The following is a 111660-nucleotide window of genomic DNA, read 5'->3' as shown; positions in this document are numbered from 1 at the left end:
CGAGGCTGCGTTTGGCCTTGGAGTGGCCATGACGGGTGTGATGGGCGTGACGGTGCCACTTAATCACCTGATCTATCAGGGGCTGCTGGCACCGGGCGCATGGGCCTGGGCAGGGATGCCTGAGCTGGATCTCTCTTACCTGTCGCTGATCGCCTTTATTGGCGTGATCGCCGCATCGGTGCAGGTGCTTGAGCTGCTGCTCGACCGGTTCCTGCCTTCGATTCATGCTGCTTTCGGTGTGTTTCTGCCTCTGCTCACCGTGCAGTGCGCCATTCTTGCCGGAAGCCTGTTCATGGTAGAACGGAGTTACTCCCTCGCCGAGTCCGTCGTGTTCGGTCTGGGCAGCGGGTTCGGTTTCGCCGTCGCGGTCGCAATGCTGGCGGCGATACGGTCGCGTCTTGCCTATGCTGATCTGCCTGCCGGTTTGCGAGGTCTCGGCATTGCATTTGTGCTTGCCGGGCTGATGTCGCTTGGCTTTGCCTCATTTGCTCAGATGGTGGCGGCGCAATGACAGAGGTTCTCATTGGAAGTCTGATCATCGTTGGCCTGATTGTCGGGATGGCCGTGGGGTTGCTGTTTCTGCAAAGGCGATTGGTGCCAAGCACGGGACTGGACGTACAAGTCAACGAAACAAAACATGTCGTAGCGCGTCGGGGGGACAAGCTTCTCGGTGTGCTCCATGGTGCCGGGATCATGATACCGGCAGCCTGCGGCGGCTCAGGCACATGCGGATTGTGTCGTGTGACCGTGACGGGCGATGGGGCCGGACAGCCGCAGGCGACCGAGCGTGGTGTTCTCTCGCCACGTGAACGACGTGCGCATGTGCGCCTCGCTTGCCAAACCAGCCTGCGCGGAGACTGCGCCGTTCATGTTTCAGACGACATCCTAGGCTCAGGCGGTGGATTTGACTGCACGGTCGCCTCGACGCGGATGCTGGCCCCGCTTATCCGCGAGATCGTCGTCAACTTGCCGGAAGATCGTTCGTCTGATTTCAGAGCGGGCGACTTCATGCAGATCACGGCGCCCCCCTACGAATTGAATTTTGCCGACATCGAGGTTCCGCCGGCGTTCAGGGACGCGTGGGATCTGTCGGGCTGGCGGTCGATGGCATCACGGTCGGATGCAGAGGTCACGCGTGCCTATTCGCTGGCCAGCCGGCCAGAGGACACGGGTCGCGCGGTGTTCAATATCCGTCTGGCTGTTCCTCCGGCGGGCCGAGAGGACGCGGTTCCGCCGGGGATAGTGTCGTCCTGGTTGTTCTCGGTTGCAAAGGGGGATGACATCACCCTCTCTGGACCGTTCGGGGATTTCCATGTGCAACCGACCAACCGCGAAATGGTCTATGTTGGCGGTGGTGTCGGCATGGCACCTTTGCGCGCCATGATCCATCAGGAACTCGCCCGTGGCAGCACCCGGCGCATCCGGTATTTCTATGGCGCTCGCTCTGCCGCCGACCTTTTCTACTCGGAAGAATTCACCGAGCTTGCCAGACGGCACGATAAATTCAGCTGGACGCCTGCACTGTCGGACCCTGCGCCGGGAGATCGATGGACGGGTGCGACAGGGTTTATCCACGAAACCCTGCTTGCCGAAATGCGGGCACATCCGGCCCCCGAAGAATGTGAATATTACCTGTGTGGACCGCCTGTCATGATTTCGGCGGTTCTTGCGACGCTGAGCCGACTGGGTGTCGAGCCTGCGTCAATCTTCTATGATGATTTCGGAGCCTGAGCGATGGCGTCAAATATCCTTCACCCTTCACGACGATCCGCACTTGGTCTGATTGGAGCAGCGCTGTGTGTGCCGAAGACCTGCTACGCATCTGCAACTCGGGAAAATGCCGGTGCTGCCTTTGGAACGCATTGGCGACTACTGGCTGGCGAACAAGTTGAGATTGCCGAATTGGTTCCCGAGATCAAGGCTCTCTATGCCGATATCGATGCGCGCTTCTCGCCTTGGCGGCCTGACAGCACGATCAGCCGGTTCAACGCGTTTGCAGAGCACCGGTTGACCGATCCGGATCTGGCGTCCGTGACTGCTGCTGCATTGAATATTGCTCGCCAGAGTGAAGGAGCCTTCGACCCAACAGTAGGGCCTCTGGTGGCGCAATGGGGATTTGGTCCGATCCGGTCGGGTGGTGCCCCAGACTGGCGGTCGGTTTTGGTGTCAGACGCAGGGGTCGTAAAGCAGCGTCCGGAGTTGACCCTGGATCTTTGCGGAATCGCCAAGGGGTGGGCTTTGGACCGGACGGCGCAGTTGGCGCGGTCGGCAGGCGCCACGGATATGCTTCTTGATCTGGGAGGAGAGTTTATCGCGGTTGGTCAACATCCGGACGGTCGGGATTGGCAGGTTGCCGTCGAGTCGCCGCTCAATCTCCAAGAGTTATCAGCCGTACTGAGACTGCCAAGCGGGATGGCGGTTGCGACTTCGGGTGTGCGGACGCAGAGCTACGTTCTGAACGGTCGGCTGTACAGCCACATTATTGACCCGGCATCGCGGTCCCCGGTCACGGGTCGTTTGCGATCTGTGACAGTCATGGCAGCGACAGCGATGATGGCGGATGGCTGGGCCACGGCGCTCTTTGCCGCTGGAGAGGTGGCTGGCCCGGACCTTGCGAAAACGTGGGATGTATCCGCTCTGTTTCTGATCGAGGACGATAGCGGATTGCAGCAAGTCAGCACCGGCGAGATATCGGACGTACTTTTGTGAGGAAATTCCGATGATCGAGGTCCTTTTCGCCATTGCAATCGTAACCCTTGCTGCGGGTGGCATCGGCGTTGGACTGGCCCTTGGGCGTGGCCCCGCGCGGACAAGCTGTGGTGCGGCGGATCAGCTTTCAGTAGGACGCTGTGCGGATTGTCCGCTCAGGCGACGACAGAGAGGGGAGGAGGCAGAATGACCGAATACCGCGTGGGTGGAATCATGCGCACCGACATCCCGACCCTCACCGCAGACACGCCCATTCGGCGGGCCGTGGCGGTTCTGGTTGATGCCAAGGCTGCGGCCGCGCCGGTGTTGAGCGATGACGGGGAAATGATCGGTATCCTGACCCAGAAAGACTGTTTCCGGCCCGCCCTGCACGCCAGCTACCACCGCGAATGGACGGGGCGGGTAGAGGATCATATGTCCCGCAATGTGATCTCGGTCGATGTCGAAGACGAGGTCATTCGCGTTGCCGAGATGTTCATCGAGCATCCGCATCGTGTTTTTCCGGTGCTGAGCGGATCGGGTGTCGCCGGGGTCCTTCACCGGTCGGATGTGCTGGCCTTGTTGTCGCGGATCGGTTGATCCTGCTTCGCTCTGTGCAAAAAACAAGACCTTGCTGCGCGTGTACGGGAGTTTTGTGATTTTCCGCACCGCACTATCTACTGTTCAACAGAAGTTGACGGAGCGGGATATGGGACTGTTGGTAGAAGGTGTTTGGAAGGATCAGTGGTACGACACGAAAAGCACTGGCGGCGCTTTCAAACGCAGCACGGCAAAGTTTCGTAACTGGATTACACCGGACGGCTCTGCCGGACCTTCGGGTGAGGGTGGGTTTCCAGCCGAATCCGGTCGATATCACCTCTATGTCAGCCTCGCCTGTCCGTGGGCGCACCGCACTCTGATCTTTCGCGCGATCAAAGGACTTGAGGACCATATCAGCGTCTCGGTTGTCCACCCGGACATGTTGGGTGACGGCTGGAGCTTTGATCGGGATTATCCCGGCGCGACCGGCGACACACTTTATGGCGTGCCCTTCGCGCGCGATATCTATCTGAAGGCTGATCCGAAAATCTCGGGCCGCGTCACGGTACCGATCCTTTGGGACAAGACGCGTGAAACGATCGTGTCGAACGAAAGTTCGGAAATCATTCGCATGTTCAATTCTGCGTTCAACGAGATCACTGGCAACTCAGATGAATACTGGCCTGTGTCTATGAGAGACGCCATCGAAGAGGTGAACGAGAGAGTGTACGACACCGTAAACAACGGCGTCTACAAATCGGGTTTCGCCACGACGCAGGAGGCATATAGCGCCGCTGTCGTCCCACTTTTCGAAAGTCTCGACTGGCTGGAAGAGCGACTTGGCCGGTCACGCTACCTGATGGGTGATCGCATCACTGAGGCCGACTGGCGGCTGTTTACAACGCTTATCCGCTTCGACTCCGTGTATCACCTGCATTTCAAATGCAACCGCCGTCGGATTGTCGATTACCCGAACCTTTGGGCGTATACGCGGGAACTGTATCAGTGGCCGGGGGTTGCTGGCACGGTGAACATGGATCACATCGTTCGGCACTATCACTACAGCCACGAGAGCATTAATCCGTATCGCATCATTCCGATCAATCCCGTGCTTGATCTTGATGCGCCGCATGGGCGCGAGCGCCTTGCGGCAGCTTAGGACACCTTGGCGTAATGCTCGACCATCGCGGCAAGGTCATCCGGCTGAGTCGCGCTGGGTACAAAAGCGCAAGCGTTTGAACACAGTTGGAAGATCGATCCATCCGAAAAAAAGCTGGTATTGGTGACAAAGATTACGCGCGCGTCGGGGTGACGGTAACTGGCGTAATCCGCGACTGCGATGGCACTTCCGTCGTTCAACACTACGTCCAAGATGATGATCGGATAATTCTGCTCCGACAGCCTGTCGATTGCGCCGTCCTGATCGGTTGAAATGTCCACGACATGCCCGTGCCGTTGCAGATGGCGTTGCCACATCTGCGCAAGCGGCGGGTTGGTCTGAACGATCAGAACATGCATTAAGCTCAATGGCTCCTGTTGTGGGCGGGGGTTCGTTCACAGTTCAATGTGATTTCATAATAAAGTGTTAACGGATGGGTAAGGTTTGTTGTCAAACCGTTGAATTCGGCAGAACTTGGCCGAGATTTGGTGGGTATATCCCGAATTTCGCCAATAGGTTGTTATAGGTGGTTCAATCCTGCCCGCTCAGCGGAACTTGGATCAGTCTCGAGTTGGGAAACGGTCACCAGTGCTTGTGATGACAACCAGCCTTCCCCGTGAATCCGTCACGTAGAGATCGCACCGCTCTGCACCTGTGACGAACGCGATGCAGACCGTGCTGTCCTCCATGACTTTGAAATAGCCGTAGCCGGTCCCACCATTGTCCGCGTAGGTGTAGGTATACCGGCCGTCTTCGAAGAACCGCGACTGACCGTCGTCGAAAAAGATGATCGCGCGACCGCGCAACCGTGCATCAAGACTGTCGTGGTCAAAAAGCCGGTCGCTTTCGCGGGCCATTTCACTCTGGGCCAGAAGGACAGAGGGCAGCAGCAAAAAGGATAGAAATACGCGGATCATGCCAGCACGTTAACGCATCCGGGCAATTGCTCTGGACACGTTTACGCGACCATCCGTTCGGCCTTCTTGAGATCCACCGACACGAGCTGACTGACGCCCTGCTCCTGCATCGTTACGCCAAACAACCGATCCATCCGGGACATGGTCACCGCATGGTGTGTGATGATGAGGAAGCGTGTCTCGGTGCGGCGGCACATTTCGTCCAACAGGTTGCAGAACCGCGTGACGTTTGCGTCGTCAAGCGGCGCGTCCACCTCATCAAGCACACAGATCGGCGCAGGATTGGCAAGGAATACGGCAAAGATTAGGGCGAGTGCTGTCAGGGTCTGTTCGCCCCCCGAGAGGAGCGACAGGGTGGACAGTTTCTTGCCTGGCGGCTGGCACATGATCTCAAGACCCGCTTCCAGCGGATCATCGCTTTCGACCATCACAAGATTGGCTTCGCCACCGCCAAAGAGATGGGTGAAGAGAAGCGAGAAGTTGCTGTTTACCTGCTCAAAGGCCGTCAGGAGCCGCTCACGTCCCTCATGGTTCAGGCTGGCGATCCCAGAACGAAGCGTTTTGATCGCCTCTTCCAGATCCTGCTTTTCGGACAACAGCGTGTCGTGCTCCTCCTGCACTTCGCGGGCGTCCTCTTCGGCTCGAAGATTCACAGCGCCCAATGCGTCGCGCTGCCGCTTAAGGCGGTTCACATCGGCTTCGACGGCCTCGGCTTTGGGCAGGTTTTCCGGATCGGCATTCAGTTTCTGCAGAAGCGCGGTCGGGCTTGTTTCCTGTTCTTCAGCGATCCGTTCCGCCGCCGCGTTCACGGCTTCCCGCGCGGCTTCGGCGCGCGCCTCGGAGCGTGCGCGCGCTTCGCGGGCTTCGGAGGCCTTACGCTCGGCCTCGCGTTCCGCCTGATCTGCACTGCGCAAGGCTGCCTCAGACGCTGAAAGCGCGTCGTCAGCGGCGGCCTTGCGGGCTTCGGCTTGAGTTATTTCGTGTCCGAGGCTCTCGCGCTGGGCAGCCAGTTGCGCAGGGGTGTTTGCAGCGGAGTCAAGCTCGGTCTCGGCGGCGGTCCTTCGTTCGGCTAACTCGGCACTGCGCTTTTCAGCGGTTTCCAGTCGGTGCCGCCAGCCACTCAATTCCTTGGTCACCTGCTGCGACCGGGCTTTGCGGGCGTCGCCTTCACGGCGCAGTTCGTCCTGTTCGGACCGGCGGGCCATCATCGTCATCCGCGCGGCTTCAACGGTCAGTTTCAGGTCTTCCACCTCTGCACGGGCAGTGTCGAGGTCTTCAAGCTCTGCGACCGCGCGCTGGGCTTCCAGCAGCTGTGCGCGGGCGGTGGTTGCCTCGTCCTCATGCCGGGACACCGACATCGTCAGGCTTTCAAGCTTGCCTTCCGCCATGTCCCGATCCGCCTCGGCCCGGCTGAGTTTGCGGGCAGCCTCAGTGACCGAGGCATCCGCATCGCGTCGGGCCTGGCGAGCGGCTTTCTCGGCATGTGTCAGGTCGGAGAGCCGTTGTGTCAGGCTTTCATGCGCCGCTCGTGCACCTTCCACGCGCGCCGAAGCACGCGCTGTTTCCTGTTTGAGCGATTCCAGTCGATTGAGCTGTTCCAGCCGAAGAGCAGCGGCGGATGGGGCATCCTCGGCCCAGGCGCGATACCCGTCCCAGCGCCAGAGATCGCCTTCAGAGCTGACAAGTCGCTGCCCCGGCTTCAACAGGGGTTGCAGGCGCGCGGCGTCTTCGGCCTCCGCGAGACCAATTTGCGCCATCCGGCGTTCAAGTACCTCTGGTACCGACACATGGTTGGTAAGAGGCGTAACCCCAGATGGCAGAGGCTGGTCAGTGTCGTAACGGGGCAGGGCTGTCCAGCCGGTTGGGCCATCGCCCTCAACCTCCGGTGCGCGCAGATCATCCGCCAACGCTGCGCCAAGTGCTTTCTCGAAACCCTGCTCGACCTGCAGGCGGTCAAGGATCTGTCCGCCTTCTGCAGTGTCTCGTTCCAGCAGTCGCGCCAAAGCTGTAGTCTCGGCGGAAAGCGCGTTCAACTCGCCTTCCGCTTCAGAGCGTTCGGCCCGCGCATCCGCTTCGCGCGATTGCGTTTCCGCGCGCGCGGCTTCCGCCTCGGTCAGAACCTGATCGGCGCGCTCCGACAAATCACGGGCGGCGACCTGTTCTTCAGAGGCAGTGGCGGCGCTTTGTTTCGCTTCGGCCAGGGTCTGTCTTGCAGCCGTCATGGCCTCGCGCGCGCGCGCCGTCTCGGCCTCATTGCGTTCAAGCGTCTTTTGACTGTCTGCAAGCAGCCGGTGCGCCGATTGGTGCCGGGCCGCCAACCGCGCCACGTCTTCGGTTTTCTGGCTCAGGTCGCTCTCGCGGGCCTGCAACACAGCACCCGCTTCGCGGGCTGCTTCGGTTGCGGCAGCAAGTTTGTCCTCATGCCCCTCTGCAGCCTTCGCGAGTTCCCGCGCTTCCCATTCCAATTGCTGGATTGTTTCGCCCGCATCGCGGTTCAGTCCGCTTTCCCGCTCCATGTCCTTGGTCATCTGGTCGATGCGTCGGGTCAGCGTTTCGATCAATTCCTCGGCACGGCTTTCCTGTTCGGACAGGGTATCGCGCTGCAGGGTCAGTCTCTGGACAATCGCGGCGGCGATTGCGGCTTCTTCGCGCAAGGGTGGCAGCGCTGCGTCAGCCTTCTCACGGGCCTTGGTTGCTTCTCGTGCTGCTGTCTCTGCCTTTGCGGCGTCGGTGGTGCGTTCACGCAGCTGACCATCCGCCTCCGCACGGGCGATATCCGCATCCTTCCAGCGCCGGTACAGAAGCAGGCCCTCGGCGTGCCGGAGCTCTTCCCCGATGGCACGATAACGGGCAGCCTGCCGCGCCTGTCGGGCAAGTTGCGCAAGCTGTGCGGCCAACTGCTCGATCACGTCATCGACACGCAAAAGGTTCGCTTCGGTGCTCTTGAGCTTCAACTCGGCTTCATGACGACGCTGATAAAGGCCGGAAATTCCCGCTGCTTCTTCAAGGATACGCCGGCGATTTTTCGGCTTTGCGTTGATCAGTTCGCTGATCTGGCCCTGCCGCACAAGCGCGGGTGAATGTGCGCCGGTCGAGGCATCGGCAAACAGCATCTGAACGTCGCGCGCCCGTACGTCTTTGCCGTTGACCTTGTACGCGCTTCCCACGTCGCGGGTGATGCGGCGCACGATGTCGAGCTGATCCTGATCGTTGAAGCCGGCCGGAGCGAGCCTGTCGGAATTGTCGATCTGGATCGACACCTCAGCGAAGTTACGGGCAGGCCGGGTGGCAGCCCCGGCAAAGATGACGTCTTCCATTCCACCGCCACGCATGGCCGTTGGACGGTTTTCCCCCATGACCCACCGCAGGGCTTCAAGCAGGTTCGACTTACCGCAGCCGTTTGGCCCCACGACACCGGTCAGGCCATCGGCGATGACCAGATCAGTGGGGTCAACGAAGCTTTTGAAGCCCGTCAAACGGAGTTTGGAGAAGCGCACTCGGTAAGCCTGCCTGATTCCTGTGTTGAGGGTCAGTGTGTCGCGGGGTTAGCGTTTGAGTCAACGAAATCATGCTGCATGTGGTGAGGAGGTGGGAATTATCCACAAGATATTGCGCATTGGATTGCGGTCTCCGATGCCAATTTCGGCACAGTCCTGAGGTATGGATCAATTCATCTATTTACATTCTAAAAACTGAATGTATATATATTCCAAAATTAGAATGTAAGGAGACCCGTCGTGGATCGTTCTGCCACAAGACCCGCCGATACCTATTCGCCAATTTACTTTCTGGCTTCGCTTGGAGCCGGGGGCATTGCCGTAACCTTCTTTATGTTTCTGATGTTCTGGGTGCCTCATCCGGGGCAACCGGTTCCGGTCTTCGAAGACATCGCGGCTGCATTCGGAACGGGAAGCCTGGCCATGCAGACGGCCATTCTGGCTGCTGTCTTCGGCATCGCCGTCTTCGCCTTCCTCAACATCAAATCGCTGATCTGGAACCTTCAATCCCTGTCGGCCTTCAAGAAAACTGACGCCTACGCCAAGCTGCGCGAAACCAACGCCGAAGCAACGCTTCTGGCGATGCCGCTCGCGCTTGCAATGAGCGTGAACGCGATGTTCATCGTTGGTCTGGTCTTCGTACCGCAGCTTTGGAGTGTGGTGGAATACCTCTTCCCGATGGCTCTGATCGCCTTTGCCGCGATTGGCGTTCTGGCGTTCCGCATGATCGGTACCTTCCTTGGCCGCGTACTGTCGAAAGGCGGCGTGTTCGATGTGACCGCACATAACTCCTTCGCACAGCTTCTGCCCGCCTTCAGCATTGCCATGGTCGGTGTCGGTTTCGCCGCGCCCGCCGCGATGAGTACCTCGGCCACCACGGTTGCAGTCGCTCTGATGCTGTCGACCTTCTTCGGCGTTGCGGCGATCCTTTACACAGTGATTGCCGCGACCACCGCATTTGCGTCGATGCTCCAGCACGGCACGGCGCGGGAATCCGGTCCGACACTGATGATCATCGTTCCGATCGTCACGGTTCTTGGCATCCTCTTCGTGCGCCAAAGCCACGGCCTTCACGTCGCTTTTGAAACACATGCTCAACCGGGTGAAACCATGATCTTCCTCGCACAGTTACTGTCGATCCAGATCGTGTTCCTGCTGTTGGGTGCCGTTGTGATGGTGCGCCAGGGCTACTTCAGTGACTTCGTCATGGGCTCCAAGACCTCTCCCGGCTCCTACGCTCTGGTCTGTCCCGCCGTGGCGCTGTCGGTGATGATCCACTTCTTCGTCAATAAGGGTCTTGTCGGCGCCGGTGCGATCGAAAAGTTCGGTGCGATGTACTGGGGTGTGACGGGCATTGCCATCGTGGCGCAGCTTGTCGCCATCGCTCTGGTCCTGCGCCTGAACCGCCAGCACTTTACGCGTCGCGCCGTTCCGGCAAACGCGGTGCCCGCTGAGTAATTCAGACCACCACCACTCACGCAATGGGAAAGCCCGGATCAGGTGGTCCGGGCTTTCCACGTTTTCACCAGCCCCCGCATCGCGTCGGCAAGCAACATCACATCGGCCCCCAAGGCCACGAAATTTGCTCCAGCGTCGATGTCCTGCTGAATGAGCGCCGGATCACCGTCGATGATGCCCGCGGCCTTGCCCGCCGCACGGATGCGCCGCAGCCCGTCCTGCACAGCGGCACGGACCTCGGGGTGGGTGATATTTGGCAAGAGCCCCATATCCGCACACAGATCGGCAGGACCGATGAAGACGCCGTCGATCCCGTCAACCGCACAGATCTCTTCCAGTGCCTCCATCGCGGCGACACTTTCAGCCTGAACAATAAGACAAATCTGATTTTCAGCCGTTTCCAAATAATCCGGAATCCCGTTGAACGCAGACGCGCGCCCCAGCATGTGTCCGACACCACGGATGCCGTTAGGCGGATAACGGGTTGCTTCGACGATGGCGCGGGCCTCATCCGCCGAATTGACCATCGGGCAAAGCAGCGTTTGCGCGCCGAGATCGAGCACCTGCTTGATCAGCGCTGGATCGTTGTGCGGGATGCGCACGATCGGGGACACGTCGTGGCCGGACACCGCCATCAACTGCTCGTGGATCGTACCCAGATCGTTGGGCGCATGCTCGCCGTCGATCAACAGCCAGTCAAACCCGGTCGAGGCGGCTATTTCGGCAGCGTAGCCAGTACCCATGGCCAGCCATAGGCCAAGTGAGGGGGTGTCAGACGCCAAGGCGGCTTTGAAACGATTGAGGGGGGCTGGCATGTGGGCATGTCCTTCTTTCGGCGATCAGACACCAGCGCAACAGGCAAGGCAAGTCAGTCCCGGTGGCGCGCCAGTTTGACAGCTGCCCAGATCGCGGTACCGCCAAAGAACACGCCCGCGATGCCCACCACTTCGACCAAGGCGGCGGAATTCGAAATACCGCGTACCATCACCGCCACGGCCAGCAGCGCCAGTCCGCCAAGGCTGAAAATCAGGCGAAACAGAAGTTCGTTTCTCGTGGGGCCGGTCACATGCCTCTCCTCGCGCTTTGACCAAAGATAGGCGGCGCGGGACGGGAGGCCAGAGGTTCAGAACGTGACCGAAACTCCGGGCAGGTTCAGCGCCTTGATCAGGTCGCGCAATTCCTGCCGTGCGGCGATGTTCGAGATGTTTAGCTGCTTGACACCGACATCCTTGAGATCGAGGAGCGTCAGTCCGCGGGGGAAAAGTTCGCGGAATATCACACGCTCATTGAAACCGGGCGCCACGCGAAACCCGATGCGCTTGGACAGACGTTCGAGCGCCTTTTCCATCTTTGCTTTGTTGACCATCTGTTGAGCGCCCAGACGGTTCCGCAGAACCACCCAGTCGATGGGGGGCAGGCCAGCCTGCGCCCGAAGCTGACGGGCGTTCCAGACCATCTCGGAATAGACCGACGGCCCTTCGATCTTTTCGCCTGTCGCATCGGTATGGGCCAACAAATCGAAATCGACAAAGCTGTCGTTAAGAGGCGTGATCAGCGTATCGGCCAGCGAATGCGCGACTTGGCTCAGACGGGTGTGCGATCCGGGACAGTCGATCAGAATGAAATCGCTGCCCGGCTCAAGTTCGGCCACCGCTGCTGACAGACGGTGGTCGTAGATGTTTTCTCCCGGCTGCAGGCTGTCCGGGTCGATTTCCGGCAGTTCCATGTAGCGTGGCGTAGGAAGGGAGAGTCCTTCGGAGTCCAGCATCTTCATGCGGTTCGTAACGTAGCGCCCCATGGTGCGCTGCCGCAGATCCAAGTCCAGCGTACCGATCTTGTGACCCATCCGCGCAAGCGCGGTTGCTACATGCATCGAGACGGTCGATTTGCCTGCGCCGCCCTTTTCGTTCCCGACAACAATGATGTGTGCCATCTGTTCGACCACCCTGCCTTTCGGACAGCTATGACCTGAATGCGCGGGATGTTGCAACGGGGTGCGTTGCGATTTGAAAGGGATTGCGGCGAAGGGGACTCAGGTCATCTGACTGAATGTGCCAGAGCCAAATGAAAAGGCCGCCCTGAAAAGAGCGGCCTCATCGAAGTCAGCAAAGCGTGGCTTAGAAGCCCAGGCCTTCGTATTTCTTCTTGAACTTGGAAACGCGTCCACCGGTGTCCATGAGACGCGAGTTGCCACCGGTCCATGCCGGGTGCACGGACGGGTCAATGTCGAGCGACAGCTGGTCGCCTTCGTTGCCCCAGGTCGAGCGCATCTGAATCACGGTGCCGTCGGTCATCTTGACGTCGATGACGTGGTAGTCGGGATGGATATCTTTTTTCATCGGAAGCGTCCTTACGCGTCTGCGCCCGAGAGCGGCTTGTAGTTGGCATCTTCCGCGATACGGGCCGATTTGCCGCGACGCGAGCGGAGGTAGTAAAGCTTGGCGCGACGGACGCGGCCACGGCGCACTACTTCGATGCTGTCGATGTTGGTCGAGTAAAGCGGGAACACACGTTCCACACCTTCGCCAAACGAAATCTTGCGAACGGTGAACGACCCGGCAATGCCATCACCCTGACGGCGGCTGATGCAGACGCCTTCGTAGTTCTGAACACGGGTGCGGGTGCCTTCGGTCACCTTGTAGCCAACACGGATGGTGTCGCCTGCTTTGAAGTCGGGAATGTTTTTCCCGAGGGCGGCAATCTGTTCCGCCTCCAACTGAGCGATAAGATCCATCGCTTCTCTCCTAAAACTGCTTGCGGTTTCTCCGCAAAGGTCTGCGCGTCCTCAGAGCTCTTGGTCTTCGTCCGGGTCCGCAATTGCGCCCGCCAGAGATCAGGTCGTCTTTGTCTTGTTATGTCCAGGATGGGTGCGGTTGGGCCCTGCGCGAAGAACACACGGAATCACCGCACCGGGCTGACACCCGGAACACGCGCCGTAAACCAGAAGCACCGAAGTAAATCAAGTGTGGATTGAAGGACCGGCCTTTGCGATTTGTCAGCTGTGATGCTGTTCGCCCGAGATCAGGCGATCACCTCTCCAATCAGCATCTGAGGCCGCGTGTTTGTGAAGTTCGCAATGTCCGCAACCACCGGCCCTGCCGCACCGAGCGCCGCGTCAAGGGCTGACTGATCGGCAAAGGTCATCGTTGCGACCGCGTAGCTCTCTGGGGGTGCGTCCGGACCGCTGGCCAGCCCTTTGGTCACAAGAACGGATGCGATATGCGCCCCCATATGTTCGCCAACCATCGGCATATGCGTGCCCAAATAGTAATCGTAGTCGAAATGTGTATCGTCCGTGATCGGGTAAATCACCTGTAGGGAAAGTGCCATTTGTATCTCCTCCGAGTCGCGCAATGCTTCGTGTCTAACACGAAACGAGCCCGGTCTGGTGGATCAATCGGTCTGGTCGTGCAAGGCCTGCCACGCCGACCAAAGATCGGGGCGACGTTCCCGTGTAAGTTCTTTCGACTGCGCCTGCCGCCATTTGGAGATCTCGCCATGGTGGCCGGACATCAGTACCGGCGGTATCCCCATGCCTCGCCATTCGGCCGGACGGGTGTATTGCGGGTGTTCCAGAAGGCCGTCCGAAAAGCTCTCCTCTTCGGTCGAGGCTTCATTGCCCAGGACACCCGGCAAAAGACGGACCGTGGCGTCTATCATCGCCTGGGCCGCGATTTCGCCCCCGGTGAGAACGAAATCGCCAAGGCTCACTTCGGTAATCCGGTAGTGATCGATCACACGCTGATCCAAACCTTCGAACCGACCACAGATCATGCTGACACCGGGTCCGGCCGCCAGCGCTTTGGCCATCGCCTGCGTGAATGGGCGACCGCGCGGGCTCAGATAGATCAGAGGGGCTTGCGGCGCGATGCGAGGGCGCGCGTGGTCGATGGCCGAGGCCATGATGTCCGGCCGAAGCACCATGCCCGCGCCACCGCCTGCTGGCGTGTCATCGACATTACGATGCTTACCTTCACCGAACTGGCGCAGCGCGACGGTTACCAGTTGCCACAGCCCGTCCTTCAGCGCGCGCCCGGTCAGCGATTGACCAAGAATGCCGGGAAACGCCTCGGGAAGAAGCGTGATGACCTGCGCTTTCCAGACACGGGCCAGATCTGGGGTCTGCTCCATCAGTTCGCGTGGTTTGAGCGTCGCACGGATCGTCTTGCGACCATGTGATTTCTGCGGCGGTGTCTTCCTGTCTTCCATCGGGTCTGCCTTTCGATGACGCCGATGGCTTTAGAGCCTTGTCTCGGGAATTGCCAGTTCAGGCTGGTATTGGAGCAACAAGGCTGTCCCGCATGGTCAGCATCGCATTGGGTGCAGAGAAATAACCGGCAAGCGCACCAGCCTCGGCCGGGGACGCGCGCATCAAACGTTCGACGATCCAAAGTTCAAGCGTTTGATCTTCCGTTAAGCTCAGAACATCCGTTACGCCCCAGCGTGCCATGATCTGCGACAGAACCATTGCGACCTGATCGTCTTGCGTCATCAATCCCGGCGGCAGACTTGCGGGCGAGAGAAGGCTGCGCAGTTGAGCCCGGATCACGAGCAGATCCGAGGCTAGTTTCCGGATATCGGACAAGGCTGATGAGGTCAGCAAAGAGGTGTAGGTGGTAGACCGCGCGCTCGGGTTGATGGTTTTTTCCGCCATCTGAGGCGACAAAGCGAGGGCAGCGGCCGCGACCCCAATGGCCCCGAACAGGCCCAGGAGCAAGAACGCCATCGAGACAGCGAGCTCCTGCAACGTTATCACGACCACACCCGGCGAGAGTGCGGCCAGACTCAGCAGCAGTCGACGTTTCACAGTATTCACCAAATGCTCCCCCGAGCAGTTGGAAAACGGTTAACCGGCGCAAATGGCAAAATTTTGCCTCAAATGTGGCGAAAAAAGGCTTAAATTTTGGCAAATATGTGGCGCAGCTCAGACCTGAAGGCTGCGCGCCATCTTCCGGATCGTGCGCTTGGCGTCCTGAACATCCTTCTCCGGAAGGGCACTCCGGTTCAGGGCAAGGAACACCTCGTCGATGCCAACATTGGGCTGTACGTTTTCCGGCGGCAGAAGTTGAAGCGATGAAAGGTCGAGGTCCGGCAGGTCGAAAAGGGCCAGCAGCGGAGACAGCGGACCAAGTGGAAGTGTTTCCGCATCTTCCAGGCGGTGTGACGTCACGCGCGCCAGTCCGACGTCTTCCGCAACCTCGGTCAGAATGTCCTCGAGCCCGCGGGCATCATCGAACTGTGCGCTGTAGGTTTGGAAATCCTGCGTCAACCGTGTGCTGCGTAGGTTCTGCCACCAAGTGCTGCGCAGCCAAGGCTCCCGATCACGTGTCGAGAAATAGAATACCAGATCCAAGTTCCTGCCAAAGTGGTGCGCTGCCGCCTCGCTCAGGCAGCGCATGACCAGTCCCGCGCTGTCATAACACTCGAGCCCATGTCGCCCCGGCATATGGCCGGAAAGATCTTCCGACGACATCAGGATCGGTCGTGGGTCGGTCCGGTCGAGCGTCCCGAAAAAGGCATTGGCGGCCTCAGCGACCTGACGAAGCGTCTTTTCTCTTGGCTCAATCGAAAAAGCGCGCGCGCTTGTTGTCAGATCTTCGAAAGCCTCCTTGAGAAAGACCCGCAGATGGGTCTCCAGAACTGTCGCATTTTCACGCAGCATGCTTTGCACGCTGGTCGTTCCCGTTTTGTGGAAGCCCGCGTGAATGACGATCTGGGTCGTCACGAAAACAGTCCCTCGGGCGGGTCCGCCACGATCCGCCCCTGTGCAAGGTCGACCGTAGGTACGACAGCTTTGGTGAACGGCAGCAGCACCGTTTGTTTCTGTCCCGGTGCCCGGAGCTCGAGCAGATCATCTGCTCCATTATTGATGACGGCCATCACCTTGCCCAGCAGCGCGCCCCCGGTATCCGTGACTTCCAATCCGATGAGGTCGGCGTGGTAGAATTCGTCGTCCGGCAAGGATGGCAGTCTGTCACGCGGCACGAAAAGCTGCATTCCGCGCAAGGCATCGGCCTCTTCTTTGCTGGTGACTCCGGACAGGCGCGCAGCCAGCCCATTCTTGATTTGCCTGGTGATCTTGACCGAAAAACTGCGCGAGCCGTCTTCGGTTTCAAGAGGTGCGTAATTGGCGATGTCTTCGGGGATTGCGGTAAAGCTTTTCAAACGCACTTCACCGCGGACCCCAAAGGCTCCGGCAATGGCTCCGACACAGACTTTGTCACTCACCGATCATGCTCCCGGTCGTTCTGACCGACTGGATAGACCAGAGCGGTGCGAAGAGGCAATTGTCCGCGCGAAGGATCAGTGACCGATGCTGAACACGCGGGTCACGCCAAAGCGGACGCCCCACTGCTCGTCCGAACCCTGTTTCACGATCGGGCTGTCGGCTGCATCGTCTGTGAACTTTTCCCAGGTCACGGCACCTTCGAGGCCCCAGACATCGTTGATCTGGTAGCGTGCGCCGAATTCGATACCGGCAGAGACCATGCCCCCGTCCGGGTCATAGGCTGGCAGGGACGCACTGGCCTCATCCGCCGTTACGCCGAAATAGGTGTCGCTGTAGGCGTCATCTCCGAAAAACACCCGCGGGCCCATGTTCAGGCGCAGACGGTCCGTGGGGCGAAGAATGGCGTCCGCGCCAACTTCACCGACCCAGCCCTCATGTCCTCCAAAACCCCTGCGCACTTCTCCGAAAGCTGCGAAATACTCGGTCCCGTAGCGGACAGACGCGCCGAGTTCGACTGCGGCATCAACGTCTTCGAGGCCGGCCAGTTCATCGAAATCGTCAGCCGTGCGCTCCTGGATGAACCTGAACGATCCGCCAAAGGTCAGTCCCATGCTGTCCGCCCAGGGATCGAGGTTTCCAAATGTCCGTCCGTTGCGCAGCGACAGGTAATTGAACGAAAAGCCGAGGTCAGGGCCGATAACATTCTCGTCCGATCCGAAATACTCGGGTGTGGATGCCACGCCGCCGCGCAGAGTAAACATCAGCTGCGGTTTGGCCGGAGCTGGGGCCAATACGTCGGTCTGGGCTTCGGTTTGCTCGGGTCCTGCGGCAAAGGCGGGAAGAGCGAGGCTGACAACAAAGCCGGTGATCTGGGAGAGGCGGGCGAGCATGGCGTTTGGCTCCTGTAGGGCTGCATGCGGTTACCCTACCACATGGCGCGGTCAGGAAGCAGCGTCAAGCAAGCTGCACACTGTCGCACGAAATGACGCGCGGACACCATGTAGCGGCAACAATTTGGGGAAAGTGGAGTCTTTTGCCCCGCGATCTTGCAGGGAGGTGCAGATGGCCGGGCGGGCCAGCCATCTGCGGAGGCATTTCGCAATTATTCTGCGGTTGCCTCTTCTGCGGCCGGAGCGGCGTCTGCCTCTGCGGCTTCCGCTGCTTTGGCGGCCTTTGCTTCGGCACGTTCCTGAGCGGCTTTGCCCGGGACGGCTTTCTTCGGGTTGTTGCGCTCTTTCTTTTCGACAACGCCAGCTGCTTCGAGGAAGCGCGATACGCGGTCGGTGGTCTGTGCGCCCTGGCTGATCCAGTACTGGATGCGCTCGACGTCCATTTTCACACGGTCTTCGCTGTCTTTCGGCAGGAGCGGGTTATAGGTGCCCAGCTTCTCGATGAAGCGACCGTCGCGCGGCATACGGCTGTCGGCTGCAACGATGCGGTAGAACGGGCGCTTCTTGGAACCGCCACGGGCGAGACGAATTTTGATAGCCATTGGTATTCTCCTAAGGGTCTGTTTGGACGGGCGGGGCCGTCACGATTGCTTTTGTTTGTGGTGTTGGATGACTTCCTGAATGATGAAATTCAGGAATTTCTTGGCGAACTCAGGATCAAGGTCTGCCTGGGTCGCAAGCTCTTCGAGCCGCGCGATCTGATTTGCTTCGCGCGCGGGGTCTGAGGGCGGGAGGTCGTGCTGTGCCTTGAGCACACCCACGGCCTGCGTGTGTTTGAACCGCTCGGCCAGCGTGAACACGAGGATCGCATCCAGACGGTCGATGCTTTCGCGGTGACCCTTGAGCAATTCTGCGGCGCGGGTCACGGGATCGGTGGTCATGTCAGTCAATGGCCCAGCCTTTCGGTTTGAACAGAGGGTCCTGGTAATGCGCGATTTCCATGTCGATGCCATGCGCGAGCTGCGTGCCGCGCAGGGCGTCCGGTGATGGATGGCGATACACTACGTCGCTGCCATCGACGGTCGGTGCGTCGTGGTCTTTCTTGGCTCCAAGGCGTTCAGCCAGACGGATGCTGTCGAGGTTCTTGGGGTCAAGATAGCTGACAGCGGTCTCCCAGCCTTTCTCGTCATAGAAATAACGGCGCACGCGGTGCGTTGCCTCGAGTGCAAAGCCATGGCCTGCGCGGTCTGGCCAGATGATCCAGGCGATTTCGCGCTCGGGCCATTTCGCAGGGGACCAGCCTCCGGCCATGCCGACGGTTTCGTCCGTATCCTTGAGGTGCACCATCCACATTCCGAAACCGCGGATTTCCCAATGTCCGATCTCGGCGGCATATAGCATCCATGCCTCGTAGCTATTGAGCGGACCGCCCATAAAGCGAGACCGGTAAGAGGCAAAGGTTGCCTTGAAGTCCGGGTAATCCTCGGCCTTAGGGCTACGCAGGGACAGGCGCTTGGTCTCCAGAACGGGAATGTCACGGTGGCCCATCAGAGCACCTCCATCTTGGGGTGGCGATAGACTGTCGCCACCTTGTCGCGGAGCGTGATGTCCGGTTCGCGTACGGCACCCATGCGCAGGGCCAATGCCTGCGAACGTGCATTGTCCGGCGCGATGAAGCTGGGCAGATGGGTCAGCCCAAGATGCGTTGCGGCTGCTTGCCTTGCCGCCGTGGCTGCCTCGTAGGCGATGCCTTTGCCTTCGTGTTCGGCGGTCACGGAGTAGCCCAGTTCGGGTTCCGGCCAATCCATCGGATGAAATATGCCGGCAAAGCCGATAAAGGTGTCATCGCCCTTGAGCGTGATGTGCCATTGCCCGTGGCCCCGCAGGTGCCATTGACCAAGGCAGATCATCAGCATCCGACCCACATCAAGTGGCTCGGCCGGCCCGCCGTTGAAGCGGCTGCGCGGGTCTTGGTAATAGTCGCAAAGCGGCTCGAAATCCTGCATGCCCGGTGCGCGCAGAACCAACCGTTCGGTTTCGATCACGGGGATATCCAAGCTCATACCAGCGCCTCCGGTCCCGGATGGCGGTACAGCAGGTCTTCGCCCATGTTCGGGTTATCGTAGGTGCGCTCGTAGACCGCGCCCATGCGTTCAGCGAGGCGGATCGAGCGGGTGTTGCCCGGTACGATGTTTGATGTCAGTGTGGTGAAGCCGAGGTCTTCGTAAGCCCATTGGCGGGCACGGGAGGCGGCCTCATAGGCGATGCCTTTGCCTTCGAAACCGTCGAAGACAACCCAGCCGACTTCAGGTTCCGGCCAGCCATCCGGGTTCCAGATGCCGCTGATGCCAGCCGGTTTACCAGTCGCCTTGTCTTCGATGGTGAAGTAGCCATAGCCGTGCCAGTGCCAATGGCCCACGTTCAGGGCGAACCAGCGCCACGAGTCCGAGCGGTTGGTGTACCCGCCAAAGCCTGCGGCCCGCGTTTCATCCATCAGGAACGTAATCACCGCTTCGGCATCGGCCTTTTCGGGGCCGCGCAGGATGAGGCGGTCTGTTTCAAGGACGGGTGCGTTGGTGAGGCTCATGCGTAAGCCTCCGGGCTACCGTCGCTGTCCGGGCTGTGGCGGTAGACGACGGTTTCCTCGGGCGTTTCGCCGTCGGGCAACAGAGCATCTGCGTCGTGTGTCGCGCCCAGCCGTTCGGCCGGCGCGCGCGAGCGGGTGTTTTCAGGAGCGATATAGCTGACGAGGGTCTCGAACCCCTGTTCCCATGCCCAGCCCAGCGCAGCAGCTGCCGCTTCGGTCGCGTAGCCTTTGCCTTCGGCTTGCTCGAACAGGGTCCAACCGATTTCGCGCTCGGGGAAATGCGGTGGTTGTGTAATCGCCACCTGACCGACAAACTCGCCCTCGGTCGTATCGACGGCCCATGCACCGTGACCCATCCAGTCCCACGCGACCACCTCGGACGACAGCCCGTAGAACAGGTGAGTCCTGTTCTTTGGTGCACCCACATAGGCGGCACGCGGCGTCTGATAGAAGGCCCAGAAGGCTTCCATGTCGTCCATGCGATGTGGACGCAGACGCAAACGCGGCGTGGTTATGACGGGGGCTTCACGCATCAGGGGTTATTTCTTCTTTCCGAACCCGCTGAGGCCCGGCGGCAGGCCCATGCCGCCGCCCATTCCGGGCAGACCGCCTTTGCCGCCAAGTGCCTTGGCCGCCTGTTCCAGCGCCTTCGGGTCCATCTGGCCCATCATCTCTTCGGGGCTGGCGCCGCCTTTGCCGAACATGCCTTTCATGGCTTGTTTCAGCATGCCGCCTTTGCCCATCTTGCCCATCTTCTTCATCATGTCGGACATCTGGCGCTGCATCTTGAGCAGCTTGTTCAGGTCCGAGACCTCCATTCCGGCACCCGCTGCGATACGCTTCTTGCGGCTGGCCTGAAGGATCTGCGGGTTGGCGCGTTCCTTCTTGGTCATGGAGTTGATCAGCGCGACCTGCTGGCGCAGCATCCGGTCGTCGATGCCGGCCTCGCCCATCTGCTTCTGCATCTTCTGCGCGCCGGGCATCATGGCCAGCATGCCTTCCATGCCGCCCATCTTCATCATCTGTTCCAGCTGCATCTTGAGGTCGTTCATGTTGAACTGACCCTTCTGGAAGCGCTTCATCATGCGCTCGGCCTGTTCGACCTCGAGCGTCTGCTGCGCTTTCTCGACCAGCGCGACGATGTCGCCCATGCCAAGGATGCGGCCTGCGATCCGGTCCGGCTCGAAGGTTTCGAGTGCATCCATCTTTTCGCCAAGGCCGACAAAGCGGATCGGCTTGCCCGTCACGGCGCGCATCGACAGCGCCGCACCGCCGCGCCCGTCGCCATCCATTCGGGTCAGGACCACACCGGTGATGCCGATGCGTTCGTCAAAGTTCTCTGCGGTGTGGACAGCGTCCTGACCGGTCAGGCCGTCGACCACCAGCAGCGTCTCTCGCGGGTTGGCGACATCGCGCACCGCTTCGACCTGGGCCATCAGCTCTTCGTCGATGGACAGACGTCCTGCGGTATCGAGCATGTAAACATCGTAGCCGCCAAGGCTCGCCTGTGTTTTGGCGCGCTTGGCGATGGCCACCGGGTCTTCGCCCTTGACGATCGGCAGCGTGTCGACGCCGATCTGGTTGCCGAGAATCTGCAGCTGCTCCATCGCCGCCGGGCGGTTCACGTCGAGCGACGCCATCAGAACGCGCTTGCCTTCACGCTCTTTCAGGCGCTTGGCGATCTTGGCGGTTGTCGTGGTCTTGCCGCCCCCCTGCAGACCGACCATGAGGATCGGAGCTGGCGGGTTGTCGATCTTGAGTTTGCCGGGGTCTTCGTCGCCGCTCAGGACGTGCTTGAGTTCGTCATGGACGATCTTGACGACCTGCTGGCCCGGCGTGATCGACTTGGTGACGGCCTGCCCGGTCGCCTTTTCCTGCACCGCCTTAATGAAATCGCGTGCCACCGGAAGCGACACGTCGGCTTCGAGCAGCGCAACGCGCACCTCGCGCAGGGCGGTCTTGACGTCGTCTTCAGACAACGCGCCCTGTTTGGTCAGCCGATCAAAGACGCTGCCTAGGCGGTCGGACAGATTTTCAAACATGGGCTTTCGCCTCCTTTGCCACTGGTGTTCCCCCGATGTAAGGGCCAACGGCGCATATACCAAACGTCAAACGCCCCCACGGGCGTAACACGCTGGTGGGGGGCGATCCCGGACTGCGTCCAAGGGACCGGAAAGTCAGACTTCCCGGAATTGGGAGGCGTTTAGGGCAAAATGGCGCGCAGAGTCAACCCGCGCGCCAAAAAGGCTCAGGCAGCAAGGGCTTCGAGCGCTGCGTTTGCCTTGGCGTGCGACGCGTCAGCATCGACCATCAACTGGTCCGCAGCCACGAACTGCACATCGGTGATGCCGACGAAACCCAGCACGTGGCGCAGATAACCACTGGCGAAGTCGATCTCGGATCCAACCTGCGTTCCGCCGGAGGTGATCGCGACAATCGCACGCTTGCCGGCCAGCAGGCCTTGGGGGCCGGCTTCGGTGTACTTGAAAGTGATCCCAGCGCGGGCAATCTGGTCCACCCATGCCTTCAGAGTGGCCGGAATGCCGAAATTGTAGATCGGTGAGCCGATAACCAGCGTGTCTGCGGCTTTGATTTCATCGATCAGAGTATCCGACAGGGCCAGAGTTTCGCGTTGGGCTTCGGTGCGCTGATCCTCAGGCGTCCAGTTGGCAGCAAGCCAATCGCCGTCAATTGTCGGAATTGCCTTCGCCAGATCGCGATGGATCACGCGTTCTGGCTGAAGTCGGTCCAGAATCCGCTGCGTCAGGGCGCGGCTTTCAGAACCATCGTGGCGGGCGGATGCGTCAATGCGAAGTACGGTATTTGTCATTCGGGTCTCCATTCACGGAAATGTTGTCTCGTTACCCCTAGATATGACTTGCCTACGCGCACAAAATAGATGGAAATGCGCATGTCGTGTGAACTGTTGCACAGAAGGGCAGGGGAATATGGAACATTGGGATGAGGTGCGTACCGCGTATCAGGTTGCGCGCCAGGGTACCGTCAGCGGCGCAGCCGAAGTACTCGGCGTGCATCACGCGACGGTGATCCGGCATATCGATGCTCTGGAAGCGCGACTTGGGGTGAAGCTGTTTCAGCGTCATGCGCGGGGATACACTCCCACGGAGTCCGGCCAAGACCTTGCGCGGGTCGCGCAGACGACCGAAGACCAACTGCAACAGCTGGTCGGTCGTATTCGTGGGCGTGGCTCCGAAGTGAGTGGCGAACTCATGGTCACGTCAATTGTTGAACTGTCTGATTTTCTGGTGCCCGTACTGACGGGGTTCAAAGCAGAATACCCCGACGTTGTCGTTCGCTACCTGACCGACGCGAGGGTCTTCCGCCTCGAATATGGCGAGGCGCATGTCGCAGTGCGCGCCGGATCGGCACCGGATGAGCCAGACAACGTAGTGCAACCATTGATGAAGCTGCGGGTCGGCTTTTACGCAGCGCGCAGTTACGCTGACCTGCACGGTTTGCCCAAAGACGAGGACGACCTCGTGAACCATGTCTTTGTCGGCCATGACAACCCCGAGGGGCGTGCGCCGTTTCAACAGTGGCTTCGGTCGAAAGTGCCTTATGACCGTGTCGTGTTCCGGGCAACGGACACAAACAGCATGATCTCTGCTGTGCGCAGTGGTGCGGGAATCGGGTTCATGCCGGTGACCCTCGGTTCGAGTGATCCTGACCTGATCGAAGTCCTGCCGCCAAAGGAAGAATGGGCACCGCAGATCTGGCTGGTGACCCATGTTGATCTGCACCGTACTGCGAAAGTGCAGGCACTGCTCTCGCACCTCAAGGCGGCGGTCACAACCTTCGACCCGCAAACGGCTTGATATGACGGAAGCAAAACGCGGTCATCTGGCGATGCTGGTCTTTTCGGCATTGGTGGCCGGGTCATTCTCACTCGGTTCCAGGGCCGCTCCCCACATTGCACCAGAGGCCTTGAACGCCGTGCGGTTCGTCGTGGCGGCGCTCATCTTGGGCGTGCTGGTGAGGGCGACCGGGGGTGTGCCGCGTCAGGCGCTGCGGGCGCCGTGGCGGTACCTCATGCTCGCGTTGTTCATGACATCGTATTTCGTGCTGATGTTCGAAGGTCTGAAAACCGGCGCGCCGGTGTCGATGTCAGCAGTGTTCACCCTCACGCCGCTGATTGCAGCCGGCTTTGGGTGGGTACTGTTGCGTCAGGTTCTGACCCCTCGTATCGCGGTGGCCCTTTTCATAGGCGCGGTTGGCGCGCTTTGGGTGATTTTCCGGGCTGATTTCTCGGCGTTTCTCGCTTTCGGCATCGGGCGCGGTGAAGCGATCTTTTTCATAGGCTGCATTGCCCACGCGTTGTACGCGCCGCTGGTGCCCCGTCTGAACCGCGGAGAGCGCCCGGCGGTGTTCACCCTCGGGACGCTGGTCGCCGGTGCGCTCCTGCTGCTTATCGTCGGTGCCCCCGCGCTGATGTCCACGGATTGGGCCAGTCTGCCGACCATCGTCTGGATCACGATTGCCTACACATCGGTTTTTGCCAGCGCTGCCAGTTTCCTTCTTCTGCAATATGCAAGTCTGCGTATCCCATCGGCGAAAGTCATGGCCTATACCTATCTCACCCCAAGCTGGGTGATCCTTTGGGAGATGGCGCTCGGGAACGGTCTTCCTCCGCGCCTCATCCTGGTTGGTGTGGCGATGACCATCGTTGCGCTTGCGCTTCTCTTGAAAGACGACAGCCAGGTGCACGGACGCGCGGCGTCAGAAGGGTAGGCGTTCCAGCGAAAAGCCCTCAGCGTCAAGAAGAGCGAGTACGCCATGCCGTCCGGGCAGATGGGCCGCGCCGAACGCGGCCACCACGCGGTCATTCTCTGTCAGCGAGTCAAGAAGTACGGGAATCCAGGCGTGGTTTCGGTCGATAAGCAGTTCCCGTTCCATGGTCGCCAAAATCTTGGTGGCGTCTTCGGCGTCAATCGGGCTGTACCGCTCGGCCAGAATGGTCGATACCGCCCAGCCTTCGGCAGGAGCTTCGTCGAAATAGCTGGCCAACAGAGTGGCGAAAAGGTCTTCGCTGATCGCCGGATCCACCAATGCCGAGAGCATCATGCTCACTTGCATGTCCCGCGGTTGTTTGGCGAAGGCGGCAAAAATCGTTTCTGCATCCTCCAGCGCCGCCCTGGGAATCCCGGCCTCGGCGGCAATGGCCTCGATCCGGGCATCCATGCCGCCTTCCGCCAGTTCGACGGCACTCGCACAAGGCGGGACTGCCAGAAGAACTGATACGTACCACGGTTGGAACCGCGCAGCCATGAACGGCGGCATCCCGCGCGCGCTCAGGGCCTCTGACATCTGGTCCCACTGCTCCTCATTCAGCAGTTCGGGCAGGGTGGTGTCCGGCATCATGAGGAGGCCAGGATCGGTTGAAATCTTTTCCTGCAGCCGTGCTTCATCAGCATCGGTCATCTCCAACAGCAGAAGATCGGCGCTTTCGATTGTCGGGCGCAGACGCTGTACCGGCCCGTCTAGGCGTGGGTCGGACAGATGCATGGTCCCGATCAGATGCAGGGTTTTGGTCCCGCGGGTAGCGATCCAGTGGTTGCCCTCGGTGAAGGGCGCATCCTGCAACAACCCGTCCAGCTTTGCCTGTTCCTGAGGTCCCAGCGTATCGCGCAGATCGTTTCCCGCGCAGGCAGCCCACAGCGGGTGGATCGTCGTCAGGCAGCAAAGCAGAGTCAGAAGGCGAAGCAGCATTGCGGCATCCTTTGGGACTTGTTTTCGAGCAAGCTAGGACCTGCGCTTGCCAGCAGCAAGGCAGTTGCGCATTGATGGGCCATGCACCGCGAAGCTGATCTCTACCCTCCCATAAAGGCTTATCTGGAAGCACAGGGTTACGTCGTGAAGGGAGAGGTGGGTGCAGCCGATCTTGTTGCCCGGCGCGGCGACGAGGAGCCGTTGATCGTTGAGTTGAAGCTAAAGCCGAACCTGACGCATTACCATCAGGCGGTCGCACGTCTGGCGCTGTCTGATCTGGTCTATATCGCAATACTTAAACCCACCGGGCGAAACGCACGCCGGGCACTCAGGGAAAACCGGGTACTGTGTCGTCGTCTGGGGCTCGGATTTCTGACAGTGCGTGCCGATGGCGTGGTCGAGGCGCAGTGTGATCCGGGTCCTTATGCTCCGCGTCGAAACAAGGGCAGGCGCGCTAAACTGCTGCGGGAATTCGACAGGCTCTCCGGCGATCCGAATGATGGTGGTGCAACCCGGCATGGGATTGTGACCGCCTACCGGCAGGATGCGCTGCGATGCGCGATGTATCTTGCCGAAAGCGGGGCAGAGAAGGGCGCGATTGTTGCCAAGGCAACCGGCGTGAAAAATGCGACAACTTTGATGCGCGACAATCACTACGGGTGGTTCGAGAAAGTGGAAAAGGGTGTTTATACCCTCTCAGCGCATGGTCATAAGGGTTTGACGGACTGGGGTGACAGCCTGAGCTAGCTGTCTACCAATCCTGTCATCGCCCCGTCATTCCACCTTGAGCGGGACTTCCGCTATCCCCGTCCGGTCCTGTCGCATGAAATACTGCACGACATACTCGCCCGGTGTTTCCGGCACTGTGAGAGTCGCCGGATTTCCGTCGCGCGTGTAGGCCCAGCTTTGCCACTGAGCGCCACCCGTCGCGCCAACTGGGCCAATACCAATGTAATCCTCATGATAGTCCGGGCCGGTCCAGCCGATCTCGATCGTCGAGCCGGGCGATGCGGCGGATGGAGCGATCAGGGACGCGTCGGCGGCGGTCACAGTGATGGGGATCTCGGTGACCGCACTTCGGTCTTGCCTCAGGAAGTAGCGGATCAGATAAGAGCCGGGCACAGGAGGTACGGTCAGGTCTGCCGGTGACCCGTCGCGTGTATAGGCCCAGTTCTGCCACTGGGCCCCGCCGGTCGCGTCGATCTTGCCAATCCCGATGTAGTCCTCGTGGTAATCAGGGCCGGTCCAGTCCACCTTGATCGTTGCGCCGGCAACGGCCTCGTTCGGCGCGCTCAGCGTGACTTCGACCGGAGTCAGTGTGATCGGGATGGAAATAAGTGGCGTACGGTCCTGCCTTTGGAAATAGGTGATCAGATACTCACCGGGCGTGACAGGCATCGTCAGGTTCAGGGGGCTTCCGTCACGCGTATACGACCAGTTTTCCCACCGTTCGCCACCCGTCGCATCGACCTTGCCAACACCGATATAGTCCTCGTGATAGTCGGGACCGGTCCATTCAACCTGAATCGCAGAGCCGACAGTTGCTTTTTCCGGCGCCCTCAGGCTTGCCGCGACGGCGGATAGGGTGATTGGTGCGGAAACCAGCGGTGTCCTGTCCTGACGTTGAAAATACGTAATCAGGTATTCCCCTGGTTCAGCCGGCATCACGAGATCAAGCGGGCTGCCCTCAGACGTGTATGTCCAGTTCTCCCATCTTTCGCCTCCTGTGGCGTCGACCCTGCCAATTCCGATGTAGTCTTCCTTATAGTCGGGACCGGACCAGCCGACTTCGATGGTCGAGCCTGCCACGGCCTCGGACGGCGCAACGATCCGCGCTGAAACATCCGTGGCGGTGAACGCGACTGTGGTCAGCGGCGTCCGGTTCTGCCGCATGAAATAGGTAATTTCATAGGAGCCGGGCTCCGGCGGCACGGTCAGTGTGACAGGAGAGCCTGCCTCCACATAGACCCAGTTCTCCCATCGTTCGCCGCCTGCGGCACCGACCTTGCCGATACCGATATAGTCCTCGTGGTAGTTTGGTCCTGTCCACTCGACGCTGATCTTGGACCCCGCGGGGGCCTCGGCCAAGGCCGTCAGGCTGGCCGAGGCTGGGGTGACCATGATGTCGGCTTCGCCAATAGCTTCGCGGCCGTCCCGCTTGAAATATCTGATCTTGTGCGGTCCGGTCGTTGGGGGCACCAACAGAGATACCGGATTGCCCTCGGACGTGTAGCTCCAGTTGTGCCACTGCTCACCGCCGTCGGCGTCGGAAAGGCCAATCCCTATATAGTCTTCCTTTCCGTCCGGACCGTCCCATCCGACCTCGATTGTGCTTCCGGCCACAGCTTCTGCAGGCGCGATGATGCGGGCCGTTTCCTGTGGCTCGGGGAAAGCAATCTGGACAGTTGCTGAGTCTCCGATGGCGACGAACTGTCGGCTCAACTCGGTTTCGAGCGCGGTGCTGTAGGCCGTTGCGGTGTAGGACCCTTCGGCAAGATCAAGCGTGAGTGGATTGCCTTGAGCATCATCCAAAATGATATCGGTCCCGCCCGAAAGATCCCACAGCACCGGACCCGGAACCAGCGTCTCTGTCGCCTCGATCACAGCAGTCAGTGTGGTCGGCACAAGTGCGGGCTCTGGCTCGGGTTCCGGTTCGGCAACAGCCACCTGCGTCAGAGCGTCCGTCAACTGATCAGCTGTGTCCGCGGTCAGGAACTGGCCCCCGGTTTCCTCTGCAATGCATTGCATCTGGGCCAATGCCTCGGGGTCTGATCCAACATCGAACCCGATCACATGCGCGGTGAAATCAATCCCGGCCTCCTCAAGAAGACGCGCTGCTGCGCAGGGGTCGGGATTGCAGGTTTCGACGCCGTCGCTCACGAGGATTACGGTCGCTTTTTCTTCGGTGTAGCGCAGCGCCTCTGCCGCAGCGATTACGGCGTCGGTCATCGGCGTCTTGCCCAATGGCTTTATCGCGTTCACGGCATTCGAAATCTGCGCCGCCGTTCCGGGTGACGGGGGCACCACTGTTTCGATATCTGTACACTCTCCGCGTTCGCGGTGCCCGTAGACCGTCAGGCCGAGGCCCTGCTCTGCGGGAAAATCCGTAAGCAGGTTTCCAACAACCTGTTGAGCGATGGTGATCTTGGCCACGCCATCGACCTGACCCCACATCGACCCGGATCCATCCATGACAAGAACGGTGTTTGGCTGATTCTGTGCCGCAGCCAAAGACGCGACCGTGGAAAGGGCAAATATCAGGGGAATGCGCATGGAATGGCCTCAATAAAATGGTAAGAATACTCCTAGGAATACACGTCACGCGCGATCTGCACAGCCCTTTGGTTCCAAATCGTCCTAGTGTTCCAAAGCAACAAAAACCAACACTTGCCTAAATCAGAGGCAAACGTCACAAATTCGTGCAAGAACAGCGCGCCGACCAGGCTGCGCCCTTTCGCAACGCTGCTTTGCGTTTCGTTTGCCGGGGCGATGTCTCAGTTTGACGCGGAACCAACTGGGAGTCTCTGATGTTGAAACAAACTCTTGCGGCAATTGCCGCAACCCTGAGCATGGCGGGAGCCGCCTTTGCACAGGCTGATTTTCCTTTCGCCCTTGACTGGAAGTTCGAGGGCCCCTCTGCGCCATACTTCCTTGCCATCGACAATGGGCACTTTGAAAAGGCCGGTCTGTCCGTCGAGATCTCGGCCGGGCAGGGGTCGCTCGATGCGATCCCGAAAGTTGCAACAGGCGCGTTCCCGGTGGGCTTTGCGGACATCAACTCTCTGATCAAGTTTCTTGACCAGAACCGCGGCGCGCCGGTTACGGCCATCATGATGGTCTATGACAAGCCGCCATTCGCCATCGTCGGGCGCAAATCGCTTGGTGTTGAAGTTCCCAAAGACCTTGAGGGCAAAGTGCTGGGTGCACCGCCCCCCGACGGCGCGTGGGCACAGTTCCCGGCCTTTGCCATTGCCAACGATCTGGATGTCGATGCCATCACCGTCGAGCCCGTTGGCTTCCCGACGCGTGAACCGATGCTTGCAGAGGGCAACGTGGCGGCTGTGACGGGCTTTTCATTCTCGTCCTATCTGAACCTTGTCCGTCTTGGTGTGCCCGAGGAAGATATCTCGACAATACTGATGGCGGACTACGGCCTCGCGCTGTATGGCAACGCGATCATCGCGAATACCAACTTCGCTGCGGACAATCCCGAATTGATCAAGGGTTTCCTGACGGCGGTTGCCGCAGGTTGGAAAGATGCGATTGCAGACCCCGACGCAGCCATTGCGAGCCTGATTGAGCGCAACCCGGCGGCGGATGCAGAGCTTGAAAAGCGCCGTCTGGAGTTGGCGGTCGATGCCAACGTCGCCACCGACTACGTGATGGAAAACGGCATGGGTGGCATTGATGACGCGCGCATGGCCAAGGCGCTGGAGCAGCTTGCCCAGACCTACGAGTTCCAGAGCGCACCTGATGCGAGCCTGTATTTCACCGACGCCTACCTGCCCGACGCGTCCGCGCGGATGCTGAAATAACAAACCCTTTCGCCACCCGGCTCTGTGTCGGGTGGCCTGTTCATCAAAGGTGGCGCACGTGTCCGAGGCCCTCATCGAAATCAAAGGCGTGCGTCACGCATACCAGACCAAAGCCGGTCCTTTGCCCGTTCTGGACGGATTGAACCTGACCGTTCCCGAAGGAGGTTTTGCGGCCGTTGTCGGCCCCTCGGGCTGCGGCAAGTCAACATTGACCCGGCTCGTTGCTGGCCTCATGAAGCCGGATCACGGAGAGGTGTGGTTGCACGGCGAACGGGTCAAAGGGCCAAAGTCCACTGTCGGAATGGCATTCCAAAATCCGGTGCTTCTCGAGTGGCGCACAATCCTACAGAACGTGATGTTGCCGCTCGAAATCGTGCCAACCAAACTTTCGAAAAGCCAGCAGGAAGAGCGCGCACGAAAACTGCTGGCTCTTGTCGGACTCGAGGGCTTCGAAGAGAAGCGTCCAAGTGAGTTGTCCGGTGGGATGCGCCAGCGGGCTTCGCTGTGCCGGGCCATTGTGCATCAGCCCGAGGTTCTGATCCTTGATGAACCGTTCGGGGCGCTTGATGCCTTCACGCGCGAAGACCTCTGGCAGACCATGCACAAGGTCAAGGCCGAGGAGCCCTTCACCGGCGTGTTGATTACCCATGACCTTCGCGAGTCGATCTTTCTGGCCGATCAGGTGATTGTCCTGTCAGGCCGCCCTGCAAGGACCCAGTACGTCATGGATGTTCACCTGACCGGCGAGCGGGACATCGAGCATCTTTACACGCCCGAGTCCGCAGAGGCGCTGAATATCCTGCGCCATCAGATTCAGATCGCGCAGGGGCGTGCGGTTGATGCGGAGGCAGCGGAATGAATATTCGTCAGGTTCTGGTGCCGATCGCGGCGATCGTGATTTTCGGTTTGCTGTGGGAACTCCTGGTCTGGGCCAACGGATGGCCCAACTACGTCATGGCCTCGCCGTCAGACCTGCCACCCGCCTACGCCCGCTATTGGGAACTGTTCTTGGTCATGGGATGGCAAACCCTGTGGCGCACTGTCGTCGGGCTTCTCCTGGCCATTGCGTTCGGCGTGCTTCTGGGAATGGTCATGGGATTCTCGCGAACCATGCGCGATGCGCTTTACCCACTGCTCGTGGGTTTCAACGCCATTCCCAAGGCGACTGTCGTGCCGATTGTTGCGCTGCTCTTTGTTGGCGACCACAACTTCAACACGGTGCTGATCGCCTTCATGATCTCATTCTTCCCGATTGCCGTTTCGGTGTCTATTGGCCTGAGCACACTTGAGCCGGAATACAGGGATATTCTGGCATCTCTCGGGGCCTCCAAGACAACGATTTTCTGGAAGATTGCGCTGCCCAAGACCCTGCCGGAATTTTTCGGTGCGCTGAAGGTTGCTGTCACGCTGGCCTTTATTGGCACCAATCTGATGGAGATTGTATCGCCGCATGGCAGGGGACTTGGCGCGCTGTTCGACTCGGGAAAGACGAACTCTGATTACCCGCTCATGTTTGCAGTGCTGATCGCGCTGGCGCTGATGGGAATCCTGCTCTACTACGTTGTGGTCGCGTTGGAAAAAGTCTTCGCCGGCTGGGCAGAACGTTCTCCAAGCTACTGAGACGTCACCTGATATCGCTGACAATTCGGTCAAAAAATCTCGCACAAGCGTGTTGACTCGTTGTGCGCCTGTCCCTAGCTATGCCGCGTTAGCACTCGACGACAGTGAGTGACAACAGTCCTTCGGGGAGCGAGGGACTTTGACAGAAACCTTTGAGTAAGGAGACTCGAAGATGGCATTCAAACCGCTTCATGACCGTGTGCTGGTCCGTCGCGTTGAAAGCGATGAAAAAACTGCTGGTGGCCTGATCATTCCCGATAGCGCCAAAGAAAAGCCGGCAGAAGGCATGGTTGTTGCGTGTGGCGAAGGTGCACGCAAGGATAGTGGCGAGCTCATCGAGATGGCCGTTAAAGAAGGCGACAAGATCCTGTTCGGCAAGTGGTCGGGCACAGAAGTGACGATCGATGGCGAAGAACTCCTGATCATGAAGGAGTCGGACATCCTTGGCATCATCACGGACGCAGCAGCAGCGAAAGCCGCCTGAACGCCCGTTTTGGTCGCAAACACAAACTCTGACTAATCAGTGGAGACTACGAGATGTCTGCAAAAGACGTGAAATTCAATACCGACGCCCGTTCGCGCATGCTGAAAGGCGTCAACATCCTGGCCGACGCGGTTAAGGTGACCCTGGGCCCGAAAGGCCGCAACGTCGTTCTCGACAAATCCTTTGGCGCACCGCGCATCACCAAGGACGGTGTGTCCGTGGCGAAGGAAATCGAACTGGAAGACAAGTTCGAGAACATGGGCGCGCAGATGGTGAAGGAAGTTGCTTCCCGCACCAACGACGAAGCCGGCGACGGCACAACCACAGCAACCGTTCTGGCACAGGCCATCGTCAAAGAAGGCATGAAGTCGGTTGCAGCGGGCATGAACCCGATGGACCTCAAGCGCGGCATCGACCTTGCAACCTCCAAGGTTGTCGAAGCGATCAAGGCTGCGGCCCGTCCGGTCAGCGACAGCGCCGAAGTTGCGCAGGTCGGCACCATCTCCGCCAACGGTGAAGCAGAAATCGGCCGCCAGATCGCAGACGCGATGCAGAAAGTCGGCAACGAAGGCGTGATCACCGTCGAAGAAAACAAAGGCCTCGAAACCGAGACCGATGTTGTCGAAGGTATGCAGTTCGACCGTGGCTACCTGAGCCCGTATTTTGTCACCAATGCTGACAAGATGACTGCAGAACTCGACGACTGCATGATCCTGCTGCACGAGAAGAAGCTCTCCTCGCTCCAGCCGATGGTTCCGCTGCTCGAGTCCGTGATCCAGTCGCAGAAGCCGCTGCTGATCATCGCGGAAGACGTGGAAGGCGAGGCGCTGGCGACCCTCGTGGTCAACAAGCTGCGCGGCGGTCTGAAGATCGCAGCTGTGAAAGCACCGGGCTTCGGCGATCGTCGTAAAGCCATGCTGCAGGACATCGCGATCCTGACCGGCGGTCAGGTGATTTCCGAAGACCTCGGTATGAAGCTTGAGAACGTGACAATGGACATGCTTGGCAATGCCAAGAAAGTTCAGATCACCAAGGACGAAACCACCATCGTTGACGGTGCTGGCGAGAAGGTCGAGATCGAAGCACGTGTTGCCCAGATCCGGACCCAGATCGAAGAAACCACGTCCGACTACGACCGTGAAAAGCTGCAGGAACGCGTTGCGAAACTCGCAGGCGGTGTTGCTGTCATCCGCGTTGGCGGCATGACCGAAGTCGAAGTGAAAGAGCGTAAAGACCGCGTTGATGATGCTTTGAACGCAACCCGTGCCGCCGTTCAGGAAGGCATTGTTGTCGGTGGCGGTGTTGCCCTCGTTCAGGCAGCGAAGACTCTGGCAGGTCTCGAAGGTGCAAACAGCGACCAGAACGCCGGTATTGCCATCGTGCGCCGCGCTCTGGAAGCGCCGCTGCGCCAGATCGCAGAGAACGCAGGTGTCGACGGTTCCGTTGTCGCTGGCAAGATCCGCGAAAGCGAAGACATCAAGTTCGGCTACAACGCTCAGACCGACGAATATGGCGACATGTTCAAGTTCGGCGTCATCGACCCGGCCAAAGTTGTCCGCACCGCACTGGAAGACGCAGCCTCTGTTGCTGGCCTTCTCGTAACCACCGAAGCGATGGTTGCAGACAAGCCGCAGAAAGAGGGCGCAGGTGCAGGCGCTGGCATGCCCGACATGGGCGGCATGGGCGGCATGATGTAATCAGCCCGGCCGTGTCCTTCGGGACGGACCCAAGATCAACAGCAAAGGCGCCTTTGGGCGCCTTTGCTTTTTTGCGGATGACCGTCACACAAGGCCAACCCGCTTTCTTCGCAAAGCTGGTGGAAAGACGCGGGCAGGCGATCAGAAAATTCTGTTCTGGTAACTGTTCGCGCGCGGCGGTACGCAAATCGCATGAACCTCGTCCTGCTGACAGTCCTGACCATGATCGCGTTCGCATCGAACTCGATCCTCAACCGTGTGGCGCTGGCGAACGGGGATATCGACGCGGTGGTGTTCGGCGTCGTCCGGCTTTTCGCCGGGGCGACAATGCTGGCAGTGCTGGTTCTCTTGCGCGATCGAAAGCTCTCTCTTGGCGGGGCAGGGCGCAGCGTCGGCGTCGCCTCTCTTCTGATCTACATCTTTGGGTTTTCGCTTGCTTACGAAAGCCTTGATGCGGGCCTAGGTGCGCTGATCCTTTTTGGCCTTGTCCAGATCACGATGTTCGCAGGCAGTCTTATCGGTGGCGAGAGGCCCGCTCCGCGACGTTGGTTCGGAGCGGCGGTCGCTTTCGGTGGTCTGATCTGGCTCCTTTGGCCCGGTAGTTCCGTATCCCCGAGCCTGTGGCATGCCGGTCTCATGGCGATTGCCGGGGTCGCATGGGGTGTCTACTCCCTGAATGGACGGGGCACCTCGGATGCGCTGGGGGCGACTGCAGCCAATTTCTGTATCTCGGCAATGCTGGCTGCCTTGGGCGCGGCAGCGCTTTATGGCCTGACCGATCAGCTCTCAGGTGCCGTTGCCAGTACCTTTGGTCTGTCGATGGCGGTACTCGCCGGCGCTGTCACGTCCGGTTTGGGGTATGCCATGTGGTACACGGTTCTACCCAGCCTGCGGGGCAGTACGGCCGCCGTCACGCAATTGACGGTCCCGGTGATCGCCATTTCCGGTGGAGCGGTTCTTTTGTCGGAACCAGTGACATCGCGCCTTGTCGTGGCGGCGCTGATGGTGCTCGGGGGCGTGCTACTGGCCGTAACGTCGCGGCGCTGACCCCTTTCTAAAGGGATCGGCAAGGCGTATCTGAAGTCCATGCTTCGTTTTGCCATCCTGGCGATGCTCGCCCTTGTCCCGTCTTTGTCTGCCGCCCCTGCGCGTGCAGACTGCGTTATACTTCTGCATGGGTTGGCACGAACCGAGACATCTTTCGTGTTGATGCAAAACGTTCTCGAGGCCAAAGGCTACGTGGTTCAGAATCCGGGCTACCCATCGACAACCGCGCAGGTTCAGACACTGGTCGAAGAAACCCTGCCGGACGCGGTGCGCAGTTGTGGTGACGACCGCGTGCACTTCGTCACGCACTCGATGGGAGGGATTCTGTTGCGGGTGTGGCTGAAAGATAACCGGCCAGAGAACCTCGGTCGCGTTGTGATGCTGGCACCGCCCAATCAGGGTAGCGAGCTGGTCGATGAGCTGGGCGGGCTGGAACTGTTTGAATGGGTGAACGGTCCTGCGGGAATGCAACTCGGAACCTCGCCCAACGATCTGCCGAAGTCGCTGCCTCCGGTGAACTTTGACCTGGGAGTAATTGCAGGGACGCGATCGCTTAATCCATTCTTCTCCACGCTGATACCGGGAGAGGACGACGGCAAGGTGTCGGTTGAGTCCACCAAAGTGGCGGGTATGCGCGCTCACTTGTCGATGCCGGTCACCCATACGTTCATCATGCAAGCCCCGTCCGTAATCGCGCAGGTGGATCTGTTCCTGCGAACCGGGCAATTCGACCCCGAGCTTGATTGGACGGAAACCATCAATTCCGAGGAGTTGATCTGCATTTTTGGCATCTGCCCGGAGCCGCTCGATGACCATTGATTGCACCCTTGTTGGTGCTGAGGTCTTGACGACTGCTGGCTGGAGCACGGACCCGCTTCCGATTGCAGGCGGACTTGTCCAGGTCGCGCCGACAGGACGGGAGATCGATCTGAGCGGATACATTGTGCTTCCGGGAATAGTGGACCCGCATGGCGACGGGTTCGAGCGCCACATGGCGCCTCGGCGCGGAGCGCTCCGTGAGGCCGAATTTGGGGTGGTTGCCACAGCCGCAGAGCTTGCCGCGAACGGCATCACCACAGCGGTACTGGCGCAGTTCTTTTCCTGGGAGGGCGGCATGCGCGGCCCGGAGTTTGCCGATCATGTCTTCGAAAGCGTGACACGCGTGCGACCCACCGTCCCGATTGATTTGCGGCTTCAGCTACGCCTCGAAACGCATCTGATCGACGAATTCACCCGTGCCGAACACGCCATTGAACGGTTCGGGATCACCTATGTAGTCTTCAATGATCACTTGCCGCATCAGAGGTTGGCGGAGGGGCGAAAACCGCCACGGTTGACGGGGCAGGCGCTAAAGAGCGGACGCAGTCCGGAGGCGCATCTCGCGCTTATGCAAGACCTGCACGCCAGGTCATCAGAGGTGCCCGCAGCACTGGATCGACTTGCAGACAGGCTTTGCCGCCGCGGGATGGTTTTGGGCAGCCATGACGACCACACGTCGCAGGATCGCGCAGTATGGGCTGCACGCGGTGCAACGGTGAGTGAGTTTCCCGAAACGCTCGAGGCGGCCCGAGCTGCGCGTGCCGACGGGGCGCATATCGTTCTTGGTGCGCCCAATATCGTGAGAGGCGCGAGCCACGCGGGGAACATCGCAGCGGCAGAGCTTGTCAACGAAGGTCTGTGCGACGCGCTCGCCTCGGACTACCACTACCCTTCGCCGCTGCGCGCGGCCTTCCGATTGGAGGAACTGGGGATCTGCGATCTGGCAACCGCATGGCGACTTGTTTCAGCGGGGCCCGCACAGCTTTTGGGATTGCAGGATCGAGGCGAGCTTGCACCGGGAAAACGCGCTGATCTTATCGTGCTGGATCCCCAATCCCGGCGCGTGGTAACCACGCTGTCTGCGGGGCAGGTCGCGCACATGTCCGGCCCCATTGCTCAGCGATTTCTGAGCAGATGAGCGCTGCGCTCCTTCTTGAAAATATCTAACCTGTTGAAGATCAGGACCGCTTGATGTGGTTCACATGACCCATTTTCCGACCCGGCTCGGTTTCTGCCTTGCCATATAGGTGCACCGCACAGTCCGGTGTTCGGGCAAGGTCGGGTACGCGATCCATATCGTCACCAATAAGGTTTTCCATGACGATATCCGCGTAACGCCGACCATCGCCCAAAGGCCAACCGGTTATTGCGCGTATGTGCTGTTCGAACTGATCCACCGCGCAGCCATTCTGCGTCCAGTGACCGGAGTTGTGTACGCGCGGCGCGATTTCGTTCACGATCAGGCCGGCATCGGTGACAAAAAGCTCTACTCCAAGCACACCGACATAGTTGAGTGCGTTTGCGATTTTGGCCGCCAGAAGCACCGCGTCGGTACGCTGGCCTGCTGTGAGGCGGGCCGGGACAGTCGTCGTGCGCAGAATGCCTTCGCTGTGGACATTCTCGCCCGGATCGAACGCGGCAACGGCACCGTCAGGGCTGCGGGCGGCGATCACGGAAACCTCGTGAGAGAAATCGACGAACCCCTCGAGAATTGCAGGAGCGCCCTGCATATCGGCCAGTGCCTGAGCAGCATCATCGGGCGACATGATCCGCGCCTGACCCTTGCCATCATACCCAAACCTGCGGGTCTTCAGGATTGAAGGTGTCCCAATCCGCTGGAGCGCGGCATAAAGGCTTGCTGCATCGGTGATATCGGCGAACGGTGCGGTTTGAAGCCCGAGTTCCTGAAGAAAGGATTTTTCGGTCAGTCGATCCTGACTGATGCGCAGTGCTTCGCGCCCCGGATGGATCGGAGCGAGATCCTGAAGCAGGTCCAGCGCCGCGGTGGGGATGTTTTCGAACTCGTAGGTGATGACGTCGACAGATTTGCCGAAGGCGCGCAATGCGCTTTCGTCTTCGTAGGTGGCGGTCGTTACCTGATCAGCCACGTGCCCGGCGGGTGGGTTGGCTCCCGGTTCATAGATGTGGCTGCGAAATCCCAACCGGCTGGCTGCAACCGAAAGCATTCGGCCCAGCTGACCACCGCCGATGATGCCGATCGTCGACCCAATAGGAAGCGCATGCGTCATAGCTTTGCCCTATCCGTCATCAGAGGGCGCATCGGGGATCGATGCCGACAGATCGGTGCGCCACTGATCAAGCCGCGCTGCCAGATCAGGGTCCTGCAACGCCAATATGCCAGCTGCCATCAATCCGGCATTTGCGGCCCCAGCACTCCCGATGGCCATCGTAGCCACGGGAAATCCTCGCGGCATCTGCAGGATGGAGTAAAGACTGTCCACCCCGGACAGAGCACGGGTCTGCACCGGAACACCAATCACCGGAACACGGGTTTTCGATGCCATCATGCCGGGCAGATGCGCAGCACCTCCGGCCCCGGCAATAATCACCTGCAAACCCCGAGCCACTGCCGTTTTGCCATAGTCCCAGAGACGGTCCGGTGTCCGGTGCGCGGACACGATTTTCGCTTCGTAAGGCACCTTGAGCGCATCGAGCATGTCAGCGGCTTCCTTCATCGTCGGCCAGTCTGACTGACTGCCCATGATGATGCCTACTTTGATCTTTTCTGACATGGCAAAATGGCCCCTTCAGGTGTTCGGAGCGCGCACTATAGCCAGATCGGACCAAGGGGCAACTCAGGTCCGTCCTCAGGCGATGATATCCGGCAACAAGCGGTCTTCGATCAGGGCGATCTTGTCTTTGAGCATCAGCTTTTTCTTCTTGAGGCGTTGGAGCGTCAGCTGGTCCGCTGTTCCCGTTTCCTGAAGTGCACGGATGGCCTCGTCGAGGTCGCGATGTTCACGGCGGAACACCTCGAGTTCGACTTTCAGAACATCGTCCGTCTTCATCGACAGGTCAGTGGGTGCATTCATTGAACTGTGCCGTCCCCAAAAAGTGGCATGGGCTTTGAAGATAACCGCAATAAGCGATTCCGCAAAGCCCTTGCGTCCGGCCCGATGCACCCCCATATTTCATGCAAACCGGTCGCCAAAACGGGGCCGTGGCAACACAGTCGCTTATGCAAAGGACGTGTCGATGACGAAACTGACCTTGGGTTCCTATCCCCATCTGCTCGGGTTCGAGCAACTGGAACGTCTGCTGGAACGCACCGCAAAATCCGGCAACGATGGGTACCCTCCCTTCAATATCGAACAGACTTCTGACGGGTCCTACCGGATCACGCTCGCTGTTGCCGGTTTTCGGGAACAGGACCTCAGCATAACCGTTGAGGACAGACAGCTTGTGATCCGAGGCCGTCAGCACGACGACAGCGCCGAAAGGGTGTTTCTGCACCGCGGGATCGCCGCACGCCAGTTTCAGCGGAGCTTTGTGCTGGCTGATGGGGTCGAGGTCGGCGAGGCGATCATGGAAAATGGGCTGCTGCATGTCGACTTGACGCTGTCACGACCCGAGACCGTTGTGCAGACAATCCAGATCAGGAAGGGATAACCATGAACACACCGTTCGATTTCAAAGACGCTGAAAAGTCCAATATCGTTTATGTTCGTCCCGTCGCCGTCGCGGATTTGCCCGATGAGGTGCGTGATGAGTTGGGGGATCAGAAAACGATCTATGCCGTACACCGCGCGGATGGGGAGCGTCTTGCACTCGTGAAAGATCGCAAGCTGGCGTTCATGCTGGCACGTCAGAACGACTTTGCGCCGGTAACCGTCCACTGACGCGCTGTATTATCTGAGCACTGTCCCTTTCGGGGGGCAGCGCATCGCGCCGCCGGATGTGGCGAAACGGAAAGGCAGGGTCTCGCTCTCCACGCCTCTGGAGCCTTTCACAACATCAAAATGCAGATGTGGCCCGGTCGATTGCCCCGTATTGCCCGAATACCCGATCAGGGTTCCGGCACGCACTGTTTGCCCGATGCGCACCGCAGCGCCACCCTGCTTCAGATGGAAATACTGTCCCAGCGTTCGGTCCGAGTGCTGAATGATGATGTGGTTGCCATCGTCACGGTATTTCGATCCGGCACCGCCGCGCCGGGAATCCTCCTTCACCTCGACAACCGTTCCCGCCCTTGCCGCGTGGATCGGTGTGCCGATGGGCATGTCGATATCCACGGCATACCGCACCGCGCCTCGATGAGAGAAAGCACCGTTGCAGCTTTGTCCGACATTGAAAGCGGCACCCGGCGCAAAGGGCAGCTGGTAGGCGACACTGTCGTCATGCCGGGCAGTGATATCACCGCGGCTCCAGGTGAAATCATAGCGGTAGGACCATGCGGCGTTACGATGCTGCGCCAATGTGAACAACTCGACCTTTGTCTTTCCCTGCAGGACGAAAGGTCCTGCCCCGCCTTTCACGCGACGAAGATTGGTCGTGCTGACCTCGATATTCAGGGTCACAGGAAGACGGGCATGACGGTTTTCGGCAAGAAATGTGATTTCGCCGCCTGATTGCACCGTTTCAATGCAGACCTGCCCGAATTTTTCATCGCAGACACGTTCTGCAAACGCGACGCCCGGCAACGCGAAGAAAAGCGCCAAAAGAAACACTCGGAATTGGGACACGACACAATCTCCACTCGATGGCTTCATTGGGCCACGGGTTCCCTTTTGTTTCAAGGGCCGCTGCTCTGGATCGGCGGCCATAAGCCAAACAGGTCCGTCAGTGCATCGGCGCAGGCTTGATTGGCTTCGGCACGTGACAGCCCGTGAACCACATCCGTTTGCAGGCTCGGTCCGTCCTCTGGCAGCGGAGTGCAAAGAAGACGGGCTTGGGGCACCTTTCGGATTGGGATATTGCGCAGCGCCAAATGACCCGACAGCCAGATGTCATCGGCGGCATATCCCGCTTCGGGTACTTCGAACACGCGGTGATCGAACATGTCGCGATGCACCAGAACCCCGGCAAATCCCTGCGCGATCATGTCGTAAGGGGCTTTCGCGTGGCGCTTGATCCGGGACACCGGAAAGGTGGAAACCGCAACTGCCTCGCTTTCGCTATCGCGCGCATTCATCAGCGTTTCGGCCCACTCTGGCGCGTAGACGCAATCGTCGTCACAATAGAGCACTTCATCGGTGCCGGGGGCATCAAGCACACCAAGCAGTTTACTCGCAGGCCCGAAATCCCGTGCGATCAGGTTCAGTGTCACGCCTTTCGGAAGGTCAAGTGCCGAGACCTCCCCGACAAATCTGCGATATCGATGCGGCACGGACAGCACAACGCGCACCGGTATTGTTTGAGCAAGCAAGCTTTCCAAAACCCGGCCAAGACGTTTGAAGCGCGGCGGGATAGTGGTGAGCGCGAGTGTCAGCACATCAAGGAACCGTCTGCAGTGTTTTCCGGATCCAGTTACGCAAAAACGCGGCACTTGTGGAAGTGCCGCGTTTCAAAACAAAACCAAACCTTTGCTGGAGTGCTTACTGCCCTGCGATCAGTCCAAGGCTTTCCAGCTTCAGAATGACCTGATGTGCGCAGTTGTCGACCTCAACATTCTCGGTCTCGACCCGCAATTCCGGGTTCTCCGGTACATCATACGGGTCGGAAATCCCGGTGAATTCCTTGATCTTGCCTTCGCGTGCCAGCTTGTAGAGTCCCTTGCGGTCGCGGCGTTCGCACTCTTCGATGCTCGTCGCGACGTGCACTTCGATGAATGCGCCGAATTGTTCGATCTCTTCGCGGACGGCACGGCGGGTGGTTGCGTAAGGCGCGATCGGCGCGCAGATCGCGATACCACCATTCTTGGTGATCTCGGACGCAACATAGCCGATACGACGGATGTTCAGGTCGCGGTGTTCCTTGCTGAAGCCCAGCTCCGACGACAGGTTCTTCCGCACGATGTCACCATCAAGCAGCGTCACCGGTCGACCGCCCATTTCCATCAGTTTGACCATAAGCGCGTTGGCGATGGTCGATTTCCCCGAACCCGAGAGGCCGGTGAAGAACACGGTAAAGCCCTGTTGCGACCGCGGCGGTTTTGTTTTGCGCAGTTCCGCGACAACCTCGGGGAACGAGAACCATTCCGGGATGTCGAGACCTTCTGAAAGGCGGCGACGCAATTCGGTGCCCGAGATATTGAGGATGGTTACATCGTCCTTATCGGCGATCTCGTCCATCGGCTCGTACTGGGCGCGCTCCTGCACGTAGACCATATGTTTGAAATCGACCATCTCGATGCCGATTTCCGCCTCGTGTTCGCGGAACAGGTCCTGTGCATCGTACGGACCGTAGAAGTCCTCACCCTTGGAGTTCTTGCCTGGGCCGGCGTGGTCGCGGCCGACGATGAAATGCGTGCAACCGTGGTTCTTGCGGATCAGCCCATGCCAGACGGCCTCGCGCGGACCGGCCATACGCATGGCAAGGTTGAGCAAAGACATTGTCGTGGTCGATTGCGGATACTTGTCCAGCACCGCCTCGTAGCAGCGCACGCGAGTGAAGTGATCCACGTCGCCGGGCTTGGTCATGCCCACCACGGGATGGATCAAGAGGTTTGCTTGCGCTTCTTTGGCGGCTCGGAAGGTCAGTTCCTGGTGCGCGCGGTGCAGCGGATTGCGTGTCTGGAACGCCACCACCTTGCGCCAGCCCAGCTTGCGGAAATAGGCGCGCAGTTCGTTCGGCGTGTCGCGACGGGCGCGGAAATCGTAGTGCACAGGCTGCTGGATGCCCGTCACCGGACCACCCAGATAGACTTTGCCCGCTTTGTTGTGCAGGTAGTTCACTGCAGGATGCGCATCGTCATCCGCCCCGAACACCTTTTCCGCCTCGCGCGCTTTGTTCGGCACCCAGCGGTCGGTCACTGTCATGGTGCCCAGGATCACGCCCTCCTGATCGCGCAGCGCAATATCCTGCCCGATCTCCAAGCTGTCGGCAAAAGACTCAGAGACATCCAGAGTGATCGGCATCGGCCAAAGCGTGCCGTCCGTAAGCCGCATGTTCTCGACAACGCTGTCGTAGTCTTCTTCGCTCAGGAACCCTTTTAGCGGGTTGAAACCGCCATTCATCAGGAGTTCGAGGTCGCAGATCTGGCGCGGCGTCAGATCATGGCTGACAAGGTCTGCTGCTTCCACCTTGAGCTTCTGCGCGCTGTCATATGACACATAAAGTTCTGGGATCGGGGCAAGGTTTTGGGGATACATTCGTCTGCTCTCGGATCAAATTTGCGCGCTGGTTACGCCCGCATCGGGACAGAAGTCCAGTGACAAGGTCGCGCAGCGCCCTAATTCGGGAAAATGTGCGGAATTTACGCCAGTTCTGAAAATGCTTTACTGAAAAAGCGTCAAAGTCTTGGAATACGGGTCGGGCCTAATGGTCCGACCCGTTTGATTTCCTACTCCGCCGCAGGTGCCTCGGCGCCGTAGCCCAATGGCTCCGAGACGTCCTTGCCCGCATCGTCGCCATGTTCCGCGAGGAACCGTTCCGCTTCAAGTGCCGCCATACAGCCCATACCCGCCGAGGTGACCGCCTGGCGGTACTTGTGATCGGTCAGGTCTCCTGCCGCAAACACGCCGGGGATCGAGGTTTCAGTGCTGTCGGGCTTTGTCACGACATAGCCCCCCATATGGGTTTCGAGCACATCCTTGACCAGTTCGTTCGCTGGAGCATGACCGATTGCGATGAACACGCCCTTGCAGGGGATCTCTGTGATCTCGCCTGTTTCAACATGCTTGACCCGCACAGCTTCGACACCTTTCGGCATGTCCGTGCCAATCACTTCGTCCAGTTGATGGTGCCACAGAGTTTCGATTTTGGGGTTCTTGAACAACCGATCCTGAAGAATCTTTTCCGCGCGCAATTCATCGCGGCGGTGGATCAGGGTGACCTTGGACGCGAAATTGGTCAGGAACAGCGCTTCTTCCACCGCGGTGTTACCACCGCCGATCACGACGATTTCCTGCCCGCGGTAAAAGAACCCATCGCAGGTGGCGCAGGCCGACACGCCGAACCCCTTGAAAGCTTCTTCCGACGGTAGGCCCAGCCACTTCGCCCGCGCACCCGTCGCAAGGATGAGCGCATCAGCGGTATAGACGGTGCCGCTGTCAGACTGCGCAGTAAACGGTCGTTTCGACAGGTCGAGCGATGTGATGAGGTCGCCGATGATCTCTGTTCCCATGGCGCGTGCATGCGCTTCCATGCGCACCATCAGGTCCGGCCCCTGAACTTCGGTATCACCGGGCCAGTTCTCGACTTCGGTCGTGGTGGTCAGCTGACCGCCTGGCTCCATGCCCTGAACAAGGATCGGTTCCAGCATGGCGCGACTGGCGTAAACACCGGCGGTATACCCGGCCGGGCCGGACCCGATGATCAGAACTTTGGTGTGGCGTGTTTCGGACATGGCAGCCTCGCGTCGCAGAGAACGGTTTTTGTGAACCCCGGATATATGCGCCCATCGGCATCTTCGCAAATCAATGCGCTGCGGTCGCGGGAAAAATCCAGTGACAGAAAGTTGCGGAAAGATTGTTGCGCAATGTTGAAACAATATTGCGTGGAGTGAAGCTATGCTATAATAATGCCGAAAAAGCAGGGGTGCTTCAGGATGCCGTCACATCGGTTGGATCCAATAGATCGCAAGATTTTGGCAGAGCTTCAAGCCGACGGTCGCATGACCAACGTCGAGCTTGCGCGCCGTGTCGGAATTTCGGCTCCGCCGTGCCTGCGTCGCGTCCGGACGCTGGAGGAACAGGGTTTCATCCGCGGTTATCATGCAGAGGTCGATCCGCGCGAATTGGGTTTCGAAGTCCAGGTCTTCGCGATGGTTGGGTTGCAGAGTCAGGCCGAAGCGGACCTCCGCGCGTTCGAGGATCGTTGTCGCAGCTGGCCGCTCGTACGCGAGTGTCACATGCTCAACGGAGAAGTGGATTTCATCCTGAAATGCGTGGCACCTGATCTCAGCACGTTCCAGAGCTTTCTGACCGGTGATCTGCTGACCTCGCCAAACGTGGGCAGCGTCAAGACCTCGCTGGTCATTCGCGGCGCAAAGGACGAACCTGGTGTGCCTTTTGATGTGCTTGAGGCGCGTCTCGGGGACGCTGACTGATCAGGCGACCCGCAAGGTCTCGATGACATCGCGTGTTGTCCGCGGGAATGCCAGATCGCCGAATGCATCCAGATCGTTCAGATGCCGGAACATGGATTTCAACACGTTCTTCACCGATGCGCCGATTTCGGGGCCAGTGATCCGGCCCGGATGATAGCTTTCAAGCTCGTGTCCGTTTGCTCTGATGATGCCGTGCCGCTGCAGTGCGAAGTGATACAACTGCACCGAGCCGGGCGGAGTCACACGCAAAATCCGGTCGCCATCGACATAATCCGACGCCGGGGCCAGAACAGCGTCACAGTTCAGAAGGTCGCTGAACCGGTCCTGACGGACCACAAGACGTGCGGCAGGACCAAGAAGAAGATCGCTTTGATCTATTCCGTACCCGGGCAGGCGCAGCAGATGGGTCAATGACGTGGTGTCGCCACCAAAATCCGGTAGGTAACTGGTGCTGCCTTTCCAGACAACGGGTTGCGGCCCACGGTGCGTTTCGACCAGATCTCCAGGGATCAGGTCTTCAACGGCAATGGGGCCCATCACGGTTGAAATCAGGGTGCCACGCGCAAAAGCTGAAGCGCAGGCTTCGAAGGTCGGCGTAGCGGGAACGGTGAACGAGGACTCGAAGATCGATTGGTCAGAGAGAATGGCGGCAGCCTCGATTGTGCGCGTGAGAGGAACGTCGCTACGAGGCTGCCCGTCGAACGTGGCAACTTGATCATTGGAAACCGCATAGGCATCGAAATCCGTCGTCGTCATGCGATCGGTCGAGGAGTGAGCCATGTGATCCCTTCAACGTTGAGGTCACATCCGCGTTGGCCCCCACCAACAACACCAGAATGACGGTGCGATTTCGTAAAAGAAAGATGGCTCAGTCATGTTTGATTCGTCAAAAAACAACGAAAATTGGCCGCGAAAGCGCGGCCAATCGGGGAAAAACTGATGGATTGTGTGAGAGGCGCAAACAAGTCCGCCACAATTCGCGTCAATTGTGGCCGAGCTTTCCGGATTTGAGGGTCAGGCCCGCTTGCGCACAGGTTGATGCGCTGTCTCGGCTTTGATACGTGCGAACATTGCCTTGCGCGCCGCGCCGCGCTGGAATGGAAGCGCCGGCATGTCCTCGTTCGAGGTTGCGACGACAGAGGCGATGAATTTCGAGGTGCGCGACATTGGACTGCTCCGATGGGTATTCGTTCGTTTCGTTGAGAGCAATTAACTGTCGCAATGAGGCGCGTTTGTGACCTAACGTGGACAATACCGGTATATTCCTGTGATTGATTAGGGCATCGCGCCAATGCCCGTCGTCTGACCTTTACAGTCGGATGACCGATATCAATCGTCCGTAATCCGCCTCCCGTGCATGGGTTGCGCGGCGATAGGAATAGAACCGTTCAGCATCCGAATACGTGCAGTGCCGAGTCCATTCCGCAGTCACACCCGCGCTGCGCAGTCTGTGCAGGCCAAAGGCCGGAAGATCGAAATGGAACTTGTCATTCGATCCGTTGACGAAGAAGCGCGCATATTGCGGATCTTCGGCAAGAAAGGCGTCAAGAAACTCCGGACCCACCTCATAGGCGCGCTGACTGATGCTCGGGCCGATAACAGCCACGATATTGTCGCGCTCCGCTCCCAGAGCCACCATCGCATCGACCGTCGCTTCCAGAATTCCGTCCAGCGCACCGCGCCAGCCCGCATGTGCCGCGCCGATCACCTGTGCCGTGTGGTCAGCAAAAAGGACGGGTTGGCAATCTGCAGTAAGAATCCCCAGCCCGACGCCGGGTGTGCTCGAAACCATGGCATCCGCCTTCGGCTTCGGATCGCCCACTGGGCCATCGACCGTCTGCACGTGAGCGGAGTGGGTCTGATGGACGGTAACGAGGTGTTCTCCCGGTACCTGCATAGCGTCAGCCACGCGGGCTCGGTTGATCGCGACGATCTCGGATTGGTCAGATGACCCGGTTCCGCAGTTGAGTCCGGAAAAGACACCAGAGGAGGCGCCGCCGCGACGGGTGAAAAAACCATGGCGCAGGGCACCGAGGCTGTCTGACGTGATGATTTCGAGCGTCATGGATCCAGTCCGGGCGGAGGCGACTCGCTGCCGGGATAGAGGCCCAGCACCTTGAACAGGGAACCCATTTCATCGGGGTGGGTCAACCGCCGATGTGCGGCGACATGTGCATCGAGCTCAGCGCCATCCAGAGCTTTCGCAAGGGTCTGCGCGCGGGGTGTTATTCCGAGCCGCTCGAGAAAAACACCTTGGTTTGTCATCTGGCTTGCCGCGCAGCCGGCAAGCAGTGCCGCTCGGGCCAGCGCTTCGAAATCCACATGCGCGGTCAGGTCCGCACGCCCCGGTTCTTCAAATGGGTCGACCGGACGATGCGCCCTCACCGCCTGGAAGGTGTCACCGTCCGAGTGCCAGCCGCCGTAGTCGAGGATGAGCGCCATGCCACCGTGCCGGACAATTCTTCGCGCAATCGCATCGATCACGGCGGTTCCGTGCGCACAGGTCTCCACCAGAGAGCCCGGCTCTGTATCGCTCAGCCGACGTTCGAGCGCGTCGATGGGCGCGGGGGCACTCAAACCCCGTTGCAAAGAACCATCGTCGGCCACGCCCACCATGACCTCGCGCCAGCCTTTCGGATCGCGTTGGAATTGTCGGATTGGAAGTGCGTCGAAGAACTCGTTCGCGATGACGAATACAGGTTGGTCCTCAGGCAACGTCTCAGCGGTGTCGTGCCACTCGGGTCGATGCGCGGGCAGCGCCTTCGCCTGCAGACCGCGCATCCGGTCAGAGGCTTCCAAAAGATGCACCTGCGCTGCAGAATGAAATCCAGGCACCTTCACGGTGGCTCGCATGATATCCGCGATCAGAGTACCGCGACCGGGCCCCAGCTCGATCAGGGCAAACCGTTCCGGCGCGCCCTGATCCAACCAGGCCTGTGCAACGCAAAGGCCGATCACCTCGCCGAACATTTGGGAAATTTCCGGAGCGGTGGTGAAATCGCCATCTACACCCAACGCATCCTGTGTCGTGTAGTAGCCATGCTCGGGATGGAGCAGACAGGCCGACATATACTGCGCCAAAGTCATTGGCCCGGTCGCCTTGATCTGCTGTCGTAGTATCTCTGCAAGCGCGGTCATGTGCGTTTTGCCGTCATCCAGAGGTAAAAGCCGACCAGGATCATTGGCAGCGACAGCATCTGGCCCATGGTAAATCCGTATCCGGCCACATGCCACGCAAGGCCAAGTGGATTGCCCTCGGACACGAACTGCGCATCCGGCTGTCGCACGAATTCCACCAAAAACCGCGCCACGCCGTAACCGCCGATGAAAAGGCCGACGATGCGCCCGGGAATACGGAGCGCTCCCCGGTGAAACGCCAGCCAGAGCAGAACCGAACCTAGCAACAGGCCTTCCAGCAGCGCCTCGTACACCTGCGATGGGTGTCTTGCGCACACTTCGCCAAGCGCCTGCCCACAGGCTTGCGCCGCTTCGCCAGGAAACTGAACGCCCCATGGCAAGTCCGTCGGTCGCCCCCAAAGCTCTGCATTTATGAAATTCGCGATGCGACCCAGAAACAGCCCCGGAGGTGTCGCCAGCGCCATCATGTCCGCTGCAGGGCGCAGAGGAATCCTTGCTCTGAGGCAGAAGACCAGAGCTGCTGCGATGACGCCGACAAGTCCTCCGTGAAACGACATCCCGCCTTGCCAGATGGCAAGTATCTGGCTCGGATTGGCGAGGTAATAGCCCGGCTGATAAAACAGAACAAAGCCAAGGCGACCGCCAAGAATGATCCCGAGGATGACCCAAGTCAGCAGTTCCTCGACCTGTTCAGGACGCATGGGCGGGGAGTCATCCGCCCACAGTGGCGCGCGCTTGACGGCCGCAACCGCAATGCGCCACCCGATCAGAATGCCTGCGATATAGGCCAGCGCGTACCAACGCAGCGCAAATTCCATCCCGAAAATCGAGATCGAAAACAGCTCGGGCGAGACATTCGGGAAAGGCAGGCCGGTCGACATGCGCGCAGATGGTCATTGCTCTGCGGCGAAGTCAACCTTGTGCCGTGCTGGTCGGAAGCCCATATAGAGAACAAGCAAACGCCGGAGACACATATGCAAACGCGCAACAAGGTATTCGAAGATCTGTCGCAGCTGATGACCAACGCCATGGGCGTGGCGCAGGGTGCCAAGGACGAGGCGGAAACGGCGATGAAATCAATGATCGATCGCTGGCTGGCCGACCGTGATTTTGTCACACGGGAAGAGTTTGATGCAGTCCGTGCAATGGCCATGAAAGCGCGCGAAGAAAACGAAACGCTTAAAGCCCGCTTGGACGCACTGGAAGCGGCCAAGAAGTAATCCACAGGTCCGCTGAATACGACTGATTGGATTGCGCCAAAGTTGAATCATCAAAAAGGACGATGCGTAAACGCATCGTCCTTTTTGCTTTTCGCAGATAGATACGCCATCCCCGCCCCATTGATCGACGATTGCGAGAAGCGCTCGCCACGAAGCTGAACCTGAGACGCACGGTGACGTTTTCCGCTTTGGGAATCCTGCTCAAATTTTAGACAGTCTCTGGCCGGACGCGCGCCAAAGCAATTTTGCGATTGTGATGCGTCCTGATCGCGGTTTCGCAGGTGTGCGCACAAGGCGACCACTTTTTGCGTGGTTTTATCCACAATTTGTGGCACTATTCGCGTCCACCACATCTGCTGGACTTCTCCACAACTTATTGGGCTTATCCCCGAAATATCGCTTTACGCAGCGGCTCGGCCCATGCAGCATATGTTGTAGGGGGACGGCGATCCAACGCAGCCCCTAGAGCAGGCACCGAGAGGTAGGGCACAGCCCGCCTTTCCGCACAGGCAACAGGAGGCGGCATCATGGCCCTGTCCGAGCAGTATCTTGAAGACGACATCCACCCGATCGATATCGTTGAACACATCGCCGAGCATCACGACTGGGATTTCGACCGTATTGCGGAAGATCAGATCGCGATGGCGGTCGAAGGCCAGTGGCGGACCTATTCGATCACTCTGGCGTGGTCGCCCTACGACGAAACCCTGCGCTTGATCTGCACCTTCGACATGGACCCGCCGGCTGACCGGATGCCCGCGCTCCATGCCGGACTGAACCTCGTGAACGACCAGTGCTGGGCCGGGGCTTTCACCTATTGGGAAGAGGCCAAGCTGATGGTCTATCGCTACGGTCTGGTTCTGGCTGGTGGCAATGTCGCCAGCGCCGAGCAGATCGACACGATGATCAATTGCGCGGTGATGAGTGCGGAGCGCTATTACCCTGCCTTCCAGCTGGTTGTCTGGGGCAACCGCGATCCGAAAGATGCACTTGAGGTCGCCATTGCAGAGGCCTACGGCCGCGCGTAACACTGGCCCCCAACGCAAAACGTGGGGGGCATCATGCAGAATTCCGATATCGCCAAGCGCGGTCTGGTTCTCTTGGGTTGTGGCAAGATGGGATCAGCCATGCTCGAAGGTTGGCTGGCCGGGGGATTGCCTGCCAGCTCGGTTTGGGTCAACGATCCCAACCCGTCCGACTGGGTGCAGGCGCAAGGCGTACATCTGAATGCCGGTTTGCCGGAAAGCCCGGCGATTGTGCTGGTTGCCGTCAAACCGCAGATCATGCGCGATGCGCTGCCCACGCTGGCACCATTGGGCAATGGCGACACGCTGTTCCTGTCGGTCGCGGCGGGTATCACCATCGCCACCTTCGAAGAGATGCTGGGGGACAAGACCCCGGTGATCCGGTCCATCCCCAACACGCCCGCCGCCGTAAAGCAGGGGATAACCGCGATCATCGGCAATGCGCAGGTCTCTGAGACGCAGATGCAGCAGGCCGAGACATTACTGTCCGCTATCGGCCAGACGGTGCGTCTTGAGGCCGAAGATCAGATGGATGCGGTCACTGGTCTCAGCGGATCTGGCCCGGCCTATGTGTTCCACATGATCGAGTGTCTCGCCCGCGCCGGGGAGGCGCAAGGTCTGGCCCCCGAACTGGCGATGACGCTGGCCAAAGCCACCGTCGCAGGCTCTGGCGCGCTGGCGATGCAGGCCAATGAAACCCCAAGCCAGCTGCGGGTTAACGTCACAAGCCCCAATGGCACCACGCAGGCGGGGTTGAACGTGCTGATGGATGAAGAGACCGGCTTGCCGCCACTCATCGCGCAGACCATCGATGCGGCAACGAAGCGGTCCAGGGAACTGGCCAATGGCTGATCAGATCACGTTCGACGATTTCATGAAGGTCGATATCCGGGTTGGCACCGTCATTCAGGCTGAACCGTTCCCAGAGGCCCGCAAACCTGCGATCAAGCTTTGGGTCGATTACGGCGACGAGATCGGCGTCAAGAAATCCTCGGCACAGATCACGGTGCACTACGACCCGGAAACGCTGGTCGGCAAAAAGGTCATGGGCGTCGTCAATTTCCCTCCACGCCAGATCGGGCCGTTCATGTCCGAAGCGCTTGTGCTTGGCTTCTATGATGCAGGTGAGGCCATCGTCCTGGCCGTACCCGACAAAGACACACCAAACGGAGCGCGCCTGTGCTGACTCTGCTGATCACCCGCAAACTTCCTGATCCGGTTCTGAACAAGGCCCGAGAGGTCTTTGATGTCACCGTGCGCGACAACACCGCGCCGCTGAGCCGCGAAGAACTGATCCAGAGCCTGTCGGCGTATGACGTGGTGCTCCCCACCTTGGGTGACGCCTATCGTGCGGACATTTTTGATGCGGTGCCGGAGAAACGGACCAAGCTGCTGGCGAATTTCGGGGTGGGGTACAACCATATCGATGCCGCCGCCGCGCGCGCGGCGGGGATTGAGGTGACCAACACCCCCGGAGCGGTGACTGACGCCACCGCTGACATCGCTTTGACCCTGATGCTCATGACCTGCCGCCGCGCCGGTGAGGGCGAACGCTTGGTGCGGGCAGGGCGGTGGGAAGGCTGGCATCCCACACAGCTCTTGGGCCTGCACATGTCCGGCAAGACCTTGGGTGTGGTCGGGATGGGGCGCATCGGCCAGGCCATCGCGCGACGCGCGCATTTCGGTTTTGGCATGGCGGTGAAGTATTACAACCGATCCCCGAGAGAGATGCAGTTCCCTGCCGAACAGGTGCCCAACCTGACCGATCTCGCGGCTCAGGTAGATGTGATGGTGGTCGCCGTGCCTGGCGGGGCAGAGACTCACCACCTGATTGACGCTGCGGTCCTGACCGCCATGCAGCCGCACGCCCATCTGGTGAATATCGCGCGCGGGGACGTTGTGAACGAGGCTGATCTGATCGCGGCTCTCTCCGAAGGCCGGATCGCCGGAGCAGGGCTCGATGTCTACGAGTTCGAGCCGAAGGTGCCGCAGGCGTTGATCGATATGGAAAACGTCACGCTCCTGCCGCATCTGGGCACGGCCGCGCTTGAGGTGCGGACTGCGATGGGGCTGATGGCGGTCGACAATGCGATTGCCTTTGCCAAGGGGCAGGCGCTCCCCAATGCAGTTTAGGCTTCGCGGCGCAGGTGAAAACGTGATCCGACCTGAAGGCTTTGCAGTTGCGCAGCGTCGCACTTGACCCCGACGCGCGCGTGCAGTCTGGTCCCTGCACGCAAAAAGGACCCGAGCCATGATCCAGCCCGCCATCACCGGAAGCGGTGTGTTCACCCCTGAGAACACCATCACCAATGATGAACTCGTGGTGGCTTTCAACGCCTATGCCGATCGGATCAATGCCGAAAACGCCGACGCGATTGCTGCGGGCGAGATCGAAGCGGTACCCCATTCCAGTGCCGATTTCATCGTTTCCGCCTCGGGGATCGAACAGCGCTACGTGATGGACAAGACCGGTGTTCTGGACCCCGGTCGCATGTTTCCGCATCTGCGGGCGCGTTCCGACGACGAACCGTCGATCATGGCGGAAATGGCGGTCGATGCGATCACCAAGGCGCTGGCGCAGGCCGGGCGCGCGGCATCCGAGGTCGATCTGGTGATCTGCGCCGCGTCGAACCACGAACGCGCATATCCGGCGATTGCGGTAGAGATTCAAAGCCTGATCGGCGCCGGCGGTTTTGCCTTTGACATGAACGTGGCCTGTTCCTCGGCCACCTTCGGCATTCAGGCGGCGGCGGATATGGTGCGCTCGGGCTCGGTCAAATGCGCCATCGTGGTGAACCCCGAGATCTGTTCCGCCCATCTCGAATGGCGCGATCGGGACTGCCACTTCATCTTCGGCGACGTGGCCACCGCTGTGGTCATCGAACCCGACGCCAATGCCAGGGGGGCGCATTTCACCATCCACGGCACGCGCTGCGCGACCGAGTTTTCCAACAATATCCGCAACAACAACGGTTTCCTGCGCCGCACCCGCGACCAGATGGAAGACCGGCGGGACATGCAGTTCATGCAGAACGGGCGTAAGGTGTTCAAGGAAGTGCTGCCGATGGTGTCGGCGCATATCCTCGGCCATCTCGAGGACGAAGGCTGGCAGGCCGACTGCCTGAAACGGCTGTGGCTGCATCAGGCGAACAAGACGATGAACGATTTCATCGGAAAAAAGGTTCTGGGTCGCACACCCGAGCCGGGTGAACAGCCGAACATCCTGCAGGACTATGCCAACACGTCCTCGGCGGGATCGATCATCGCCTTTTCGAAATACTCCGGTGACATGCAACCGGGGGACCGAGGGGTGATCTGTTCCTTCGGCGCTGGATACTCCGTCGGCTCTGTCCTGGTCGAGCGCGCCTGAGCACAAAAAAGAGGGCCGATCGGCCCTCTTTCCGTCTTGATCAAAGCCGGAGACGTCAGTTCCAGAAGCCTTCATCGACAGATTCCATCTGCTCGAGTGCCTCTTCGCTGTGCTTGGTCACGAACGCATAGGTGCGGTCGTCAACAGCAACGAGGTTCACATCGGAGATCGGGATCATCACGTGCTTGTCAGCGATGTCGAGGAACCCACCGACCTCGGCGACGATACCGATCATCTGGCCGTCCTTGTTCAGGATGATGTCTTCGATTTCACCGATATCGTTCCAGTCTGCGCCAATTTCGGAATAGACGGTGTCCATCGACCAACCTTCGTCATTGGCGGCATTGGTGGTGTAGACGTCGCCACCCGTGATGTCGCGAGTGCGGATCAGGTTTGCCGGATCGTCGAGCGACATGTTGGTCGCCACACTGGTCTCCATCATCGGAGTCGCCGTGGAACGCTCTGTCGTCATTTCGCCGGCCGAATGGCTGCCGGCCCATGCGCCGGATGTTGCGACGGTCAGTGCAAGTGCGCTTGCGAAGAACTTGGTCATGCTAACCTCCTGGGCTGTGTTGCTTCTGCGATCACAACCGAGGCTCATGGCAGGATGTTCCACGATATATTTTTGATGTGTTAGGGAACTTTTTCGGATCAGAGCGAACCGGTTTCCTGCCGCCAATGCTTGCGACAGAGGCTGACATAGGTTTCGTTGCCGCCGATCTGCACCTGCGCGCCTTCGGTCATAACCCGACCCTGATCGTCCTTGCGCACCACCATCGTCGCCTTGCGACCGCAATGGCAGATCGTGCGCACCTCGCGCAGCGAATCTGCCAGCGCCAGAAGCGTTGCGGACCCGGGAAACAGTTGGCCCTGAAAATCCACCCGCAACCCATAGGCCATCACAGGCACACCCAGATCATCCGCAACCCGCGCCAGTTGCCACACCTGATCCGGTGTCAGGAATTGCGCCTCGTCGATGAAAATACAGGCCAGCTCCGTCTCGGCCAGAACATCCTTGATCCGGGCAAACAGATCATCTGAAGGCGAAAACGTGTCCGCCTCGCGCGCAAAGCCGATGCGCGACCCGATCTTGCCCTGACCGGCGCGGTCGTCGAAAGCCGCCGTCATGCGATAAACCGACATCCCGCGCTCTTCGTAGTTGTGCGCAGCCTGAAGCAGCAGGGTCGATTTGCCTGCGTTCATGGTGGAGTAGTTGAAATAGAGCTTCGCCATGCCTCGCCATGTGCCGCAACCCGCCCCGGCGCGCAAGAGCGGGAAAAGCGGGATGCGTGCGGCCATCGTTTCCGCGAGTGGCAATACCTGGCACGGCCTGCGTCGCATTCCGTGCTGACAACACCTGCACGCATCCCAGATCGGGCCGTTCTACCTTGAGTCGAAACCGTGCCCCATGTGCCTTGGTGCCCGACTAATTCGGGTCTGGTTCTGCTGTGCCATTGCATTACGATCAAAGTCAGGGGAAAGAAGCTGTTGAGTTCCCACTCCTCCGGGAACGCGTAGGGGGTTCGAAATGCCGACATTTGGTCCGTATCTGAAAAAACACACCGAACTGCTGGTCAAAGACGTTGGCATCGAAAAAGCCTGCGAACTTACAAGGAAGTCCAAGGCGACCCTCGGACGGTACTACGCGGACCACGATGAACATGCCGACCGGTTCATTCCGGTCGATGCGGTTGCGGCGCTTGAACAGGTATCAAGCTATCCGCATGTGACCTCTGCCCTTGCCGAACTGAATGGTATCACGCTGTCTTTTGACGAACGCCGGGACAACACGGCCGGGAAGGGTGGCGTGAACTCAGATGTGGTCGCACTCAGCCAGCGGTTCGCGATGTTGATGTCGGAATACCACCAGTCCATCGAAGACGGTGTGATCAGCGCCAACGAAGCCCGACGCCTCCTGCGCGAAACACTTGCGCTGCAGCAGGTACTGGTCGACATGAAACTGCATCTGGAAGATGAAACAGTTTGAAGGCGTCATCTCCGACCGCGGCTCCAAATACGCGGTGAGTGGCGGGCCAGCCGCCAGCCGGGAGGCGGCACAGGCTTTCCTTAAAGAGCTCAAGCGCAGCAAGAAATACGCCAAGGCCACGCACAACAGCTGGGCCGTCGTTTCTTCTGATGGCACCCCGCTGAAGAACGATGATGGCGAAGGCGGTGCGGGGCAGATCATCCTGCAAATGCTGGAACGCGAAGGGCTGACCGATCACGTCATCGTCGTCACCCGCTGGTACGGTGGCAAGCACCTTGGCGGAGATCGTTTCCGCCATGTTCAGGATTGCGTGCGCCACTACCTCGATCACTCACAGGAGGCCGCCGGATGGAGTTCTTCCACAGACTGAAACTGCGCTGCATCTGGTCCTGGGCCGGATGGTTGGCAACCTGGCGATCCGAACACAGCTTCCGCAGCTGGGTCTGGGCAAATCTCGTCTCCGCCGCACTGGCGCTGGTCCTGCCGCTGACCCCGGCGGAACGCGCGCTGATTCTTGCGCTGGGCATCCTGGTGCTTGCCGTCGAGCTTCTGAACACCGCCATCGAAGACGCCATCGACTACATCTCGACCGAACAGCACCCGCTTGCCAAACGCGCCAAGGACGCGGGCAGCGCGGGGGTGGCCGTGGCCTCGATTGCTGCCGGGGTGGCGTGGGTGGTCATCCTGATTGGCTGATCTGGCGCGCTTTGCGCCGCAGATGCCAGCGATAGATCATCGGGGCCAGAGCGTGGTCATAGATCGCCGAGGCCATCTGCCGGATGCCCGGCAGCCCGACGATCCGTGCCAGCCAACGATAGCGCGGCATCTCGCGCCACAGTACAAGAAACGCCGGTACGCCACTGGTGAGTTTACCATCACGCAACACGTATAGCCGCCTCGCCGCGCTGTCCTCGTCGATCCCCCACGCTGCCCGATCCGGCCCGTTCAGATCGTCAAAGCGGATCGGAAGCCCCTCGCGGTGCGCGTAGGCGGCGTAGTGGTTGATCTCGAACGAACAGACGGGGCACTGATCGTTGAAAAGAACGCGGGTTTCGGACGTTTCTGCCATAATGCTGAGCTATGTCTCTCCGCCCCGACGACAAGGGAACGGCCTCGGGCCTTCTCTGTTTTCTAAATACCTCGGGGGAGTCCGCCGCAGGCGGACGGGGGCAGCGCCCCCAACGCGGTCGTAACAGGTACATCAGTGGCGGATCAGAAAAGCTTGAACTTCCGGAACAGCAGGTATTCCAACACGCCGATGATCGCGATGACGCCGCAGATGATCCAGAACCCATGGGGACTTTGTGCCAGCGGCACACCGCCAACATTGATTCCCAAAAGACCGGTCAGAAAACTCAGTGGCAGAAAGAACGCGGCCACCACGGTCAGCACCAGCATCTGTTGGTTCATCGCCTCGGACCGTACGTCCAGCAGATGGTCCTGCACGACTTGGCATCGCTCCCGGATCATGTCCAGTTCCTCGCACAGCCGCGTCAACCGATCCACTGCCTCGCGCAGATGTGCCGAAGCCAGCGTGGGAATCCAGTCGAACCCTTCAACCTCCAGCGTTGTCAGCGCATCCCGCTGTGGGAAGAGATGCCGCCGCAACGCGATTGCCATCCGACGGGTTTCGGAGACGGCGGCGCGGGTGTGGGCGATGTCGCTGTCTTTGAGAGCATCCTCGACCTGATCGAGTTCTTCATTCAGATCAGCGATCACCGGCTCTGCCCGGTCCACCAGACGCAGGGCAATGCTGGCAAGCATGGCGCCCGTCGTCACCGGTGCACGGTCGCTTGCCACCGCACTTACGACGTCATCCAGTGCACCCAGTGGGCGGATACCAACGCTGATGATGCGGGATTGCTCGATCCAGACCCGAAGCGAGATCATGTCCTCCGGGTCGGCCCCTTCGATCAGGTTTACACCGCGCAGGATTACAACTGCGCCGTCCCCATGCGGCGTGCAGCGTGGTCGGGTCTCCGTGGCTGACAGAGCCGCCACCACAACCGGATCGAGCGAGAGCTGGGCCAATTCCTGCGCCGCGTAATCCACATCACCCTGCACATGTGTCCAACGATAGGCGTAGTCGTCCGCGCCATCTGCCACCGCTTTGCCCGTTCGCGACACGAGGTGGCTGAAGCTGTGATTGTCCGGTCTCATGACGTCACTTTACAACGACCGGCCGGCAACGCACGTCTTTTAGGAAATGCGCTGCCCCCAAAGGTCGTATTCGCCTGCCTCGTCCACCTCGACCGTGACGATCTCTCCCACCGACAGACCCTCGGTGCCATCGTCGATGAAAAGGTTGCCGTCAATCTCGGGCGCGTCGGCCTTGGTGCGGCAGGTGGCAATGCCGTCTTCGTCGATATCGTCGATGATGACATCCATGCGCCGCCCGACCTTGGCCGCCAGCTTGGCCTCGGAAATGGCCTGCGCCTTTTCCATGAACCGGTCCCAGCGCTCCTGCTTGACCTCGTCCGGGACATGATCCGGCAGCGCGTTCGACCGGGCGCCGGCGACGTTTTCGTATTGAAAGCACCCGACGCGATCCAGCTGCGCCTCGTCCATCCAGTCCAGCAGGGTCTGGAACTCGTCTTCGGTCTCGCCGGGATAGCCGACGATGAAGGTCGAGCGCAGCGTGATGTCGGGGCAGATGTCGCGCCAGGCCGCGATTTCGTCCAGTGTCCGGGCGGCAGCGGCAGGGCGGGCCATGCGTTTCAGCGTGTCGGGATGCGCGTGCTGGAACGGGATGTCGAGGTAGGGCAGCACCAGACCATCCGCCATCAGCGGCACAAGCTCGCGCACATGCGGGTACGGATAGACGTAATGCATCCGCACCCACGCGCCCAAGCTGCCAAGATCACGGGCCAGCGACAGGATCGGGAATTTCTCGTCTCGGTCTTTCCAGTCCGTGCCATAGGCCGAGGTGTCCTGCGAAATCACAAGCAATTCCCGCACACCCGAGTCGACCAGCTTTTCCGCCTCGCGCAGAACCGCTTTCGCCGGGCGCGACGTCAGCAGACCGCGCATGTCCGGAATGATGCAGAACTTGCAGGTGTGATTGCAGCCCTCGGAAATCTTCAGATAGCTGTAATGGCGCGGCGTCAGCTTCACGCCCGAGGCGGGAAGCAGGTCGATGAACGGATCGGGATCGGGCGGCACGGCGGCATGCACCGCGTCCAGCACCTGTTCGTATTGATGCGGGCCGGTCACGGCCAGCACCTTGGGATGCGCGCCGGTGATGTAGTCCGGTTCTGCCCCCAGACAGCCCGTGACAATCACGCGGCCATTTTCGGTCAGGGCCTCTCCAATGGCCTCCAGGCTTTCCGCCTTGGCGGAATCGAGGAACCCACAGGTGTTCACGATCACCGCGTCTGCCCCGGAATAATCTGGACTGATCCCGTAACCTTCGGCGCGCAGCCGGGTCAGGATGCGTTCGCTGTCCACCAGAGCCTTGGGGCAACCCAGCGACACCATGCCGATGGTGGGCTGACCGGCGCGCGGCGTGTCGGAAAAGCGCGCAGAGGGCGCAAGATCGGGGCGAAGGGAGGGCGGGTTCTGGGACATGCGCGGCATATAGAGATTTGCTGTTCGTGGGGGAAGGGCCGAATGCAACCAGCGCTCAGACATTATGCGCACGAATGCTTGCCAAACCCGATGCCGGTGCCGTCACCTGTTTTCGGGGCAGGTGAGCGCATGTCCCATTTTCCGAGAACGTCTTAAGCGCTAAGACAGGGCTCTGGTATCTGCTCTATGGCTCGGCGGATGCGGGAGTCATGCGTAACGATCCAGCATCGACTGGCAGGATGTAGGCGCGGCGAAATGCAGTTCGTGGAGAACCCGATAGGTCAGGCAGACCAAATCGTTCAATTGTTCAAAGACACCTTCACCGCCTCGGAAGGCGAAGAAGAAGGCGCGCTGATCGGTGACCTCGCTCACGATTTGCTGTCCAAGACACCGAGAGATGATATCCGCGTCTTTACATCCCAGGACGGCGACGTGCTCCGTGCCTGCGCGATCTTCACGCGATTGCGCTTCGAACGAGATAAGAGGAAGGCATTTCTACTGTCTCCAATGGCGGTGGCCTCCGACTGTCAAGGCAAAGGGATTGGGCAGCGGCTGTTGAGCCACGCGCTCAGAGCTTTGCAGGACGAAGGTGCGGACATTGCGATCACCTATGGTGATCCAGGCTTTTATGGTCGTGTCGGATTTGTGCCGGTCACCACCGAGACAGTGCCCGCGCCTTTGCCGCTATCGATGCCACAAGGCTGGATTGCTCAATCCCTGACCGATGCACCGCTTACGCCGCTGGCGGGCCCATCGGTCTGCGTACCTGCGCTGAACAGATCGGAAATCTGGTAGCGCGGAATGTCCAAAGAGGAAGGAGCGGTCAACCCGCCCCTCATGCATGGCAAAGCCCAAAGATCCTAACGACGGCGGTCGCGCCGCGCGCTCATCGGCTGGAACGCGACACCGACATGGGCTTCGCAGTAAGGCTTGCCCTGCTGAACAGGCAGGCCGCAGAACCAGAAATTCTCGGTCGCCGGGTCGCCCACCGGCCATTTGCACGTCCGCTCGGTCAACTCCATCAGCGACAGCTTCTTTGCCTTCTTCTCGACCGCGTTCACCTTGGCCAGAGCTTCCGGACTGATTTCATTGGCTGACGGCTGCGGAGGCAGCGGCTGACCTGCCGGAATGATCTGCTTGCGCGGCGACGGCGGAGGTGTGGCCGATTTGGTCTCCATCACCACTTCCGGTTTCGAGGGCTTGGCAGGTGCGGCGGCTTTCGCTGCGGGCTTCGGCTTGGCTGCTTCGGCCTTGGGCGCGGGCTTGGGTTCCGCCTTGGCTGTCCCCGCGGCGCCCGCCCGGTTCGAAAGCCCAAGTCGATGCACCTTGCCAATCACTGCGTTGCGCGTGACTCCGCCCAGTTCCTTTGCAATCTGGCTTGCCGACTGGCCTTCGCCCCACATCTTCTTGAGCAGCTCAACACGTTCATCGGTCCAGGACATCGCGCCCTCCATCAAAAAGAGCGGCCGTTTGCGTTGGCCGCCCGAAATCTCTAAGTCGCTCCTTATTCTAGTCATGCGCGTGCGAGTTACAACCCGCAGAGAAAGCAAGAGGTCCCTATGCAGCAAACTGAGCAGATGATCGCACATGAACGTCGGTTCGGGCGCGTGAACTGGCTGGGCCTATACACGCTGGGGCAGCGCGAAATCCTGCGATTTCTGAACGTCTGGACACAAACGCTGCTGGCACCGCTGGTGACGGCGGGCCTTTTCATGCTGATTTTCACCATCGCCATCGGCCCACGCCGGGGCGACGTGATGGGGGTTGATTTCACAACATTCATCGCACCGGGCATCCTGATGATGACGGTCATCCAGAACGCCTTTGCCAACACGTCGTCCTCGATCGTGGTGTCCAAGGTGCAGGGCAACATCGTCGATACCCTGATGCCTCCGCTCTCGGCGGGGGAATTGGTTCTCGGCTATCTTGCAGGTGGTGTCGCGCGCGGTTTGATGGTCGCTGTTGCAATCGCAATTGCGCTCTGGCTGTTCATGGGGCTGGTCCCGCAGCACCCGTTGACCGCCCTGTTCTTCGTCATTGTCGGTGCGGCCTTCCTGTCAGGTATAGGCATGGTCGCAGGCATCTACGCCGAAAAATTCGATCAGATGGCAGCGATCACCAATTTTGTCGTCACACCGCTCGCGTTCCTGTCGGGCACGTTCTACTCGGTCGAGGCGCTGCCACCGGTGATGTACGACATCACCCATGCCAATCCGATCTTCTATCTGATCGACGGGGTGCGCTGGGGTATGATCGGTGTTTCCGACAGCAGCCCTGCGCTGGGTGCGGTGGTTGCCGTCACCAGCACGGTCGCCATCAATCTCGTGGCGTGGCAATTCTTCCGACGGGGCTACCGGTTGAAGGCCTGATCCGGCCTTCCCGCCACACCAACAGGCCCGCGCCGCAGAGAATGACCACCGTCCCGATCACCGACACGGCATCTGGGCGTACGCCAAAAACGACGAAATCGTAGATCGCGGCAAAGACCAGCGTGGCATAGAAGAACGGGCCGACGAAGCTCGCATCGGCGCGGGCGATGGCATTGATGAAACAGGTCTGGGCCGAGGCCATCAACAGTCCGATCCCGGCCAAGGCCAACCATTGCTGCGGGGTCGGAGCGATCCAGACCCAAACCGCCGCGGCCGAGGCGATGCCCACGCCGATCACGTTGTTCACCAGCAGGATTTGCAATGGTCCTTCGCGGCCCGTCAGGCGCTTGATCACGATCACCTCGAACCCAAGTGACAGGGCTGCGCCGACGGCCAAAAGCGCAGCGGGATGAAACGCCTCTGGCGTTGGTCTCAGGAGGATCATCGCGCCGAGCAGTGCAATTGCCGCCGCCGACAGTCGAACCGGGCCCACGCGCTCTCCCAGCAGCGGAATCGCCAGCAGCATTCCGATCACCGGATTCAGGAAGCTGATCGCCGTTGCGTCCGACAGCGGGATGAACGCCGCCGCTGCGAACATGAGTGTTACGCCACCCCAACCGAACGCCACCCGCAATGTATGCACCGGCCACGCGATTTGCGTGACCTGCAACCGCATCACCAGTGCTGCGACAGCAAAGGCGAGAAAGGCAAAGGTGAACCGTCCTTGGCTGATCTGAAGCGGGTTCAGCGCCGGCCCCAGAGTATCGGTTCCCAACATCTTGGCCAGCAGGGTCGTGCCCCCGACAAAGGCAGAGGCCAACAGCGTCAGAAGCGCGGCAAGCAGTGGGTTTGGGGCTTTGGGCACGAACATGGCTCAGCCATGCGCCGCTTTCCTTCCGAAGGCAATCACTGCCCGCGTATCGGTACAATCTGCTGAACGATGCCGACGAGAACGAGATAGACCGATGTAGCGATCAATCCCCAATGCGCCCAGCTTTCAGGGTGGAAATCGACCCACGCCGCCCAACCGGCAAAGAATGTCCAGGCGAGGGCAATCGGCAGAGACAGGTTGCGCCAGCGCTCGGTCCGCACCGGGTGGATGAACTTGAGCGGCAGGAACATCGCAACCGCCAGCACGGCGACCAGTGTCAGCGAGACCCAGAAGTTCGGCTCGATGGCGAAGAGAACAAGGATCAGCATGTTCCAGCAGCCGGGAAAGCCGTGGAACGAATTGTCCGACGTTTTCATCCGGCTGTCGGCGAAATACATGGCCGACGCAAAGGTGATCACGATAATCGCGAACCAGCCGGTCCAGCCGGGCAGCAGCCCGGATTGAAACAGCGCGAAGGCCGGGATGAACACGTAGGTCAGATAGTCGATAATCAGATCCAGCAACACACCGTCAAACCGCGGCGCATTGTTTTTCACATCGTATTTTCGGGCCAACGGACCGTCGATTCCATCGACCGCAAAGGCGACAACCAGCCAGAGGAACATGATCGACCATTTTTCCTGCGCGGCCGCCAGAAGCGCCAGCATGGCAAAGACGGCCCCGGTGGCGGTCAGGAGATGGACGCACAAGGCGCGGGATTGATCACTCATGCCGAGGTTTTGGCCGAATTGTCCAAGCGGTGCAATTGCCAGTGCGCTTTTTTCCCGCTGTTGCGAGCCGTGTCGATGCGTCGACGCATCGACCGTTTGCGTTGACGCAAACGCGTCCGCCGGCATCAGGCCACCAGTTGGTGCCCGTCCTGTCCGATGATTGTCGCGCGCACGATCTGTCCGACCGGTTGCTCTGTCGCAAACCTGACCTCGGTGAACTGTTCGGTCCGTCCCATGTCCGGGGCTTCCATCAGTACGCTGTGCGTCTGGCCCTGCTGCGCCGTCAAATGGCGCGACACGGCAGCCTCACCCGCCGCACGTAACCGCGCGGCGCGGTCCTTGATCGCGCGCCCGTCCACCTGCGGCATCCGTGCGGCTGGCGTGCCTTCGCGCGGGGAATAGGGGAAGACATGCAGCCAAGTCAGATTGCATTCCTCGACCAGCTTCAGCGAATTCTCGAAATGCGCCTCGGTCTCGGTCGGGAACCCGGCGATGATGTCCGCACCAAAGGTCATGTCGGGGCGCAACCTGCGCGCCTCTTCGGCAAAGCGGATCGCATCGTCGCGCAGATGGCGGCGTTTCATCCGCTTGAGGATCAGGTCGTCGCCATGCTGAAGACTCAGGTGCAGGTGCGGCATCAGGCGTGGTTCGGAGGCAATCGCCTGCATCAGGTTCTCGTCCACCTCGATGCTGTCGATGGAGCTGATCCGCAGGCGCGGCAGATCGGGCACCAGCTTGAGGATGCGCATCACCAAGTCGCCCAGCTTTGGCTGCGCGGGCAGGTCTGCGCCCCAGGACGTCAGATCGACCCCGGTCAGCACGACTTCGTTGAAGCCCTTGTCCACCAGCCGCTTGATCTGATCCACGATCACCCCGGCCGGCACCGAGCGCGAATTGCCGCGGCCGAAGGGGATGATGCAGAAGGTGCAGCGATGGTCGCAGCCGTTCTGGACCTGCACATAGGCGCGGGACCGCGTGCCGAAGCCGTCGATCAGGTGCTGCGCGGTTTCCGTCACTGACATGATGTCATTGACCTGCACCGACTCGGTTTCGCCGATGAAATCTGCCGCCAGCCCTTTCCAGGTGTCCGGCGTCATCTTTTCGGTGTTGCCGATCACAGCATCGACCTCAGCCATCTTGGCAAAGGTCTCGGGTTCGGTCTGCGCGGCACAGCCGGTCACGATCAACTTCGCGTTCGGATTGTCCCGACGCAGCTTGCGAATCTCCTGCCGTGCCTTGCGCACCGCTTCGGCGGTCACGGCACAGGTGTTGACCACAACAGCGTTCTCAAGCCCCGCCTGCGCGGCGAGGTCTTTCATCGCTTCGGTTTCATAGGCGTTCAGTCGACAGCCGAGCGTGGTGAACTTGGGCGGGGTCATGACACGCGCTCCAGCCACTCTGCCGTAAATGTGCCGCTGAATACATGCGCGGTCGGTCCGGTCATCCAGACACCATCTTCGCGCCAGTCGATCTCGATCCGCCCACCATCAAGGTCGATGCTCACCCGCCGCCCGGTCAGGCCGCGCCGAGCCGCGGCAACGGCCGTCGCACAGGAGGATGACCCAGAGGCCAGCGTGACACCAACCCCGCGCTCCCACACCCGCATCCGTAGATGGTCGGGTCCAATAAGGCTGGCGAACTGCACATTGGTGCGCTGCGGATACAGTGGATGATCTTCGATTTCGGCACCGCGCGTTTCAAGGTCCACCGATTCGGCATCCTCGACAAAGAACGTGCAATGCGGATTGCCCATACCTGTCGCTGTCGGAGCTCCGTCGATGGGCAGCTCCAAAGTATCCATCTCGTGCGCCAGCGGTACCTCATCCCAACGCAACTGTGGCTGCCCCATGTTCACAGAGGTCAGCCCGTTTCCGGCGTCCCGCGCAAAAAGCTGCCCCCGCTCGGTGGTCAGGGTCACCCCGGTCAAGCCGCTTTCGTCCATCAGATGACGGGCGATGCAGCGCGTGGCATTGCCGCAGGCTCCTGCCGTCGATCCGTCTGAATTGTAGAACACCAGCCGCGCATCCGCGTCACCTGCACCGCGTTCAATCAAGGCAAGCTGATCGAATCCCACTCCGCGATGTCGGTCGCCAATAGCCTGCGCCAGCGCGGCGGTCATCACGACAGGCTGCACACGCGCATCCAGCACGACAAAGTCATTGCCGAGCCCGTGCATCTTCATGAAGGCGATATCGCGCGGTTTGTGGGTCATCATGCGCGCGCATATACGCCTGTCGCATACATCTTTCCAGTGCGGGGGCACACGGCCAACACGCCAAACTGTAAGTTACTATTGGATTGTGCCGTTTTGGGGGTTGACCGCACTCCGCCCTCTTTCTAGATAGCCCGCCAGTGGGCCGTTAGCTCAGTTGGTAGAGCAACTGACTTTTAATCAGTGGGTCGCAGGTTCGAATCCTGCACGGCTCACCACTGTAATCAGACATGCGACGTTTTCTGCAGGCGCGGTTTTCAGTTCTCGTTCGCCTGATCCATACATCTGGATCCAGCAATTCAAAAAGCTGATCTCTCCGCATTCCTGCTGAAGACCATTTGCCATCCGCATTTTCCGAGGAGCATGCGGCCGCTTCCAAGCTTCGCTCCGCGATTCTTCGAAAACTTCTGTTGTCAAATATGGAACGTTCCAGTAATTAACTTTTGGAACGTTCCATATTATGGAGAATCGGGCGATGCAGTGGATCTTTGTCGGTGCCAGCACTATTGCCTCGCAGCACATGATCTCAGCGGTGCGCGCTCAGGCCGGTAGCGACGTGACCTGGATCGTCAGCGGATCGGGGGACCGGACGGCGAAATGGGCTGACGAGCACGGTATAGCCAATAGCACCGCCGATCTTGCGGAGGCTCTTTCCGATAAGGGTCCGGCGTGTGTGTACATTTCGTCGACAAATGAAAAGCACCATGATCAGGCCATGGCGGCGATTGCAACTGGCAAGCATGTGCTGTGTGAAAAGCCGCTCGGTATGACCCTGGCAGAAGCCCATGAGATGGTGGGCGCGGCGAAGGCGAAAGGTCTGGTCTTCGGCACCAATCACCATCTGCGCTGTTCCGGTACGCATCGCGCAGTTCGCGACATCATCCAATCGGGACAGATTGGGAAAGTTCTTTCGCTGCGGATTCACCACGCCGTGCACCTGCCGGAGAACCTTCAGGGCTGGCGGATCAATGATGCCACGGCAGGTGGCGGAGTGATTCCCGACATCACCGTGCATGACGCAGATGTGGCGCGTTTTCTACTTGGTGAAGACCCGGTGGATGTTGTTGCTCAGATGGCGCAGTCCGGCATGGGGCGCGGCGTTGAGGATAGCTGTATGTCGGTCTGGTCAATGCCCTCAGGGGCCATGGTCATGTCCCACGAAAGTTTCACTCATCCATTCGCCGGCACGGGTTTCGAAGTGCACGGTACCATGGGTTCAATCTTTGCGTCCGGGGTCATGACCCAGATGCCGGTGGGTTCCGTGACCCTGGTAACGGCAGAGGGAAGGCGCGAAATCCCCTGTTCGGACCACTCTCTATATGTCCAGGGCGTTGCTGACTTTACGGCAGCGGTGAAGGGTCAAGGCGCCCCGGCCGCGTCGGGGTCCGATGGGATCAAGTCTCTGGCCGTGGCATTGGCAGTTCGCGAGGCCGCGCAGACGGGCCGAAAGGTGGCCATCGAATACGGAGCGCCGGAATGAGCAAAGTCGTTTCGGTTCAGGACGCGGTCTGCCGGATTCCGGATGGCGCAGTCGTTTCGGTGTCGTCCTCGTCATCCCTCGGCTGCCCCGACGCAGTTCTCAAGGCGATTGGTGCGCGTTTTGACGCCGAGGGCCATCCCAGAGCCATTACCGCGCTGCATCCCATTGCGGCCGGAGACGTCTACGGCGTGAAGGGCATGGACCACATTGCAAAGGATGGTCTTCTGTCCCGCGTTCTGGCGGGGTCCTATCCGTCCGGGCCGTCGAGTGTCGCGATGCCCGAGATCTGGAAGATGATCGTCGAAGATCGGGTTGCCGCGTATAACGTCCCCTCCGGGATCATGTTCGACATGCACCGAGAAGCCGCCGCGCATCGTCCCGGTGTATTGACCAAGGTAGGTCTTGAAACCTTCGTCGATCCCAAGCGGCAAGGCTGCGCGATGAACGACAAAGGCGCAGCATCCCCGATTGTCAGCCGTGTGGAATTTGGCGGAGATACCTGGCTCCATTTCCCCAACATAACGCCAAACGTCGCCATCATCCGCGCCACCACGTCAGATGAACGCGGCAATCTCACCTATGAACATGAAGGCGCTTATCTTGGTGGCCTCGAACAGGCCATCTGCGTGCGCAACAATGGCGGTCTGGTAATCGCTCAGGTCAAACGTATCACGGCGAATGGCAGCCTGCGTCCGCATGAGGTCCGGGTGCCCGGTCACCTTGTAGATTGCGTTGTCGTCGATCCGAACCAGAAGCAAACAACCGAAACTCAGTACGATCCGGCGATTTCGGGTGAGATCATGCGTCCGTGGGACAGTTTCTCTCACGCGGAGCATGGCGTGGAAAAGGTCATCGCCCGGCGCGCTGCGCAGGAACTCAAGCGGGGAATGACCGCCAATCTGGGTTTCGGGATCTCGGCCATGGTGCCGCGGATTCTGCTCGAGGAAGGTCATCCGGATGCCGTCACCTGGGCGATTGAACAAGGGGCCGTCGGGGGCGTGCCTCTGACGGGTTTCGCATTCGGCTGCGCATCCAATGCGGACGCCTTCGTACCCTCGCCACAGCAATTCATCTATTTCCAGGGCGCAGGCTTTGACGTGTCCTTCCTGTCGTTCCTCGAAGTTGATGTCGAGGGCAACGTGAATGTCTCGAAGCTGGGCAAGAAACCCTATCTGACTGCGGGATGCGGTGGCTTTGTCGACATTACGGCCCATGCCAGAAAAATCGTCTTTTCGGGTTGGTTCGAGGCTGGAGCCCAGATCGAGTTGACCGAAAACGGAATCCACATCGCCGCCCCCGGCAAATTCACCAAGATGGTCGATGAGGTGGAGCACGTGACATTCTCCGGTCGCCGTGCGCGTGAGCAGGGGCAGAACGTGCTCTACGTGACCGAGCGCTGCGTCATCGAACTGACCGGAAACGGTCTTGTTGCAACCGAGATCATGCCGGGTATCGACCCTGAAGCGCATATCGTCGCTGCGTCCGGTGGACATGTTCGAGTGGCGGAAAATGCGCGTGTGATGCCGAAATCGCTTCTGGCGGAAGCGCCGATGGGGCTCGAACTATGAGCAATGTCACGCTGACATATGACGGTTCTCTGGCTGTGATGCGGCTCGAAAACGAGTCCAGGCTCAATGCCCTGACCATGGGAATGCTGCGCCAGATTGCCGAGTATTGCGATGCGGTCGAGGCAAATCCCGATCTGCGCGCACTTGTGGTAACCGGCGCCGGGTCCAAGGCATTTTGCTGCGGGGCGGATATCTCGGAGTGGGGGCCTATGACCCCGTCCGCATTTGCACGGGATTGGGTGCGGAGCGGCCACCGCGTCTTCGACCGGCTGGCACGGCTCGGCAAACCGACAATCGGCGCACTCAATGGTCATGCTTTCGGCGGAGGGCTCGAGCTTGCAGCGTGCTGCGACATACGGGTCATGACCCCGCACGCAACACTCGCGCTTCCCGAAGCCAGGGTCGGCATCGTCCCCGGATGGTCCGGGACGCAACGCGTCGCACGTCTGATGCCCGAACCTGTACTCAAAGAGCTTGCTCTCTTTGGCCGCCGCCTCACTGCGGACCGGGCACTTGGTTTTGGATTCGTGGCCGAGGTCGCAGAGGATACGCTTTCCGTGGCAAGGGAGATTGCAGCGTCGCTTAAAGATGTCTCGCCTCGGGCGAATGAACTGGCCAAGAGCATGATCCATGCGGCGCGCGGCGAGGATGCCGCAGCAGGCATCGAAGCGCTCGCCAGTGCCGCGGCTGCCTCATCCGATGATCGGAACGAAGGCGTCGATGCTTTTCTGAACAAACGCACTGCAGATTTTACCGGGTTCTGATCCACATGAATGACCTCAGCATAAACACGTCCATCGCATACGAGTTGCCCCAGCCATTTACCGGGCGGCATCTGATCGACGGAGCCTGGGTCACTGGCAGAGAGACGTTCGATCGGGTGTCTCCGTCCCATGGAACTGTGGTCAGCACCTCATCCAAGGGTGGCCCGGAAGAGACAGACGCCGCCATCAAGGCGGCACGCCGGGCTTTCGACGCTGGCATCTGGAGCCGCATTTCCGGACGCGAACGCGCGGCGGTCCTTCTACGGGTGGCTGATCTGATCGAGGCCAATGTCGATCGCATCGCACTTCAGGAAACGCTCGAAAGCGGCAAACCGATTTCGCAGTCCAAAGGCGAGGTCGCCGGCGCCGCGGACCTGTGGCGCTACGCGGCTGCGCTGGCACGCACGTCGCAGGGCGACAGCCACAACACTCTTGGAAGTGACATGCTCGGTGTTGTCGTGAAGGACCCCATCGGAGTGGTCTCTGTCATCACACCCTGGAATTTCCCGTTTTGGATCCTCAGCCAGAAACTTCCGTTTGCCTTGGCTGCGGGGTGCACTGTCGTTGTGAAGCCTTCGGAAATGACGCCTTCATCGACCGTCATGATGGGCGAGTTGTTGATGCAGGCAGGACTGCCCGCTGGCGTGTGCAATATCGTCCTTGGATATGGTGACCCCGTGGGCAGTCTGAAGTCGACGCACCCGGACGTCGACATGGTGACGTTCACGGGTTCCACAGCGGTGGGCAAACTCATCACCAAGGCAGCTTCCGACACGCTGAAGAAGGTCGCGCTCGAGTTGGGCGGAAAGAACCCTCAGGTCATATTCCCGGATGCGGATCTGGAGAACGCGGCAGATGCAGTGACCTTCGGCGTCTATTTCAACGTGGGTCAGTGCTGTAACTCGTCCAGCAGGATCATCGTCCACGAGGATATCGCCGAGGATTTTGTAGCCCGCGTCGTTGCGCTTTCCAAAAAGGTGAAGTTCGGAGATCCTCTGGATCCGACCACGCAGGTCGGGGCCATCGTCACGCCAGAGCACAACGCCCGGATCGACGGCTATGTGCAGGAGGCCGTTGCCGCAGGAGCCCGTCTGGAGCTGGGCGGTGCGTATCTCGATGTCGAAGGTTTGGGAGATCAGTTCTACCAACCGACGGTCATCAGTTCCGTGTCCGCCGACATGGCGGTGGCACGGGAAGAGGTATTCGGCCCCGTCCTTTCGGTGCTCACATTCAGAACACTGGATGACGCCATCGCGCTGACCAACGACAGCGAATACGGACTCTCGGCCGGGGTCTGGAGCGAAAGCGTCCATACATGTCTCGAATTTGCACGGCGTGCGCAGGCAGGGACGGTTTGGACCAACACCTGGATGGATGGTTATCCCGAACTGGCTTTCGGCGGGATGAAACAATCGGGCACCGGACGAGAAATCGGAAAATACGGCTTTGAGGAATTCCTTGAGGTGAAATCCGTGGTGATGCGCGTAGGACGCGACAGCCGCGCACCTTGGGTCACTCCGCGCGCAGAATAGGCGCGGGCAACCAACTGAATGCAACTGGGAGGACTGAGATGCGTTCGATAATGAAGACCAAGACGGCAATGGCGCTGGCGCTGATGATCAGCGGCGGTGCAGCACAGGCAGAGGATGTGGAGGTTCTGCACTGGTGGACCTCGGGCGGCGAAGCGGCGGCCCTCAACGTGCTCAAGGAGGATCTTGAGGCGCAGGGCGTGGGCTGGATGGACATGCCGGTCGCTGGCGGCGGCGGTGAGCAGGCAATGACCGTTCTCCGCGCCCGCGTTGCGTCCGGTGATGCCCCGACCGCCGTTCAGGCGCTGGGCTTCGACGTTCTTGACTGGGGCAAGCAAGGCGCTCTTGCCGACCTCAACGAGGTGGCCGCGCGCGAGGGTTGGGATGCAGTGGTTCCTGAAGCGCTGCAGTTCTTCGCCAAGTGGGACAGCAAGTGGATCTCCGCGCCGGTAAACGTGCACTCGACCAACTGGGTCTGGGCAAACAAGGCCGTGCTCGATGCAAATGGCGTTGCTGTCCCGCAGACCTGGGATGAGTTCGTCGCTGCGCTCGACACCTTGAAGGCAGCCGGAGTCATTCCGATTGCCTGAGGTGGTCAGGCCTGGCAGGAGGCCACCGTTTTCGACGCAATCGCGATGTCGACCGGAGGCCCGGAGTTCTACAAGGCAGCTTTCATTGATCTGGACGAAGAGGCGCTTGGTTCCGATACGATGAAGGAAGCTTTCGATCGTATGAACACGCTGCGCAACTACGTGGATGAAAACTTCGCGGGCCGGGACTGGAACCTCGCCACGGCGATGGTCATCAACGGCGAAGCGGCATTCCAGATGATGGGCGACTGGGCAAAGGGCGAATTCCTGAATGCCGGCAAAACCCCGGACGAAGACTTCCTGTGCTTCCGTTTCCCGGGAACGCAGGATCAGGTCACGTTCAACGCTGACCAATTCATGATGTTCGATCAGGGCGGCTCGGTGTCCGAGGAGCAGGCGGCGCTTGCATCTGCGATCCTGTCTCCGTCTTTCCAGTCTGCGTTCAACGTGGTGAAAGGTTCTGTTCCGGCGCGCACCGATGTGTCGGACGAAGCGTTTGACGCATGTGGTAAAAAGGGCATTGCAGATCTCGCAGCGGCCAACGCGTCGGGCAACCTGTTCGGTTCGATGGCCCATGGTCACGCGAACCCGGCCGGGGTCAAGAACGCGATCCTCGATGTCATCACGGCGCATTTCAACGGCGAGTATGACAGCGAAACAGCTGTCGCAGAATTGGTCGACGCCGTCTCGATCGCCAAGTGATCCTCCCGTGGGGCGGCCTTCGGGCCGCCTCACACACTCTGAAATGGCATCCTGAAGAGGGGGATCGCGCATGTCGGCTCGGACTGAGGCGGATTTCCAAACGCGCCTGCAAAACTGGCTTCCCAAACTTGTTCTGTCGCCGTCTCTCGCGATGGTCCTGATCTTTGTCTACGGTTTCATCCTTTTCACGGTTTACGTCTCGTTCACGGACAGTCGGATCCTTCCATTCGTCAACAATGACGGACAAAGGACGCTGGAACTCATCGGCTTCTCCAACTACGAGAAGCTCTTCAGCCTGTCCCACTGGGAAATTTCTCTTTGGAACATGGCCACCTTCGCCGGCCTCTATATCGGCATTTGCACCTGCCTTGGCCTCGGACTCGCAATCTTTCTGGATCAGAAGATCCGCGCAGAAGGCGCGCTGCGCACCATCTACCTCTATCCGATGGCACTGAGCTTCATCGTCACCGGCACAGCATGGAAGTGGTTCCTTGACCCGGGTATCGGGCTCGAGAATGTCATGCAAAGCTGGGGCTGGACGAGCTTCGAATTCGATTGGATCAAAAACCGCGACTACGCGATCTATACGGTGGTTCTTGCAGCAGTCTGGCAAACCTCGGGTTTTGTCATGGCGATGTTCCTTGCCGGGCTGCGCGGCATCGACAACGAGATCCTCAAAGCCGCGCAGATGGACGGGGCATCGAACTGGAACCTCTATCGCCGCATCATCATTCCACAGCTGCGGCCTGCGTTCCTGTCGGCCTTCGTGATCCTCAGCCATCTTGCGATCAAGACGTTTGACCTCGTGATCGCTCTGACCGGCGGCGGTCCGGGCCGCGCAACCGAACTGCCCGCGACCTTCATGTATTCCTACACATTCAGTCGCAATCAAATGGGCATCGGTGCGTCCTCGGCTGTCATCATGCTGATGACCATCGCAGCCATTATGATTCCCTACCTCTACGCCGAATTGAGGGAGAAGAAGTGATGTCCGTCGCCATGCAAGACACCGCAATCCGCACAGGGCGCGCGGTTCGGGTTCTGATCTATCTCTTCCTGTTGCTTTTTGCGCTGTTCTACCTGCTGCCGCTTTACGTCATGCTCGTGAACTCGGTGAAGCCGCTGTCCGAGATCACCGGTGGAGGCATGATGGCGCTTCCCGAGGTCTGGACGATCGAGCCATGGCTCAAGGCTTGGTCCACCGCGCAGATCGGGGTGGAGCCGACAGGGCTGAAACCCTATTTCTGGAACTCCATCTCGATGGTCGTTCCCGCTGTTGCGATTTCGACGATCCTTGGTGCGTTGAATGGTTATGTGCTGACCAAATGGCGCTTCAGGTATGATACGATCCTCTTCGGCCTGATGCTGTTCGCCTGCTTCATCCCGTTCCAGATCGTGCTCATCCCGATGGCGGCCGTCCTCGGTTTCCTCGGGCTGGCGGGAACGGCTTCTGGTCTCGTGCTGGTCCACGTCGTTTACGGGATCGGTTTTTCGACGCTCTATTTCCGCAACTACTACGCGGTGTTTCCGACTGAACTTGTGCGTGCCGCCCAGATTGATGGTGCGAGTTTCTTCAAGATCTTCTGGCGGATTCTTCTGCCAAGCTCCGGACCAATCGCTGTCGTCTGCATCATCTGGCAGTTCACCAACATCTGGAATGACTTCCTGTTCGGGGCGTCCTTCGCCAGTGGGGATGGCGCTCCAATGACGGTGGCGCTGAACAACCTCGTGCAATCGTCCACGGGCGTGAAGGAATACAACGTCCATTTCGCAGGCGCGATCCTCGCCGCTCTTCCCACACTTCTCGTTTACATCGTCGCCGGCCGCTACTTCGTGCGCGGTCTGATGGCTGGATCAGTCAAAGGATAAACGCCATGGGCTTTCTCGACATCGACAACACCACCAAATCCTATGGCGCGGTCGAAGTGCTGCACAAGGTGGACATCTCTGTGGAAGAGGGTAAGTTTCTCGTCCTGGTTGGGCCTTCTGGGTGCGGCAAGTCCACGCTGCTCAACATGATCGCCGGGCTTGAAGACATCACCTCAGGTGAGATCCGCATCAAGGATGTGGTGATGAACGGCGTGCACCCGTCAAAGCGCAACATCGCAATGGTGTTCCAGAGCTATGCGCTTTACCCGAACATGACCGTTGGCCAAAACATCACCTTTGGCCTTGAAATGCATGGGACACCGAAGGCCGAGCGCGAGAAGGCCATGCATGATGTGGCCAAGCTCCTGCAGATTGAACAACTGCTTGACCGTAAGCCCGGCGCTCTCTCCGGTGGGCAGCGCCAGCGCGTGGCGATGGGGCGCGCTCTGGTCCGCAACCCGGATGTCTTTCTCTTCGACGAGCCGCTTTCGAACCTCGACGCAAAGTTGCGCGTCGACATGCGCACCGAGATCAAGAAACTGCATCAGAACCTCGGCACCACGATAGTCTATGTGACGCATGACCAGATCGAAGCCATGACCCTGTCGACACGCATTGCGGTGATGAACGGCGGCTACGTTCAGCAACTCGGAACCCCTCAGGAGATATACGACACCCCCGCGAATATCTTCGTGGCGACCTTTATGGGGTCGCCTGCGATGAACGTGGTCCCCGCAACCGTGCGGCTGGCAAACGGTCGCCCCGTCGCGGAGGTCGCGCTGCATGATGGCAGTCTTGCCGAGTTGCCTTTCAGTCAGGACAATCTCGCTGCCTGGGAGGGTCGGGACATTCTGCTCGGTATTCGCCCCGAGACGATCACCGACGAGGATGCAGCGGACCGCAAGTCATCCAACATTGCACATCTGACCAATCGGATCGTTGTGACCGAACCTGCAGGGTCCGACACCTTCGTATCGATGACCCTCGGGGGCAAGGACGTCATTGCCAGGATGCGTTCGGATGCCGAAGTGCGTCCCGGCGCGGATTTCACCTTTGCGGTCAACATGGAAAAGGCAGTGGCGTTCGACCCCGCCAGCAAGAACCGTATCGTTCCATGACGTCTGCTGACATTGTCATCATTGGCTCGGGCATGGGCGGCGCGACAATCGCTGCGGCGCTTGCGCCGACTGGCCGAAGGATCGTGATCCTTGAGCGCGGCGACAGGCTGGCACCGTCCCGGTATGATCGCGATGCGCAGGCGATTTTTGGCAATGGCGTGTTTCGTCCCGAAGAGACCTGGCTCGATGGGGCAAACAAGCCCTTCAATCCGGGAAACTACTACAATGTCGGCGGAAATTCGAAGTTTTACGGCGCGGTCCTGATCCGGTACCGCGCGGAAGACTTTGGAGTGCTCCAACACCTGGGCGGCTCCACGCCTGGGTGGCCCATCTCCTATGCAGAGCTTGAACCGGATTACCAAGCGGCAGAAGAGTTCTTCGCAGTACGTGGAACGCTTGGAGAAGATCCAACCGAACCGCCTCATTCCGGACAGTATCCGCACACGGCTGTCCCGGACGAACCCGACATAGCCGATCTACGCGCGCGGTTGGCCCGTGTCGGCCTCTCACCCGCAAGCCTGCCATTGGGTGTCGATCTCGACCGCTGGTTGGCCGGCGGACAAACGACCTGGGACGCGTTCCCCGACACCTGCGGCGGAAAGATGGACGCAGAGAGCCGGAGCCTGAAAACCGCATTGGTCCATGACAACGTCAGCCTGATGACCAAGTGCCGCGTCACGCGATTAATTGCCGATGCCGACGGACGAGTGTCTCGCGTGGTCTATGAACAAGACGGTGAGGAAAAGAGCCTGGCGCCGCGTCTTGTCGTTCTTTCCGCCGGGGCTGTGCAAAGCGCTGCTCTGCTCCTTGCCTCTGCAGGCGATGCCGCTCCGAACGGTCTTGCCAACCGCTCCGATCAGGTCGGGCGGAATTTCATGAACCACAATTGCTCGGCCGTGCTCGCGCTGCACCCTTTCAGGAAAAACCGCTCGGTCTACCAAAAGACGATCATGGTCAACGATTACTACCTCAGCGCCAATGAGAACGCAGCACCTCTCGGCAACATACAGATGCTGGGCAAGATTACCGGGCCGATCTTGGCCGCGAGTTCGGGTTTGCCGAATTGGCTGGCAAACATCATCGCCGCGCGCAGCTACGATTTTTACGCAATGTCAGAAGATCTGCCGGATCCCGAAAGCCGCGTCACGCTCAAGGATGGTCAGATCAGGCTCGATTGGAAACGGTCGAACTGGGCGGCGCATGAAGGGCTGGTCAGGCTGCTCAAGTCCAAGCTGCGCGAGGCGGGTTTCCCGATTGTAGTCGCCAAGCCGTTTGACCGCAGAACCCCGTCGCACCAATGCGGCACAGCTCGGATGGGCAAAGATCCGCAATCCAGTGTCGTCGATACGTTCTGTCGTTCTCACGATCACCAAAACCTTTTCATCGTGGATGCGTCTGTCCTGCCCACATCGGCGGCTGTGAACCCTGCGCTCACGATTGCGGCACTTGCCCTCCGCGCCGGGCGGCACATCCGAGAGACGGAGTTTGCGGCATGAGCGGCGTCGCATTGATCACCGGTGGGCAGCAGGGCATCGGCTTTGCCATTGCCGAAACCCTGGCTGGTGCAGGGTTCAGGATTGTCATCGCCTCACTGCCGAAACTTGATGATCAGACGGTGCGCAGCGCTCTGGAGCGTCTCGGTGATGCCGCGCTCTATGTGCAGCACGATGTGTCCGACATTTCCGCGGTCCCGGGACTCCTCGATCAGGTCGAGGCCACGCTTGGGCCCGTTACCACGCTGATCAACAATGCAGGCATCGGCGCACCTGTCCGGGGTGACATGCTCGATATGGAGCCAGCGGGTTTCGATATGGTCATGAACGTCAATCTCCGTGGCGCGTTCTTTCTGTCTCAGGAGGTGGCCCGGCGCATGCTGGAGAAACCGTCTGACACCTATCGCGCGATGGTCTTCGTGACGTCGGTGAGCGCAGAGATGGCTTCTGTCGAACGTGCTGAATACTGCATGTCCAAGGCCGGTGCAGCAATGATGAGCAAACTCTTCGCGGTCCGGTTGGCCCCGCATGACATCGGCGTATTCGAACTGCGTCCGGGCATAATCGCGACCGAGATGACCGCGGGTGTGAAGGACAAATATACCGCCCGTATCGAAGCCGGTCTTGTGCCGGCATCCCGTTGGGGCATGCCGCAGGACATTGCGAACGTGGTGCTGCCCCTTGTCCAAGGCCAGATGCGCTTTGCCACCGGGGCAACGATCCCGGTGGATGGCGGACTTTCCATTCCGAGACTGTGAGACAACGACATGGGTAGGGGATACGATTTCATTGTGATCGGCGGGGGGTCCGCTGGCTCGGTCGTGGCAGCGCGTCTGAGCGAGATGCCGGACGCGCAGGTGTTGCTTCTTGAGGCAGGCGGCAGCGACCGCCATCCGTTTTTCCACCTGCCTGCGGGCTTTGCCAAAATGACCAAGGGCATCGGATCCTGGGGTTGGACAACTGTTCCGCAACGCTCGATGCAGGGCAAGGATTTTCCCTATACCCAAGCCAAGGTGATTGGCGGGGGGTCTGCGATCAACGCGCAGATATACACCCGGGGCGCCGCACAGGACTATGACGATTGGCGCCAGATGGGGTGCGACGGGTGGAGCTACGACGAGGTCCTTCCGTATTTCAGGAAATCCGAGGACAACGACACCTATGACGGCACCTATCACGCAAAGGGTGGTCCTTTGGGCGTGTCGATGCCAGCGGCGCCTCTGCCAATCTGTGATGCCTTCATCAAGGCGGCAGGGCAGCTTGGCATCCCCACGACCACTGACGTAAACGGCGCAAGGCAAGACGGTGCCGGATATTACCAGCTCACACAGCGAAATGCGCGGCGGTCCTCGGCGGCGATGGCATTTCTGGCACCGGCCCGTTCCCGCCCCAACCTGACCGTCCAAATGAAGGCGCACGTGCGTAGGATCATCGTTGAAAACGGGCGTGCGACCGGTGTTGAAATGGTCGACGGCACAAGGATCACCGCAGACCGCGAAGTGATCCTGTCCTCCGGCGCTATAGGCTCGCCGCGTCTCCTGCAGCTTTCGGGGATCGGACCGGCTGACGATCTCAGCGCTCTGGGGATCGACGTTGGCAAGTGGGCGCAAATCTGCAGGACCACCTCGATCTCTATGCGATCTGCGAAGTGACCGGTCCTCACACCTATGACCGCTTTGCCAAACTGCACAATTCCGCATGGGCCGCGCTGCAATACCTGTTCACCCGCAAGGGACCGGTGGCCTCCAGCCTGTTTGAAACCGGTGGTTTCTGGTACGCTGACGAGACCGCACGCTCGCCGGACATTCAGATGCATCTCGGCCTTGGGACCGGTATCGAGGCTGGCGTGGTGACCATGCCAAACGGCGGCGTGACCCTGAACGCCTGCCACCTGCGTCCTCGATCCCGCGGCACGGTCCGGCTCAAAAGCGCCAATCCTGCGGACGCGCCACTCATCGATCCGAACTACCTCTCTGATCCATATGATCGCGAAATGTCGATCCGTGGTTTGAAGTTGGTTCAGGACATCCTGGCACAGGACGCGTTGAAACCCTTCATCCTTGCAGAGCGCCTGCCGGGGCCGGATGTTCGGTCTGATCAAGATTACTTCAACTTCATCTGCGTTCACTCCAAGACGTCGCACCACTGTGCAGGTACCTGTCGCATGGGAAGTGATGCCGAGGCGGTGCTCGACCTGCGGCTGCGCTTCAATGGCATCGACGGTCTGCGCATCGCGGACGCTTCGATTATGCCCAATGTCGTTTCGTCCAATACGAACGCCCCCTCGATCATGATCGGTGAAAAAGCCGCCGATATGATCAAGCAAGATCAAGGGTATCTGAAATGATCCGCCATATCGTCCTGACCAAATTCAAACCCGAGACCCCCGAGGAAAAGGTTTCAGAGATCTATCGTGGACTCGCCGACCTTACCGTGACCCTTCCCGGAGCGCGCGACTTCAAGGGTGGCCGCTCGCGGAGCCCCGAACAAATCGAGCGCGGTTACATGCATGGCTTCGTCATCGATTTTGACGATTGGGCCGCTCTGCAGGCGTATTCCGAGAACGAAGAGCACAAGGCTCTCGGTGCGCAACTGGTCGCCAATGCCGTCGGTGGGATCGACGGAATACTCGTTCTGGACATCGAAGTGTGAGGCCCTGACATGCTGAACCTACCCACCTCCGATGGCCAACTTGTCGGCTACTCCCTGCAAGGCGACCCGCTTGAAGCCCGTCCGCCCACAGTGCCTCTGACCCGCACCGCCTTTGCCGCCGCTCATGTCGTGAGCGATCCTCTGCGCGAACGGAACCCCTGGGACACCCGGCCCGCAGTCGACTGGGACGCGACACTCGCGTTCCGCACATGGCTGTGGGATCAAGGCCTTGGCCTTGCAGAGGCCATGGATACCGCGCAACGCGGGATGGGTGTCGATTGGCTTACAGCCAAAGAACTGATCGAACGGACCATGTCGGCTGCCAAAGCCCATCCTCTGGCGCCTAGGGTTGCCTGTGGTGCAGGAACCGACCACAGGGGCCTTGACGAACTCACCTCCTCAAATGCGATCCTCGCCGCATACCAAGAGCAGGCCGAAGCCATCGAAGCAGTGGGCGGCCAACTGATCCTGATGGCGTCACGCGCCTTCACGGCGATCAACGCCCCGGCTGAGACTTACCACACAGTGTATCGCACACTGATCGACGGGGCGGAAAAGCCTGTCATCCTGCACTGGCTCGGCGATATGTTCGACCCCACGCTGGCAGGCTACTGGGGAACCAAAGATGTGGCGCAGGCCAGCGATTTTGTTCTCGGTCTGATTGCCGAGAACCCGGCCAAGGTCGATGGCATAAAGATTTCACTGCTCGATCAGGGGCATGAAGAATCCTTCCGCGCGCGATTGCCCGGAGGGGTGCGGCTCTATACCGGCGACGATTTCAATTATGCCCCACTCATCGAGGGCGACGGTACGCGCTACAGTCACGCGCTGCTCGGCATCTTTGCCGCCATCGCTCCTGCCGCCTCTCAGGCTCTTGAGGCACTGGCGGAAGGCGACAGCGCGCGATACCACGCCTTGTTCGCCCCAACCGTCCCGCTCAGCCGCGAAATCTTCAAAGCGCCAACACGTTTCTACAAGGCGGGAATTGCCTTTCTCGCGTGGTTGAACGGGGCTCAAAGCCATTTCATCATGCCGGGTGGCTTCCAGTCGAGCCGGGAAATCACCCATTATGCGGCGGTTTTCCGACTGGCGGATGACGCCCGACTGTTGTTGAATCCGGAATTGGCGGAACATCGCATGCGAACCCTGCTTTCGCTACACGGGATAGAAACGTAAAAGGTAACATGGCCCGACGCCCTACCATACTTGATGTTGCAAAAGCGGCGGGCGTTTCGAAATCGACCGTTTCGCTCGTCGTTCGGGGCAGCGAAACCGTGAAGGACAGCACCCGCGAGATCGTGCGGGAGGCGATGCGCGATCTCGGCTATGTCTACAACCGCTCCGCCGCCACTCTGCGCTCTGCATCGTCCGGGTTGATCGGGCTTGTCATCAACGATCTGCGCAACCCCTTTTTCACCGAGTTTGCAGCTTCGCTTCAAATGTATCTGGCCGAACAGGGTTACGCGACCGTCATTGCCAATACGGACGAAGATCCCGAACTGCAGAACCGAACGATTGCGTCGCTCTGCGAACATGGTCTTTCGGGACTGATCCTGTCCCCGGCTTATGGTCAGGAAGATGCGATTGCCGCGGAGTTGCACAAAGCTGCCGTGCCGACGATCCAGGTGTTTCGACGGCTCGAGGTCCTGGGCTCCCGCGTTCCCTTCATAGCCCCCGATTACGAGACCGGCAGCGCGCTTGCCACGCGGCACCTTATGGACCAGGGATGCAAACGCATCGCGTTCCTGGGCGGCTTGCCGGAACGACCGGTTACGCGCGAACGCATGAGCGCCTACCTATCGGCCCTGAAAGACGAAAACATCGAACCGCTTGTGCTGACCGGAGAGACATCGCGCAGTTTCGGGCGGTCTATGGCACCCAAGCTGCGGCAGACATACAGCGATGTCGATGGCGTGCTGTGTTTCAACGACCTGGTCGCATTGGGCCTTTTGGCCGGCTGCTCGGAACACGGGCCCCGCGTCGGAAAAGACCTCCGGGTTATTGGCATTGATGATATCGAGGATTGCCAGGACAGCCATCCGCCCTTGTCGTCGGTCAGTTGCGATATCCCAAACCTCGCCCATACCGCAGCCCATCACCTGCTCGAATGGATTCAGGAGGGCCGCCGTCCGGATGCGGTTCTTCGGACGCCCGTATCACTCGTCTGCCGAACATCGAGCACCGGGCGCTGAGTTGCGTCAGTCCTGCGAACCGGCCCTTGGCACTTCGTAGAGTTCAAGCGGAAGATCGTCGGGGTCGCGAAAAAACGTGAACCGCCGACCGGTGAATTCGTCCACCCGGATCGCCTCGACCGCGATACCTTGCGCCTCAAGATCGTCCTTCCATGCCGCGACATCATCCACCGCAAAGGCCAGGTGCCGCAGACCCTGTGCCTCCGGTCCGGTGGCACGTCTGGGCGCATCCGGAAATGAAAACAACTCGATCTGGGACCCATCGGGCAGGGCCAGATCGAGTTTCCACGATTTCCGCTCGGCGCGATAGTTTTCCGCGAGAACCGCCAAACCCAGGACACCCGTGTAGAACGCCTTGGACCGGGCGTAGTCTTCGCAGATGATTGCGACGTGATGGATGGCATTGAGTTGCGGCATGATCGTCAATCCCGACGGCTGTGCGGATGACCCCGACAATTGGACCAGATGTGCGCCAATGCCAGCCGAATCTTGCGCACGGGGTTCGCAAAGTCGAATTCATTCAATTGGCGTTGAGCACATCGGGCGGGGTCAGAACATGTTGGTAACGGAGGCTGGAAGATTCTTGCAGAGCGGCGGCCAACGTTCATTTCTTCTGGGGAACCATCTGCACAAATTATTCTTTCCCGTCCCTTGCAGCACTGCACTGTGCACCTACCTAATTGCGAGTGATTTGCATTTTCAATCAGATGCAGACATACTCAACACGGAGGACCAAAACATGAGAGCGAGTTTCAAGGCGCTGCTGACGGCCGGGCTTCTTGTGGCAGGGACGAGCGTGGCGACAGCGGCCGAAAAGCTGAAGGTTGTGACCACCTTCACCGTGTTGGCCGATATGGCGGCGAACGTTGCGGGTGACGCGGCCGAGGTGGTGTCAATCACCAAGCCGGGGGCCGAAATCCACGGCTATGAACCAACCCCGCAGGACATCGTACGCGCCTATGATGCCGACCTGATCCTGTGGAATGGTCTGAACCTCGAGCTTTGGTTCGAACAATTCGTCGCCAATCTCAAAGATGTTCCCTCGGTGACGCTAAGCGAAGGCATCGACCCGATTTCGATCTCGTCAGGCAGCTACGAAGGCAAGCCAAACCCACATGCCTGGATGGGTCTCGATAACGCGCTGATCTACATCGACAATATCACCAAAGCCCTCTCTGTCGCAGACCCGGACAACGCCACGCTCTATACCGAGAACGCCAAGCGTTACAAAGACGAACTGCGTGCTACGATCGAACCCCTCCGGGCGTCAGTCGCGGCGATACCCGAAGACCAGCGCTGGTTGGTGACCTGTGAAGGCGCCTTCAGCTATCTGGCCCGCGACATGGGGCTGAAAGAGCTGTATCTCTGGCCGATGAACGCTGATCAGGTGGGCACTCCCCAGCAGGTCCGCGCGGTGATCGACGGGGTGCGTGAGAACAACATTCCCGTGGTTTTCTGCGAAAGCACCGTGAACACCGCCCCGGCGGAACAGGTCGCGCGCGAAACGGGTGTCACCTATGGCGGCGTGCTCTATGTCGATTCTCTGAGCGAGGCCGGTGGCCCGGTGCCGACCTATCTTGATCTGCTGACGGTCACGACGCGCACCGTTGCCGAAGGTCTGACGACCGCCGTCACCAATTAGACGGCGCCGAAATGAACACCAGGGCCCGCGGCTGAAAGGCTGCGGGCGCACCCATGTCAGGCCATGGGCCTGCAACACCGTCAGGCCAGAGGCCTGCAACACCGTCAGGCCAGAGGCCTGCAACACCAAGGACACGCCATGCTCGATGAGCAGAGCCAGACCACCAAAACCCCTGTTAACCGCGCCAAGGATGGGCTGTCGGCTCGGGATGTGACCGTCACCTATCGCAACGGCCACACCGCGCTATGGAACGCCAGTTTCGAAATCCCGCGCGGCACTGTGACCGCTCTGGTCGGCATCAACGGCGCCGGCAAGTCCACGCTCTTCAAGGCGATCATGGGGTTCGTACCTGCTGCCAAGGGCGAGATCCGCATCCTCGGTATGACAGTGAAAGAGGCGCTGGCGCAGAACCTCGTCGCCTATGTGCCACAATCCGAAGAGGTCGACTGGGCCTTTCCTGTGCTGGTCGAAGATGTCGTGATGATGGGCCGCTACGGCAAGATGGGCTTTTTGCGCCGCCCCAAAGCCGCCGACCACCAGGCGGTCGATGAGGCGCTGGCCCGCGTGAACATGACCGAGTTCCGCCACCGGCAGATCGGCGAGTTGTCCGGCGGCCAACGCAAACGCGTCTTCCTGGCCCGCGCTTTGGCGCAGGACGGGCAGGTGATCCTGCTGGATGAGCCATTTACCGGCGTGGATGTGAAAACCGAGGACCAGATCATCGCGCTCCTGCGCGAACTGCGCGACGAAGGGCGGGTGATGCTGGTATCGACCCACAACCTCGGCTCAGTGCCCGAGTTCTGCGACCGCACCGTGTTGGTGAAAGGCACCGTGCTCAGCTACGGGCCGACCGAGACCACCTTCACGCGCGAGAACCTCGAACGTGCATTCGGCGGTGTGCTGCGCCACTTCACGCTAGGCGGCGATGCGCTGCATGACGACGAAGACGCCCGCGCGATCACCATCTTCACCGATGACGAACGTCCGCTGGTGCAGTACGGCGACAAGACCCAGATCACCGAGAGCAATTCGTGATGGACGTTCTGCTCGAACCCTTTGGCTACAATTACATGGTCAACGCCATGTGGGTCTCGGCGCTGGTCGGCGCGGTGTGTGCGTTCCTCTCGGCCTATCTCATGCTCAAGGGCTGGTCGCTGATCGGCGATGCGCTTGCGCATTCGGTCGTGCCTGGCGTGGCGGGGGCTTACATCCTTGGCCTGCCATTCGCGCTGGGCGCGTTCATTGCGGGTGGTTTGGCCGCCGGGTCAATGCTGTTCCTGTCGGAACGCTCGGGCCTCAAGCCTGACGTCATCATCGGTCTGATCTTCACGTCGTTTTTCGGGCTGGGCCTCTTCATGGTGTCGGTCAACCCGATCTCGGTCTCGGTTCAGACCATCACCATGGGCAATATCCTCGCCATCACACCCGAGGACACGCTGCAACTGGCCCTCATCGGCTTCGTGTCGCTGGCGGTGCTGCTTCTCAGGTGGAAGGACCTGATGGTCACCTTCTTCGATGAAAACCACGCCCGTACCATCGGCCTGCGCCCGCCGCTGCTCAAGGCGGTTTTCTTCGTGCTGCTCTCGGCCTCCGTCGTGGCTGCCATGCAGACCGTGGGCGCCTTCCTCGTGATCGCGATGGTCGTGACACCGGGGGCGACTGCCTACCTGCTCTGTGACCGCTTCCCGCGCCTGATTGTGACCTCGGTGCTGATCGGGTCGGTGACGAGTTTTACCGGCGCCTATATCAGCTACTTCCTCGACGGCGCGACGGGTGGCATCATCGTCTGCCTGCAAACGTTGATCTTCCTCGTGGCCTTTGTCTTTGCTCCACAGCACGGCCTTCTTGCCGCGCGGCGCAAAGCCGATGCGGCGCTGCGCGATGGGCCTAAAGACAGTCTGGTACAGGCCGATGCTGCAGAAGGCGGTGCATGATGGACGTAGAAACGCTGCTTTTGCCCTTCCGTTTTGCATTTATGCAAAACGCCTTCCTGATCTCGATGATGGTGGCGGTGCCCACCGCGCTGCTCTCGTGTTTTCTGGTGCTCAAAGGCTGGGCGCTCATGGGCGACGCGGTGAGCCATGCCGTCCTGCCGGGCATCGTTCTGGCCTATATCTTCGGCATCCCGCTGATCGTCGGAGCCTTTGCCGCCGGGATGACCTGCGCGATCGCAACGGGCTATCTGTCGACCAACAGCCGGGTCAAAGAGGACACGGTGATGGGCGTCGTCTTCTCGGGCATGTTCGGCCTTGGTATAGTCCTTTATGTTTCGGTCGAAACCAGCGCGCACCTGGATCACATCCTCTTCGGCAACATGCTGGGCGTCGAGCCGCACGAGCTCTGGACCGCAGGCATCATCTCGGCACTGGTCGCGGGGGTTCTGGTGCTCAAGTGGAAGGACTGGCTGCTGCACAGCTTTGATCCGGCACAGGCGCAGGCATCGGGTCTCTGGGTCAACGCGCTCCATTACGGGATGCTGACAGCTCTGTCGCTCACCATCGTGGCAACGCTGTCTGCGGCGGGCCTCATCCTCGCCATCGGCCTTCTGATCGCACCGGGGGCGATTGCTTTCCTGCTGGTACGGCAGTTCAAGGCGATGCTCTGGGTTGCTGTCGGTGTTAACATGGCGGCAATGCTGCTCGGCACCTACCTCAGCTTCTTTCTCGACAGCGCACCCGCGCCGACGATCATCCTGATCCTGTCGTCGCTGTTCATCCTGGCCTTCATCCGCCGCCAGATTTTGACCCGCCGCGCCTCCCAGCTGCGCGTCAGCGAGGTGCCGGAGTGACGCGGACTGACGGCGGGGCCTCAACCTCGGTACCCGCCTGACGGCGCACCCATTCGAGCAACAGGCCAAAAGGACGGCTAAGCAGGACCATAAATAGGATTGCAGCGCCCACGGCGGCGTGGATTTCCGAAGCACGTGCTCCAGCGACAATGAGCGTTGCAACATAGACAGGCACTTGGAATGTCAGAAAAGCGATGATGTCCACGAGAACCGTGGTGAGTTTTTGCTTTGGGTTTGTTCTAAGAAAAACCCAATCGCGCCAAACGCCGTAGGGACGTCCGGTCAGCACCATCACGGGTATCGTCAGCAGACGCGCAACCACCACCTGATGCAGCTCCATCCCGGCAATGAAAAGCTCTGTCATCCCTGCGACAAGGGTGAAAAAGGTGACGGTAACCACGGTATCGACAACAAAAGCCTTCATCCGGTTCCCGTATCGCAATGCAGACGGGGCTGTCGAGATACTCAATCGCTCAGGTCATCACGTTCGGCGCTGTCCGTCCGGTGCGCTCGGTCAACCCGCTGATCAGCGCCGTCGCCTCGGCGATGTCCTTGAGCGCCGTCTGAGTCTCGATGTTCAGATCGCCCTCCGGTACCTCATAGCGCTCCAGATACACCCGCAGCGTCGCGCCTTCGGTCCCGGTGCCTGACAACCGCAACACCGCCCGGCCACCGCCTTCGAAATTGATCCGAAGCCCCTGATTATGGCTCACCGACCCGTCCACCGAATCGTGGTAGGAAAAGCTGTCTGCCATCGTCACGGTACAGGCTCCGAATGTCTGCCCCGCCAGATCGTCGAGCTTGGCCGTCAGGTCGGCCATCAACCCGTTCGCCGCTGCCGAGTCCACCGCCTCGTAATCGTGGCGTGAATAGTAGTTGCGGCCATAGGTCTGCCAATGGTCCTGCAGGATGTCTTTTACCGACATCTTGCGCACCGCCAGAATGTTGAGCCACAGCAGCACCGCCCAAAGCCCGTCCTTCTCGCGCACATGGTCGCTGCCCGTGCCCGCGCTTTCCTCGCCACACAGCGTCACGCGCCCGGCGTCCAGCAGGTTGCCGAAGAACTTCCAGCCCGTCGGAGTCTCGAAACACTCCACCGCCAGCGCTTCGGCCACCCGGTCACAGGCCCCGCTTGTTGGCATCGATCGTGCCACCCCCGCGATGCCGCGCTCATAACCGGGTGCCAGATGCGCGTTGGCAGCCAGCACGGCCAGACTGTCGGAAGGCGTCACGTAGACGCCTTTGCCAAGGATCATGTTCCGGTCACCATCCCCGTCCGACGCGGCCGCGAAATCAGGCCCGTCGTCGGACATCACCATATCGACCAGCGGCTTGGCCCAGATCGGGTTCGGGTCGGGGTGACCCTTGCCGAAATCCACCGACGGCACACCGTTCAGCACCGTACCCTCAGGCGCACCCAGAGTGTCTTCCAGAATGGCCTTGGCGTATGGCCCGGTCACCGCGTGCATGGCGTCGAACTTCATCGTGAAGCCACTGGCAAACAGCGCCCGCAGCGCGCCGAAATCGAACAGCTCTTCCATCAGCGCGGCGTAATCCTCGACCGGATCGACGATCTCCACCGCCATATCGCCCAAGGAAACCGTGCCGATCTGCCCAAGGTCGATGTCGGCGGTGTCCAACGTCTTGTAACTGCTGATCGTCTTGGTCTGCTCGAAGATCGCGTCGGTGATCGCCTCGGGCGCAGGGCCGCCGTTCGAGATATTGTATTTCAGGCCGAAATCCTCATCGATGCCGCCCGGGTTGTGGCTGGCCGACAGGATCAGACCACCGTCGGCCCCGCGCTGTCTGATCAGGTTCGACGCCGCCGGGGTGGACAGCAGCCCGCCCTGACCGACAATCGCCAAAGCCGCGCCATTGGCCGAGGCCATGCGCAGGATCGTCTGGATCGCCTCGGCATTGAAGTACCGTCCATCCCCGCCGATCACCAAGGTCTTGCCCGCAACCCCGCCGATCGCATTGAAGATCGACTGCACGAAACACTCGACATAGCCCGGCTGCATATAGACGCGGGTCTTCTTGCGCAGACCCGAGGTGCCGGGTTTCTGGCCCTCGAACGGGGTGCAGGTCTGGGTCAGGATCGTCATGCGGGTTCCTCCTCGGGGTGGTCCGTGTCTTCTTTGTGTGGGGATGCGCCGCGCGTGGCGCGCATCACATCCGAAATATGTCGCAACGCAGAACTCTGTTCCATCGCCTCGATGGGCACGCTCAGCCGCCGCCGCCAGTTGGGGTGCTCGTTGATCGTGCCGGGCAGGTTCTGCGCCTCAAGCTCACCAAACACATCGTCCATCTGCATCGATACCAAGGCAGCGGGCGACTGCGCCAAGCCGCGATGGATCGTGTCCGCGATCTCACCAATCCGCGCAGTGCTGGGGATCGCGCAGACATCCCGCAGGCTGGCGCGTTGTTTGGCGCGGTGGCTGTGCCGCGCGGCGCGGTCGCCTGAGGACAGCCAACCGACCCGTTGCCACCATTCGACATCGGTGCCATGCCAGAACCCGCTCAGCGTCGGTGTGTCATGGGTGCCGAAACAGGCAAGGCTGTAGGGCGGCAGGGTGTCGGCGGGCAGGATTTCCCCGAGATGGTTCGCCTCGAACTGCCAGACCGCATAGCTGTAAAGTCCCGCGTCATTCATCGCTTTACGGAACCCGTCTGGCACCAGCCCAAGGTCTTCCCCCACCACCAGACAGCCCGCGCGATGCGCCTCGATGGTGATAACGGCCAGAAGAGAGTCGAGCGGCTGCGTGATATACCCGCCCGGACTGCCATCATCAGGCAGCCAGAAGCTGCGCAGCAGGCCCAGCGCATGGTCAATCCGCAGCACGCCGCATTTCGCCATCAGCCGTCGCAGCATAGACCGCAACGGCGCATAACGTGCCCGCGCCAGCGGCCCCGGGGCGTGTGCCGCCAACGCCCAGGATTGCCCCTCGGGGCTCAGGTGATCGGGTGGCGCACCGATGGTCACACCTTTGGCAATCGTATCGGCGTTCATCCAGACCTCGGCCCCGTCCGGGCGCGGACCCACCGCAAGGTCAAGGTACAGCCCAAGCGCCATACCCGACTGCGTCGCCTGAGCCTGCGCGGCGTCGATCTGGGTGTCGGCAAGATATTGAAGCCACAGATGGAACTCTGCCCGCTTGCCCGCCGCTTTGCGTGCCTCTGCGCCGGGCGTCTGCAGCGCTGCAGGCCATGTGCGGAAATCATGTCCGTGGGTTTCGCTGATCGCTTCGAACTCGGCGAACTGGCGGGTCTCATCAGAACAGGTCTTGCACCATGCTGCAAACGCGGCGGTGTCGCGTGTCTTGAACTGTGCCTCCAAAGCGGCGCGATGCCGCTCGCGGAACGAAGAATAGTCGATGAGGTCGGCCTCGGGCGACGGTCCCAGCCCGCTTTCGACCGCAATATGGTCGATGTTGAACATGCCGCGATGTGAGGGCGAGTAGGGGCTGATGATCTCGTCCATCGCCCAGCCCAGCGCATGCAGCGGGTTGACCCCCAGGAACTGCGCCCCCGCGCGCCCGAAGGTCGCCGCAACGGCCCCCAGATCGGCGTAATTTCCCAGCCCGCCATTCGAGGCGGACCGCAGACCGTACAGCGCCCCGGTCGTACCCCAGCACCTGTCCGCGCGCGACTGCGTCGCCAGCTCCGGCGCGCGATGCGGGCGGACCATGACGAAGGTTTCGCTGTCCGAGGCGCCGTTCAGATGCAGGGTGTAATATCCGACCCCAAGGCGCGGCAGGTCTACGGCCCCGGTTGCCCGCCCCTCGGAAACCACAGCCCCGGCCTCATCCATCAGCGCCCAATCACAGGTGCGGGCGACAGGCACATGGATCGGATCGCCCGCGAAAGCGATGATCTCACCCATCCCTGCCTGTGCCGACCGAGCCGCCAGTGCCTCTGAAACCATCGCGGGACTGTCTGCGTCCGTCCCCAGCGCCTTGAGCAAGGCGCGCAGCGTGTCCGGGCTGGCCTCGTGCCGCACGCCATGCAGGTCGAAGAAGTCGAGATAGACGCCCTGCGCCTGCGCCAAGGCGCGCAGGTTGTCGTCGGCGCTGCTCATTGCGCTGACCCGCGCTTGAGGACAAAGGCGCTCACCGATTGCGCGGGCACGCTGATCCGCTCCCCGACAATCGGCGTCGGCGTTTGCGCCGCCTTCGAAGTGTCGATCTCGCGCACCCAAAGGTCCTGTGCGGTGGTGGGCAGCAACAGATCGAGCTCGCCCTCCGTCCGATTGAACGCGAGGAACACCTCATCGCTCAACGCTTTGCCCGTCACGCTTTCGGCATTGCCCCGCAGGTGGAGGCAAAGGGTGGCCAGATCGGCATCGCCCCAGTTGAGCGGTTTGCCGTCGAACCCGCGCCATTCGACATCCTTTCGGCGGTCGGTCTCGCGCGTGGCGCCGTGCAGGAAATCCATCTGCCGCAGGATCGGATTGTCCCGCCGCACCCGCGATAGCGCCGCAGTGAACGCGATCTGCTCCGGGTCAAGCGAGGCCCAGTCGATCCATGTGGTTTCGTTGTCCTGACAATACGCGTTGTTGTTGCCGTTTTGAGTGTGCCCGCCTTCGTCGCCCGCCAGCAGCATCGGCGTGCCCTGTGACAGAAAAACGGTGGCCAGCATATTGCGCTGCCGCCGCGCGCGTTGGGCACGGATCGACGGGTCTTCGGTCGGCCCTTCAACACCGAACTTCTCGCTGAAGTTCGCCTTGTGCCCGTCGCGGTTACCCTCGCCATTCGCCTCGTTGTGGCGTTTTTCATAGCGCGTGGTGTCGCCCAGCGTGAACCCGTCATGCGAGGCGGCATAGTTGATCGAAGACCACACCCGACGCCCGCGCTTGTCGAACACATGCGCCGTACCCAGAAGCGCCGATCCCAACTCCTGCGCGCCATGCGCATCACCGCGCCAGAATTTGCGCACGGTGTCGCGATAGTGGTCGTTCCATTCGGCGAACTTGGCCGGGAAGCCGCCCAACTGATACCCGCCGGGGCCAATGTCCCACGGCTCCGCGATCATCTTGACACCGGCCAGCACCGGGTCCTGCCGCAGCGCGGTCATGAACCGCCCCGTGCGGTCGAACCCATCCGCCTCGCGGCAGAGCGTCGTGGCCAGGTCGAAGCGGAAACCGTCGACCCCCATCGCCTGCACCCAGAACCGCAGACTGTCGAGGATCAGCCGCGTGACAAACGGATGCGTCACGTTGAGCGTGTTCCCGCAGCCCGTGTCGTTCACATAATAGCGCGGCGCATCGTCCTGAAGGCGGTAGTACGATGCGTTGTCCAGACCACGGAACGACAGGGTCGGCCCAAGCTGATCTCCTTCCGCTGAATGATTGTAGACCACGTCGAGGATCACTTCGATCCCGGCGGCATGGAACCGGTCCACCATCGCGCGGAATCCGCGCACCCCTTCGGGGCCGAAATAGCGCGGTTCGGGGGCGAAAAAGCCCACCGTGTTGTAGCCCCAGTAATTGACCAGCCCGCGCCCCGAAAGCGCCCCTTCGGACTTGATCGCCTGAACGGGCAACAACTCTACCGCTGTCACCCCCAGTTTGGTCAGATGGTCGAGCATCGCGGGCGTTGCCAGCCCATCATAGGTGCCGCGCAGCGCCTCGGGCACAGCCGGATGGCGCATGGTCAGGCCCTTGACGTGGCCCTCATAGATCAGCGTGTCGTGCCAGCCTTTGGACAGCGGCTGCGCATCCAGTGGGAACAGCCCCGGGTCCGATACCACCGATTTCGCCACAAAAGGCGCGCTGTCGCGGCTGTCAAAGGACAGATCACCCTCGGGCGATGCATGCTGGTAGCCAAAGGTGGCCGTGTGATCGGTGAACGCCCCGTGAAATTCGCGCGTGTAGGGATCGACCAGCAGCTTGTTCCGGTTGAACCGATGTCCCGCCTCGGGCGCATAGGGCCCCGATGCGCGGTAGCCATAAAGCGTGCCGGGCTGCACCCCGGGCAAATACCCATGCCACACCGCGCCCGTACGTTCCGGCAAGGGCAAACGCATCTCTTCGCGCATGCCATCGGGTGAAAACAGGCACAGGAACACCTGCTCCGCATGTTCCGAGAACACCGCGAAATTCGTCCCACCACCGTCGAAATGCGCTCCCAACCGCGACGGAGAGCCGGGTTCGAGCTGCGCAGAGACGGTGGCGTGATAGGTCATCAGAGAAGATCTGCGTAAAGATCACGATAGGCTTGGGCCGAGCTGTCCCAGCTCACCGGATGGCGCATGGCGGCGCGCTGCATGGATTGCCACAGCTTCGTGTCGGCATAGGCTTCAACCACGCGGTCGATCACAGCCGCCAGTCCTGTCGCGCTTACATCGTGGAACACGAAACCAGTCGCGGCCTTTGCCAGAATTGCGGCGACGTTGGCATCGATCACCGTGTCCGCCAGTCCTCCGGTGCGCGCAACGACCGGCAGGGTGCCATAGCGCAACCCGTAAAGCTGGGTCAGCCCACAGGGTTCGAACCGCGACGGAATCACGATGGCATCGCTGCCGGCCTGGAACAGGTGCGACAGCGCCTCGTCATAGCCGATATGGGTTGCGACCTGACCGGGATGGGCCATTGCGGCGTCGCGGAACCCCTGTTCCAGTTCCGGTTGCCCGGTCCCCAAAACCGCCAGCTGCGCCCCGCGTTCCACCAGATGCGGCACGGCCTCAAGCAGCGCGTCCAGACCTTTCTGGCTGGTCAGGCGGCTGACAACGCAGAAAAGCGGGCCAGAGCTTCCGCTGTCCAATCCCAGACGGTCACTCAGCGCCGCACGATTGGCCGCTTTCCGCTTCAGCGTTTTGACATCGTATGGCTGGGCCAATGCGGCATCGTCCGCCGGGTTCCACGCGCCGATGTCGATCCCGTTCAACAGCCCGCTCAGAGCTCCGGCACGCGACCGCAGCACGCCATCAAGACCCATACCGAACTCCGGAGTGAGGATCTCGCGCGCATAGGTCGGGCTGACCGTGGTGATCCGGTCCGAATACATCAGCGCGCCTTTGAGGAAGCTCAGATCGCCATGGTACTCCAGCCCCTCCGGGTGGAACCAGTCGGTCTTGAGGTGCAACTGGCCCAGAACCTGCGGCCCAAAGCGACCCTGAAAGGCGATGTTGTGAATGGTGATGATCGACCTCGGCGTGTCTCGGCCCGCCATGCGCAGATAAACCGGAGCAAGCGCCGCCTGCCAGTCATGCGCGTGGATCACATCGGGCTGGTAGCCGTCGATTGCCCCCATCGCGATCCGCGCGCCCGCCATCGACAGAGCACCGAAGCGCAGGTGGTTGTCCGACCAGTCACGTCCGTTTTCATCAACATAGAGGCCACCGGGGCGGTCAAACAGCTGTGGCGCATCCAGCAGAAGCAGCGTGATGCCCTCCGCTTCGACCTGCACGATCCGCCCGGACCCGCCCGGAAGGTCATCGAACTGAGCCACCTCCGTGCCCTTGGGCAAAAGCGGGAACAGCGCCGGATAGGCAGGCAAGACTACCCGCGCATCCACGCCCAAAGGTGCCAATGCGCCCGGCAATGCGCCAACCACATCTGCCAGACCTCCCGTTTTGACGAAAGGCGCACATTCGGAGGCGACCATCAGGACGTTCATGTCACTTTTCCAGTTTGTCGATCATCGATTGCGTAATCAGGCAGATCCCGTTCTCAGTCCGGCGGAACCGTTTGGCGTCTGCCTTCGGGTCTTCACCCACGATCAGGCCCGGCGGGATCTTCACACCCCGGTCCAGCACCACGTTCTTGAGATACGCGCGGCGGCCCACCTCGGCATAGGGCAGCGCGACCACCCCTTCGAGTTGCGAATAGGAGTGTGTCTTCACACCGGTGAACAGCAGGCAACGATACAGCGAGGAGCCCGAGATGATACAACCACCCGACACCATCGACGACACCGCCTGACCGCGGCGGCCCTCTTCGTTGTGAATGAACTTCGCCGGCGGCGTCAGTTCGGAATACGTCCAGATCGGCCAGTCGGTGGCAAAGATATCGAGTTCCGGTTTGAAATCGGTGAGATCGATATTCGCCTGCCAATAGGCGTCGATGGTGCCCACATCCCGCCAGTAAGGCTCGGTCTCGAGGCCCGACATGACGCAGGAGCGGCTGAACGGATGCGCCCGCGCGCCGCCTTCGGCCACGATGCCCGGAATGATGTCCTTGCCGAAATCGTTTTCGGACTTGGGATTGGCCGCGTCCTTCTTGAGAACCTCATAGAGGTACTCCGCCTCGAACACGTAGATGCCCATGCTGGCCAGCGCCTTGTCCGGGTTGTCTGGCATGGCGGGCGGATCGGCGGGCTTTTCGACGAATTCGAGGATCTTGTCGCTCTCGTCCACATGCATGACGCCAAACCCTTTGGCCTCTTCACGCGGGACGGCGATGCAGCCGACCGTCACCTTCGCGCCCGAGCGGACATGCTCTTCAATCATGAAAGAGTAGTCCTGCTTATAGATGTGATCACCCGCGAGGATGAGCACGTATTTCGGGCCATAGCCGCGAATGATGTCGATGTTCTGTGTCACCGCATCGGCGGTGCCTTTGTACCAGTTGTCCTCGTCCAGCTGCTGCGAGGCCGGCAGGATATCGAGCGACTCGTTGCGTTCCGCGCGGAAAAAGCTCCAGCCGCGCTGGATGTGGCGGATGAGGCTGTGCGCTTTGTATTGCGTGGCCACGCCAATGCGCCGGATGCCCGAATTGACGGCGTTCGACAGCGCAAAGTCGATTATCCGCGTCTTGCCTCCGAAATAGACAGCCGGTTTCGCCCGGATGTCTGTCATTTCCTTCAATCGGCTGCCACGCCCACCGGCGAGAATGAAGGCCATGGATTGTTGTGCCAGGCTAAATCTGTCTTCTTTCATGTGGTCCTCCCCAGAGCCAAATGTTCAGCCGAGTGTCAGTTCGAAGAACACGGTTGCCAATGGCGGAACCGTGATTTCGATGGAATACGGGCAACCGTGCATCGAGATGTCCTCGGAATGCGCACCTCCCGGTGTGCCCGTATCAGTGCCGCCATACAGGCTGGCGTCAGTGTTCAGTTTCTCAGTCCAGTGGCCCGCCTGCGGCACACCAATACGGAACCCGGTGCGCGGCACCGGGGTAAAGTTCGACACCACCAGAACCGGTGCGCTGCCGTCCTTCCCGTAACGGACCCACGAAAACACGGAGTCCGCCGCGTTGCCGCCGTCGATCCAGCGGAAGCCGTCCTGTGACGCATCCTTTTCGTAGAGCGCAGGCGTTGCCCGATAGAGCGTGTTCAGGTCACGCACCAGCGATTGCATCCCCTGATGCGGGCCATACTCCAGCAGATGCCAGTCGAGGCTGCTCTCGTTGTTCCACTCTTCGGACTGCGCGAACTCGCCTCCCATGAACAACAGCTTCTTGCCGGGATGGCCCCACATGAAGCCATAGTAGGCCCGCAGGTTGGCAAAGCGCTGCCAGTCATCCCCCGGCATCTTGCCGAGAAGCGAGCCTTTGCCATGCACTACCTCGTCATGGCTGAGCGGCAGGATGAAGTTCTCCGAAAACGCGTAATGCAGGCCGAAGGTCATCTTGTCGTGGTGGTATTTCCGGTTGATCGGGTCTTCGGCCATGTACCGCAGGGTGTCGTTCATCCATCCCATGTTCCATTTGAAGCCGAAGCCAAGCCCACCGCTGCTCGTGGGTGCGCTGACCCCCGGAAAGGCGGTGCTTTCCTCGGCGGCGGTCAGGATGCTGTCATCGGCGGCATAGACCACTTCGTTCATATGCTGCATGAAGGCGATGGCTTCGAGGTTCTCGCGCCCGCCATGCTGGTTCGGCACCCATTCGCCCTCTTTCCGCGAATAGTCGCGGTAGAGCATTGAGGCCACGGCATCCACGCGCAGCCCGTCGATATGGTATTCCTCGAACCAGAATTTCGCATTGGCGATCAGGAAGTTCTGCACCTCCGTCCGGCCATAGTTGTAAACCAGCGTGTTCCAGTCAGGGTGGAAGCCTTCCTTCGGGTCCGCATGTTCATAAAGCGCCGAACCGTCGAACCGGCCCAGCCCGTGCTGATCGGTCGGGAAATGCCCCGGCACCCAGTCTATAATGACACCCAAGCCCGCCTTATGGCAGGCATCGACAAACGCGCGAAACTCCTGCGGAGCGCCAAAACGCGAGGTCGGCGCAAACAGGCCTACGGGCTGATAACCCCACGATCCGCCGAACGGGTATTCGGAGATTGGTGTGAGTTCGATATGGGTGAAGCCCATGTCCTTGGCATAGTCCACCAGCATGGATGCGTGTTCGAGATAGGTCAGCGACCGGTTGCCCTCTTCCGGGACGCGCCGCCAGCTTTCCAGATGGACCTCGTAGATCGAGATCGGCTGGTCGATCTTCTGCTTTGCGCCGCGCTTGGAGAGCCAACCGGCATCGGACCACTCATACCCGCGCAGGTCGCGCACGACCGACGCCGTTGCAGGCGGCAGTTCCGCGCCGAACCCAACCGGGTCGGCCTTCAATGGTAGAAGCTGATGCGCGCTGTCGAGGATTTCGTATTTGTAGACGGTGCCATCACCAAGCCCGGGCAGGAAAATCTCGTGCACCCCGGTGGCACCCCGGCGGCGCATCACGTGGCGGCGGCCATCCCAGCCGTTGAAATCGCCCACGACCGACACACGCGCCGCATTGGGCGCCCAGACAGCAAAATGCGTGCCCTCGACGCCTTCATGTGTGCAGACATGCGCACCAAGTGCATCCCAAAGCTGATTATGTGTACCCTCGCCCAGAAGGTATTCGTCCATCTCGCCCAGCTTGGCGCCAAAGGCATAGGCGTCCTGTTCTTCCCACACATCGCTTCCGCGTGTCATGCGCAGGCGGTAGGCAAAGCGTTTCTTCCGGCGTGGAATCACACCCGCGAACAGCCCGTCATGCACCCGGTCCAGCGCCACGAGGGTGCGCCCGGTCTTGGCGTCGATCACCTCAACGCTGTCCGCTTCGGGGCGCATTGCGCGCATCACCAGCTTTCCGTCCACCTCATGCAGGCCCAGAACGGAAAACGGATCACCGTGCTGCCCCTGGGCGATGGCCTGGGCTGTGGGTTCGTCGATCAGGAGGCTCGCTTCCGTCATGCCGTCTTCCCAAGCTTGGCTTTGGTCACGCTCTCCGCGCCCCAGATGTCGCGGGCATAGCCCTTGATCGTGCGGTCGGACGAGAACCAGCCCATGCTGGCGGTGTTGACCAGCGCCATCGCGGCCCAGTTCGCCGGGTTGCGATAGGCGGTGTCGGCGCGGCGCTGCGTGTCGAAATAGCTGTCGAAGTCGCAGGTCACGAGGAAATAGTCATGGTCATAGAGCATCCCTACAAGCCCATGATAGCGGCTTGGGTCATGCGGTGCAAAACGCCCCTCGGCGATCTGACCAAGCACCCGTTGCAGCCGCGGGCTGGCCTCGATGGCAGCACGCGCGTAGCCGTGATGGGTGCGACGCTCCATCACCTCTTGTGCGGTCAGGCCGAACAGGAAGAAGTTCTCTGAGCCGACATGTTCGCGGATTTCGACGTTTGCACCGTCCAGCGTGCCGATGGTCAGCGCACCGTTGAGGGCAAACTTCATGTTGCCGGTGCCCGACGCCTCTTTGCCTGCCGTCGAGATCTGTTCCGACAGGTCCGCCGCCGGGATCAGCCGTTCGGCCATCGTCACGTTGTAGTTCGGGGGATAGACGATCTTGAGCTTGTCGCCCGTGACCTCGTCGGCATTGATAACCGCTGCCACATCATTGATCAGGCGAATGATGTCCTTGGCCACGAAATATCCCGGCGCTGCCTTGCCGCCGAAAATCTTTACTCGCGGGGTCCAGTCTGCGTTCGGGTTGTCGCGCATATCGTTCCATAACGCGACAGTCTCCAAAAGGTTCATCAACTGGCGTTTATATTCGTGGATGCGCTTGATCTGCACGTCGAACATCGCGTCCGGGTCAAGGCTGACGCCCATTGTCTGTAGGGTCCAGTTGGACAGGTTCGCCTTGTTCTCGCGCTTTGACGCGGTGAACGCCTCGATGAAGGCCGCATCGTCGCGCTTGGATTTGAGAGCGGTCAATTGTTCCAGATCTGTCACCCAGCCTTCGCCAATCGTGTCGGTGATCAGGTGGCGCAGCGACGGGTTGCAGCCATAGAGCCAGCGGCGCGGCGTGATGCCGTTGGTCTGGTTGATGATCCGCGTCGGGTGAATGCGGTGCAGATCGGCAAAGACCGTTTCCTTGACCAGATCGGTGTGCAGCGCCGAGACGCCATTGACCTTGTGCGCCATGATGAAGGCCAGTTCCCCCATGCGCACATCGCCATTTTCCAGAATACGCGGGCTGCCGGGGAATTCAGTCTGATGCGCGTGTTCGATGGCGCGGATGATTTCCAGATGGCGCGGCAGGATGCGCCCCATCAGATGCTCGCTCCACCGCTCCAGCGCTTCCGGCAGAAGCGTGTGGTTGGTGTAGGCAAGACATTTGCGCGCCAGCGGAATCGCCTCGTCCATCGGAATGTCGTGCTCATCCACCAGAATGCGCACCAGTTCCGGTCCTGCGATGGCCGGGTGCGTGTCGTTCAACTGGATCGCAACGTAATCGGGCAGGGCGCGGATATCGTCGTGGTCTTTCAGATAGCGACGGAGGAGGTCCATGATCGACGCGGCGGTGAAGAAATACTCCTGCTTCAGGCGCAGTTCCTTGCCGCTTTCGGTGGTATCGTCCGGATAGAGAACCCGGCTGATCGTGCGCGCCAGCGCCTCGGACCGACCGGCAGCAAGGTAATCGCCCCGGTTGAAGCTTTCGAGATCGAACTCCTTGGCAGGCTGCGCGGACCAGAGGCGCAGCGTGTTGCCCCAGTCGCCATTCCACCCGACCACGGGCGTGTCATAGGCCGTTGCCATCACCACCTCGCCGGGGTGCCAATAGGCTTTGCCCTCGTGATGATCGACATGCCCGCCAAAGCCGATGCGGTACTGCGACTCCGGCCGCTCGAATTCCCAGGCATGACGCTGGGTCAGCCAGGTCTCGGGTTTTTCGACCTGCTGGCCCTGGGCAAAGCTCTGCTCGAACAACCCGTGCTCATAGCGGATACCATAGCCGAAGGCCGGGATGCCCAGGGTTGCAAGCGAATCCATGAAACAGGCGGCCAGACGGCCCAGCCCGCCATTGCCCAGCGCGGCGTCGGGTTCGTCATGCACGATGGTGTCGTAATCCTGACCCAGCTCGACCAGCGTCGCTTTGACCTTTTCCTCCATCCGCAGGTTCGAGATCATGTCCTCGATCAACCGCCCGATAAGAAACTCCATCGACAGGTAGTAAACCCGCTTTGGAGAGGCCGCGTAAGTTTCCTTGGTCGAGCGGAACCATGTCTCCACCATCTGGTCCCGCAGGACGAGCGACAGCGCAATGCGCCAGTCATAGGTTGACGCATTCTCGGCGTCCTTGCCCAGCGAGTATTTCAGGCGGTTCAGAATGTCGGTTTTCATGGTCATCCGGATGCGTTCCAAGGTCGGGTCATAGATTGCGGTAGCGCTAACATGGCTCCGTATACTTAATGTAATTCAATTTTCCACTGATAGCTAATTTTTTTACGCGCGTAAAATTATGGGGCAAGCGATGCAAATTTGCGTAGTCAGACAGGATTTTTGAATTGTCTCAGGCTATTGCACCCATTTTCACGGTGCTTGCAACGGGCGAATCTGCACTCCGACCGTGTCAAAATTGTCTTCCGAGAGCCAGCTTTCAAAGCGCGACCTCAGCTTTGGCCACTCTTTGTCGAGAATCGAAAACCATGCGGTGTCGCGATTGCGGCCCTTGTAATGGGTCGCCTGCCGGAACGTACCTTCATAGGTAAACCCCAGCCGTTCCGCCGCCCTGCGAGACGGTGCGTTCAGCGCATCGCATTTCCATTCGTAACGGCGATAGCCCAGCTCATCGAAGGCGTGCTGCATCATCAGAAACTGAAATTCAGTCGCGGCACGGGTCTTTTGCAGGGCGGGGGACAGGTTGATGAATCCCACCTCGATGCTGGCGCTTGTCGGATTTATCCGCAGGTAACTGGCGTGACCCACCGCGCGGCCATCGACAACAATTGCGTGCATGAGTGGATCATCCTGCGCAATCGCGGCATCCACCCATGCCCGAAATTCAGCCGGATCGTGGTAAGGGCCATTGGGCAGGTAGGTCCAGATGCGATCTTCTTCATCCGCGCGGAAGGCGGTGTAAAGATCGTCTGCGTGATCCGGTGACAGCGGCACCACGGAACAATATCGCCCCACCATATCGGTACGCGGCGGCACCGGGCGGGGCGATGTGTCGGCAAGAGGTAAGCCGATGGGTTGGCCCAGCGCATTCATGCGCTGGCCCGTGATCAAAGGATCAGTCACCCAAATTCGCGTCCAAGTGCCTCGTCAACCGATGCGATGATCTGGTTGATGTCGTCCTTGGTGGCGATCAGCGCCGGGCTGAAACACAGCGTGTTGTTCATGCCAGGCAGAGAGCGGTTGGTCGCACCGATGATGACGCCCTGGCCCATGCAGTCCGCAACCACCTTCTGCACCCGCTTTTCCGCCATCGGCGCGCGGGTTTCGCGGTCTTCGACCAGTTCGGCACCAAGGAACAGGCCCTTGCCCCGGACGTTGCCGATGACGGCGTGCTTGTCGGCCAGTGCATGCAACTGGTCGAGCATGTATTCACCCATAGCCGTGGTGTTATCCAGCAGGCCTTCGTCCTCGATGATCCGCATGTTCTCCAGCGCCGCTGCCGGACCTGCGGTGCAGCCGCCAAAGGTGGAAATATCGCGGAAGTAGTTCAGCGGATCGTCGGCATTGTCCTTGAACATCGAGAACACGTCCTCGGTCGTCACAAGGCAGGCAATCGCGGCATAGCCCGAGGCAACACCCTTGGCCATCGTCACCATGTCCGGCTGCACGCCATACTGCTGGTAGCCGAACCATTTCCCGGTGCGACCCACGCCACAGACCACTTCGTCGATGTGCAGCAGAATATCGTACTTGCGGCAGATCTCCTGAACGCGGTCCCAGTAACCCTGCGGCGGGGTGATGACGCCGCCACCAGCCGTGACCGGCTCGAGGCACAGAGCGCCAACGGTGTCCGGGCCTTCGCGCAGGATCACCTGTTCGATCTGGTCCGCGGCCCATTCGCCGTAATTCTCGGTCGGGGCGCCCTGATCGGCGGCGCGGTATTCAAGGCAATGCGGCACGCGCACGAAACCGGGCGTGAACGGCCCGTACTGCGCGTTGCGCTCGTCCTGACCGCCTGCCGACAGACAGCCGATGGTGGTGCCGTGGTAATCGCGGTCACGGTAGAGGATCTTGTGTTTCTGGCCGCCGTAGCGCTTGTGCGCGATCTGGCGGACCATCTTGAACGCCTTCTCGTTCGCCTCGGAGCCGGAGTTCGTATAGTAGACGCGGGTCATGCCCGGCATCTTGGAGATCAGCTTTTCCGAGAAAAGCGCACCGGGGATCGATCCTGCGGAACCCGCAAAATAGTTCAGCTTCAGCAACTGATCATAGACCGCCTTGGCGATGCTTTCGCGGCCATAGCCCACGTTCACCGTCCAGACACCGCCGGACACGGCATCAAGATGCTCTTTGCCCTTCTGGTCCCAGACCCGCATACCTTTGCCTTCGACGATGATCCGGGGATCGTTCGTCTCGAAGGGCTTGTGCTGGATCAGGTGGTGCCACACATGGGCGCGATCGGCTTCGACCACGTGGCTGAGATCGTTTTGGGACAATGTACCGTCCATGGTCGTCACCTCCGTTTGAGAATCACAATAGGCCGGATGCGGCACGCGCTCTGGCAAAAGCATCTTGATCAGAACGCGCGGCGCACGTTAGGGCCAGACGCCCATCACGAATAGGTCCACATGGCCACGAGCACGATCTGAACTGGCGCTGATCTGCGTCAGGTGCCGTCCGGCGCGGCAGCATCGCCCGCAGCACCGTTGATCATGCCAAGGATCGACGAGACCTGAGCGTCCAGCCACATGCGCAACTGGTTGATCAGCGTCACATATGTGTCAAGCGGCGCTTTCAGTTGTGGCACGGTTTCTGCCAGCTGCGGCGCAAAAACATAAAGGGCAGCGGCAATGGCAAAAAGCAGAAGCGTGAGGATGAAACCACGACCAAACCCGCCGGGTGCATCGTCTTCATCCTCAAGATCGGCCTGAACCGAGCGGACTTCACGTCGCTCGCTCGAAGCGCGGAGCGTCTGGTTGATCTCTTCCACGTCCGGCAGCATGTCGCCGCGCGATTTTGGCCGGTCTGCTACGGCAGACGCCGCCGCCGCCGCAGCGGCGGCCTCGGGGTCTTCGCCCCGCAGCCGGCGCATCCGTTCCTGCGCCTGGCGTGCCCGTTTCGCGGCCTCGTCCTCGGGTTCCTGCAGGCCAAGTTCCTGCTGCTCCTCAAGAGAACCGGCTTCCGCCTCGCGGGCCTTCGCCTCAAGCTCGGCTTCTTCGCGCAGAATATCCGCGACGGACGGATCGAGCTCGCGTCGCTTCGGGGGCGATTGGGGCGGACTGCTTCCCGGTGCCGCGCCCTGGTTCACCGATGGGCCGTCTTCGATGTCGCTCTCGACCTCGGGATGCCAGACAGCGTCTTTTGGAGCCGCAGCTTCTGCTTCCTCGGCTTCCGGGCTTTTCCGGCTGTCATGCATCTGAAACCAGGTGTTCCCGCAATTGGAACACTGAACGTCCCGTCCCTCGTCGGGAATGACATCATCGGGGACTTCGTACTGCGCCCCGCAGCTTGGACATGTCAGCCGCATATGCCTGTTGCCCCCGTTCGGATGGCCGTGTTTTTCCGGCCAACCTTCGTTGCTCATCGTTTGTTCTGCACAATAGGCGCGCCTTTCCGCTTGTAAAACCCTATTGTGTGGCCTCCGCCGCATTGAAACCGGCACGATGCTCAGGCACAACAACGCCGAACCAGGGGCAGGGGCAAGACCGCCGTGATCGAGTTGGAAAATGTAGCCTACAGTTATGGCGGTGGTGAATTGCTGACAGACATGAGCCTGAGCGTGCCTCCGGGCTCGTTCCATTTCCTCACCGGGCCATCCGGGTCGGGCAAGACCACGTTCCTCAAACTCTGCTACGGCGCGTTGCAGGCAACGGCCGGGCATGTCCGGCTGTTCGACCGCGATGTACGCGGTCTGGGCCGGGATGACGTCGCCCTTCTGCGGCGAAAGATCGGAGTGGTGCATCAGGACTGCCAGTTTCTCGATCACCTGCCGGTGACGGAGAACGTGGCTCTGCCGCTGACCGTGTCCGGACAGGATGCCGACGGTGCCGACGCGAACCTCAAGGAACTGCTGGCCTGGGTCGGCTTGACCTCACGCGCGGATGCGCTCCCGCCCGAGCTGTCCGGCGGTGAACGCCAGCGCGCGGCGCTGGCCCGCGCGGTGATCATGTCGCCGGATGTGATCCTTGCCGACGAACCCACCGGCAATATCGACTGGGAGATGTCCCAGCGCCTGCTGACCCTGCTCGTCGAATTGAACCGCATGGGAAAGACGATCCTTGTCGCGACCCATGATCTCGGTCTGATCCGCGCGGCCAAGGCGCAGGTACAGACCCGGGTGCTGCGGATCTCGAACCGCCGCCTGCAGATGGCCGGAGCGGATCTGTGATGTTCGATCTGCGCAGCACGGCCCGGATGCTGAAATTCGATGAAAAGGCGGACCGGGTTGTTCCGCCCACCGGGTTTACCGCGCGACTGACTCTGTTCAGCGCTTTCGCCATGTCCTTTCTCGCGGTGTTTGCCCTTGCGCTTTCGCTGGCCGCGGGTCGCGTGGCCGACCGCTGGGGCGAGGAGCTGGCGCAATCCTCGACCCTGCGCATCTCGGCCCCGGCCGGAGAGGTTGCGACCCAGACCGAAGCGGCGCTGCGCGTGTTGCGCACCACGCCCGGTATCATCGATGCCCGTGCGCTGAGCACCGAAGAACAGCGCGCTTTGCTCGCCCCGTGGTTCGGGTCCGACCTGCCGATCGAAGACCTGCCGCTGCCCCAGTTGATCGACATCATCGAAACCGACGAAGGCTATGACGCTGCAGGCCTGCGCCTGCGCCTTGCCGCCGAAGCCCCCGCCGCCGTTCTGGACGATCATGCCCGCTGGCGGAGGCCGCTGATCGACGCGGCCGGACGGCTGCGGCTCTTGGGATGGGCGTCGATCCTGCTCATCGCCACCGCGACCGGCGCAATGGTGACGCTTGCGGCCAACGCCGCACTTGCGGCCAACGCGCAGGTGATCGCCGTGCTGCGCCTCGTCGGCGCAAAGGACACCTATATCGCCAGCGCGTTTGTCCGTCGTTTCGCTCTGCGTGCGCTGACGGGAGCCGCCTTCGGGACGCTCACCGGTATCGTCGCGCTGTTCCTGATTCCTGCCGGATCGGACACGACGGGCTTTCTCACCGATCTCAGTATCCAGGGGTGGGGCTGGGTCTGGGTCATCCTGATCCCGCCGCTTTCCGGGCTGGTGGCATTCTTCGCAACCCGTTTCGCTGCGGGACGCGTTTTGGAGGATTTGGCCTGATGGCATATGCAATCCAGTGGCTCCGTTCCCTCGTCTACATCATCATGGTCTATGTCTCGATTGCGGTGGTGGGCATCGTGCTGTTCCCGTGGGCGCTGGTATCGCGGCGCGGGGCTCGTGTCGCCTGCATGAGCGTCTGCCGCTTTGTGCGCTGGGCGGCACCGTGGATGATCGGGTTGAAAACCGAGATCCGTGGAACACCACCCGACTACGAATGTATCGTGGCGTCGAAACACCAGAGCTTCCTTGACGTGTTCATGGTGTTCTCGGCGGTCCCCGCCGGGAAGTTCATCATGAAGCGCATCCTGATGTATTCGCCCATCGTCGGCCAGTACGGTCTGCGCATCGGCTGTATCCCCGTAGATCGGGGCAAGCGCTCTGTGGCGATCAAGCAGATGGTCGACGGAGTGAAAAAAGGCACGGCAACGCCCGGACAGCTGATCATCTACCCGCAGGGCACCCGTATCGCTCCGGGCGTGAAGGCGCCCTACAAGGTCGGCACGGCAGTGCTCTATGAACAACTGAACCAGCCCTGTGTCCCGGTGGCGGCGAATGTGGGCCTGTTCTGGCCCAAGCGCGGCATCTACCGCAAACAGGGGACAGCCGTCGTCGAATTCCTCGAACCGATCCCGCCAGGCCTGCCGCGCGATCAGTTCCTCTCACTTCTGGAAGAGCGGATCGAAACCGCATCCAACCGCCTGAACGAAGAAGCCGGGTTCCATGCGCCGCATTGAGACCGCTGCCGAGTTGGAAGCGCTCTATGACGCGCCCGTGCCGGCATCGCTCAGCAAAGTCGCCGATCATCTGACGCCCAGCTATCGCCGCTGGGTCGAGGCCGCGCGGTTCTGCGTGATCTCGACCGTCGGCACGCGCGGCGCACATGGCACACCGCGCGGGGATGTGGACCCGGTGGTGCGGGTGGCCGATCCCCGCACGATCCTGCTCCCCGACTGGCGCGGGAACAACCGGCTCGACGCTTTGCGCGATCTCATCGAAGACCCGCGCATCGCCTTCCTGTTCATGATCCCCGGCACCAAGACTACGGTGCGGGTGAACGGCAAAGCGTGGATCACCGACGACCCCGACCTGCGCGCCAGTTTCGAAAAGAAGAACATGCAGCCTTCAACCGTGATCGTCACCGAGGTGAGCGAGGTTTACACCCAATGCGCCAAGGCGCTGATGCGCTCGGGGCTTTGGGACGGCGCGCCTGTGCCCGATGGTCTGCCGACAGTGGGCGAGATCCTGGCCGACATGACCGATGGCGCGATGGGCGGCGCAGACTATGACGCCACCTACGAGGAAAAGGCCATCCCGCGGCTCTGGTGATCAGTGGTGCTGGTCGATCAGCACCGGATTGCCGTCCGGATCGGTCAGCACGATATGCGCAGGCCCGGTGCCGTAAGGGTCGGTTTCCACTTCGAGGGTCATCCCCTTTGATTTCAGCTCCGCCTGAATGGCGCGCACGTCCATGAAGTCTTGGAGTGGCTGCGCCGACTGGTCCCAACCGGGATTGAAGGTCAGGGTGTTCTTTTCGAACATACCCTGAAAGAGACCAAGCACGGTGTCCCCGCTCTTGAGCATCAGCCACCCGGCCTCGGCATCGCCGCCAAGGGTTTCAAACCCGATCGCTTCGTAAAACGTCCTTGAAGCGGTGAGGTCTTTGACTGCGAGGCTGAGCGAAAACGCGCCGAGATGCATGGCCTGTCCTTTCGTTTTACCGATGGGGTCAAGTGTAGCACGAAACCGGACCGTACGGTCGCTTTCCAAAACCTTAACGCTCGTTGCGCAACCTGCCCCCACGTTGCGCAACGAGCGGAGAGGGTCACTCCCACACCGCGATCTGAACGATGGTTTTCCGAATTGGGGGTGACGCCCCGACCTTGAGAAACCGGTTTCACGAAGGCCCGGAGACGGGCACAGGTCCGGGGAGCGATCCCCGATATTTCGGAAGACCGTCAGCCCACCGGGGCGGCGCCGCTTCTTTCAGAGATTAGAAAAGGCTCTGCGAAGTGCCTTGAATACGCGGTTTCGAAACCGCGTGGCCAAGCGCGTTTGAACGCGCTTGGGGGGCGCCTTTTCAAAAAGGCGTCCCCCGATCCATGCGTTTACATGTGAATGGCACCATCACCGCAGGCCAGGGCCGCTTCGCGCACCGCTTCGGAATAGGTCGGGTGGGCGTGGCAGGTGAGCGCCAGATCCTCTGCCGAGGCACCGAACTCCATCGCCACACAGATCTCATGAATGAGATCGCCCGCCATCGGCCCGATGATATGAGCGCCCAGAATGCGGTCGGTGTCCTTGTCGGCGAGGATCTTTACAAACCCGTCAGCCGCAAAGTTCGCCTTTGCGCGGCCATTGCCCATGAAGCTGAATTTGCCGACCTTGTAGTTCCGGCCCGCTTCCTTGAGCTGTTCTTCGGTCTGGCCGACATTCGCCACTTCGGGGTGGGTGTAGATCACGCCGGGAATGACGCCGTAATTCACATGCCCGGCCTTGCCGGCGATCACTTCGGCGCAGGCCATGCCTTCGTCCTCGGCCTTGTGCGCCAGCATCGGTCCGTCGATGCAATCGCCGATGGCGTAGATGCCTTTGACATTGGTCTGCCAGTGGCCGTCGGTCTTGATCTGACCGCGCTGCGACATCTCGATCCCCAGCGCATCGAGGCCCAGCCCGTCGGTATAGGGGCGACGACCGGTGGCGACGAGCACGACATCCGCGTCCATGTCGTGTTCGCTGTCATCCTTGCGCAGCTTGTAGGTGACCTTGGCTTTGGACTTGCTGGCGTCGACCTTTTGCACCGCCGCGCCGAGGGTGAATTTCAGGCCCTGCTTCTGCAGCAGTTTCTGGAAGGTCTTCTGCACCTCGCCGTCCATGCCGGGGGTGATGGTGTCGAGAAATTCGATCACTTGCACCTCGGTGCCCAGGCGGCTGTAGACCGAGCCCAGTTCCAGACCGATCACACCGGCGCCGATGACGATCATCTTTTTCGGGATCTTCGGCAGCTCCAGCGCGCCTGTCGAGGTCACGACGACCTTTTCGTCGATCTCGATTCCGGGCAGGGAGGATGCTTCGGATCCGGAAGCGATGATGATGTTCTTGGCGTCATGCACGTCGTCGCCGACCTTGACCTTGCCCGCCGCCGGGATGGAGCCCCAACCCTTGAGCCAGTCGATCTTGTTCTTCTTGAACAGGAACTCGATGCCCTTGGTGTTCTGGCCGATCACGTCGTCCTTGTAGGACAGCATCTGTTTCCAGTCGACGGACGGGGCTTTGCCTTTGAGGCCCATCTTTGCGAAGTTGTGCTCGGCCTCGTGCAGCTGGTGGCTTGCGTGCAGCAGCGCTTTCGACGGGATGCAGCCCACGTTCAGGCAGGTTCCGCCCAAAGTCTCGCGGCCTTCGACGCAGGCGGTTTTCAGGCCCAGCTGCGCGCAGCGGATCGCGGCCACATAGCCGCCGGGGCCGGAGCCGATGACGATGACGTCGTATTGTGCCATTTTGCGATGTCCTTTGTATTGGATGGGGTCAGGGGGGCGCTGCCCCCGTCGCCGTTCCGGCGACTCCCCCGGAGTTTATGGGCAAGATGAAGCTACATGAGCGCAGCCAGAAGCAGGTAGAGGGTGGCGAAGAACCCAACCGCCCAGATCAGCGAGCGCCAGGGCACCCAGCCAAAGACATAGGCCGGAATGTAGAGGATGCGCGCCAGCAGGTAGAGCCCGCTGGCCAGAGCCGTCATGGCGTCGTTCTTGCCCGAGTAGGTGATGACCATCACGCCGATTCCGAAAAGGATCAGCCCTTCGAAATGGTTGTTCATCGCCCGTTGGATGCGACCGGCCTTGCCGGTCAGCGAGATGCCCTCGTCCCGCGGTTTCAGTGCCGTCCTCGTGCCGACCTGCTTTTGTCCGGCGACGGAATAGAGCGTCAGCTGGAGCATCTGAAGAAGCGCGGCAAGGGTGAGGGCGGTGAGTTCCGGGGTCATGAGAGCATCCCGTGATGCGTGAGAACACGCACCCTACAGGGGCGTAGGGTGCGTGCCTGACTGCAACGCGATTACAGATCCATCAGCAGGCGGCGCGGATCCTCGAGCGCTTCTTTGACGCGGACGAGGAAGGTCACGGCGCCTTTGCCGTCGACGATGCGGTGGTCGTAGCTGAGGGCCAGATACATCATCGGGCGGATCTTGATTTCACCGTTCACGACCATCGGGCGGTCCTGGATCTTGTGCATGCCAAGGATACCCGATTGCGGCGGGTTGAGGATCGGCGAGGACATGAGCGAACCGTAGACACCACCGTTGGAGATGGTGAAGGTCCCGCCCTGCATTTCGGCCATCGACAGTTTGCCGTCACGGGCGCGGCGGCCTTTTTCGGCAATCGCCTTTTCGATCTCTGCAAAGCTCATCTGGTCGGCATCGCGGATGACCGGAACCACCAGACCCTGCGGGGTGCCCGCAGCGACGCCCATATGGACGAAGTTCTTGTAGACGATATCGGTGCCGTCGATCTCGGCGTTGACTTCGGGCACTTCCTTGAGCGCGTGGCAGCAGGCCTTGGTGAAGAAGGACATGAAGCCGAGGCGCACGCCGTGTTTCTTCTCGAACTGGTCCTTGTACTGGTTCCGCAGCGCCATGACTTCGGTCATGTCCACTTCGTTATAGGTGGTCAGGATCGCGGCGGTGTTCTGTGCGTCCTTGAGGCGGCGGGCGATGGTCTGGCGCAGGCGGGTCATCTTGACCCGCTCTTCACGCGCGGCATCGTCTGCACTGACCGGCGCGCGCGGTGCGGCGACGGGCGCAGAGGTCTGTGCCGGGGCGCTTGCGGCGGCAGCGACAGCCTTGGCCACGTCTTCTTTCATCACGCGACCGTCACGGCCCGAACCCTTGACCTGATCGGCGCTGAGACCGGCTTCGGCCATTGCCTTCTTGGCAGAGGGGGCGTTTTCCACATCCGCACCGCTGCTGGAAGGCTGGGCTGCCGGAGTCGAGGCGGCTTGTGCCTGAGCGGAGGCGGCGGCACCGGCGCTGCCGCCGATCACACCGAGCTTGCCACCGGCTTCGACGGTTGTACCTTCGGCGGCGAGGATTTCGGACAGGACACCTGCGGTGGGCGCGGGCACTTCGACAGAGACCTTGTCGGTTTCCAGCTCGCAGAGCATTTCGTCCTGCGCGACGGTGTCACCGACTTTCTTGAACCATGTCGAGACCGTGGCTTCGGTCACGGACTCACCAAGTGTCGGAACCATCACATCGACCGACGGCCCGCTGTCGCCAGATGCGGCGGCGGCAGCCGGAGCTTCGGCCTTGGCCGGGCTGGCTGCGGCTGCTCCACCTTCGGAGATATTGGCAAGCAGGGCATCGACGCCAACCGTTTCACCTTCGGCCGCGACGATTTCGGCGAGGGTGCCGGCAGCGGGGGACGGCACTTCGACCGTCACCTTGTCGGTTTCCAGTTCACACAGCATCTCGTCCACGGCAACGCTGTCGCCCGGCTTCTTGAACCATGTGGCGACCGTGGCCTCGGTCACGGATTCGCCCAGCGTGGGCACACGCACTTCGGTTGTCATGTCTTATTTCCCTTCGATCGTCAGCGCGTCGTTCACGAGCGCGGCTTGCTGTGCTTTGTGTTGGCTGGCCAGACCCGTTGCCGGGGAGGCCGATGTGGCGCGGCCCACATAGCGCGGACGCGGATGTTTGGCGTTGATGCGGCTCAGAACCCATTCGAGGTTCGGTTCCATGAAGGTCCAGGCCCCCTGGTTCTTGGGCTCTTCCTGACACCAGATCATCTCGGCCTGCGGGAAGCGCTCCAGCTCCTTCACGGCAGAGATGGCGGGGAACGGGTAGAACTGTTCGAACCGCAGGATGTAGATGTCGTCGATTCCGCGAGCATCCCGTTCTTCCAGCAGATCGTAGTAGACCTTGCCGGAACACATCACGACGCGCTTGATCTTGTCGTCGCTGACCAGAGTGGTGTCAGAGTTGCCGTATTGCGCATCGTCCCACAGAACGCGGTGGAAGCTCGAGCCGGTGGTGAACTCGTCGGCTTTGGAAATCGCCAGCTTGTGACGCAGAAGCGATTTCGGCGTCATCAGGATCAGCGGCTTGCGGAACGAGCGGTGCAGCTGACGGCGCAGGATGTGGAAGTAGTTGGCCGGGGTCGAGCAGTTGGCCACGATCCAGTTGTCCTGACCGCACATCTGCAGGAAGCGCTCAAGCCGTGCGGAGGAGTGCTCCGGGCCCTGACCCTCGAAGCCGTGCGGCAGCAGGCAGACGAGGCCCGACATGCGCAGCCACTTCGATTCACCCGAGCTGATGAACTGGTCGAACATGATCTGCGCACCGTTGGCGAAGTCGCCGAACTGCGCTTCCCAGAGCGTCAGCGCATTGGGTTCGGCCAGAGAGTAGCCGTATTCAAAGCCCAGAACCGCGTATTCCGACAGGGCGGAGTCGATCACTTCGTAGCGCGACTGGCCTTCCCGGATATGGTTGAGCGGGTAGTAACGCTCTTCGGTTTCCTGGTTCACGATGCCCGAGTGACGCTGGCTGAACGTGCCGCGTGCCGAGTCCTGACCGGCAAGACGCACCGGGTAGCCCTCGGTAAGCAGCGAGCCGAAGGCCAGTGCCTCGGCGGTGGCCCAGTCAAAGCCTTCGCCCTTGTCGAACATCTCTTTGCGGGACTCGAGCAGGCGCGCCACGGTCTTGTGAACCGGGAAGCCGTCGGGCAGGCGGGTGAGCGCTTCACCGACCTGGGCCATGGTGTCCGGTTGGATCGCGGTCTGGCCGCGCTGGTAATCGTCCTTGTCCTGACGGTCGAGATGGCTCCAGCGCCCGTCGAGCCAGTCGGCCTTGTTGGGCTTGTAGGTTTTGCCGGTCTCGAATTCCTCGTTCAGGTGCGACTGGAACGCGGCCTTCATGTCCTCGATTTCGCCCTCGGGGATCAGACCGTCCTTGACCAAACGCTCGGTGTAGATCGAGAGCGTGGTCTTCTGCTGCTTGATCTTCTTGTACATCAACGGGTTGGTGAACATCGGTTCATCCCCCTCGTTGTGACCGAAGCGGCGGTAGCAGAACATGTCGATGACAACGTCCTTGCCGAATTTCTGGCGGAACTCGGTAGCCACCTTGGCGGCGTGAACCACCGCTTCGGGGTCGTCGCCGTTGACGTGGAAGATCGGCG

The 111660-nt window shown here is 60.4% G+C and carries 117 protein-coding genes, 1 tRNA gene and 1 pseudogene (2 of these 119 cut by a window edge); 55 read left to right on the top strand and 64 right to left on the bottom strand.

The window, feature by feature from the left end:
* From nqrE to MGEO_RS00845, 5 genes are all read left to right on the top strand, one after another.
* On the top strand, positions 1 to 511 hold the 3' portion of the coding sequence (gene nqrE, locus MGEO_RS00870) for an NADH:ubiquinone reductase (Na(+)-transporting) subunit E (RefSeq protein ID WP_085634804.1). Its footprint begins 104 nt before the window's first position; 511 of the gene's 615 nt are visible here — the last part of the coding sequence; its start codon lies beyond the left edge, outside the window; it ends in the stop codon at positions 509 to 511.
* Positions 508 to 1731 carry an NADH:ubiquinone reductase (Na(+)-transporting) subunit F gene (gene nqrF, locus MGEO_RS00865; RefSeq protein WP_085634803.1) on the top strand — a complete coding sequence of 408 codons (1224 nt, stop codon included), beginning with the start codon at positions 508 to 510 and terminating at the stop codon, positions 1729 to 1731. Before nqrE ends, nqrF begins: the two co-directional genes overlap by 4 nt.
* A gap of 69 nt (positions 1732 to 1800) precedes the next feature.
* Complete coding sequence (locus MGEO_RS00860) at positions 1801 to 2709, top strand: FAD:protein FMN transferase (protein ID WP_233139522.1); 909 nt, start codon at positions 1801 to 1803, stop codon at positions 2707 to 2709.
* Between the two features lie 186 nt (positions 2710 to 2895).
* Entirely contained in the window at positions 2896 to 3288 is a 393-nt protein-coding gene (locus MGEO_RS00850) for a CBS domain-containing protein (protein WP_085634800.1), read from the top strand.
* 109 nt (positions 3289 to 3397) lie between these two features.
* Entirely contained in the window at positions 3398 to 4387 is a 990-nt protein-coding gene (locus tag MGEO_RS00845; RefSeq protein ID WP_085634799.1) for a glutathione S-transferase family protein, read from the top strand.
* Here MGEO_RS00845 and MGEO_RS00840 read toward each other — a convergent pair.
* The 3 genes from MGEO_RS00840 to smc form a co-directional block, all read right to left on the bottom strand.
* Entirely contained in the window at positions 4384 to 4746 is a 363-nt protein-coding gene (locus MGEO_RS00840; RefSeq protein WP_085634798.1) for a response regulator transcription factor, read from the bottom strand. The two genes, MGEO_RS00845 and MGEO_RS00840, sit on opposite strands and share 4 nt — an antisense overlap.
* Before the next feature lie 201 nt (positions 4747 to 4947).
* Positions 4948 to 5304, bottom strand: coding sequence for a hypothetical protein (locus tag MGEO_RS00835; protein WP_085634797.1), 357 nt, complete (start codon positions 5302 to 5304; stop codon positions 4948 to 4950).
* Between the two features lie 41 nt (positions 5305 to 5345).
* The gene (gene smc, locus MGEO_RS00830; protein WP_085634796.1) at positions 5346 to 8801 is read right to left on the bottom strand and encodes a chromosome segregation protein SMC; all 3456 of its coding nucleotides are present in this window, start codon (positions 8799 to 8801) and stop codon (positions 5346 to 5348) included.
* Positions 8802 to 9041: 240 nt separating this feature from the next.
* Here smc and MGEO_RS00825 point away from each other — a divergent pair, with 240 nt between their 5' ends.
* A complete protein-coding gene (locus tag MGEO_RS00825; protein WP_085634795.1) occupies positions 9042 to 10259 on the top strand; it encodes a TsoY family (seleno)protein in 1218 nt (405 codons plus the stop codon).
* A 38-nt stretch (positions 10260 to 10297) separates the two neighbouring features.
* On the opposite strand, the gene MGEO_RS00820 is transcribed toward MGEO_RS00825, so the two are convergent.
* The 19 genes from MGEO_RS00820 to MGEO_RS00730 form a co-directional block, all read right to left on the bottom strand.
* Positions 10298 to 11074 (bottom strand): HpcH/HpaI aldolase family protein, encoded by a 777-nt coding sequence (locus MGEO_RS00820; RefSeq protein WP_085634794.1) that lies wholly within the window; start codon positions 11072 to 11074, stop codon positions 10298 to 10300.
* Between the two features lie 53 nt (positions 11075 to 11127).
* Positions 11128 to 11325 carry a hypothetical protein gene (locus MGEO_RS00815; RefSeq protein WP_085634793.1) on the bottom strand — a complete coding sequence of 66 codons (198 nt, stop codon included), beginning with the start codon at positions 11323 to 11325 and terminating at the stop codon, positions 11128 to 11130.
* 57 nt (positions 11326 to 11382) lie between these two features.
* Entirely contained in the window at positions 11383 to 12192 is an 810-nt protein-coding gene (locus MGEO_RS00810; RefSeq protein ID WP_085635228.1) for a division plane positioning ATPase MipZ, read from the bottom strand.
* Between the two features lie 184 nt (positions 12193 to 12376).
* Positions 12377 to 12598, bottom strand: a complete 222-nt coding sequence (gene rpmE / locus MGEO_RS00805; RefSeq protein ID WP_085634792.1) for a 50S ribosomal protein L31 — start codon at positions 12596 to 12598, stop codon at positions 12377 to 12379.
* An 11-nt stretch (positions 12599 to 12609) separates the two neighbouring features.
* Positions 12610 to 12993, bottom strand: coding sequence for a 50S ribosomal protein L19 (gene rplS, locus MGEO_RS00800; protein ID WP_085634791.1), 384 nt, complete (start codon positions 12991 to 12993; stop codon positions 12610 to 12612).
* A gap of 287 nt (positions 12994 to 13280) precedes the next feature.
* The gene (locus tag MGEO_RS00795) at positions 13281 to 13589 is read right to left on the bottom strand and encodes an EthD family reductase (protein ID WP_085634790.1); all 309 of its coding nucleotides are present in this window, start codon (positions 13587 to 13589) and stop codon (positions 13281 to 13283) included.
* Positions 13590 to 13652: 63 nt separating this feature from the next.
* Positions 13653 to 14468 carry a tRNA (guanosine(37)-N1)-methyltransferase TrmD gene (trmD, locus tag MGEO_RS00790; RefSeq protein WP_085634789.1) on the bottom strand — a complete coding sequence of 272 codons (816 nt, stop codon included), beginning with the start codon at positions 14466 to 14468 and terminating at the stop codon, positions 13653 to 13655.
* Between the two features lie 58 nt (positions 14469 to 14526).
* Complete coding sequence (locus MGEO_RS00785) at positions 14527 to 15075, bottom strand: hypothetical protein (protein ID WP_233139521.1); 549 nt, start codon at positions 15073 to 15075, stop codon at positions 14527 to 14529.
* Positions 15076 to 15183: 108 nt separating this feature from the next.
* Positions 15184 to 15984, bottom strand: a complete 801-nt coding sequence (locus MGEO_RS00780; protein WP_233139520.1) for a hypothetical protein — start codon at positions 15982 to 15984, stop codon at positions 15184 to 15186.
* Positions 15981 to 16487: a ribosome maturation factor RimM gene (gene rimM / locus MGEO_RS00775; RefSeq protein WP_085634787.1), complete on the bottom strand. Its 507-nt coding sequence runs from the start codon at positions 16485 to 16487 to the stop codon at positions 15981 to 15983. The genes MGEO_RS00780 and rimM overlap by 4 nt, the downstream gene beginning before the upstream one ends.
* A gap of 75 nt (positions 16488 to 16562) precedes the next feature.
* Positions 16563 to 17378, bottom strand: coding sequence for a MipA/OmpV family protein (locus tag MGEO_RS00770; RefSeq protein WP_085634786.1), 816 nt, complete (start codon positions 17376 to 17378; stop codon positions 16563 to 16565).
* A 212-nt stretch (positions 17379 to 17590) separates the two neighbouring features.
* Positions 17591 to 17980, bottom strand: coding sequence for a 30S ribosomal protein S16 (gene rpsP / locus MGEO_RS00765; RefSeq protein WP_085634785.1), 390 nt, complete (start codon positions 17978 to 17980; stop codon positions 17591 to 17593).
* A gap of 39 nt (positions 17981 to 18019) precedes the next feature.
* Positions 18020 to 18319 carry a chorismate mutase gene (locus MGEO_RS00760; RefSeq protein ID WP_085634784.1) on the bottom strand — a complete coding sequence of 100 codons (300 nt, stop codon included), beginning with the start codon at positions 18317 to 18319 and terminating at the stop codon, positions 18020 to 18022.
* 1 nt (position 18320) lies between these two features.
* Entirely contained in the window at positions 18321 to 18926 is a 606-nt protein-coding gene (locus MGEO_RS00755) for a GNAT family N-acetyltransferase (RefSeq protein ID WP_085634783.1), read from the bottom strand.
* Positions 18926 to 19441 carry a GNAT family N-acetyltransferase gene (locus MGEO_RS00750; protein ID WP_085634782.1) on the bottom strand — a complete coding sequence of 172 codons (516 nt, stop codon included), beginning with the start codon at positions 19439 to 19441 and terminating at the stop codon, positions 18926 to 18928. The genes MGEO_RS00755 and MGEO_RS00750 overlap by 1 nt, the downstream gene beginning before the upstream one ends.
* Positions 19438 to 19965, bottom strand: coding sequence for a GNAT family N-acetyltransferase (locus MGEO_RS00745; protein WP_085634781.1), 528 nt, complete (start codon positions 19963 to 19965; stop codon positions 19438 to 19440). The genes MGEO_RS00750 and MGEO_RS00745 overlap by 4 nt, the downstream gene beginning before the upstream one ends.
* Positions 19962 to 20498 (bottom strand): GNAT family N-acetyltransferase, encoded by a 537-nt coding sequence (locus tag MGEO_RS00740; protein ID WP_085634780.1) that lies wholly within the window; start codon positions 20496 to 20498, stop codon positions 19962 to 19964. Before MGEO_RS00740 ends, MGEO_RS00745 begins: the two co-directional genes overlap by 4 nt.
* Before the next feature lie 6 nt (positions 20499 to 20504).
* Complete coding sequence (gene ffh, locus MGEO_RS00735) at positions 20505 to 22007, bottom strand: signal recognition particle protein (protein WP_085634779.1); 1503 nt, start codon at positions 22005 to 22007, stop codon at positions 20505 to 20507.
* 206 nt (positions 22008 to 22213) lie between these two features.
* Positions 22214 to 22795 (bottom strand): FMN-dependent NADH-azoreductase, encoded by a 582-nt coding sequence (locus tag MGEO_RS00730; RefSeq protein ID WP_085635226.1) that lies wholly within the window; start codon positions 22793 to 22795, stop codon positions 22214 to 22216.
* Positions 22796 to 22913: 118 nt separating this feature from the next.
* Here MGEO_RS00730 and MGEO_RS00725 point away from each other — a divergent pair, with 118 nt between their 5' ends.
* Positions 22914 to 23801: a LysR family transcriptional regulator gene (locus MGEO_RS00725; RefSeq protein ID WP_085634778.1), complete on the top strand. Its 888-nt coding sequence runs from the start codon at positions 22914 to 22916 to the stop codon at positions 23799 to 23801.
* Position 23802: 1 nt separating this feature from the next.
* Positions 23803 to 24714 carry a DMT family transporter gene (locus tag MGEO_RS00720; protein WP_085634777.1) on the top strand — a complete coding sequence of 304 codons (912 nt, stop codon included), beginning with the start codon at positions 23803 to 23805 and terminating at the stop codon, positions 24712 to 24714.
* Here MGEO_RS00720 and MGEO_RS00715 read toward each other — a convergent pair.
* Complete coding sequence (locus tag MGEO_RS00715) at positions 24703 to 25692, bottom strand: TraB/GumN family protein (protein WP_085634776.1); 990 nt, start codon at positions 25690 to 25692, stop codon at positions 24703 to 24705. The genes MGEO_RS00720 and MGEO_RS00715 overlap by 12 nt on opposite strands.
* Before the next feature lie 81 nt (positions 25693 to 25773).
* Here MGEO_RS00715 and MGEO_RS00710 point away from each other — a divergent pair, with 81 nt between their 5' ends.
* Positions 25774 to 26439 (top strand): DUF2161 domain-containing phosphodiesterase, encoded by a 666-nt coding sequence (locus MGEO_RS00710; protein WP_085634775.1) that lies wholly within the window; start codon positions 25774 to 25776, stop codon positions 26437 to 26439.
* 27 nt (positions 26440 to 26466) lie between these two features.
* On the opposite strand, the gene MGEO_RS00705 is transcribed toward MGEO_RS00710, so the two are convergent.
* Positions 26467 to 28965 (bottom strand): vWA domain-containing protein, encoded by a 2499-nt coding sequence (locus MGEO_RS00705; RefSeq protein WP_085634774.1) that lies wholly within the window; start codon positions 28963 to 28965, stop codon positions 26467 to 26469.
* Positions 28966 to 29219: 254 nt separating this feature from the next.
* Between MGEO_RS00705 and MGEO_RS00700 the strand changes: the two genes are divergently transcribed.
* The 8 genes from MGEO_RS00700 to MGEO_RS00665 all read left to right on the top strand — a co-directional run bounded on the left by MGEO_RS00700 (position 29220) and on the right by MGEO_RS00665 (position 37032).
* On the top strand, positions 29220 to 30227 hold the full coding sequence (locus tag MGEO_RS00700) for an ABC transporter substrate-binding protein (RefSeq protein ID WP_085634773.1): 1008 nt from the start codon (positions 29220 to 29222) through the stop codon (positions 30225 to 30227).
* Between the two features lie 58 nt (positions 30228 to 30285).
* Positions 30286 to 31086 carry an ABC transporter ATP-binding protein gene (locus MGEO_RS00695; protein WP_085634772.1) on the top strand — a complete coding sequence of 267 codons (801 nt, stop codon included), beginning with the start codon at positions 30286 to 30288 and terminating at the stop codon, positions 31084 to 31086.
* On the top strand, positions 31083 to 31847 hold the full coding sequence (locus MGEO_RS00690; RefSeq protein WP_085634771.1) for an ABC transporter permease: 765 nt from the start codon (positions 31083 to 31085) through the stop codon (positions 31845 to 31847). The genes MGEO_RS00695 and MGEO_RS00690 overlap by 4 nt, the downstream gene beginning before the upstream one ends.
* Positions 31848 to 32019: 172 nt before the next feature.
* The gene (locus MGEO_RS00685; RefSeq protein WP_085634770.1) at positions 32020 to 32331 is read left to right on the top strand and encodes a co-chaperone GroES; all 312 of its coding nucleotides are present in this window, start codon (positions 32020 to 32022) and stop codon (positions 32329 to 32331) included.
* A 53-nt stretch (positions 32332 to 32384) separates the two neighbouring features.
* Positions 32385 to 34028, top strand: coding sequence for a chaperonin GroEL (gene groL / locus MGEO_RS00680; protein WP_085634769.1), 1644 nt, complete (start codon positions 32385 to 32387; stop codon positions 34026 to 34028).
* A 192-nt stretch (positions 34029 to 34220) separates the two neighbouring features.
* Positions 34221 to 35075, top strand: coding sequence for a DMT family transporter (locus MGEO_RS00675; protein WP_085634768.1), 855 nt, complete (start codon positions 34221 to 34223; stop codon positions 35073 to 35075).
* A gap of 39 nt (positions 35076 to 35114) precedes the next feature.
* Entirely contained in the window at positions 35115 to 35894 is a 780-nt protein-coding gene (locus MGEO_RS00670; protein ID WP_143746206.1) for an esterase/lipase family protein, read from the top strand.
* Complete coding sequence (locus tag MGEO_RS00665; RefSeq protein WP_085634767.1) at positions 35884 to 37032, top strand: alpha-D-ribose 1-methylphosphonate 5-triphosphate diphosphatase; 1149 nt, start codon at positions 35884 to 35886, stop codon at positions 37030 to 37032. The genes MGEO_RS00670 and MGEO_RS00665 overlap by 11 nt, the downstream gene beginning before the upstream one ends.
* A 40-nt stretch (positions 37033 to 37072) precedes the next feature.
* On the opposite strand, the gene MGEO_RS00660 is transcribed toward MGEO_RS00665, so the two are convergent.
* The 3 genes from MGEO_RS00660 to MGEO_RS00650 all read right to left on the bottom strand — a co-directional run bounded on the left by MGEO_RS00660 (position 37073) and on the right by MGEO_RS00650 (position 38947).
* Complete coding sequence (locus MGEO_RS00660) at positions 37073 to 38143, bottom strand: 5-(carboxyamino)imidazole ribonucleotide synthase (protein WP_085634766.1); 1071 nt, start codon at positions 38141 to 38143, stop codon at positions 37073 to 37075.
* A 9-nt stretch (positions 38144 to 38152) separates the two neighbouring features.
* Positions 38153 to 38647, bottom strand: a complete 495-nt coding sequence (gene purE / locus MGEO_RS00655) for a 5-(carboxyamino)imidazole ribonucleotide mutase (RefSeq protein WP_085634765.1) — start codon at positions 38645 to 38647, stop codon at positions 38153 to 38155.
* 75 nt (positions 38648 to 38722) lie between these two features.
* The gene (locus MGEO_RS00650) at positions 38723 to 38947 is read right to left on the bottom strand and encodes a YdcH family protein (RefSeq protein ID WP_085635224.1); all 225 of its coding nucleotides are present in this window, start codon (positions 38945 to 38947) and stop codon (positions 38723 to 38725) included.
* 163 nt (positions 38948 to 39110) lie between these two features.
* On the opposite strand from MGEO_RS00650, the gene MGEO_RS00645 reads away from it, so the two are divergent.
* Complete coding sequence (locus tag MGEO_RS00645; protein ID WP_085634764.1) at positions 39111 to 39524, top strand: Hsp20 family protein; 414 nt, start codon at positions 39111 to 39113, stop codon at positions 39522 to 39524.
* Positions 39525 to 39526: 2 nt separating this feature from the next.
* Positions 39527 to 39754, top strand: a complete 228-nt coding sequence (locus MGEO_RS00640) for a DUF1150 family protein (protein ID WP_085634763.1) — start codon at positions 39527 to 39529, stop codon at positions 39752 to 39754.
* 9 nt (positions 39755 to 39763) lie between these two features.
* Here MGEO_RS00640 and MGEO_RS00635 read toward each other — a convergent pair whose 3' ends face one another.
* The 4 genes from MGEO_RS00635 to trxB all read right to left on the bottom strand — a co-directional run bounded on the left by MGEO_RS00635 (position 39764) and on the right by trxB (position 44361).
* Positions 39764 to 40597, bottom strand: coding sequence for a M23 family metallopeptidase (locus MGEO_RS00635; protein WP_158090952.1), 834 nt, complete (start codon positions 40595 to 40597; stop codon positions 39764 to 39766).
* 50 nt (positions 40598 to 40647) lie between these two features.
* Positions 40648 to 41241, bottom strand: a complete 594-nt coding sequence (locus MGEO_RS00630) for a glycosyltransferase family A protein (protein ID WP_170102888.1) — start codon at positions 41239 to 41241, stop codon at positions 40648 to 40650.
* 208 nt (positions 41242 to 41449) lie between these two features.
* A complete protein-coding gene (locus MGEO_RS00625; RefSeq protein ID WP_085634760.1) occupies positions 41450 to 43165 on the bottom strand; it encodes a bifunctional sulfate adenylyltransferase/adenylylsulfate kinase in 1716 nt (571 codons plus the stop codon).
* Between the two features lie 191 nt (positions 43166 to 43356).
* Positions 43357 to 44361, bottom strand: a complete 1005-nt coding sequence (trxB, locus tag MGEO_RS00620; RefSeq protein WP_085634759.1) for a thioredoxin-disulfide reductase — start codon at positions 44359 to 44361, stop codon at positions 43357 to 43359.
* A gap of 201 nt (positions 44362 to 44562) precedes the next feature.
* Here trxB and MGEO_RS00615 point away from each other — a divergent pair, with 201 nt between their 5' ends.
* A complete protein-coding gene (locus tag MGEO_RS00615; RefSeq protein WP_085634758.1) occupies positions 44563 to 45063 on the top strand; it encodes an Lrp/AsnC family transcriptional regulator in 501 nt (166 codons plus the stop codon).
* On the opposite strand, the gene MGEO_RS00610 is transcribed toward MGEO_RS00615, so the two are convergent.
* From MGEO_RS00610 to lgt, 5 genes are all read right to left on the bottom strand, one after another.
* Positions 45064 to 45819, bottom strand: coding sequence for a Hint domain-containing protein (locus tag MGEO_RS00610; RefSeq protein WP_158090951.1), 756 nt, complete (start codon positions 45817 to 45819; stop codon positions 45064 to 45066).
* Positions 45820 to 46077: 258 nt separating this feature from the next.
* A complete protein-coding gene (locus tag MGEO_RS21310) occupies positions 46078 to 46230 on the bottom strand; it encodes a hypothetical protein (protein WP_158090950.1) in 153 nt (50 codons plus the stop codon).
* Positions 46231 to 46372: 142 nt separating this feature from the next.
* Positions 46373 to 47128, bottom strand: coding sequence for a peptidoglycan editing factor PgeF (gene pgeF, locus MGEO_RS00605; RefSeq protein WP_085634756.1), 756 nt, complete (start codon positions 47126 to 47128; stop codon positions 46373 to 46375).
* A complete protein-coding gene (locus tag MGEO_RS00600; RefSeq protein ID WP_085634755.1) occupies positions 47125 to 48201 on the bottom strand; it encodes a class I SAM-dependent methyltransferase in 1077 nt (358 codons plus the stop codon). Before MGEO_RS00600 ends, pgeF begins: the two co-directional genes overlap by 4 nt.
* Entirely contained in the window at positions 48198 to 49082 is an 885-nt protein-coding gene (lgt, locus tag MGEO_RS00595; RefSeq protein WP_085634754.1) for a prolipoprotein diacylglyceryl transferase, read from the bottom strand. Before lgt ends, MGEO_RS00600 begins: the two co-directional genes overlap by 4 nt.
* Before the next feature lie 93 nt (positions 49083 to 49175).
* Between lgt and MGEO_RS00590 the strand changes: the two genes are divergently transcribed.
* The gene (locus tag MGEO_RS00590) at positions 49176 to 49421 is read left to right on the top strand and encodes an accessory factor UbiK family protein (RefSeq protein ID WP_085634753.1); all 246 of its coding nucleotides are present in this window, start codon (positions 49176 to 49178) and stop codon (positions 49419 to 49421) included.
* Positions 49422 to 49471: 50 nt separating this feature from the next.
* Here MGEO_RS00590 and MGEO_RS21070 read toward each other — a convergent pair whose 3' ends face one another.
* A complete protein-coding gene (locus tag MGEO_RS21070; RefSeq protein WP_146132404.1) occupies positions 49472 to 49774 on the bottom strand; it encodes a hypothetical protein in 303 nt (100 codons plus the stop codon).
* 174 nt (positions 49775 to 49948) lie between these two features.
* Here MGEO_RS21070 and MGEO_RS00585 point away from each other — a divergent pair, with 174 nt between their 5' ends.
* From MGEO_RS00585 to MGEO_RS00565, 5 genes are all read left to right on the top strand, one after another.
* Positions 49949 to 50449, top strand: coding sequence for a type III secretion system chaperone family protein (locus MGEO_RS00585; RefSeq protein ID WP_085634752.1), 501 nt, complete (start codon positions 49949 to 49951; stop codon positions 50447 to 50449).
* Between the two features lie 33 nt (positions 50450 to 50482).
* Complete coding sequence (proC, locus tag MGEO_RS00580) at positions 50483 to 51298, top strand: pyrroline-5-carboxylate reductase (RefSeq protein ID WP_085634751.1); 816 nt, start codon at positions 50483 to 50485, stop codon at positions 51296 to 51298.
* Positions 51291 to 51632 (top strand): tRNA-binding protein, encoded by a 342-nt coding sequence (locus tag MGEO_RS00575; RefSeq protein WP_085634750.1) that lies wholly within the window; start codon positions 51291 to 51293, stop codon positions 51630 to 51632. The genes proC and MGEO_RS00575 overlap by 8 nt, the downstream gene beginning before the upstream one ends.
* Positions 51629 to 52579 carry a 2-hydroxyacid dehydrogenase gene (locus MGEO_RS00570; protein ID WP_085635223.1) on the top strand — a complete coding sequence of 317 codons (951 nt, stop codon included), beginning with the start codon at positions 51629 to 51631 and terminating at the stop codon, positions 52577 to 52579. Before MGEO_RS00575 ends, MGEO_RS00570 begins: the two co-directional genes overlap by 4 nt.
* A 118-nt stretch (positions 52580 to 52697) precedes the next feature.
* On the top strand, positions 52698 to 53816 hold the full coding sequence (locus MGEO_RS00565) for a beta-ketoacyl-ACP synthase III (protein ID WP_085634749.1): 1119 nt from the start codon (positions 52698 to 52700) through the stop codon (positions 53814 to 53816).
* A 55-nt stretch (positions 53817 to 53871) separates the two neighbouring features.
* Here the strand turns inward: MGEO_RS00565 and MGEO_RS00560 are convergent, their stop codons facing one another.
* Together MGEO_RS00560 and MGEO_RS00555 are read right to left on the bottom strand one after the other, a co-directional pair.
* Entirely contained in the window at positions 53872 to 54369 is a 498-nt protein-coding gene (locus MGEO_RS00560) for a PRC-barrel domain-containing protein (RefSeq protein ID WP_085634748.1), read from the bottom strand.
* A gap of 98 nt (positions 54370 to 54467) precedes the next feature.
* Positions 54468 to 55049, bottom strand: coding sequence for a thymidine kinase (locus tag MGEO_RS00555; RefSeq protein ID WP_085635222.1), 582 nt, complete (start codon positions 55047 to 55049; stop codon positions 54468 to 54470).
* Positions 55050 to 55344: 295 nt separating this feature from the next.
* Between MGEO_RS00555 and MGEO_RS00550 the strand changes: the two genes are divergently transcribed.
* The 3 genes from MGEO_RS00550 to MGEO_RS00540 are packed head-to-tail and all read left to right on the top strand — an operon-like array spanning position 55345 to position 56499.
* On the top strand, positions 55345 to 55803 hold the full coding sequence (locus tag MGEO_RS00550) for a phage regulatory CII family protein (RefSeq protein ID WP_085634747.1): 459 nt from the start codon (positions 55345 to 55347) through the stop codon (positions 55801 to 55803).
* Positions 55790 to 56173 (top strand): YigZ family protein, encoded by a 384-nt coding sequence (locus tag MGEO_RS00545; RefSeq protein WP_085634746.1) that lies wholly within the window; start codon positions 55790 to 55792, stop codon positions 56171 to 56173. Before MGEO_RS00550 ends, MGEO_RS00545 begins: the two co-directional genes overlap by 14 nt.
* Positions 56152 to 56499, top strand: a complete 348-nt coding sequence (locus MGEO_RS00540) for a diacylglycerol kinase (RefSeq protein ID WP_085634745.1) — start codon at positions 56152 to 56154, stop codon at positions 56497 to 56499. Before MGEO_RS00545 ends, MGEO_RS00540 begins: the two co-directional genes overlap by 22 nt.
* On the opposite strand, the gene MGEO_RS00535 is transcribed toward MGEO_RS00540, so the two are convergent.
* From MGEO_RS00535 to rimO, 3 genes are all read right to left on the bottom strand, one after another.
* On the bottom strand, positions 56483 to 56872 hold the full coding sequence (locus tag MGEO_RS00535) for a thiol-disulfide oxidoreductase DCC family protein (protein WP_085634744.1): 390 nt from the start codon (positions 56870 to 56872) through the stop codon (positions 56483 to 56485). The two genes, MGEO_RS00540 and MGEO_RS00535, sit on opposite strands and share 17 nt — an antisense overlap.
* Before the next feature lie 143 nt (positions 56873 to 57015).
* Complete coding sequence (locus MGEO_RS00530; protein ID WP_085634743.1) at positions 57016 to 57963, bottom strand: zinc transporter ZntB; 948 nt, start codon at positions 57961 to 57963, stop codon at positions 57016 to 57018.
* 39 nt (positions 57964 to 58002) lie between these two features.
* Positions 58003 to 59379: a 30S ribosomal protein S12 methylthiotransferase RimO gene (gene rimO, locus MGEO_RS00525; RefSeq protein ID WP_085634742.1), complete on the bottom strand. Its 1377-nt coding sequence runs from the start codon at positions 59377 to 59379 to the stop codon at positions 58003 to 58005.
* Between the two features lie 246 nt (positions 59380 to 59625).
* On the opposite strand from rimO, the gene MGEO_RS00520 reads away from it, so the two are divergent.
* Positions 59626 to 60165, top strand: a complete 540-nt coding sequence (locus MGEO_RS00520; RefSeq protein ID WP_085634741.1) for a GNAT family N-acetyltransferase — start codon at positions 59626 to 59628, stop codon at positions 60163 to 60165.
* A gap of 65 nt (positions 60166 to 60230) precedes the next feature.
* Here the strand turns inward: MGEO_RS00520 and MGEO_RS00515 are convergent, their stop codons facing one another.
* Entirely contained in the window at positions 60231 to 60812 is a 582-nt protein-coding gene (locus MGEO_RS00515) for a GcrA family cell cycle regulator (protein WP_085635221.1), read from the bottom strand.
* A gap of 117 nt (positions 60813 to 60929) precedes the next feature.
* On the opposite strand from MGEO_RS00515, the gene MGEO_RS00510 reads away from it, so the two are divergent.
* Positions 60930 to 61739 carry an ABC transporter permease gene (locus tag MGEO_RS00510; RefSeq protein WP_085634740.1) on the top strand — a complete coding sequence of 270 codons (810 nt, stop codon included), beginning with the start codon at positions 60930 to 60932 and terminating at the stop codon, positions 61737 to 61739.
* Here MGEO_RS00510 and MGEO_RS00505 read toward each other — a convergent pair.
* From MGEO_RS00505 to dapF, 4 genes are all read right to left on the bottom strand, one after another.
* Positions 61687 to 62610, bottom strand: coding sequence for a DMT family transporter (locus MGEO_RS00505; protein ID WP_085634739.1), 924 nt, complete (start codon positions 62608 to 62610; stop codon positions 61687 to 61689). The genes MGEO_RS00510 and MGEO_RS00505 overlap by 53 nt on opposite strands.
* 35 nt (positions 62611 to 62645) lie before the next feature.
* Positions 62646 to 63341, bottom strand: coding sequence for a CDP-alcohol phosphatidyltransferase family protein (locus MGEO_RS00500; RefSeq protein WP_085635220.1), 696 nt, complete (start codon positions 63339 to 63341; stop codon positions 62646 to 62648).
* Between the two features lie 125 nt (positions 63342 to 63466).
* Positions 63467 to 64720, bottom strand: a complete 1254-nt coding sequence (mtaB, locus tag MGEO_RS00495) for a tRNA (N(6)-L-threonylcarbamoyladenosine(37)-C(2))-methylthiotransferase MtaB (protein ID WP_085634738.1) — start codon at positions 64718 to 64720, stop codon at positions 63467 to 63469.
* Positions 64717 to 65556 carry a diaminopimelate epimerase gene (gene dapF, locus MGEO_RS00490; protein ID WP_085634737.1) on the bottom strand — a complete coding sequence of 280 codons (840 nt, stop codon included), beginning with the start codon at positions 65554 to 65556 and terminating at the stop codon, positions 64717 to 64719. The genes mtaB and dapF overlap by 4 nt, the downstream gene beginning before the upstream one ends.
* 139 nt (positions 65557 to 65695) lie before the next feature.
* Between dapF and MGEO_RS00485 the strand changes: the two genes are divergently transcribed.
* From MGEO_RS00485 to MGEO_RS00415, 16 genes and pseudogenes are all read left to right on the top strand, one after another.
* A tRNA-Lys gene (locus MGEO_RS00485) sits at positions 65696 to 65771 on the top strand.
* A gap of 257 nt (positions 65772 to 66028) precedes the next feature.
* Positions 66029 to 67033, top strand: a complete 1005-nt coding sequence (locus MGEO_RS00480; RefSeq protein ID WP_085634736.1) for a Gfo/Idh/MocA family protein — start codon at positions 66029 to 66031, stop codon at positions 67031 to 67033.
* Positions 67030 to 68601, top strand: coding sequence for an acyl CoA:acetate/3-ketoacid CoA transferase (locus tag MGEO_RS00475; protein ID WP_085634735.1), 1572 nt, complete (start codon positions 67030 to 67032; stop codon positions 68599 to 68601). Before MGEO_RS00480 ends, MGEO_RS00475 begins: the two co-directional genes overlap by 4 nt.
* The gene (locus MGEO_RS00470; protein ID WP_085634734.1) at positions 68598 to 69365 is read left to right on the top strand and encodes an enoyl-CoA hydratase/isomerase family protein; all 768 of its coding nucleotides are present in this window, start codon (positions 68598 to 68600) and stop codon (positions 69363 to 69365) included. The genes MGEO_RS00475 and MGEO_RS00470 overlap by 4 nt, the downstream gene beginning before the upstream one ends.
* Before the next feature lie 5 nt (positions 69366 to 69370).
* On the top strand, positions 69371 to 70897 hold the full coding sequence (locus MGEO_RS00465; RefSeq protein WP_085634733.1) for an aldehyde dehydrogenase family protein: 1527 nt from the start codon (positions 69371 to 69373) through the stop codon (positions 70895 to 70897).
* A gap of 50 nt (positions 70898 to 70947) precedes the next feature.
* A pseudogene (locus MGEO_RS00460) lies at positions 70948 to 72186 on the top strand (ABC transporter substrate-binding protein).
* Positions 72187 to 72256: 70 nt separating this feature from the next.
* Entirely contained in the window at positions 72257 to 73174 is a 918-nt protein-coding gene (locus MGEO_RS00455) for a carbohydrate ABC transporter permease (RefSeq protein ID WP_085634732.1), read from the top strand.
* Positions 73175 to 73185: 11 nt separating this feature from the next.
* Positions 73186 to 74055 (top strand): carbohydrate ABC transporter permease, encoded by an 870-nt coding sequence (locus MGEO_RS00450; RefSeq protein WP_408607478.1) that lies wholly within the window; start codon positions 73186 to 73188, stop codon positions 74053 to 74055.
* Between the two features lie 5 nt (positions 74056 to 74060).
* On the top strand, positions 74061 to 75173 hold the full coding sequence (locus MGEO_RS00445) for an ABC transporter ATP-binding protein (RefSeq protein ID WP_085634730.1): 1113 nt from the start codon (positions 74061 to 74063) through the stop codon (positions 75171 to 75173).
* A complete protein-coding gene (locus MGEO_RS00440) occupies positions 75170 to 76669 on the top strand; it encodes an FAD-dependent oxidoreductase (RefSeq protein ID WP_085634729.1) in 1500 nt (499 codons plus the stop codon). The genes MGEO_RS00445 and MGEO_RS00440 overlap by 4 nt, the downstream gene beginning before the upstream one ends.
* The gene (locus MGEO_RS00435) at positions 76666 to 77424 is read left to right on the top strand and encodes a 3-ketoacyl-ACP reductase (protein WP_085634728.1); all 759 of its coding nucleotides are present in this window, start codon (positions 76666 to 76668) and stop codon (positions 77422 to 77424) included. Before MGEO_RS00440 ends, MGEO_RS00435 begins: the two co-directional genes overlap by 4 nt.
* A 9-nt stretch (positions 77425 to 77433) precedes the next feature.
* Entirely contained in the window at positions 77434 to 78318 is an 885-nt protein-coding gene (locus tag MGEO_RS21655) for a GMC family oxidoreductase (protein ID WP_233139519.1), read from the top strand.
* Entirely contained in the window at positions 78315 to 79013 is a 699-nt protein-coding gene (locus MGEO_RS21650) for a GMC family oxidoreductase (RefSeq protein ID WP_233139518.1), read from the top strand. The genes MGEO_RS21655 and MGEO_RS21650 overlap by 4 nt, the downstream gene beginning before the upstream one ends.
* Complete coding sequence (locus MGEO_RS00425) at positions 79010 to 79318, top strand: Dabb family protein (protein ID WP_085634727.1); 309 nt, start codon at positions 79010 to 79012, stop codon at positions 79316 to 79318. Before MGEO_RS21650 ends, MGEO_RS00425 begins: the two co-directional genes overlap by 4 nt.
* A gap of 9 nt (positions 79319 to 79327) precedes the next feature.
* The gene (locus MGEO_RS00420; protein WP_085634726.1) at positions 79328 to 80494 is read left to right on the top strand and encodes a dihydrodipicolinate synthase family protein; all 1167 of its coding nucleotides are present in this window, start codon (positions 79328 to 79330) and stop codon (positions 80492 to 80494) included.
* An 8-nt stretch (positions 80495 to 80502) separates the two neighbouring features.
* Positions 80503 to 81510: a LacI family DNA-binding transcriptional regulator gene (locus MGEO_RS00415; protein ID WP_085634725.1), complete on the top strand. Its 1008-nt coding sequence runs from the start codon at positions 80503 to 80505 to the stop codon at positions 81508 to 81510.
* 6 nt (positions 81511 to 81516) lie between these two features.
* On the opposite strand, the gene gloA2 is transcribed toward MGEO_RS00415, so the two are convergent.
* Positions 81517 to 81927: an SMU1112c/YaeR family gloxylase I-like metalloprotein gene (gene gloA2, locus MGEO_RS00410; protein WP_085634724.1), complete on the bottom strand. Its 411-nt coding sequence runs from the start codon at positions 81925 to 81927 to the stop codon at positions 81517 to 81519.
* A 322-nt stretch (positions 81928 to 82249) separates the two neighbouring features.
* Between gloA2 and MGEO_RS00405 the strand changes: the two genes are divergently transcribed.
* The 4 genes from MGEO_RS00405 to MGEO_RS00390 all read left to right on the top strand — a co-directional run bounded on the left by MGEO_RS00405 (position 82250) and on the right by MGEO_RS00390 (position 85940).
* Entirely contained in the window at positions 82250 to 83152 is a 903-nt protein-coding gene (locus tag MGEO_RS00405) for a metal ABC transporter substrate-binding protein (RefSeq protein ID WP_085634723.1), read from the top strand.
* Between the two features lie 138 nt (positions 83153 to 83290).
* A complete protein-coding gene (locus tag MGEO_RS00400; RefSeq protein ID WP_085634722.1) occupies positions 83291 to 84187 on the top strand; it encodes a manganese/iron ABC transporter ATP-binding protein in 897 nt (298 codons plus the stop codon).
* Positions 84187 to 85086: a metal ABC transporter permease gene (locus MGEO_RS00395; protein ID WP_085634721.1), complete on the top strand. Its 900-nt coding sequence runs from the start codon at positions 84187 to 84189 to the stop codon at positions 85084 to 85086. The genes MGEO_RS00400 and MGEO_RS00395 overlap by 1 nt, the downstream gene beginning before the upstream one ends.
* Positions 85086 to 85940, top strand: a complete 855-nt coding sequence (locus tag MGEO_RS00390) for a metal ABC transporter permease (RefSeq protein WP_085635219.1) — start codon at positions 85086 to 85088, stop codon at positions 85938 to 85940. Before MGEO_RS00395 ends, MGEO_RS00390 begins: the two co-directional genes overlap by 1 nt.
* On the opposite strand, the gene alaE is transcribed toward MGEO_RS00390, so the two are convergent.
* The 11 genes from alaE to MGEO_RS00335 all read right to left on the bottom strand — a co-directional run bounded on the left by alaE (position 85921) and on the right by MGEO_RS00335 (position 102785).
* Positions 85921 to 86364 carry an L-alanine exporter AlaE gene (alaE, locus tag MGEO_RS00385; RefSeq protein WP_085634720.1) on the bottom strand — a complete coding sequence of 148 codons (444 nt, stop codon included), beginning with the start codon at positions 86362 to 86364 and terminating at the stop codon, positions 85921 to 85923. The genes MGEO_RS00390 and alaE overlap by 20 nt on opposite strands.
* Positions 86365 to 86413: 49 nt before the next feature.
* Entirely contained in the window at positions 86414 to 88045 is a 1632-nt protein-coding gene (locus MGEO_RS00380) for an alpha-D-glucose phosphate-specific phosphoglucomutase (protein ID WP_085634719.1), read from the bottom strand.
* The gene (gene malQ / locus MGEO_RS00375) at positions 88042 to 90018 is read right to left on the bottom strand and encodes a 4-alpha-glucanotransferase (RefSeq protein ID WP_085634718.1); all 1977 of its coding nucleotides are present in this window, start codon (positions 90016 to 90018) and stop codon (positions 88042 to 88044) included. Before malQ ends, MGEO_RS00380 begins: the two co-directional genes overlap by 4 nt.
* Positions 90015 to 92123, bottom strand: a complete 2109-nt coding sequence (gene glgX, locus MGEO_RS00370) for a glycogen debranching protein GlgX (RefSeq protein WP_085634717.1) — start codon at positions 92121 to 92123, stop codon at positions 90015 to 90017. Before glgX ends, malQ begins: the two co-directional genes overlap by 4 nt.
* Complete coding sequence (glgA, locus tag MGEO_RS00365; protein WP_085634716.1) at positions 92123 to 93556, bottom strand: glycogen synthase GlgA; 1434 nt, start codon at positions 93554 to 93556, stop codon at positions 92123 to 92125. Before glgA ends, glgX begins: the two co-directional genes overlap by 1 nt.
* A gap of 1 nt (position 93557) precedes the next feature.
* Positions 93558 to 94817, bottom strand: coding sequence for a glucose-1-phosphate adenylyltransferase (gene glgC / locus MGEO_RS00360; protein WP_085634715.1), 1260 nt, complete (start codon positions 94815 to 94817; stop codon positions 93558 to 93560).
* A 24-nt stretch (positions 94818 to 94841) separates the two neighbouring features.
* Positions 94842 to 97049, bottom strand: coding sequence for a 1,4-alpha-glucan branching protein GlgB (glgB, locus tag MGEO_RS00355; protein ID WP_085634714.1), 2208 nt, complete (start codon positions 97047 to 97049; stop codon positions 94842 to 94844).
* The gene (locus MGEO_RS00350; RefSeq protein WP_085635218.1) at positions 97046 to 99424 is read right to left on the bottom strand and encodes a glycogen/starch/alpha-glucan phosphorylase; all 2379 of its coding nucleotides are present in this window, start codon (positions 99422 to 99424) and stop codon (positions 97046 to 97048) included. The genes glgB and MGEO_RS00350 overlap by 4 nt, the downstream gene beginning before the upstream one ends.
* A gap of 189 nt (positions 99425 to 99613) precedes the next feature.
* On the bottom strand, positions 99614 to 100324 hold the full coding sequence (locus tag MGEO_RS00345; RefSeq protein WP_332908296.1) for a GNAT family N-acetyltransferase: 711 nt from the start codon (positions 100322 to 100324) through the stop codon (positions 99614 to 99616).
* Complete coding sequence (locus MGEO_RS00340) at positions 100321 to 101709, bottom strand: aminotransferase family protein (RefSeq protein ID WP_085634712.1); 1389 nt, start codon at positions 101707 to 101709, stop codon at positions 100321 to 100323. The genes MGEO_RS00345 and MGEO_RS00340 overlap by 4 nt, the downstream gene beginning before the upstream one ends.
* A 158-nt stretch (positions 101710 to 101867) precedes the next feature.
* A complete protein-coding gene (locus MGEO_RS00335; RefSeq protein WP_233139517.1) occupies positions 101868 to 102785 on the bottom strand; it encodes a zinc-ribbon domain-containing protein in 918 nt (305 codons plus the stop codon).
* Positions 102786 to 102911: 126 nt separating this feature from the next.
* Between MGEO_RS00335 and MGEO_RS00330 the strand changes: the two genes are divergently transcribed.
* The 4 genes from MGEO_RS00330 to MGEO_RS00315 are packed head-to-tail and all read left to right on the top strand — an operon-like array spanning position 102912 to position 105817.
* Positions 102912 to 103589, top strand: a complete 678-nt coding sequence (locus MGEO_RS00330) for a cell division ATP-binding protein FtsE (protein WP_085634711.1) — start codon at positions 102912 to 102914, stop codon at positions 103587 to 103589.
* On the top strand, positions 103589 to 104491 hold the full coding sequence (locus MGEO_RS00325) for a cell division protein FtsX (protein ID WP_085634710.1): 903 nt from the start codon (positions 103589 to 103591) through the stop codon (positions 104489 to 104491). Before MGEO_RS00330 ends, MGEO_RS00325 begins: the two co-directional genes overlap by 1 nt.
* The gene (locus MGEO_RS00320; RefSeq protein WP_085634709.1) at positions 104491 to 105225 is read left to right on the top strand and encodes a lysophospholipid acyltransferase family protein; all 735 of its coding nucleotides are present in this window, start codon (positions 104491 to 104493) and stop codon (positions 105223 to 105225) included. Before MGEO_RS00325 ends, MGEO_RS00320 begins: the two co-directional genes overlap by 1 nt.
* Positions 105212 to 105817: an MSMEG_1061 family FMN-dependent PPOX-type flavoprotein gene (locus tag MGEO_RS00315; RefSeq protein ID WP_085634708.1), complete on the top strand. Its 606-nt coding sequence runs from the start codon at positions 105212 to 105214 to the stop codon at positions 105815 to 105817. The genes MGEO_RS00320 and MGEO_RS00315 overlap by 14 nt, the downstream gene beginning before the upstream one ends.
* On the opposite strand, the gene MGEO_RS00310 is transcribed toward MGEO_RS00315, so the two are convergent.
* From MGEO_RS00310 to MGEO_RS00290, 5 genes are all read right to left on the bottom strand, one after another.
* Positions 105818 to 106189: a VOC family protein gene (locus MGEO_RS00310; RefSeq protein ID WP_085634707.1), complete on the bottom strand. Its 372-nt coding sequence runs from the start codon at positions 106187 to 106189 to the stop codon at positions 105818 to 105820.
* A gap of 407 nt (positions 106190 to 106596) precedes the next feature.
* Entirely contained in the window at positions 106597 to 107985 is a 1389-nt protein-coding gene (gene lpdA / locus MGEO_RS00305; protein WP_085634706.1) for a dihydrolipoyl dehydrogenase, read from the bottom strand.
* Between the two features lie 92 nt (positions 107986 to 108077).
* The gene (locus MGEO_RS00300) at positions 108078 to 108467 is read right to left on the bottom strand and encodes an MAPEG family protein (protein ID WP_085634705.1); all 390 of its coding nucleotides are present in this window, start codon (positions 108465 to 108467) and stop codon (positions 108078 to 108080) included.
* A 71-nt stretch (positions 108468 to 108538) separates the two neighbouring features.
* The gene (gene odhB, locus MGEO_RS00295) at positions 108539 to 110050 is read right to left on the bottom strand and encodes a 2-oxoglutarate dehydrogenase complex dihydrolipoyllysine-residue succinyltransferase (protein WP_085634704.1); all 1512 of its coding nucleotides are present in this window, start codon (positions 110048 to 110050) and stop codon (positions 108539 to 108541) included.
* Positions 110051 to 110053: 3 nt separating this feature from the next.
* A protein-coding gene (locus tag MGEO_RS00290; RefSeq protein ID WP_085634703.1) for a 2-oxoglutarate dehydrogenase E1 component crosses the window boundary here: on the bottom strand, positions 110054 to 111660 show its 3' portion. Its footprint extends 1360 nt past the window's final position; 1607 of the gene's 2967 nt are visible here — the last part of the coding sequence; its start codon lies beyond the right edge, outside the window; its stop codon occupies positions 110054 to 110056.

It is taken from the genome of Marivita geojedonensis, assembly GCF_002115805.1.
GTDB classification, from domain to species: Bacteria; Pseudomonadota; Alphaproteobacteria; order Rhodobacterales; family Rhodobacteraceae; genus Marivita; species Marivita geojedonensis.
Note: the sequence above shows the minus strand (reverse complement) of the source record. Positions and strands in the feature narration are given on the sequence as shown.

What these genes read in the sequence shown, in the direction of transcription:
- nqrF (WP_085634803.1), top strand. Translation starts at nt 508, where the DNA reads ATGACAGAGGTTCTCATTGGAAGTCTGATCATCGTTGGCCTGATTGTC.
- MGEO_RS00850 (WP_085634800.1), top strand. Translation starts at nt 2,896, where the DNA reads ATGACCGAATACCGCGTGGGTGGAATCATGCGCACCGACATCCCGACC.
- MGEO_RS00845 (WP_085634799.1), top strand. Translation starts at nt 3,398, where the DNA reads ATGGGACTGTTGGTAGAAGGTGTTTGGAAGGATCAGTGGTACGACACG.
- MGEO_RS00840 (WP_085634798.1), bottom strand. Translation starts at nt 4,746, where the DNA reads ATGCATGTTCTGATCGTTCAGACCAACCCGCCGCTTGCGCAGATGTGG.
- MGEO_RS00835 (WP_085634797.1), bottom strand. Translation starts at nt 5,304, where the DNA reads ATGATCCGCGTATTTCTATCCTTTTTGCTGCTGCCCTCTGTCCTTCTG.
- MGEO_RS00820 (WP_085634794.1), bottom strand. Translation starts at nt 11,074, where the DNA reads ATGCCAGCCCCCCTCAATCGTTTCAAAGCCGCCTTGGCGTCTGACACC.
- MGEO_RS00810 (WP_085635228.1), bottom strand. Translation starts at nt 12,192, where the DNA reads ATGGCACACATCATTGTTGTCGGGAACGAAAAGGGCGGCGCAGGCAAA.
- rpmE (WP_085634792.1), bottom strand. Translation starts at nt 12,598, where the DNA reads ATGAAAAAAGATATCCATCCCGACTACCACGTCATCGACGTCAAGATG.
- rplS (WP_085634791.1), bottom strand. Translation starts at nt 12,993, where the DNA reads ATGGATCTTATCGCTCAGTTGGAGGCGGAACAGATTGCCGCCCTCGGG.
- MGEO_RS00795 (WP_085634790.1), bottom strand. Translation starts at nt 13,589, where the DNA reads ATGGCACTTTCCCTACAGGTGATTTACCCGATCACGGACGATACACAT.
- trmD (WP_085634789.1), bottom strand. Translation starts at nt 14,468, where the DNA reads ATGGAAGACAGGAAGACACCGCCGCAGAAATCACATGGTCGCAAGACG.
- MGEO_RS00770 (WP_085634786.1), bottom strand. Translation starts at nt 17,378, where the DNA reads ATGCTCGCCCGCCTCTCCCAGATCACCGGCTTTGTTGTCAGCCTCGCT.
- rpsP (WP_085634785.1), bottom strand. Translation starts at nt 17,980, where the DNA reads ATGGCTATCAAAATTCGTCTCGCCCGTGGCGGTTCCAAGAAGCGCCCG.
- MGEO_RS00760 (WP_085634784.1), bottom strand. Translation starts at nt 18,319, where the DNA reads ATGACCACCGATCCCGTGACCCGCGCCGCAGAATTGCTCAAGGGTCAC.
- MGEO_RS00755 (WP_085634783.1), bottom strand. Translation starts at nt 18,926, where the DNA reads ATGGGCCACCGTGACATTCCCGTTCTGGAGACCAAGCGCCTGTCCCTG.
- MGEO_RS00750 (WP_085634782.1), bottom strand. Translation starts at nt 19,441, where the DNA reads ATGAGCTTGGATATCCCCGTGATCGAAACCGAACGGTTGGTTCTGCGC.
- MGEO_RS00745 (WP_085634781.1), bottom strand. Translation starts at nt 19,965, where the DNA reads ATGAGCCTCACCAACGCACCCGTCCTTGAAACAGACCGCCTCATCCTG.
- MGEO_RS00740 (WP_085634780.1), bottom strand. Translation starts at nt 20,498, where the DNA reads ATGCGTGAAGCCCCCGTCATAACCACGCCGCGTTTGCGTCTGCGTCCA.
- ffh (WP_085634779.1), bottom strand. Translation starts at nt 22,007, where the DNA reads ATGTTTGAAAATCTGTCCGACCGCCTAGGCAGCGTCTTTGATCGGCTG.
- MGEO_RS00730 (WP_085635226.1), bottom strand. Translation starts at nt 22,795, where the DNA reads ATGACAAATACCGTACTTCGCATTGACGCATCCGCCCGCCACGATGGT.
- MGEO_RS00725 (WP_085634778.1), top strand. Translation starts at nt 22,914, where the DNA reads ATGGAACATTGGGATGAGGTGCGTACCGCGTATCAGGTTGCGCGCCAG.
- MGEO_RS00720 (WP_085634777.1), top strand. Translation starts at nt 23,803, where the DNA reads ATGACGGAAGCAAAACGCGGTCATCTGGCGATGCTGGTCTTTTCGGCA.
- MGEO_RS00715 (WP_085634776.1), bottom strand. Translation starts at nt 25,692, where the DNA reads ATGCTGCTTCGCCTTCTGACTCTGCTTTGCTGCCTGACGACGATCCAC.
- MGEO_RS00710 (WP_085634775.1), top strand. Translation starts at nt 25,774, where the DNA reads ATGCACCGCGAAGCTGATCTCTACCCTCCCATAAAGGCTTATCTGGAA.
- MGEO_RS00705 (WP_085634774.1), bottom strand. Translation starts at nt 28,965, where the DNA reads ATGCGCATTCCCCTGATATTTGCCCTTTCCACGGTCGCGTCTTTGGCT.
- MGEO_RS00700 (WP_085634773.1), top strand. Translation starts at nt 29,220, where the DNA reads ATGTTGAAACAAACTCTTGCGGCAATTGCCGCAACCCTGAGCATGGCG.
- MGEO_RS00690 (WP_085634771.1), top strand. Translation starts at nt 31,083, where the DNA reads ATGAATATTCGTCAGGTTCTGGTGCCGATCGCGGCGATCGTGATTTTC.
- MGEO_RS00685 (WP_085634770.1), top strand. Translation starts at nt 32,020, where the DNA reads ATGGCATTCAAACCGCTTCATGACCGTGTGCTGGTCCGTCGCGTTGAA.
- groL (WP_085634769.1), top strand. Translation starts at nt 32,385, where the DNA reads ATGTCTGCAAAAGACGTGAAATTCAATACCGACGCCCGTTCGCGCATG.
- MGEO_RS00675 (WP_085634768.1), top strand. Translation starts at nt 34,221, where the DNA reads ATGAACCTCGTCCTGCTGACAGTCCTGACCATGATCGCGTTCGCATCG.
- MGEO_RS00670 (WP_143746206.1), top strand. Translation starts at nt 35,115, where the DNA reads ATGCTTCGTTTTGCCATCCTGGCGATGCTCGCCCTTGTCCCGTCTTTG.
- MGEO_RS00665 (WP_085634767.1), top strand. Translation starts at nt 35,884, where the DNA reads ATGACCATTGATTGCACCCTTGTTGGTGCTGAGGTCTTGACGACTGCT.
- MGEO_RS00660 (WP_085634766.1), bottom strand. Translation starts at nt 38,143, where the DNA reads ATGACGCATGCGCTTCCTATTGGGTCGACGATCGGCATCATCGGCGGT.
- purE (WP_085634765.1), bottom strand. Translation starts at nt 38,647, where the DNA reads ATGTCAGAAAAGATCAAAGTAGGCATCATCATGGGCAGTCAGTCAGAC.
- MGEO_RS00650 (WP_085635224.1), bottom strand. Translation starts at nt 38,947, where the DNA reads ATGAATGCACCCACTGACCTGTCGATGAAGACGGACGATGTTCTGAAA.
- MGEO_RS00645 (WP_085634764.1), top strand. Translation starts at nt 39,111, where the DNA reads ATGACGAAACTGACCTTGGGTTCCTATCCCCATCTGCTCGGGTTCGAG.
- MGEO_RS00640 (WP_085634763.1), top strand. Translation starts at nt 39,527, where the DNA reads ATGAACACACCGTTCGATTTCAAAGACGCTGAAAAGTCCAATATCGTT.
- MGEO_RS00625 (WP_085634760.1), bottom strand. Translation starts at nt 43,165, where the DNA reads ATGTATCCCCAAAACCTTGCCCCGATCCCAGAACTTTATGTGTCATAT.
- trxB (WP_085634759.1), bottom strand. Translation starts at nt 44,361, where the DNA reads ATGTCCGAAACACGCCACACCAAAGTTCTGATCATCGGGTCCGGCCCG.
- MGEO_RS00615 (WP_085634758.1), top strand. Translation starts at nt 44,563, where the DNA reads ATGCCGTCACATCGGTTGGATCCAATAGATCGCAAGATTTTGGCAGAG.
- MGEO_RS00610 (WP_158090951.1), bottom strand. Translation starts at nt 45,819, where the DNA reads ATGACGACGACGGATTTCGATGCCTATGCGGTTTCCAATGATCAAGTT.
- MGEO_RS21310 (WP_158090950.1), bottom strand. Translation starts at nt 46,230, where the DNA reads ATGTCGCGCACCTCGAAATTCATCGCCTCTGTCGTCGCAACCTCGAAC.
- pgeF (WP_085634756.1), bottom strand. Translation starts at nt 47,128, where the DNA reads ATGACGCTCGAAATCATCACGTCAGACAGCCTCGGTGCCCTGCGCCAT.
- MGEO_RS00600 (WP_085634755.1), bottom strand. Translation starts at nt 48,201, where the DNA reads ATGACCGCGCTTGCAGAGATACTACGACAGCAGATCAAGGCGACCGGG.
- lgt (WP_085634754.1), bottom strand. Translation starts at nt 49,082, where the DNA reads ATGTCGACCGGCCTGCCTTTCCCGAATGTCTCGCCCGAGCTGTTTTCG.
- MGEO_RS00590 (WP_085634753.1), top strand. Translation starts at nt 49,176, where the DNA reads ATGCAAACGCGCAACAAGGTATTCGAAGATCTGTCGCAGCTGATGACC.
- MGEO_RS21070 (WP_146132404.1), bottom strand. Translation starts at nt 49,774, where the DNA reads ATGTGGTGGACGCGAATAGTGCCACAAATTGTGGATAAAACCACGCAA.
- MGEO_RS00585 (WP_085634752.1), top strand. Translation starts at nt 49,949, where the DNA reads ATGGCCCTGTCCGAGCAGTATCTTGAAGACGACATCCACCCGATCGAT.
- proC (WP_085634751.1), top strand. Translation starts at nt 50,483, where the DNA reads ATGCAGAATTCCGATATCGCCAAGCGCGGTCTGGTTCTCTTGGGTTGT.
- MGEO_RS00575 (WP_085634750.1), top strand. Translation starts at nt 51,291, where the DNA reads ATGGCTGATCAGATCACGTTCGACGATTTCATGAAGGTCGATATCCGG.
- MGEO_RS00565 (WP_085634749.1), top strand. Translation starts at nt 52,698, where the DNA reads ATGATCCAGCCCGCCATCACCGGAAGCGGTGTGTTCACCCCTGAGAAC.
- MGEO_RS00560 (WP_085634748.1), bottom strand. Translation starts at nt 54,369, where the DNA reads ATGACCAAGTTCTTCGCAAGCGCACTTGCACTGACCGTCGCAACATCC.
- MGEO_RS00555 (WP_085635222.1), bottom strand. Translation starts at nt 55,049, where the DNA reads ATGGCGAAGCTCTATTTCAACTACTCCACCATGAACGCAGGCAAATCG.
- MGEO_RS00550 (WP_085634747.1), top strand. Translation starts at nt 55,345, where the DNA reads ATGCCGACATTTGGTCCGTATCTGAAAAAACACACCGAACTGCTGGTC.
- MGEO_RS00545 (WP_085634746.1), top strand. Translation starts at nt 55,790, where the DNA reads ATGAAACAGTTTGAAGGCGTCATCTCCGACCGCGGCTCCAAATACGCG.
- MGEO_RS00540 (WP_085634745.1), top strand. Translation starts at nt 56,152, where the DNA reads ATGGAGTTCTTCCACAGACTGAAACTGCGCTGCATCTGGTCCTGGGCC.
- MGEO_RS00535 (WP_085634744.1), bottom strand. Translation starts at nt 56,872, where the DNA reads ATGGCAGAAACGTCCGAAACCCGCGTTCTTTTCAACGATCAGTGCCCC.
- MGEO_RS00530 (WP_085634743.1), bottom strand. Translation starts at nt 57,963, where the DNA reads ATGAGACCGGACAATCACAGCTTCAGCCACCTCGTGTCGCGAACGGGC.
- rimO (WP_085634742.1), bottom strand. Translation starts at nt 59,379, where the DNA reads ATGCCGCGCATGTCCCAGAACCCGCCCTCCCTTCGCCCCGATCTTGCG.
- MGEO_RS00520 (WP_085634741.1), top strand. Translation starts at nt 59,626, where the DNA reads ATGCAGTTCGTGGAGAACCCGATAGGTCAGGCAGACCAAATCGTTCAA.
- MGEO_RS00515 (WP_085635221.1), bottom strand. Translation starts at nt 60,812, where the DNA reads ATGTCCTGGACCGATGAACGTGTTGAGCTGCTCAAGAAGATGTGGGGC.
- MGEO_RS00510 (WP_085634740.1), top strand. Translation starts at nt 60,930, where the DNA reads ATGCAGCAAACTGAGCAGATGATCGCACATGAACGTCGGTTCGGGCGC.
- MGEO_RS00505 (WP_085634739.1), bottom strand. Translation starts at nt 62,610, where the DNA reads ATGTTCGTGCCCAAAGCCCCAAACCCACTGCTTGCCGCGCTTCTGACG.
- MGEO_RS00500 (WP_085635220.1), bottom strand. Translation starts at nt 63,341, where the DNA reads ATGAGTGATCAATCCCGCGCCTTGTGCGTCCATCTCCTGACCGCCACC.
- mtaB (WP_085634738.1), bottom strand. Translation starts at nt 64,720, where the DNA reads ATGACCCCGCCCAAGTTCACCACGCTCGGCTGTCGACTGAACGCCTAT.
- dapF (WP_085634737.1), bottom strand. Translation starts at nt 65,556, where the DNA reads ATGATGACCCACAAACCGCGCGATATCGCCTTCATGAAGATGCACGGG.
- MGEO_RS00480 (WP_085634736.1), top strand. Translation starts at nt 66,029, where the DNA reads ATGCAGTGGATCTTTGTCGGTGCCAGCACTATTGCCTCGCAGCACATG.
- MGEO_RS00475 (WP_085634735.1), top strand. Translation starts at nt 67,030, where the DNA reads ATGAGCAAAGTCGTTTCGGTTCAGGACGCGGTCTGCCGGATTCCGGAT.
- MGEO_RS00470 (WP_085634734.1), top strand. Translation starts at nt 68,598, where the DNA reads ATGAGCAATGTCACGCTGACATATGACGGTTCTCTGGCTGTGATGCGG.
- MGEO_RS00465 (WP_085634733.1), top strand. Translation starts at nt 69,371, where the DNA reads ATGAATGACCTCAGCATAAACACGTCCATCGCATACGAGTTGCCCCAG.
- MGEO_RS00455 (WP_085634732.1), top strand. Translation starts at nt 72,257, where the DNA reads ATGTCGGCTCGGACTGAGGCGGATTTCCAAACGCGCCTGCAAAACTGG.
- MGEO_RS00450 (WP_408607478.1), top strand. Translation starts at nt 73,186, where the DNA reads ATGCAAGACACCGCAATCCGCACAGGGCGCGCGGTTCGGGTTCTGATC.
- MGEO_RS00445 (WP_085634730.1), top strand. Translation starts at nt 74,061, where the DNA reads ATGGGCTTTCTCGACATCGACAACACCACCAAATCCTATGGCGCGGTC.
- MGEO_RS00440 (WP_085634729.1), top strand. Translation starts at nt 75,170, where the DNA reads ATGACGTCTGCTGACATTGTCATCATTGGCTCGGGCATGGGCGGCGCG.
- MGEO_RS00435 (WP_085634728.1), top strand. Translation starts at nt 76,666, where the DNA reads ATGAGCGGCGTCGCATTGATCACCGGTGGGCAGCAGGGCATCGGCTTT.
- MGEO_RS21655 (WP_233139519.1), top strand. Translation starts at nt 77,434, where the DNA reads ATGGGTAGGGGATACGATTTCATTGTGATCGGCGGGGGGTCCGCTGGC.
- MGEO_RS00425 (WP_085634727.1), top strand. Translation starts at nt 79,010, where the DNA reads ATGATCCGCCATATCGTCCTGACCAAATTCAAACCCGAGACCCCCGAG.
- MGEO_RS00420 (WP_085634726.1), top strand. Translation starts at nt 79,328, where the DNA reads ATGCTGAACCTACCCACCTCCGATGGCCAACTTGTCGGCTACTCCCTG.
- MGEO_RS00415 (WP_085634725.1), top strand. Translation starts at nt 80,503, where the DNA reads ATGGCCCGACGCCCTACCATACTTGATGTTGCAAAAGCGGCGGGCGTT.
- gloA2 (WP_085634724.1), bottom strand. Translation starts at nt 81,927, where the DNA reads ATGCCGCAACTCAATGCCATCCATCACGTCGCAATCATCTGCGAAGAC.
- MGEO_RS00405 (WP_085634723.1), top strand. Translation starts at nt 82,250, where the DNA reads ATGAGAGCGAGTTTCAAGGCGCTGCTGACGGCCGGGCTTCTTGTGGCA.
- MGEO_RS00400 (WP_085634722.1), top strand. Translation starts at nt 83,291, where the DNA reads ATGCTCGATGAGCAGAGCCAGACCACCAAAACCCCTGTTAACCGCGCC.
- MGEO_RS00395 (WP_085634721.1), top strand. Translation starts at nt 84,187, where the DNA reads ATGGACGTTCTGCTCGAACCCTTTGGCTACAATTACATGGTCAACGCC.
- MGEO_RS00390 (WP_085635219.1), top strand. Translation starts at nt 85,086, where the DNA reads ATGGACGTAGAAACGCTGCTTTTGCCCTTCCGTTTTGCATTTATGCAA.
- alaE (WP_085634720.1), bottom strand. Translation starts at nt 86,364, where the DNA reads ATGAAGGCTTTTGTTGTCGATACCGTGGTTACCGTCACCTTTTTCACC.
- MGEO_RS00380 (WP_085634719.1), bottom strand. Translation starts at nt 88,045, where the DNA reads ATGACGATCCTGACCCAGACCTGCACCCCGTTCGAGGGCCAGAAACCC.
- malQ (WP_085634718.1), bottom strand. Translation starts at nt 90,018, where the DNA reads ATGAGCAGCGCCGACGACAACCTGCGCGCCTTGGCGCAGGCGCAGGGC.
- glgX (WP_085634717.1), bottom strand. Translation starts at nt 92,123, where the DNA reads ATGACCTATCACGCCACCGTCTCTGCGCAGCTCGAACCCGGCTCTCCG.
- glgA (WP_085634716.1), bottom strand. Translation starts at nt 93,556, where the DNA reads ATGAACGTCCTGATGGTCGCCTCCGAATGTGCGCCTTTCGTCAAAACG.
- glgC (WP_085634715.1), bottom strand. Translation starts at nt 94,817, where the DNA reads ATGAAAGAAGACAGATTTAGCCTGGCACAACAATCCATGGCCTTCATT.
- glgB (WP_085634714.1), bottom strand. Translation starts at nt 97,049, where the DNA reads ATGACGGAAGCGAGCCTCCTGATCGACGAACCCACAGCCCAGGCCATC.
- MGEO_RS00350 (WP_085635218.1), bottom strand. Translation starts at nt 99,424, where the DNA reads ATGAAAACCGACATTCTGAACCGCCTGAAATACTCGCTGGGCAAGGAC.
- MGEO_RS00340 (WP_085634712.1), bottom strand. Translation starts at nt 101,709, where the DNA reads ATGGACGGTACATTGTCCCAAAACGATCTCAGCCACGTGGTCGAAGCC.
- MGEO_RS00335 (WP_233139517.1), bottom strand. Translation starts at nt 102,785, where the DNA reads ATGAGCAACGAAGGTTGGCCGGAAAAACACGGCCATCCGAACGGGGGC.
- MGEO_RS00325 (WP_085634710.1), top strand. Translation starts at nt 103,589, where the DNA reads ATGTTCGATCTGCGCAGCACGGCCCGGATGCTGAAATTCGATGAAAAG.
- MGEO_RS00320 (WP_085634709.1), top strand. Translation starts at nt 104,491, where the DNA reads ATGGCATATGCAATCCAGTGGCTCCGTTCCCTCGTCTACATCATCATG.
- MGEO_RS00315 (WP_085634708.1), top strand. Translation starts at nt 105,212, where the DNA reads ATGCGCCGCATTGAGACCGCTGCCGAGTTGGAAGCGCTCTATGACGCG.
- MGEO_RS00310 (WP_085634707.1), bottom strand. Translation starts at nt 106,189, where the DNA reads ATGCATCTCGGCGCGTTTTCGCTCAGCCTCGCAGTCAAAGACCTCACC.
- lpdA (WP_085634706.1), bottom strand. Translation starts at nt 107,985, where the DNA reads ATGGCACAATACGACGTCATCGTCATCGGCTCCGGCCCCGGCGGCTAT.
- MGEO_RS00300 (WP_085634705.1), bottom strand. Translation starts at nt 108,467, where the DNA reads ATGACCCCGGAACTCACCGCCCTCACCCTTGCCGCGCTTCTTCAGATG.
- odhB (WP_085634704.1), bottom strand. Translation starts at nt 110,050, where the DNA reads ATGACAACCGAAGTGCGTGTGCCCACGCTGGGCGAATCCGTGACCGAG.